Here is a 91,397-nt window from a genome sequence, read left to right as displayed (position 1 = left end):
GATGACCCACATGGACATGGAAGCGGCGGGCGACAAACTCGCCGCGCAGCTCGGTGCCGGCCCGGCCGAAGCGGCCGAGCTGTCCAAGGTCTCGGGACATTGGTTCATGCCACTGACGCGCCGCAGGCCCGGGCGGCGTCTTCGCGAAACTCCGCGACACGTCCGCTGACGTGCATATTCCTTGCGGCGTTGCATGATTGACGGATCGTCCGGGACCCGATACCCCTGTTCGTTGTCCGTCCCCCGCAAGCCCTTCGCGCACCCCTCGTCACTGGAGGCCGCATTGCCAGGATCAGACCTTGCACCGCGAGCGAGCGCCCCTCGCCGGCTGACAGCCGCGAGCGCGGTGGCGTGCGCCGCGCTGTTGCTGCCGCTGGTCTCGGCCGGGCCGTCCGCCACTGCGCCGCGGCCCCCGGCCGGGGCGCTGCAGGACGCCTTCGCCGACGCGGCCGTCGAGTACGACGTGCCTCCGGGCCTTCTGCTCGCCGTGTCCTATCTGCAGTCCCGCTGGGACACGCACGGCGGTGCGGCGAGTGTGACCGGCGGCTACGGGCCGATGCATCTGACGGATGCAAGGACCGCTCTGGCCGACGCACCCCACCATTCGCACGGCGCGGAGAACGCCCTCGGCGACGACGCGCGTGCGCCGCGCGCGGTGTCCAGGGCCGCCCTGGCCAAGGTGGCCGAAGGCGTCGAACTGCCGCCCCGGCTGCGGACGCTGGACCGGGCGGCCGGGGTGTCCGGGATCTCCGCGGCCGAGCTGAGGGACAGCCCTGCCGCCAATGTGCACGGCGGCGCTGCACTGCTCGCCGCGGGACAGAAGGAGCTGGGGAGGCCGCTGAGCGACGACCCGGCCGACTGGTACGGCGCGGTCGCCCGCTACTCCGGGGCCGACGACACGGCGACCGCCGCGACGTACGCCGACGATGTCTTCGATGTGCTGCGCACGGGCGAGTCGCGGACGACGGACAGCGGTCAGCGGATCGTGCTCACCGCCGACCCGGACGTGGCTCCCGACCGCTCCCAGCTGGCGCGCCTCGGACTGCGGACCGCCGATGCGTCGGGGACCCAGTGCCCTGTCACGGTGGCCTGCGAGTGGATCCCCGCGCCGTACGAGGAGTTCGGCGAGGGTGACTACGGAAATCACGACAAGGCGAACCGCCCCGACTCGCAGTCGGTGGACTACATCGTCATTCATGACACCGAGGCCTCCTGGGAGACCACGCTCAAACTGGTTCAGGACCCGACCTATGTGTCCTGGCAGTACTCCCTGCGCTCCTCGGACGGGCATGTCGCCCAGCATGTGCCGCTGAAGGATGTGGCCTGGCACGCCGGGAACTGGTTCGTGAACGCCAAGTCGGTGGGCCTTGAGCACGAGGGTTTCCTGGTGTCGCCGGACGCCTGGTACACGGAGGCGATGTACCGCTCGTCGGCCCGGCTGGTGCGGTATCTCGCCAACCGTTACGGCATCCCGATGGACCGTCAGCACATTCTCGGCCACGACAACGTGCCGGGCACGACGGCGGCGACGATCCGCGGGATGCACACCGACCCGGGGCCGTACTGGGACTGGGCGCACTACTTCCGGCTGCTCGGCAGGCCGTTCACGCCCGCCGTGGGTACGGACGCCCCGGCGGTGACCATCCGCCCCGACTATGCGCGCCACCAGCCGCTGTACACGGGCTGTGTGACAGTGGGTCAGGCATGTGCGCCGCACGGTTCGGGCGCGGTGCGGCTGCACACAGCGCCGAGCGTGAGCGCCCCACTCGTCAAGGACATCGGTCTGCGCCCGGGCGGCGAGGACTCGACGACCGGTGTCAACGACACGGGGGCGCGCGCCTCGACGGGCCAGCAGTTCGCGGTCGCCGGACGGCAGGGCGAGTGGACGGCGATCTGGTATCTGGGCCAGAAGGCCTGGTTCCACAATCCGCGCACGCAACCGACCGCGGTGGGCGCACGGACGCAGGTGCTCACACCGAAGGAGGGCCTCGCTGAGGTGGCGGTGTACGGGCGGGCCTACCCGGAGGCCTCGGCCTATCCGGCGGGCGTGCCGGTGCAGGCACTCTCGCCACTGCCGTACAAGCTGCTCGCGGGCCAGCGGTACGTGGTCGGCGACCTTGTACCGGGCGAGTACCTGTACGCGACGACTTTCGACACGGCGGGGCACCAGGTGATCCGCGGCAAGGAGATGTACTACGAGATCCAGTTCGGGCACCGCGTGGCTTTCGTGAAGGCGTCGGACGTGCGCGTGCTGCGCTAGAGGCGACGGGAGCCGCCGGCCATGAAGGCCGGCGGCTCCCTCATTCATTTGTCCGCTTGTGCGACTGATCGGCCGGATGCGTGCACGCTCTGGGCGACGGGTAGGCCTCGCCCGTCCTGACCCGGTCCGCGCCCAGGTGCGCGGATGCACACCGAAAGGCCCAAGCGCCCATGGCACAGCCCTTCGCACTGCCGGATTTCTATGTTCCGCATCCGGCGCGGCTCAATCCGCATGTCGAGGAGGCGCGCCGGCACACCAGAGGCTGGGCACGCGGGATGGGAATGCTGGAGGGGTCCGGCATCTGGGAGGAGAGTGACCTCGAGGCGCACGACTACGCCCTGCTGTGCGCGTACACCCACCCCGACTGTGATGCGGAGGCCCTCAGCCTGGTCACCGACTGGTATGTGTGGGTCTTCTTCTTCGACGACCACTTCCTGGAGATCTTCAAACGCACGCAGGACCGTGCGGGCGCCAAGGCCTATCTGGACCGGCTGTCCGCGTTCATGCCGCTGGATCGCTCCCAGGGAACGCCCGAGCCGACCAATCCGGTCGAGGCGGGGCTCGCCGATCTGTGGGAGCGCACCGTGCCGAGCATGTCGTGCGCCTGGCGAGCGAGGTTCGCGGAAGCCACCGAGAACCTCCTGAACGAGTCGATGTGGGAGCTGTCCAACATCAACGAGGGCCGGATCGCCAACCCGGTCGAGTACATCGAGATGCGCCGCAAGGTCGGCGGCGCCCCCTGGTCCGCCGGACTGGTGGAGTACGCGGCGGGGGTCGAGGTGCCGGAGGCGGTTGCCGGCTCCCGGCCACTGCGGGTCCTGCGCGACACGTTCTCCGACGGCGTGCATCTGCGCAACGACCTCTTCTCCTACCAGCGGGAGGTCGAGGACGAGGGCGAGCTCAGCAACGGTGTGCTGGTGCTGGAGACGTTCCTCGGCTGTACGACCCAGGAGGCCGCGGAAGCCGTCAACGACCTGCTGACCTCGCGGGTCCAGCAGTTCGAGAACACGGCGCTCACCGAAGTGCCCGCCCTGTGCGCGGAGAAGGGGCTGAGCCCGGCCGAGTGCGCGGCGATCGCCGCCTACGCGAAGGGACTTCAGGACTGGCAGTCGGGCGGCCATGAGTGGCACATGCGCTCCAGCCGCTACATGAACGAGGGCGTGACCCTCAACGGCTCGCCGCCCGCCGGTGTGCTGGGCACCTCGGCGCTCGACATCAGGACGCTCTTCGGCCGGCCGGCCGCCGCCCGGCTGCGCAGCCTCACGCATGTGCCGCGCCAGGTGGGCCCGTCGTGGCTGCCGGACTTCGACCTGCCGTTCGCCCTGTCGCTCAGCCCGCATCTGGAGGACGTCCGCAGACGGTCCATCGCGTGGGCCGGCCGCATGGGTCTGCTCAACGACATCTGGGACGAAGCCAAGCTGGCCGGGTTCGACTTCGCGCTCTGCTCGGCCGGGCTCGACCCGGACGCCACACCCGAGGAGCTGGAGCTCAGTGCCGAGTGGCTGACCTGGGGAACGTACGCGGACGACTACTACCCGGCGGCCTTCGGCAGGCCACGTGATCTGGCCGGCGCCAAGGTCTGCAACGAACGGCTGCGGGCCTGTATGCCCGTCGACTCGCCCGAGACGGGTGCGGCCGTCGCGGTCGCTCCTGTGGAGCGGGGACTCGCCGATCTGTGGGCACGAACGGCCGGGCCGATGTCCCCCGGCGCCCGCGGGGCCCTGCGCACCGCCGTCGACGTCATGCTGGAGAGCTGGCTGTGGGAGCTTCACAACCAGGCCCAGCACCGCGTTCCCGACCCGGTCGACTACATCGAGATGCGGCGGCACACCTTCGGCTCTGAGCTCACCATGAGCCTTGCCCGGCTGCGGCGGGAAGGGCAGCTCTCACCCGACATCTACGCCAGCGGCCCCGTGCGCAGCCTGGAGAACGCCGCGATGGACTACGCCTGCCTGGTGAACGACTTCTTCTCGTACCAGAAGGAGATCGAGTTCGAGGGCGAGGTGCACAACGCGGTGCTGGTGGTCGGGACCTTCTTCGACTGCGACCACTCGACGGCCGCCGCGATCGCCGACGATCTGATGCGGTCCCGGCTGCGCCAGTTCCTTCACGTGAAGGAGCACGAACTCCCTCTGGTGCACGAGGACTTCGGGATGGACGAGGAGAGCAGGACGGCCCTGGACGCGTATGTGCGTGAGCTGGAGGACTGGCTCGCAGGCATCCTGAACTGGCACCGTAAGGTCCGCCGATACCGCGAGGAGGATCTGCGCTCCGGAGCGGCTGCGCGGCTGCTCGGCGCCCCCACGGGCCTCGGCACATCGGCTGCCCGCCTGGCATCGCTGCTGCCCGCTCAGCGTACGGCGGTGGTCGTGTAGCCGTCCGCAGTCCGCCGGGCCGCACAACAGAACTGCCCGGGCAGTGGTGGCGGGAGGCGTTGGAGCCCCCGGGGAATTCAGCCCTGCTGGAACAGCTCCGCGGGCAGCGGCTTGAGCAGCGCGTATAGATCGTCGGTGATCGGGCGGTCCCAGCTGGCGATCGTGACGAGCACATTGTCGCTGCGGTCGAACTGGACGCAGGAGATACGGCTTTCGGAGAGCTTGACGCGGCGCACGATCAACAGGTTGTCGCCCTGCATCACCGGTGTGTCCTCGGTGCCGACCACCTGCACGGACTCGTCGTTCTCGAGCGCGATCAGCAGCTGGGCGACCTCGAAGGGAACCTCTCCGTCCGCCACCTCACGGGCGGGCGAGCCCTCGGGCAGATTACCGATGATCATCGCCGGGCCACGGCCGCCGAACAGGTCGTAGCGCAGGAAAACACCCTGGCAGCTGCCGTCGGGAGCGGGCAGCAGACCGGCGCCGAGATTACCGGGCCAGTCGCCCGGGTCCATGGCCAGGACATCGAAGTCCGGACCCGCGGGTGTGGCGGCGCTGCGGCGGCGGAGGAACGACATACGGCCATGGTACGTGCCCGGGCGGAGTCGGCCGAGCCGGGTGAGCGGCTCCGGGACGTTTGAACGCGACGGCGGCGGTCTCCGTATCTGTGGAGGTACCGGCACGAGCGAGAACCGGGCGGGAGGACATGAGCGAGGAGCAGCGTCCGCCGCGAGTATTTCCGTACCGACACGTGAGGAACAGCCCATGAATGACCCCATCAGTCCTGCCCTGCAAGCGCTCCCGGACGGTGAGGCGGAGCTCCGTCTGGTGGTCCGTCTGCAGTGGGAGGACGTCGCCGCGCTGGGGCAGGAGGCCGGGCGGCTGGCCGCGCAGATGCAGCGCCCGGTGGGCCTCGACGAGGCCGCCCAGCACCGGTTGCGCAGCCGGTCGGCCGGCCATGCGAAGCCTGCGCCTGAGCGCGGTCAGCAGCTGCCGCCTGCGTCGGCGTCGATGTCCGCGCCCACGACGTCGACGGTGTCGTCGCTCACCGCCCGTAGCCCCGGTGAGCATGCCCGCCAGGCGATAGAGAAGATCAACGGGTCAGTGGGCCTGGGACACCCGCCGAGCCAGACGTCCGCCTGACCCCCGTCGTCCGCCTGACGCCGCCTGTCCGTCCCGGACCCCCACCTTCGCCGATGGGAGAGGGCACCGGGACGGACCGCCGGGCGGACGGCCCGGGGGGTGGGCAGGAGAACGAGCGGAACCATCGGCTGTGGCCTACTGGGTACGCCCCAGCGCGACGGGCGAGGGCCGGGCGCGCACCGGTCCGGTACGCGCCCCGCACGGGTGCTCGCCGGGCACCGCCCCTGCCGACGGCGATGCCGACAGGCCGGTGATCTTGCGCGGGCGAACGGCACCGTCGATGGGCGCTCATCCCGGGCGTGGCGCCCGACCGGCTGACGGCGCCGGGCGCGTGAGTGCGTGCCTGCATGACCATTCCGCGCCTGCCGCTGCACCTGCGCCGCAGATCGTGGACCTCGCCGCCTCCGGGCCGGCACCTGCACGGGATCACGGAATCCACGGCCTGCGCCGCGGGCGGTGCAAAGTCCCCGGACGAGCGGCCGGCGGTGCCGCTCACCGCGCCGGACCAGGCGCAAACGCCGTTCGCATCTCCGCCCGGCCGGACCCGGCCGTCCCGGTTCGGCCGCGCTGCCGTGGCTGCGATCTGAGGAGCTCGCGGCCGGTGACCACGCTCATGCCTTCGGCACGGCCATCGACGTCACGCTCGCGGAGCTGCGCTCAAGGCATTCCTCCGGGCGGTCGGGCATTCCTCCCGGCGGACGAGTCCGCATCCTGCCCGGCCGACCACGCGGGCTCGCGGCGCTGACCTGCCGCCGTACACGGTCGCGGCCCGTCAGCGCCGCGGTCCCTGCGGCTGTCCCGTCCCGCGGGAGACGGCCGGCGCGTCAGGTGAGGTCGAACTCCCCGTCGCGTGCGTTCAGGACGAAGGCTCGCCACTCGGCCGGCGTGAAGATCAGCGACGGGTTCTCCGGCCGCCTGCCGTTGCGCATGGCGATGAAACCTTCGACGAAGGCGATCTGAACGTCTCCCATTCCCTGGCTGCTCGACTGCCAATCGGCACGGCTGAGGTCCAGCTCCGGCTTGTCCCAGCCCGACAACAACTGCGTGGTAGTGGTGGTGCTCTCGGCCACGTCCCTGCTCCTCCCGCATCGTCTCCGGGCCAGACTAGCGATCGTCCCGGGTCACGGACAGGTCGCGGGCCGGCCCGGCATGGCGCACCGTCAGATCGCGGGCGGCTCGGCGCCGACCAGCCACATGGCGAAGAACTGCGACCCTCCGCCGTACGCGTGGCCGAGCGCTCTGCGGGCCCCTTCGACCTGGTGCTCGCCGGCCTGTCCACGGACCTGGAGGGCTGCCTCGGCGAAGCGGATCATGCCGGACGCCCCGATCGGGTTGGTCGACAGCACACCGCCCGAGGGGTTGACGGGCAGGTCGCCGTCGAGTTCGGTCACGCCTGATTCGGTGAGCTTCCAGCCCTCGCCCTCCGCGGCGAAGCCCAGGTTCTCCAGCCACATCGGCTCGTACCACGAGAACGGCACGTACATCTCCACCGCGTCGATCTCGCGGCGCGGATCGGTGATGCCCGCCTGGCGGTAGACGTCCGCCGCGCAGTCCTTGCCGGCCTGCGGGGAGACGAAGTCCTTGCCGGCGAACAGGGTGGGCTCGCTGCGCATGGCCCCACCGTGCACCCAGGCCGGCGGGTGCGGTGAACGCGCCGCGCCCGCACGGTCGGTGAGGATCATCGCACAGGCGCCGTCGGAGGAGGGGCAGGTCTCGGAGTAGCGGATCGGGTCCCACAGCATGGGCGAGGCCTGGACCTTCTCCAGCGTGATGCCGTGCTCGTGCAGATGGGCGTACGGGTTCTTCAGCGCGTTGCGCCGGTCCTTGTAGGCGACGAGCGAACCGACGGTGTCGGGCGCCCCGGTGCGCCGCATGTAGGCGCGTATGTGGGGGGCGAAGAATCCGCCGGCGCCCGCCAGTAGCGGCTGCTGGAAGGGAATGGGCAGGGACAGGCCCCACATCGCGTTCGACTCCGACTGCTTCTCGAAGGCGAGGGTGAGGACCGTGCCGTGCACGCGGGAGGCCACCAGGTTGGTGGCCACGAGTGCGGTGGACCCGCCGACCGAGCCCGCGGTGTGGACGCGCAGCATGGGTTTGCCGACCGCGCCGAGTGCATCGGCGAGATACAGCTCGGGCATCATCAGCCCCTCGAAGAAGTCGGGGGCCTTGCCGATGACGACCGCGTCGATGTCCGCCCAGGAGAGCTCGGCATCGTCCAGGGCACGACGGGCGGCCTCGCGGACCAGGCCCGCGATGGACACGTCCCGCCGGGCGGCGACGTGCTTGGTCTGGCCGATGCCGATGACGGCCACAGGCTCTTTATGCATGCGCCTCTCCTTCGAGAACGGCGACGAGGTTCTGCTGCAGACACGGGCCGGATGTGGCGTGGGCGAGCGCGCGGTCGGACTCGCCGCGGCAGATACGGGCGGCGGCCTCGCCGATGCGGATGAGGCCGGTGGCCATGACCGGGTTGGCGGCAAGGGCTCCGCCGGACGGGTTGACCCTCACTGTCTCGTCGAGGTTGAGGGCCCTGCGCAGCACGACTTCCTGGGAGCTGAAGGGGGCGTGGATTTCGGCGGTGTCGACGGGCCGCTCGAAGGCCCCGGCACGCTCGGCGGCGAGGCGGGTGGACGGTGAGTCGGTCAGGTCGCGCACGCCGAGGCTGTGCGGCTCGATCCGGTGATCCATGCCGCGGATCCAGGCGGGACGTTCGCACAGGTCACGTGCCCTGTCGCCGGCGGCGAGGATGACGGCGGCGGCCCCGTCGCCGATCGGTGGGCAGTCGGCGGCGCGCAGCGGGTGGACAACGTGGTCGCCGCGCGGAACCTCCCCCGTGAGTTGAGCGTGCGGGTTGGCCGTGGCGTCCGCGCGGCTTCGGGCGGCGACTGCGGCCAGCGCGGGCTCGTCGGTGGCGCCCGCGTCGATCAGGGCCTGGGCCTGGAGGGCGGCGAGGGAGACGGAGTCGGGCCAGAGCGGGGCGACGTAGTAGGGGTCGAGCTGGCGGGTCAGCACATCGCGCACCTCGCCGGACGACGACTTGCCGTAGGCGTAGACCAGCGCGGTGTCGGCCTCACCGGTCAGCAGTTTCACCCAGGCCTCGTACAGCGCCCATGCACCGTCCATCTCCACATGGGACTCGGAGATCGGCGGCCAGGCGCCGACGCCGTCGAGCGCCATGGTGAAGGAGAACGCCCGCCCGGCGAGATAGTCGCTGGACCCGGAGCAGGTGAAGCCGATGTCCGCGGTCTGCAGTCCGGTCCGGGTGAGGACCTGATGCAGGACCGGCATCAGCATCTCGACCTCGGAGAGCTCGTCGCTACGGCGCCTGTGGTCGGTCTGCGCGAAGGCGACGATCGCCACGTCTCGCATCACAGCAGCTCCTTGTAGGTGTCGTAGCCGGCGTCGGGCTCGCCGGTGGGCCGGTAGTGGTCGGGGTGGCGCGCGCCCTCGGTCCACACCGGTTCGACACGCAGGCCCATACGCACCTGGTCGTACGGGATGCCGCCGATGCGTGCGTGCAGGGCGAGATCGGCGCCGTCAAGGGCGATGTGGGCGTAGACGTACGGAACCTCGATGTCCAGATTCTTCGCCTTGATGTTGACGATGCAGAACGTGGTCACCGTGCCACGAGGGCCGGCCTCGACCTGGTCGGTGGTGGCGACGCCACAGGTGGGACAGGCGCCGCGCGGCGGGACGTACACCTTGTGGCAGGACGGGCAGCGTTCGCCCATGATCCGGCGCTCGGCGAGTGCCTCGAGGTAGGCGGTCGTGGCGCGGCCGGGTGAGTAGGTGTAGTCGAGCCGGGCCGGGGCGACGATGCCGGTCACCGGGTCGGCGAACGTCCCGCTGTGGGGGCCCGCGGGGGCGGCGGCGGGTTCCCCGGCGTACGCCTCGAAGCAGGCGATGTCGGTGATGGCGCCGCTGCGTTCCGCGGCCCAGCGGACGCGGACGCGCATGCCGGTGCGCACCGCCTCGGGGCCGGATGCGTCCAGGGCATGGAGGAGGGCCGTGTCGGCTCCGTCGAGCCGCACCAGGACCCAGGCGAACGGGGTGGTGAGCGGCTGGCCGCGGCGCGGTTGCGGGTTCCAGGCCCAGGTGGTGACGGTGCCGGTCGCGGCGACCTCGACCAGCTCCCGCAGTTCCTCGGCAGTGGCGGGGTCGTACTCGACGGGAGGGACGAGCACCTTGCCGTCGCCGGTGCGCACCCCGAGTACGGTTCGCTCGCGCAGGCCGGTGAGGAAGGCACTCTGCACCGGCCCGAGCGAGCGCGTGAAGGGGAATTCGACGACGAGCGGTGCACGGAGGACTTCGGGCATCGGGCGGACTCTCCTTGTCAGGCGCGCCGGTAGACGGGGGGCCTTTTCTCGGCGAAGGCGAGGGCGCCTTCCTTGGCGTCGGCCGTGTCGAAGACCGGCCAGCCGCGCACGAGTTCGGCGGCGAGTCCCTCGGTCTCGGTCATCTCCGCGGCCTCGTACACCGACGCCTTGACGGCCTCGACGGCGAGCGGGCCGCAGGCGTTGATCTGTTCGGCGATCGTGAGCGCCTTGTCCAGGGCGGTGCCGTCGGGGACGACATGGCCGACGAGTCCGATGCGCTGTGCCTCGTCGGCGCTGTAGGGGCGGCCGGTGAGCAGCATCTCGAGGGCGTGGGTGCGCGGGATCTGGCGGGGCAGCCGTACGGTCGAGCCGCCGATCGGGAAGAGTCCGCGCCGCACCTCGAACAGGCCGAAGGTGGCGCTCTGCCCGGCGACACGGATGTCGGTGCCCTGCAGGATCTCGGTTCCGCCGGCGACGCAGTGGCCCTCGACGGCGGCGATCACCGGTTTGCGGGGCCGGTGATGGCGCAGCATCGCCTTCCAGTGCAGATCGGGGTCCGCCTTCATCCGGTCGCGGTACTGCTGCCCTTCCATGTCCTTGCCCGCGAGGGCTTTCAGGTCCATCCCGGCGCAGAAGGAGCTGCCGGCTCCGGTCAGCACGATGGAGCGGACGCTGTCGTCCTCGTCGGCCGCGAGCCAGCCGTCGTGGAGCCCGACGAGCATGGCGATGGAGAGTGCGTTCCTGGCCTCGGGCCTGTTGAGGGTGAGCACCAGCGTCGCGCCTTCGCGCTCCACGGTGAGGTGTTCGGTACCACCATCTCGTCCCATGTGCGGATCTCCCCTGCGTGGACGTGCCCCTCCGGTGACCTAGAACAGGTTGCAGTAGGCGGGGGTCCAGTTCAATAGTTTTCTGACACTCAGTCAGATTTCTTGGCGCGAGACCTTCCCTGTTGTTCTCAGCGGCGCTCTAATGACCGCCGAGCCGAAGTTCGCCGGGGGTCAGGAGGAGCGGTGGAGTACAACCTTGCGGACCTGTTCGAATCGGTCGTCGATGTGGTCCCGGAGCGCGAGGCGCTCCTGTACATCGACCATCCCGGCACCGGCGCCGAGCGGCGGCTCACCTACGCGGAACTGGACGCCGCGGCCAACCGCATCGCGCATCACCTCCTCGACGCGGGTCTGCGGCCCGGCGAGCACGTCGGCCTGCATCTGTACAACGGCATCGAGTATCTGCAGACCGTGCTCGGCGCACTCAAGGCCCGCCTCGTGCCGGTGAACGTCAACTACCGTTACGTGGAAGAAGAGCTGGTCCATCTCTACCGCGACGCCGATCTCGCCGCCCTCGTCTTCGACGCCGAGTTCACCGGGCGGGTCGCGGCCGCGCTGCGTCGCACGGACAGGCTGCGCCACCTCGTGCGGGTCGGCACCCCGGCCGAGTCGGCGCCGGACCTGGACACGGTCTCCTTCACCGCCGCCGAGTCCGCTGCCTCGCCGGACCGGGGATTCGCGCCGCGATCCGCCGACGACCAGTTCATCATCTACACCGGCGGCACCACGGGCATGCCCAAGGGCGTGATGTGGCGTCAGGAGGATCTGTTCTTCTCGGGACTGGGCGGCGGCGCGCCGACCGGCGAACCCGTCTCCTCCCCCGAGGAACTGGCCCGGCGCGTGGCCGCGGGCGGCGACGGCATCACCTTCTTCCCCACTCCCCCGCTGATGCACGGCACCTCGACACTGACGGCGTTCATCGGATTCAACTTCGGGCAACGGATCGTCGTCCACCGCAAGTTCGTGCCGCACGAGGTGCTGCGGACGATCGAGAAGGAGAAGGTCACCAGCGTGTCGCTGGTCGGCGACGCGATGCTGCGCCCGCTGATCGACGCACTGAACGGTCCGCTCAAGGGCTGCGACCTCTCGTCGGTGTTCAGCGTCTCGAGCTCGGGAGCGATCATGTCGGAGACGGTGCGCGCACAGTTCAGCGCCCTGGCGCCGCATGCGATGCTGCTGAACAACTTCGGCTCGTCCGAGTCCGGCTTCAACGGCACCGCGACCGAGGACTCGGGACCGGACAGCGGGTTCCGGCTGCGGGTCAACTCCCGTACGACAGTGGTGGACCCGGTGACGTACGAGACGGTGAAGCCGGGTGAGCCCGGTCGCATCGCGCAGCGCGGCCATGTTCCGCTCGGCTACTACAACGACCCGGTGAAGACGGCCGAGACCTTCTTCCAGCGCCAGGGTGAGCGGTGGGTGCTGCTCGGCGACATGGCCACCGTGGACGAGGACGGCATCGTCACCGTCCTCGGACGCGGCTCGCAGTGCATCAACACCGGTGGCGAGAAGGTGTACCCGGAGGAGGTCGAGCAGGCGCTCAAGGCCCATCCGGATGTGTACGACGCGCTGGTGGCGGGGGTGCCCGATGCGACATGGGGCAACCATGTGGCGGCCGTCGTGCAGATACGGGAGGGAGCGCCCGCGCCGACCCTGGACGACATCCGGTCGCACTGCCGCAGCCGTCTCGCCGGCTACAAGATCCCGCGGCAGCTGGTGATCGCGGCGGAGATTCAGCGCTCACCGAGCGGCAAGGCGGACTACCGGTGGGCGCGGTCGGTCGCGGTGGAGGCCGCGGAGATCGCCTGAGGCGCGTACATGCCGGGCCGGCAGCGCCGCCGCCGGGGTCGCGAGCCGGCCGTTCCGCCGGCCGCCGAAGCCCCCGTCCGACGAGCGGCCCAGGAAACGGCACGGCTGTGCGCATCCCCTCCCTCCTCTTCCTACCGCGGAACGGCGCGGCAGGAAGAGGAGGGACCCCAGGTGCCGAGGCTCAGTCGTCGTCCGCCGGCAGGATCTGCTCGCCGTTGAACATCCCGAGCCGCTCCCGGTAGAGCTCCAGCGGTACGCCGTTCGGGTCACGGAAGTAGAGGCTGTCCTCCACTCCCCGTTCCGGGCCGATGTACGCGATGCCCGCCTTGTCGAACGACGTGCGTGCCGCGTCGAACTCCCTGGCCTCCACCGACAGCGCGACGTGCTGTACCCCGCCGACCGTCTCCGTGGCGGGCGGATGCTCATGACCGGGGAAGTCGAAGAATCCGAGCAGATTGCCGTTGCCGATGTCGAAGAAGAAGTGGGTGGAGCCCCGGTAGTCCCGGTTCTCCACGATCTCGACCAGCGGGAAGCCCAGGAACTCCTGGTAGAAGCGGATGGTCTCCTCGACATCGCGGCAGATGAAGGCCACGTGGTGGATGCCGCGCGTCGTGGTCCGGGGCCGGTCGTCGTGTTCCTGCAGATAGCGCCGCTTCAGCTCCTCCCTGCGGGCGCGGACGGCCTCGAGCTCGGCTCCCTCGGGCTGGGGCATCGCGGTCTCCTTCACGGCGGTTGTTTGCGTGATTCAACTACTATCTCGCATCTTCCCCCGATCACGCCCGCTCACAAGTACAGGAACCGGGCAACCGTCCGTACGTACCAGTGAGGATCGTCCAGCCAGGGGAAGTGACCCCCGCCGGGCTGCACGACGCACTCGCCGGCCGGGAACAGCGCGGCGAGCCCACCGGCCCGGTCGGGACGCGGAGCGCCGGCCAGCTCACCGGCCAGCACCGGCGCCTCCAGGGCCCTCAGCGCGGCCCGGGTGGCCGGCGGGTCATAGGCACCGGGGCCGCCGAAGCGGGCGGCTGCCTCGCGGTTGACCTGCTCCAGGTCCGTCGCGGCATGCGCCTCGGCCGCCGCGTCCCAGCGCCCGTAGAAGAACGGCTCGAACGAGTCCTTCGGCTCCTGACCGCGCAGCGCCGCCTCGAAGGCGGTGTACGCGGCCTCGAACCAGGGCTCGCCGCTGCGCATCCGGGCCGCGGCCAGGCGTTCCCCCGCGGTGGCCTGCATCTCCAGGGCCCAGGCGTTGGGCGTGATCAGGGCGAGCCGCCGTATGCGCTCCGGGTGCCGGGCGGCGTACACCCGAAGTCCGGGGAGGCTGACTGCTGTACCGGCAACCCCTTGCTCGACGGAAAGACCGGAGCGCCCGCTCTGCGCGGGGCCTTCCCCCCACCGCTCCTGCCGCTACCGTCCCGGCCATGAACCTGTTGTTCACCGACGTCGACCACGAGCGCATCGCCGCGGCCGCCGCAAAGAACGGCCAGGACGTCGACGAATGGGTCCGCGCTGTGGTGCGGGAGCGGCTGGACGCCGAGGGGCCCGAGGACGCGCTCACCGGCGCGCATTTCACCGTCGCTACCCGCGCGGCCGCAGGCCTTTGAACGAAAGGGCCCGGATGCCGACGGGGGAGGTGCCATCCGGACCGGGTCATCACGGTAGCCGTGGAAGACTGAGCCCACTCCCAGCTACCTGGTGAAGGGCGCGAAATGACCCACGGCCCCCGGCTCTCCCAACTGCTCGGCGACCATGAGGACGCGCGATGAGCGAGCGGATCGACTTCGACATCGAAGATGCCCCGTGGGTGCAGACACTGGTCAAACGCGTCTACGCTGCCCGTCAGAGCGGGGACCAGGACGAAGCCGACCGGCTGCTGGCATACGGCCGCGCTGAGGGTGGAGAGACGCTCTCACGGATCGTTGACCAGCTCGCCGCGCGGGATGAAGCACTGGACAGCGGCAGGCCGATGAAGCCGCAGGAGGTGAGCGCCGCGGCGCCCAACCAGCTCGTGTGCGACTTCTGCGCCGGCTTCGACCCCCTCGCGTACTACGAGGTCACCGAGTTCGGCATCAGCGCCCCCGGCGGTTCTTTCCTCTCGGGAGACCGCTTCTACGCCTGCCCGCGCTGCAGGGAACTCATCGACGCCGCCGACTGGAAGGGCCTGCGCGACTGGATCGGCCCCCAGCAGTTCGGCATGGGCCACCGCATGCTCCTGGTGGGCTTCAAGAAGCACCGCAAGGGCGACGCTGTGGAGTTCGAGCCGGGGACCAACCCCGAGTTGAACCGCTGACCGTCCAACGAGCGGATCAACGGTCCCGGCCGTACCGTCGCCAGTGGCACGCCCGCTCCTGACAGGACAGCGGGCCGGCGGCCCCGCGCTCCATTCGCACGTTGCGCGGGGCCGTCCCTCCCGCCGTAGCCGATGCGCAGCGTGGCGGGATCAGCCTCGCGTCGGGAAAGTTCCCGAACAGATCCGCCCGGGGCGCCGGAAATGGTCGTGGCCCGGGCGGTGGCGCCGCTGACCGCGTGGTCAGATGAACGGGTAGTGCCGAAACCCAATCACGCGTTCGCCAACTACCGCCACGAGCCCCTGCGACTGGTCCACGGGACGCCGACCTGAACGGCGGTACCGGAGGCTTCGGCTGGCCCATGGTCAACCGCCTCGCCCGCGCCACCGCGGTGAGCCGCCACACGGCCGGCGGCAAGGCACGACCCCGTCCTGCTCGCCGACCCAAACGGCTCGTGAGAGGACCCGACGGACCGTCACGAAGGGTCGAGGGCTGGTGTTGTGCTGGCGTCTGGGGGGACATCCGTGTCAGCACGGAGAGATTCTCGGTATTTCCTCGCTGTCGCCGTCGCAACGTCTTACAGCACTCTGGAGACGCAATCAGACGAGACCCAGGCGGGGAGTAATGCAAATGGAACCGTGGCAGATGTCGCAGCAGTCGCAGCAGGCGTCCATGAACGCGCAGCAGATGGCTCAGCAGGCACAGCAGTCAGCCATGAACGGGATGCGAATGGGCAACGAGGCCGGTCGCATGCACCAGAATGCGATGGCCTCAGCACGGCGGGCCCAGCAGATCCACCAGGGGGGATCCTCGGGCGGCGGCGTGCTGTCCGGGCTCCTCGGGATGGTGGCATTCGTCGTGATGCTCGTCATCGCGTACACCGTCGTCACGGGAGACACGAGCTTCATCCCGCGTTAGCAGGCGCGGAGCCGTGATCTGTCGTCCAGAAGCGGGGCACGCAAAGCGTATTGCCGTCTGTGCCCCTCGGAACCGGGACCGCTGAAGGGACAGTGCGGCCCGGTTCGACGACTGCCATGAGACGACCACGTCGTATGCCTGAGAATGCGCCAGTCGTGCGCAGCCCATCAAGCCCTTGGAGATCGTTATGACAGACCATCGCTTGTCGGAGTGGCAGGACGGGGGCGGGATGTCCGGTCAGACGCACGACGGCGCTCCCTACTCGGCCGTCGGCAGCGACCCGAACATGAGCCAGCCGCCGGAGCCGAGTGGTCAGGGCGCAATATCGGGTCACTCTCACGATGGCACTCCGTACAGTGCCGTGGGGCACGGCCCCGACTCGACGACTGTCCGAGAAGCCGAAGCGTTCCGCCAGTCGCATATCGCAGCACACGAGGCGCTGCAGTCCGACGCGGTGGGCAACGCGCTCGCCGCCGCTCCTTTCGCTGTCGGAGCGGCTCTCGGCGCAGGCGCCTCACTCGGGGGAGCGCTGGCGAAGGCCGCCTTCGGCGTTGCCAAGACCGCAGCCGAGGAGGGGGTGACCTACACGTTCAAGCACATGGACGACCCCTTGCTGCACAGCGCGGAGGTTCCGGACGGAGGTGCTCCCGATGCAGGTTCCGGGCCTCCTCGTTCGGAGATCGGTACGCCCGGCGACCAGCACCCGGACTCCGGCGCCGCTCCCCAGATGAGCATCGATCCGCTGATGAGCACGGACTTCCACCCGGGGGACACCCCCGGGGCGGTGACTGACGCGTCGGCTCACACCGACTACTACCACCACTGAGGTACAGCGTGAGTAGCCGTTCTCGCGGTTCTGAGTCCGCGTCGGGAAGGGATCCGTCCACCACAAACGCGCATGTCATCGACGTCCAACGCACGCAGGCCGATCTCGCCGCAGCGGCTGCCGCCGGCTACGTCCACGCGCTGGCCGCCCATCCCCTTCCGCCTGACCCGGGCATGTCGCATGACCCGCATCACGAGTCCTCGTACGACCCGGAGATGTCGCACGAAGCCGGTCACGGCTCGCACGATCCGGGTATGTCGAGCGATCTGTCGCTCGGCGGCGGTCATGACTCGGGCCACGACCCGGGCACGGTCCACGCCCCCGGGGCATCGGCGATCGACGCCGGGGCGCATGAGGCGGCCGTTTACGACGCCGGAGCGGCACTGCATCACGCGTAGACAGCGGTTCTGTGGAGGGAGACGGCATGGCGACGTATCAAGGAAGGGTGTCGGGCTTCATGCCCCGAACCGAGTCCGGAGTGTTCCGGAAGCGGCAAACGCTCGTGTGGGACTTCCGCTTGGAGCGTCACGGCGACGGCGGGCGTCCGCTGCCTCGGGTCGCCGTCCAGATGCGAGCAAAGTTTTACCGCGGCGGGGCCATCAACAACGGCGACGTTGTGCAGGTGTCAGGACGCCAACGGCGCAATGGCCTGATCGTGGTTGATTCGGTCAGGAATCTCACCAGCGGGACGGTGATACGGGCTCACAACTGGAATGTGAGTGTGTTCCTCGTCTACGCGCTTATGCTCCTCGTGACGGCAACCGTCATCGGCGTCGCCCGGTCGTTCATTCTGTCCGGCAGTCCTCTGGCACCGTAGCGAAATGGCCTCACGTTCGCAGTGTTGACGACTGCCCCCGCTGTAGCCGTCGCTGGCCTGCCCCGGAACGTCCCTCGGTCCCGCCACTGGAGACACCCTCCGTGTCAATACGGATACGAAGAGGTCCTGTGCGCCCCTACCGTTGGTCCATGCCTTGGGCCCGTCGCATCTCCTTCTTTCTCGCACTGCTCACCGCGGTGACGATCGTGGCCGTCTGTGCCCTCATGCCTCTCGCGGTGGTCTCGACCGAAGAGATGTTTGCTCTCATGACGCCTTTGGTTGCTGGAGCGTTCTCCGTCGGGCTCGGCGTGTTCGTCTCCAGCAGGCGTCCCGCCAACCCGGTCGGCCCATTGCTCGGCCTCGTCGGGCTCGCGCCGCCGCTGCTAGCGCTCTTCGACACCTACTCGTACGCGAGCCTGTCGCGGCCGCTGCCCGGTGCCGAGGCAATCCACCAGCTCACCTTGGGCGCATGGATGCTCTGGTACGTCCCCGTGCTGCTGCTGATGCTGTTCTTCCCCACTGGGCAACTGCCGCCGGGCCGATTCCCGCGCCTCGTGCTGTACGGGGTGCTGGGGTGCATGGTCGCGTTCATGGCGACGGCCGCCGTGGACCCGAGCCCGTACGAGCCGCCGTTCGAGGAGTACGGGCATCCGCTGCCCACGCTGCCCGCGGCGGTGATCTGGAGCTTCATCATCCCGCTCCTGGGGGCGTTCATGGCGCTGCTCATCTGTTCGGTGCTAGTGATGCACCGCCGGTACCGCGCGGGAGACGAGGTCGAGCGGGCGCAACTGAAGTGGTTCGCGCTGGGCGCCCTCGCACTGCCCGGCACGCTGCTGCTGTGCTGGGCGGACTACCTGCTGTTCGGCAGGGTGGGCATCCTGATCGTGCCGGGCCTTCTCTCGCTCTGTCTCGGCGTGCCCGCGCTGACCGCTCTGGCGATCCTTCGCCACGACCTGTACGACGTGGACCGCGCCACCAGCGCTGTCGTGACGTGGGCTCTGGTGACCGCCGGGCTGCTCGCGGTTTACAGTGCCGCGTCCTTCACGGGTGGTTTGGTGCTGGGGCAGGGCAGTGCGGTGACGGCGGCCGCTGCGACGGCGCTGGTGGCCGCCGTGCTGATGCCGGTGAAGAACCGGGTACGGCGATGGGTCGACCGGCGCTTCTACCCCGCGCGGGAGCGGGCCCTAGCTGCCGTGGCCACGCTGGAGCGCGAGGTCCACGAAGGGCAGGGCCAGCCGGAGCAGCTGGAGGAAGTGCTCCGGGAGGCGCTGCGTGAGCCGCGCGTGCGGGTGGGCTATCTGCTGCCGGGTGGCACGGAATTCCACGACACCACAGGCGTCGCTGTCCGACGCGGAACCGAGGTGCGGCTGGCCGGGCGGCCCATCGGGGTGATCGACGGCCCCTGCCCGCGGGAGGTCGCAGCTGCCTGCGTGCTGCTGGTGGAGACCGTGCGGCTGCGGCTCGAACTGCGCCAAGCGCTCACCGAAGTGGAGGCCAGTCGCAGCCGGCTGCTGAAGACGGGTTACCGGGAGCGGCGTCGCCTGGAACGGGACCTGCACGACGGAGCCCAGTCTCGGCTGGTCAGTCTCGGCATGGCGCTGCGGCTCGCGCAGCGGCACCTCGGCGAGGGGACCGTCGACGTCGACGGCGTCCTGGACCAGGCGGTGGCCGAACTGGGGACGGCCGTTGCTGAACTGCGGGAACTGGCCCACGGGCTGCGGCCCAGCTCGCTCGACGACGGGCTGGGACCAGCCCTCGAGGCCCTCACCCTACGGGGCCCGGTACGGCTCGACTGGCGGCTCAACGGGCACTCGTTTCCTGACGACGTAGCCACCACGGCGTATTTCGTGGCCAGCGAGGCCGTCACCAACGCGGTCAAGCATGCCGGGGCCACGAGCATCGGCATCGTCGTCGACGAGGAGGACGAGAAGCTGATCGTCACTGTCCGGGACGACGGGCGTGGTGGCGTGGACCCGGTGAAGGGATCGGGGCTGTCGGGTCTGTTAGACCGCGTTGCCGCGCTCGGCGGCCGGCTGCAGGTCACCAGCACGCCCGGAGGAGGTACGACTGTGGAGGCGGTGCTGCCGTGCGTGTCGTGATCGGTGAGGACTCGGTGCTTTTCCGGGAGGGGCTGGCACGGCTGCTCGCGGACGCCGGACATGACATCGTCGCGCGAGCCGGCGACGCGCAGGCGCTCGAGCAGGCCGTCGCCGGAACCCGCCCGGACCTGGCGATCATCGACATCCGGATGCCGCCGGACCTCACCGACGACGGCGCGCGTGCCGCGCGGCGGATCCGGCAGGCGAACCCGGAACTGGGCATCATGCTGCTCTCCCAACACACTGAGACGCGCAACGCCGTGGAACTCGTCTCCCAGGGCGGCTTCGGTTACCTCCTCAAAGACCGCGTCCTGAACGTGGACGACTTCCTGGAAGCGATCGTCCGCGTCGCAGCAGGCGGCTCCGCACTGGACCCATACGTGGTCTCACGGATGATCAGCACCCACCGCGACCCCCTCGGCTCGCTCACCACCCGAGAGCTGGAAGTGCTGACACAGATGGCTGAAGGACACACGAACCTCGGGATCGGTCGGCGGCTGTGGCTCGCCGAGCGCACCGTGGAGACCCACGTCGCCTCGGTCATGTCGAAACTCGAACTCACGACGAGTAAGGAACACAACCGCCGTGTCCTGGCGGTCCTTGCGTACCTCACGGCCCGGGGCAGCCAGCGCAACAACCAGGCCGATTGAGCACCCTGGCCCAAGCTCACCCGACGGTTCATCATGCAGTATGAGAAGCCGGGGCAGTTGCAGGCCCATCAAGTCTCGCCGCCTCCGAGAGTCGGGGGCCGGGCATCAGAACGTCTAGCCCAGATAGTGTTCCGTCCTCCCTTCTTTGGAGCTAGGTGATCAGGGGAGTGGACATGAGTGATCCGCACGGCTACACCCTGCCTCCGCCCAACACTCTGGACCAGGTTGCGGCCCTGATCGCGTTCATCAGGGCCCGCACCGAGCCACTGCGCAACGAGGCTTACCCCGACACGCCGGAGTGGAGGACCGCACAGACGCTCATCGATCTGACGGCCGTCTTCCACGGGTCCGCCAGGGCGGCCACAGAGGACGGCCGCAGCGTGGACATGATCTTCTTCTACCTGGCCGTGGCAGCCCGCCGGTGGGAGGACCACCCTGACTACCTGCCCGAGTGGACCCCAGACCTATGAGCAGCGATCAACACGTCTTGGAGGCGGAGCTGGTCGACGACGCGTCACCGGCGAGGGGCCAGCCGATACAGCTGATGGTGGCAGTTGCGGTTCCGGCCCGGCGCGGGCTGGTGATCAAACAGCGCCGCCCACTGAAATCTTCCGTGCGGTCCGACAGCTTCAGACCAGTTGGAGCCCTGCAACAGCACCTGTTGTCATGTCTGCACCGCATACAGCTTGCCGTCGTTGCCGCCGAAGTAGACGACGCCGTCGGCCACCGTCGGTGACGAGGTCACGTCGCCATAGCTGGTGGGGAAGGACCAGCACTGCTTCCCGATGTCCGCAACCACCGCATACAGCTTGTTGTCGTCGCTGCCGACGTAGACCACGCCGTCGGCCACCGTCGGCGACGAAGACACGAAGTAGCCGGTACGGAATGGGCGCGATCTCCGGAGTCCTCACCGGCAACATCCCCGGCGCTCTGCTCGCCGGCCGGGCGCACGGGCAGCCTCAGCCTGCCCCTACCGCACAACCTGATCGGCTCTGAGACTGCACGGAAGCCATACCGGAAGGACGAGCCCTGGGGAACCTGAAGCCCAGCGCTTCTCATTGTCCGGAGCCCGTTCGCCGGACGGCGCTGACCTGCGATGGAGCAGTCCAGATATCCATGGATATCCAAGGACGCCGGATTGCTCTCCTCGGGTCCGGATTTGCCGCTATTCATATGGGCAGCAAGTTCGCGCCGCCGCTGCCGGTGGGCGCGGTCGGGACGACCGCAGCTGGGGTTTCGCCCATGCGCGGGATCGGGAGGGCAGTGATGGTGGGGCGTCGGGAAGAGCCGTTGGAGCCGGGCGGGGGGCCTGTCATGGAGTTCGCCGCAGCGCTGCGCCAGTTACGGCAGGACGCGGGCAATCCCTCGTACGAGGCGATGGCAAAGCGGGTCAGGTACGGCAGGGCGACCCTGAACGCTGCGGCCCGCGGCCACAATCTGCCGTCGAGGGACGTGACGCTGGCGTTCGTGGAGGCCTGCAGAGGCAATGAGCGGGTCATGCGGGAGTGGGCGCGGCGCTGGGAGGCCACGAAGGCGCAGCTCGAGCAGGATTTGGAAGACGAGGACGCGCAGGAGGCGGCGCAGTCGGAGGCCGAGGAGCGCCCTGCGGCCGGAAGGCGCACCAGTGCCGGCGAACGCGCGGACGTCGGCAGGGAAGGAACTCGGCAGGAGACGCTGCCTCCGCTGGGCCCGAACGACCCCCGCCAGGCAGGCGGTTTCAGGCTGTTGAGTTTCCTTGGGGCCGGGGCGATGGGACGCGTCTACCTGGGGGAGAGCATGGGGGGCCGGCAGGTTGCGATCAAGGTGATCGACGGTGCGCGGGCCGGTAACGCGGAGTTCCGGGCCCGCTTCCGGCAGGAGATCGCCGCGGCTCGCCGGGTGCACGGGATGTTCACCGCTGCGGTGGTGGCGGCCGATCCGGACGCCGAGGACCCGTGGCTGGCCACCGAGTATGTTCCGGGGCCTTCGCTCCAGGAAGTGGTCAGCGAGCGTGGCCCCATGCAGGCGGACACGGTGACCCGGCTGGCCGCTGGGATCGCCGAGGCCCTGGCGGCCATTCACGGCGCCGACGTGGTGCACCGAGACCTGAAGCCGGGCAATGTGCTGCTGGCGACGGACGGGCCGAAGGTCATCGACTTCGGGATCGCCCGCACCCGGGACGCCACCACGCTGACCCGTACGCAGATGCTGGTGGGCACTCCGGGCTATGTGGCACCCGAGCGACTCACCAAGGGCAAGGCCGGGCCGGCGTGTGACGTGTTCTCCCTCGGCGCGCTGCTGGCCTTCGCTTCGACGGGCCGACTGCCGTTCGGTAACGAGCCGGCGGAGATCAGCTTCCGGATCGTGCACGGCGAACCGGACCTGGAGGCGGTGCCGGAAGAGCTGCGGGAGCTGGTGGCGTGGTGTCTGGCCAAGGATCCGGACGAACGGCCCACTCCCCGTCAGGTGATCGACTGGTGCTGCGAGCGTGCCGGACAGCCGGGGCCCGGCTGGCTGCCCGCCCCGCTGACCGACATGATCCGGCGGCGCGCCCGGGAGGCCGCCGAGATCCGTGTGCCCGACCGGGAGACGGAGGCGGACCGGTCCCGGCCCCGGCGGCGGATCGCTCCGGTGGCGCTCGCCACGGCGGCGGTGACAGCAGTGATCGTCCTCGCGGGAGCGCTGCTGAATCTGAAACCCGGGGAACAGAACGCGATCCCCTCCATCACAAGCTCCCCGACCGGCGGTTCGACTGCTGCGACTGCCGGCCCCACCGGGGGATCCACACCCGGTCCGACCGGCGGGATCACCGGCGAACCGGGCAACAGCGCCTCGCGCGGCACCACCCAGGGGCCGGCCAGCGGGGTCACCTCCGGGAACACGGGCGCCCCGACCGGCGGTACGTCGAGCGGGCCCACGCAGGGCGCAACAAGCGGGGCCACGACTGGCAAGACTGCTGGCGCCACACAGGGGCCCGGGGACGTGAGGCAGCCGCCCCCCAGTGCCTCGGAGGGTTCTTCCAAGGGACCCACGGCGGGCGTCTCGACCGGCACGGGCGAAGACAAGAGTCGGCAAGAACCGATCCTGATGGGCAGGTCCGTCTACGTCCAGCCCCGCTCGGACACCACGGACTGCACCAAGCCCATTACGTTCACCTTCTCGGCGAGCGCCCGGCGCGCCGGGACCATCAACTACACCTGGTATCCCGACCAGTTCCTGACCGACCGCGGCTTTCGTCCGCGCACAGGCAGCATGACCTTCACCGCCCCCAACACCCAGTACGAGACCTTCGAGGTCCAGCTTCAGGGCACCAAGTCCGGCGATGTGGTGCAGGGCCACATGAGCCTGGAGATCACCTCCCCCCAAGCCGACAGCGGGATCAACGGCGACCAATTCCACCTGACCTGCTCCTGACGCCTCATCGAGGGCAGGCCCGCGTGCGGCCCATCCCCGGGCCTGCCCCCTGACGGCTCCCACACCTCTTCACCTCCCGCGGCGCACCACGCCGCGGCACGGCCCCGTCATGCCCAAAACCGGCCACCGGCCACGGCAATCGGCCGCAGAGCACCGCAGCCGAACGCCCCATCCCCGCCCCCGCCGGTCCAGACCCTCACCCTTCACTTCCACGAGGAGAAGTCCCGATGCGCACCCGAACCCGCGCCGCCACAGCCACCGCCGCAACGGCGAAACTCGCTGCAGTTTTGGTCCTCAGCCTGCTGGCCGCCCTCCTCGGCACGTCCGTGGTGCACCATCTGTCCGCCCCTCATCCGGCCATCACGAGCGCGGCCCACCAGTCGCAGCCACACGCCCCTCGCCCGGCCCCTGGGTCGGTCGTGCTGCAGCGCGGCGACACTCTCTGGTCACTGGCCCGGCGCCACGGAACCAGCGTCCCCGCCCTGCAGAAGGCCAACCGCCTCGGCCGCTCCACCCTCATTTACGCCGGACACCGACTCCGCCTCCCGGCCAAGAACACAGCACGTCGCCCCGGGCATGCGGACATCACCCCCGGGAACACCCGCGGGGCTTCCACCCGCGCCGCGGGCCCGGGCCGAGCTGTCGTGGCATTCGCCCGGAATCGGCTCGGCATCCCCTACCTGTGGGGCGGCACCGGACGAGGCGGCTACGACTGCTCCGGCCTCGTCCAGGCCGCCTGGCGCTCCGCCGGTGTGACGCTGCCCCGTACCACCTACGCCCAGGTCCACGCCGGCACCCGCGTCCGTCGCGCCGACCTGCGCCCGGGGGACCTGGTCTTCACCAACCGGCTCGGCCACGTCCAGCTCTACGCCGGCGGCGGCCGGATTCTCGAGGCCACCCGCCCCGTGGTGCGCTACGCGCCCCTGCCGGCCACCGGAAACGTCACCGCTTATGTCCGCCCCGTTCGCCGCTGAGGAACGCGCCGCACAGCCAGTCGGCAACGCCTCAGCCTCTGTGTGAACCGGTGCGATGCGCCTGCGCGGACGCAGCACGAATTTTCCGGTCACCTGTCCACCGAGCTGGGCTGACCTGCACGCCAGATTCCGGCCACACAACAAGCCTCGATTCCCGCACATCCCCGCCGCGCCGGCAGTCGCAAAAACACCGCACCGACCGGTGCCGGCGGACCACATCACCCACAAGGAGAACAGCATGAACAAGCTCTGGCAGCGCCTCCGCGCCGCCACCCTTCCCGCTCCAACCGGATCCGGCCGGCAACACTCTCGTCGAAACACACCGGCCGTGATGAGCCGCCGCACGACCCGCGGCCTGGCCGTCGCCCTGTTCCTGGCGATCCTGGCCACCCTCCTGCAGAGCGCGCCGGCCCAGGCCGGACCCATCCGGGTCCCCACCACCCCGCAGATGCGCTGCAACAACGGATTCATGCCGGACGAGTCCGCCACCCTGCACCTGTCCGGCGGGCGGGGCACCACCTTCCCCACGAACGCCCGGGGCCTGCGCCCCGGCGACGTCGTCCGCATCGTCCCACGCATGCATGAGGAGGTATCCACCACCGGCTTCTGGTGGCAGCACGCCGACGGCTCCAACTGGGTCACACCCGCCGGCGCCGATCCCCGGCAGCCCGCCAACGCCGGCTATCCCGCGCCCGGCCTGAACAAGTACAGCCTGGTGGCCGGCTTGACCGGCGCCCGGCCCTTCGAGGTCCTCAGCCGTACCGGCTGCCGCGAGATCGGCATCTCCGGGACTCTGGACCTACGAATCAACGACGACTGGGACTGGGACAACTTCGGCCACTGGAACGTCGACATCCAGCTCTACCGCAATCCCTTGCAGGACGGCGGATTCGAGGGACAGCGGACCTCCGCCGTCTCCCAGCCCTGGAACGTGGAAGGCCCCGACGCCAAGGTCATCTCCACCGACCGCAGCGGGGCCCACTCCGGCAGCAAGTCCGCGATCCTCAGCTCGCCCGGCACCCGCGTGTGGAACGGACTGTCCCAGCCCATCCCAGTACGCCCCCACACCGACTACATGATCACCGGGTTCTTCAGCACCTCGAGCAACGTCAACACGGCGTTCTTCGGAGTCCGCCTGCCCGGCGTCCGGTCGCCCATCGAGCGCCATTTCGGCCCCGCACCCGCCTCGTGCCCGCCGACCACCCCCCTCTGTTACGGGCAAATCAGCGTCCGCTTCAATTCCGGCGACCACACCGCTGTCACCGCCTTCGCCGGTTTCTGGGGAGTGGGAGGACCAGCACACATGGCCATCGACGACATCCAGGTTCTCTCCAGCTGACACCGCTCACGGCAGACCGCATCGAGCGGCAAAGCCAGCCCCGAGAGCGGGCCCGCCGTCGACATACACCAAGCGTCCGACTGTCAGGGTCTCCTGACAGTCGGACGTCAGGCCTGCGTCGCCGCCTCCAGGCCAGTCGCCGGAGTCGGCGTGCGGAGCTGCGGCCCGATCCGGTTGGGGGTGTTGGGGCTAACAGGTCTACAGGGGGTGAAGTGCGCCGCACGGTCCAGGACGCGCAGCAGCTCCGGCTCCCACCCGGCGCGCGGGATCTCGAGGGCGGGCAGGCCGGAAGAGCCCTCGCCGTCTGCTGCTCATGCGAGCGTCTGTTACCGCGTCTGACCTGCGGAAGTTCCATAGTTCTGCCCTCAAATGAGGGCCGGAAACTAAAAGAGGGTGGGCCCGGTGCCCAGTTGGCGGCGGTCCGGCGGCCACGTCTCCGCCTGGTGCTCGGGTGCACGGGCGGGCGGCTTGTCGGCTGCCCGCTCCGCAGCGGTACGGCCGCGCTCGCGGCTGTCGCCAATTGGCGACAGCTCCGCCTCGGCGATGGGACGGGGACCAGTGCCCAAGGGGCGGCGGGTGGTGCTCACGCCTCATCTTCCCAGTCCCCGTTCGCAGTTCCGGACCAGGCTCATCGGGCGGCCGGTACCCGGGCCACGAATCGGCGGTCAGCCGGACGGGTCGGCTCGACGGCGCCGCGCTGAGCGGAGCGCCCCCACGGTCCGCCAGCACCGCGCGGCAGCAGCTGCTCCCCCTCGGCCACGGCCGGCGGTGCGGTCTCCTCACGCACCCGTCATGGGCGACGGCGGGAGTACGGCGCCGGCCCCACTGCGGCGGAGTCGGCGGCACACCGCACCCGGGCCATCCCTCCCCTCCTGCCGCTGCGCTTTTCAGGTCCCCGGACGGGCCGCAGTCGGCGGTGGCGGTGGCCACGCGTGCCATGTGACGGTGGCCGTTCTTTCGCCTGTGCCGTGTCACTGCCGGGCGCTACCGTCCAGGTGCAGGCAGTGACCACGCGGGGGGCGGGAATGACGAGGGCTGGGCGCCGGGGCGGGTGCGAGCGCGGCCCGGATGGGTGATGAGGCTGCGCGGACTGCGGAACGGGCGGCACAGCATCGGCTGGCCCGGGTGGTGCTGCCGCTCTTGGCGGCGGCAGCCGTGGTGGTCGGCTTGGCGGTGGGCGTGCTGATGAACGGGCAACTGGGCCTGGTGGCGGGGTTGGTCGTGGCGGGGCTGGGGGCGGGTCGGTTATACCGGCGGGCTCACAACAGCTGGGTGTTGGGCGCTGCCGGGGAAGCACGGACGGCCCGGCTCCTGGCTCCCCTGGTACGGAAGAGCCACGCCGTGGTGCTCCACGACCGTGCCCTGGAGGGCAGCGAAGTTGGCATGCGCCGTTTCAACCGCTTCCGGGTACCGGACGCGGCGTCGCCGTGATCTGCGGCGGCAACCTCGACCGGTTATGCGGCGAGTGTCGCCAGTGTCTGCTCGGGTGCGGTGAGGATCGAGAAGTGGCCTTGGCCGGGATGGATGTGAAGGCGTGCACCGGGTATCGCCGCGGCGAAGCGGCGGGCGTGCCGGAGCGGGACGGTGGTGTCGGCGTCCCCCTGGTGGATCGACGTGGGCACCGTGATCGACTCGAGGTCGAAACCCCAGGGCCGGGTCAGCACGCGCAGATCCTGCCCGACTCCCCAGCTGCCGCGCTGGAACGCTCGCAGGTAGTTGGTGAGGAAGGCCGCGCGCGCGTCCGGCTGGGCGAGGGCACGCCGGTCGCCGGCGGGCATCTCGCTGGTCGCCAGGCGTATGAACAGCCCTGGTGCCCGGCGCGCCAGCGTGGCCAGGCGGCCCAGGAACCAGCCACCGAAGGCCGGAGCGCGCCGGGCGATCTGCAAGGACGCGCGCTGCCCGGCTGCCATCCCGCGGGTGGGCCAGGCAGGCGGACCAAGGGGCGCGATGAGCACCAGGCTGCGGACGCGGTCAGGCAGCTCGGACGCGCATGCGGCCGCGAACGCTCCGCCGCCCGAGACGCCGAGCAACGCCACCGAGCCGACGCCCAACGCGTCCAGGACCACGGTGGCTTCCGCGGCCCAGTCCACGACCCGCGGCAGGCGACGGGCCTCGGTGCCGCCGATGCCGGGGCGATCCGGGGCGATGAGGCGCAGTCCGAGCGCGTGAGCCGCGCCCGCGAAGCCGTACGCGGCCAGCCGGGAGTCGGCCAACCCGTGGCAGAACAGCACCGCAGGCGCGTCCGGCTCCCCCACCACCTCGACCGCGATCACCCCGCCGTCGGCTCGACGCAGCTTCACTCTCATACCGTACGTCTCCCGGGACCTTGATCTGAGAGCCGCCTGAGCGGCTTCACCCCACCAGGCGGATCGCTTCGGATAGCCGCGCGTTATCCGAAGCGAAGAGGGCGTCCACCAACCGATCGGTTGTTGCACACGCCTTCGAGCCGTTTCGCTGACCTCGCCTGACACCCACCACAAGTTCCGCTGTCTCACGGACTGTGACCAGGCGGGCCAGCGAGGGGTCCCCGGGGGGTCTCGTCCGGGGCGAGCTCGGGGGGCGGGGGGAACAGGAGGTCTTCCAAGGCGTCTAGCGCGAACGTCATGAGTAGGAGCATTACCGGCGCGAGCAGCGCTATCACGACCATGCTGCCTCCCGACGACGAGTGATCACGGGACGGGCGAGGCGGGAGCAGGTTCATGCTCAGTGTGGGCTGAATGGGGGAACGTCGCGCGTTCAGTTCGGCAGCGCGTGGGCCGTTCGGGTGATGTCCCCTCTGGAGATGCGTGAGCAGCCACACAGCCTCACAGACGTGCGCCTCTGAACCGGCGACCGAATCACCCGAGCCGCGTACGTAACCGGTCGGCTCGCTCGTTCGTTGCTCGTCGTGGAGCGGGGCGGCGCGGCAAGGCGGTGGCTCCGCCATCCCCCCGGCGACTGGCTCTCATCCTCCTGCCGGTCGCCGCAGTCTTGGCCTCTTACGTGCGCGGCCGAGAATCCGCCACACTCTTGATCACCATGCGGACCGGCGCTCTGGTCGCATGGCGTCGCCGCGGGAGGCGGCTGTGGTGGCGCTGTCTTTCCTCGATGAGATGAGACAGCGCCACCGGTACTTCTTCTCCCTGGTCTCCCCTCGGGACCAGGGCTTCGTGCTGGTGGGGACCGGTCAGGGCTGTCGTCGTCAGCCCAGCGCCGCCGCGGCCGTGGCGGTGTCCAAGAGGATGCCGAACTCCTCCAGCGCAATACGGCACACGGCGTCCGTGTCGGCAGGGTGGTCGTCGGTGCCGGTGCGGGCCTAAGACCGTGGAAACAAGCGACGGACCGCTTGTTCACCGCGCTTCGGGTGTCTGCTGCAGGTCTTCATGGAGCCTGTGGCGCAAAGCGAAAAGGGCTCTGGAATCTGCCATGTATGCAAAGCGTTCGAGTAACTCCGGCAGAGCGGCATCGTCTCCGTCACGCACGGCCGATGCGATCTGATCGATGACCTGCCGCGCTGAAGGTGGCACCGATTCCATGGAAGCAGCCACCAGCTGCGCGTACCCACCGCGCCCCCGGACAAGGGTCCCACGTATGAGTGAAGCCCTGGTCGGCGGCCTAGGAGGAGACCGCCCCGAGCTACCGGCACGCTTCGCGTGCAGCCTGGCGGGTCATTGCCGGTTGCCGCGGGCCGCATGGAGGAGAGCCTTTTGGTAGCGGACGCCCCTGCGGGTGAGGAGGAACAGGCGGAGTGAGACTGCGAGCAGCCCGATGATCTGGGGCAGAGGGATGATGACGATGCGGGCGGTGCGCGTGAGGGGCTCGCCGTTGGGCGCCGGGAAGGTGAACTTGGCCCGGCAGACGCAGAAGAACGGGGGGTCGGCCCATCGGGCGGCGATGGTGCGCCTCGAGTTGCCCAGCACGGTGAAGTTGGGGAAGGCGATTTTCTTGCCCGCCACGGTGCCGGTGATGCGCCGGGGGCCGGTGTAGTTGCGGTGGATGTTGCCGGCGTTACGGATCGACAGGCAGGGCGAGGGCCAGGGCGACGGCCTGGTCGTCGTCGAACAGCAGTGGAGGCAGATGAGAGCCCGCATCCAGCCGGTAGCCGCCTGCGGGTCCTTTGAAGGTCAGGATCGGGTAGCCGAGCTCCCGCAGCCGGTCGATGTCGCGGCGCACTGTGCGCGGGGTGATGTCGAGGCGCTCGGCAAGGTCGTCGCCGGACCAGTCACGGCGCGTCTGGAGCAGCGAGAGCAGCGCGAGCAGCCGCGAAGACGTTTTCTGCACACCGGCCATGGTGCCGGAAATACAGGACACACCCTGTCCGCTACCTCTGTGATGGTGGGATCAAAGCCACCGAGGGAGCATCGCTCCAGGTCAGGTGGCTGCGCCGTGCCCGGATCTCCCCGTGGCGGCGCGCACTCGAACGGACTGAAGGCAAGGAGCAGCCCATGGCTGTCACGACCACCACCCACCTGAACTTCCGGGGCGCCGCGTGTGAGGCGCTGGACTTCTACCAGTCGGTGTTCGGCGGGCGCACCGTCGCCGTCACCTACAAGGACGCCGGCAACGTACAGAACGAGAGCGAGGCGGACTGGGTGATGTGGGGCGAGGTCGTCGCGGACAACGGCTTCCACATCATGGCCTACGACGTGCCCTCCCAACTGGCCTGGAACCAGGGCGACAACCCGTTCTTCGTGTCCGTGCGCGGCGACGACGCCGCCGAGATCAGCGCCCTGTGGCAGAAGCTGTCGCACGGCTCGACGGTGGTGCGGTCCCTGGAAGCCGCACAGTGGGCGCCGCTGTACGGCATGCTCACCGACCGCTTCGGTGTGACCTGGGTCCTGGACGTCAGCGCTCCCTACAACGGCTGACCGCCGGGCTCGCCACACAACTCGGAGGGTCCGCCGCGTTCTCGCGGCGGACCGGGGGGACAGAAGCGCAAGAAAACGGGTCACCGTCCGCAGGCAACACCGTGAGAAGAGCATGACCGTACTCGACACGCGCGCCCTCAACCGGGCCACCCTCGCCCGCCAGTACCTGCTCGACCGCAGGGACACACCTGTCCGCGACGCCGTTACACACCTGTGCGGGATGCAGGCGCAACAACCTCAGGAACCCTTCACGGGCCTGTGGTCCCGGCTGCCCGCCTTCACGCCGCAGGAACTGGACGAGGCGCTGACCGGACGCGAGGTCGTGCGCACACACTTGATGCGCCGCACCGTTCACCTCGTCACCGCCGACGACGCGCTGGCCTGGCGGGCGCGCCACGACTCTATGCTGCGCCAGCGGGTGACGGCCACCTACCGACGCGAACTGGCAGGTGTCGACCTGGACGAGGCCGCTGCTGCGGGCAGGGCGGTGATGGCCGACCGGCGGCCTCGCACCATGGCCGAACTCGTCCAGGCGCTCGAAGAGCGCTGGCCTGCGCCCCCGCGCCGCGTCCTGGGCGAACTGCTCGTTGCGGCCCTCATTTCCCATGGCCCAACTCCCGCCCCGCGGCCTGTGGCGCACCACGTCCGGCGTCCGCAACCTGCCCCTGGCCACCTGGCTCGGGCAGGACATCGCCTCGCTCCCTTGCGACGAGAGCGACCCGGTCGGGCAGCAACTCGTGCGGCGCTACCTCGCCGCCTACGGGCCCGCCACCAGCGCGGACATCCGCTCCTGGTGCGGTCTCGCCGGACTGCCCGCCGCAGTCAAAGCCATCCGCGAAGAACTCGTCACCTTCCGCGATGAACGCGGCCGCGAACTGCTCGACCTGCCCGACGCGCCACGCCCACACCCGGACACCCCCGCACCCGTCCGGTTCCTACCGGCATTCGACAACGCGATCCTCGGCTACCAGGACCGCAGCCGCATCATCGACGACGCCCACCTCGGCCTGTCCGTCGCCGGCCAGCGCGCCATCCTCGTCGACGGACGCGTCGCCGCAACCTGGACCAAGAGCGGCGAACAGCTCGGCATCAACCCGCTGCGTCCCCTCTCCGCATCGGAGCGAGAAGCAGTCCACGCCGAAGCCCAAGCCCTTGCCGTCTTCCACGACGCGAACAGCGACCGCGTGCACATCCGGTCGTGAGTATCGGCCGTACAGCGGTTAACGCTGAGATTGATCACGGGGTCTAGCTGCGGATCTCCGCGTTCGGGTGGGGCTGGGCCTGGAGGCGTTCGCCGAGGTCGGTCTCCTCGGGGGTGAGCGGGTCTTCTGGTCGGCGGATGCGGACGGGCTTGGGCCGCAGCGGCAGGTCGTCGTCCGCCGCAGCCACCTCGGCTTCAGCGAGCGCCCGGTAGAGCGAGGCGACCGAGGGCGACTTGCCCGCGTTCTTCCCGACCTTGATGGTGAGCTTCTTCGCGATCTCGGGGACGGGGACGCCCTTGTCCTTCAGGGCGACGGCGAAGGTCAGCATGTCGTCGTCGATGACCTTCGGCCGTCCGCCGTGGTTCCCCTTGGACGCGGCGATGACCTGGCCTTCGAGGGTCTTCTCCCGGATGTAGTTGCGCTCGATCTGCCCGGCGACCGCGAGCACGGCGAAGAACATGGCGCCCATGCCGTTGGGGTCGTAGATCCCGGTGAGCGGCCCGGTGAGGAATTCGAGCTGGATGCCACGGGACTGAAGCTCGGCGGACAGCGTCATCAGCTCGGCCGCGTTGCGCGCGAGGCGCTTGAGTTCGTGCACCGTGAGGATGACGGACGTCTCGGGCGCGGCCTCTTTGAACTGGTGGGCCAGCGCGAGCGCCTTCTCCAGCTCGGGGCGCACCTTCACCCGGGTGCTGATCTGCTCCTTGAAGACCTTGTGGCACTCCGCCCGGTGGAGGGCTTCGAGCTGGCTCGCCAGTTCCTGACGGGCGGTCGACGTCCGTGCGTACCCGATCCGGACCGGGCGCTCGGTGCGGGGCGCGGGCACCACCGTGAGCGCCGGGCCCTGCTTCCACGCACGGCCCGGGTGCCGGTCGGCGGGAACGAGGATCTCCAGTTCCTCGCGCAGCGCGGGGACGAGGACAAAGCGAGGCCTGGGCTCGGCAGGCCGGGCCGCAGTACAGCCGTCGCCGTGTCGCATCCTTCGGGAGCACGGTGCCGCAGATGTAGCAGTGTCGGCGGCGGGCCATGCCTCCAGGATCGCTCTGGTGTGGGCAGGTCGCGCGCTGACGTCGAGCGCGGGGCGCACAGCAAGTTGGTGCGGGAGCGTAGCTTCCGCGGGTCGGCCGTGGCCGAGCAAGATATCGGCGGAAACGCTCTTGGCCGGCCTCGGCCCGGGGCTGCCGGGGTCCTCCTCGGCCGAGGGCGGCCGAGGAGGCGGAACAGTGTCAACGCTCCCTCTTCAGAAACCCGCGACAGCCGTCCGCGAACGTGCGCGACCCCAGCCGAACCGGCAGGCGCAAGCGCGGGCGGCCGACTACTCGTGAGTTCTTCACGACCGCTTGATGACAGCTGTGACTGTCGCCCCCTCGTGCCCGGTGGCAGCCTCTGGGGCGTCAAGCTGGCCACAGGGGGGACGAGATGAACAAGGGCTACGCCGTCTTCTGCGACGCCGACCGGAAGTTCTACGACGCCCCCCACCGACTCGCAGAGGACGGCGACGGACCGGGCAAGCCGTACGAGGCGGGACGGCGCGAGGCGCCGGCGGGCTGGCAGCGGAACCGCAAGGGGGACTGGCTCGCGTACCGTCCGCTCGAGGGCCGCCTCCCGGCGCAGGGCTGGAAGATCCACATATCGGCCTGCCTCGACAACGCGGAGAAGGTGCTCGACCAGGTCTGGGACTACTGCGTCCCCCGGGGCATTGCTTTCAAGTTCGTACCGAGCCGGTATCTGCTGCACACCCGCAACGCGAAGTACGCGGACCGGGCAGGAAGCGGCAAGTTCATCACCGTCTACCCCGCCGACGACGCGCAGTGCAAGGCCGTTGCCGAGGACCTCGATATGCTCCTGGCCGGAGAACCCGGACCGTACATCCTGAGTGATCTGCGCTGGGGAGCCGGGCCCGTCCACGTGCGATACGGCAGTTTCACCGAGCGGCACTGTCGCGACGAACAGGGGGAGTTGCGGCCCGCCGTCGAAGACGCCTCGGGCCGGCTCGTCCCGGACGTGCGGGGGCCCGCCTTCCACGTCCCGGCCTGGGTCACACTGCCCGATTTCCTCCGCCCGCATGCGGAGGCACGAGCGGGCACCACCACGGACGGCATCCCCTACACCATCGAGCGTGCCCTCCACTTCTCCAATGGCGGCGGCGTCTACGTGGGCCGGGACGACCGGACGGGCGGGCGTGTCGTGCTCAAGGAGGGCCGGCCGCACGCCGGCCTCGCCGCCGACGGGGCGGACGCCGTGACTCGGCTGGAGCGGGAGAGGGACGCGCTGGAACAGCTGGCCGGGCTCTCCAGCACCCCGGAGGTGCTGGACTGGTTTGCGCTGGGGGACCACCGTTTCCTCGTCCTGGAGTACATCGAGGGCCGGCCACTCAACAGCTTCTTCGCCAGGCGCCATCCGCTGATCGAGGAGGACCCCGGCGACCAGGCGCTTGCCGCCTACACGCAGTGGGCGTTGCGCATCCACCGGCTCGTGGAGGACGCGGTGGCGCAGGTCCACGCGCGAGGAGTGGTTTTCAACGATTTACATCTGTTCAACATCATGGTCACCGAGGACGAGTCGTCCGTGGTGCTGCTGGATTTCGAAGCAGCGGCGCCGATCGGGGAGGGCCGGCGCCAGGTCATCGCCAACCCCGGCTTCGTGGCCCCCGCCGACCGCAGGGGCGCCGACGTCGACCGGTATGCTCTCGCCTGCCTGCGTCTGGCCCTGTTCCTTCCGCTGACCAGCCTGTTTGCTGTGGACCGCGCGAAAGCGGCCCATCTGGCGGACATCGTGGCGGAGAACTTCCCGGTGGACCGCGCCTTCCTCGACGAGGCGGTCGCGGAAATCACCCGCGGCCACCCGTCCGCGGAGCCGGCCCGGGTGCACCGGGCGGACTACCTGCCCCTCGAACCGGGCGACTGGCCGCACAGCCGCGACTCGATGGCGGACGCCATCCGGGCCTCGGCCCGTTTCGGCCGGGACGACCGCTGTCTGCCCGGCGACATCGCCCAGTTCGCCACCCCCGTGGGCGGCGCCTGCTTCGCGCACGGGGCGGCCGGAGTCCTGTACGCGCTGGCCGAGACCGGCTGCGGCAGCTGGCCCGAGGCCGAGGAGTGGCTGCTGCGAAGTGTGCGCCGGCCGGCTTCCGGCAGCCCTCTGGGCTTCTACGACGGGCTCGCCGGCATCGCCTGGACGCTCGAACACCTCGGGCATCGGGCGGCGGCCATGGACCTGCTGGAGGTCGTCCTCGCCGAGGACTGGACCGACATGGGGTCGGACCTGCACGGCGGCCTGGCGGGTATCGGCCTCGCCCTCGACGCGCTGGCCGAGTCCACCGGCGAGAGCTCGCTGCGGGAGGCCGCCCTGGACTGCAGCCGCCTCGTCGCCCGCGCAGCGGCGGCGGACCGCGGCCGCCCCGCCGGCAGGGCCGGGCTGCTGTACGGCGCCTCCGGCGCAGCCCTGCTGCACCTGCGCCTGTTCGAGAGGACCGGCGACCCGGCCCTCCTCGGCCTGGCGGCCGATGCGCTCCACCGCGATCTGGACCGCTGCGTACGCGGCGCCGGCGGAGCGCTCCAGGTCGACGAGGGCTGGCGCACCATGCCCTATCTCGGTGCGGGCAGCGCCGGTATCGGCATGGTGCTCGACGACTGGCTCGTCCACGGCGACGACGAGCGCTTCGCCCGGGCGCGGCAGGAGGTCGTACGGGCCGCGCAGGCGAAGTTCTATGCGCAGCCCGGTCTCTTCCGGGGTGCCGCCGGCATGGTGATGTTCCTGAGCCGGACGGCGGCGACCGGCCCCGGCACCTTGCCGGCCCACCTGGCACGGCAGATCGGTGTGCTGTCCTGGCACGCCCTGCCCTACGAGGGCCATCTCGCCTTCCCCGGCGAGCAGATGATGCGGCTCTCCATGGATCTCGCCACCGGCACGGCGGGCTGCCTGCTTGCCCTCGGCGCCGCACTGGACGACGCCCCGGTGCAGCTGCCGTTCCTGCCGCGCGTATCTCCCGGCCGCTCTTGCGGCCCCCAGAGCTGACCTTCGGTCACCGGAGGTCATGGCAAGGCACATTCGTCCCCGAGAAAGGAAAACAACATGTCGCTTCTCGACCTGCAGAGCATGGAGACCCCGAAGGACGCGCTCACGGACGAGATCGCCACCGGCGGCAGCCGCGCGAGCTTGCTGCTCTGCGGCGACAGCAGCCTGAGCGTCACCACCTGTAACTGACCCGGTCGTCGTGCGGCACTCCGCGCGACGACGGTGAACCCTGCCAGCGGTCCCGGGCGGATTCTGCGCCTGGGACCGTTCGGCTCGAACGACGAGGGAGCGCCCGTGAGTCCCCAACGGCCGGCAGTCGCGCCCGGCAAGCGCGCCCGTGGCTCGGTCGGGCCGTCCGCAACCGGCGCCGTGGCCCGGTCGCTGCTGACCGGTGGGGCAGTGGCGTTTCCCGGCCGGACCGCAGCCCTCGTCGCGACGAGCCTGCTCTCGGCGGCCGCCGCCATCGCCCTGCCCGCCCTGCTTGGGCGCTCACTGGACCTCGTTCTCGCAGGCGCCGCGGACGCCGGACCGTGGCTGGCGCTGTGCGCGGCACTCGTCGTCGCGGACGTTGCGTGCGACGCGGCCTCCGCCCGCCTCGCTGGCACACTCACCGCACACTCCGCCGCGCGGACACGACGCCGCGCCTTTGGCCACCTGCTCGCCGCCGGGCCGAGGGTGGCGGGACGGTTCACCTCCGGCGATCTCGTGACCCGGCTGACGGCGAACGTGACAGAGGCCGCCGCGGCACCCGCAATCGCCGCGGCAGCCGTACCGGCCGTCGTCCTGCCGGTCGGCGCACTGGTCGCGCTCGCCCTGACCGACCTGTGGACGGTCGCAGTCTTCGCGGCCGGCGCGCCGCTGATGGTGCTGCTCGTGCGCGCATTCGCCCGCGACACCTCCGCCGGGGTGGCCGAGTACCAGCAGGTCCAGGGGAACATCGCCGCCCGCCTGGTCGAGGCACTCGAAGGAGCCCGCTCCGTCGCCGCCGCCGGGACGACGGAGCGGGAACGCGCACGGATCCTGGCGCCCCTGCCCGAACTGGCCGCCCAGGGACGGCGCATGTGGCACGTGTACGGCCGCGCCGTCGCCCGGGGCGCGGTGCTGCTGCCTCTGCTGGAGACCGGCGTGCTCGCGGTCGGCGGGCTGCGGGTGGCGGCAGGGTACATGAGCGTGGGTGAGCTGCTGGCGGCGCTCCGTTACGCGGCCCTGGCCGCAGGCCTGGGCGCCGTCGTCGGACAGTTGTCGGGTCTGCTGCGCAGCCGGGCCGCAGCGGGGCGTGCCGCCGAGGCGCTGGCCGCACCCGTCGTGGCGTACGGCCGGCGCGGGCTGCCCGGTGATGGGTGCGGCCGGCTGGAGTTCCGCGACGTGTCGGTGGTGCGCGACGGCCGACCCGTGCTCCGGGGCGTCGGCCTGGTCGTGCCCGGCGGTGCCACCCTGGCCCTGGTGGGGCGGTCCGGCTCGGGCAAGACGGCCCTGGCCCAGTTGCCCGGACGGCTGGCCGACCCCGACACCGGCACCGTCTTTCTGGACGGCGTCCCCGTTGCGGAGATCGAACGCGAGGTCCTGCGCCGGGAGGTGGGATACGCCTTCGAGCGGCCCGCGCTGTTCGGCACGACTGTGCGGGACTCCATCGCGTTCGGACCGTACGCACCACCCTTGGCCGAGGTGTGCGCCGCTGCTCGGGCGGCGGGGGCGGACGCCTTCGTGCGGCGGCTGCCGGGCGGCTATGGCACGCCGCTGAAGCGTGCGCCGCTGTCCGGCGGGGAGGCACAACGACTTGGCCTCGCACGGGCCTTCGCCCATGCCGGACGGCTGCTCGTCCTCGACGACGCCACGTCGAGCCTGGACAGCGTCACCGAACGCCAGGTCGCGCGGGCCCTCCTGCACCAGGTCCGGCCCGGCACCCGCCTCGTCGTCGCTCACCGGGCCTCCTCGGCGGCCCGGGCCGACCTCGTCGCCTGGCTCGACGACGGCCGGATCCGGGCGGTCGGTCCGCATGCCGCGCTCTGGGCGCTGCCCGAGTACCGTGCCGTGTTCGCCGCGGACGACGATCCGGCCCACGTGCCGGACTGTGTGCGGCCGCACGCCGCTGCTGACGACGGGCGGGCGGGCAGACAGGGGACGCCGGGTGAACTGGCGCAGGGCCATGGGCCGGTGGGCGGGACTCCGTGACGGCCGCAGGACGGGCGCAAACGGCCGCGGGCGGTGCGCTGCGGCCCGGGGCGGGAGGCACTCCGCCGCATGACCGCCCCCCGCTGCCGGCCGACGGGCCCGTTCGGGGGGCGCTGCGCAGGATGCTGCCGCAGGCGGTCCCGTTCCTCGCCCGGCGACGCGGCGTGCTCCTGCGCCTTGGCGGCTGGTCGCTGCTGGAGTCCGCGCAGACCTTCCTCGGCGGATACGGTGTGGCCGCGGCGCTCGACCGTGGGTTCCTCGCCGGGCAGCCCGCCGTGGGGCTCGGCTGGCTGGCCGTGGCCGCTGCGGCGGTCGTCGCCGGGGGGGCTGCCACGCACAGGGTGTTCCACCGTCTCGCCGACCTCGTGGAGCCGTTGCGCGACGGCCTCGTCCGCAGGGTCGTCGGCTCGGCGCTGTCCTCCGCGGTGGCAGGGCGGGGAGGGTGCACCGGCCATGCGGCCGTCTCACGGCTGACGCATCAGACGGAGGCGGCACGGGACGGGTTCGCGGGGCTGGTGATGGTGACCAGGTCCTTCGTCTTCACGACCGCGGGGGTCGTGGTGGGCCTCGCGGCGCTGGCTCCGGCCCTGCTGCTGGTCGTCCTGCCGCCGCTTGTCGCCGGGCTCGTGCTCTTCATCGCAGCCCTGCGTCCGATGGCAGCGCGGCAGCAGGACTTCCTGCGTACCGACGAGGAACTCGCCGCCCGGATCGGCTCCGACGTCGCCGGGCTCCGGGACATCGTCGCCTGCGGTGCCGAGGCGCGCGCTGCGGACGCGGCAGGCGAACTGATCGACGCGCAGACCCGGGCTGCCCGGGCACTGGCCCGGTGGGCCGCCGTGCGGACGGTCGCCCTCGGGCTCGCCGGGCAGGCGCCCGTCGTCCTGCTGCTGGCCGCCGCGCCGTGGCTGCTTGACCGCGGCGTCACGGCCGGGGAACTGCTGGGCGCGCTTACGTACCTGACGCAGGCGCTGCTGCCGGCCCTGAACACCCTGATGACCGGTCTGGGCACGGCCGGCACCCGGCTGCTGGTGATTCTCGACCGGCTCACCGGCCCCGAAGAGCCCCCGGCGCCGGGCTTTCCCACGGCCCCGGCGGCGCGGACTGTGGAAAAGCCCGGGGCTGCCTCGGACCCGGGTCCGAGGTCACGCGGCGCGGTCACGGCCCTTGCCGGCGCTCGCCCTCGGACTCCGGGGCCCCGGAAGCCGGCACCGCAGCAGGGAACGCCGCCCGCGGAGCCCGACGCAGCCGCGCCGAGCCTGGAACTGCGGTCCCTGTCCTTCTCCTACGGTCCGGACGCCACGCCCGTGATCGACGGTCTCGACCTCCTGGTGGAGCCGGGTGAGCACCTGGCCCTGGTCGGACCGAGCGGTATCGGCAAGTCCACCCTGTTCGGGCTGGTCGCAGGGCTGCTCGAGCCGGACCGTGGGCAGTTGCTGATCGGCGGCGCGCCCGTGCACCGACCCGACCGGGACCCGTCCGCGGCCCGGCGGGCCCTGATCCCGCAGGAAGCCTACGTGTTCGGGGGCAGCCTTCGGGACAACCTGCTGTACCTGTGCCCGGGCGGGGCACCGACGCCTGACGTGGAGGCCGCGGTACGTGCCGTCGGCCTCGATGGCGTGGTGCGCGGGCTCGGAGGGCTGGACGCCCGGATCGACCCCGCGGCCCTGTCCCAGGGGGAACGCCAACTAGTCGCCCTGGCACGGGCGTACGTCGCCCCCGCCCGTCTCATCCTGCTGGACGAGGCGACCTGCCATCTGGATCCGGCGGCCGAGGCCCGTGCCGAGCGTGCCTTCGCCGACCGGCCGGGAACACTCCTGGTGATCGCCCACCGGCTCTCGTCGGCACGGCGGGCGGACCGGGTCCTGGTACTGGATGGGGTGAGCGCGACGGCCGGACGCCACGAGGAGCTGCTCGAACGTTCCCAGACGTATCGCGACCTCGTGGGCCACTGGCACCCGCAGGCCGGGTGACCCGCGGGCGCCGCCCCGCGGACCCGGCCGCATCCGCCGCTCAGACCCACCCGGCGTGCTGCGATATCCGTATGGCATCGACCCGGTTACGGGCTCCGGTCTTACGGGTGATCGTGGACATGTAGTTACGCACGGTCCCCAGCGACAGGTGCAGGTTGCGCGCGATCTCGGCGCTCGTCGCCCCTTCCGCGGCCAGCCGCAGAACGCTGAGTTCACGAGGCGTCAGAGGCATGTGCGCGGCCTGAAGGAAACCGAAGGCGAGCGATTCGTCGACGAATCGCTCGCCCTCGGCCACCTGCCTGATGCCGTCGAGTAATCGCTGCGGGCCCGCGTCCTTGCTGACGTACCCGAGCGCGCCCGCATCGAAGGCGCGGCGCAGCAGACCGGGTCTGGTGCCCGTGGCGAGCACGAGCAGTGCCGCGGCCGGATCGGGCACGCGCCGGAGCAGGCCGGTCAGTGTGCCCGGCACGGCCGCGCCCGGACACTCGACATCCGCGACGCACACGTGCGGCCGCAGGGAATCGGCCTGTCCGACGGCCGCCCGCCACGACGATCCGCTCACCTCCAGGTCGTCCTCCCTCCCCAGGAACATCGTCAACGCGGATCTCATCAGACAGCCGTCGTGCACCAGGAGCACCCGAATCACGCTCTCTTGTCCCCTTCAACTGCCGCACCGCTCAACGTGATCGGCCGGACACCAACGGTCAGTACGTACAGCCGTTGCCCGCATATCGGGACGGTAGTCGCGCTCACAGAGGCACAGGAGCGCTCGCCCCATGCGGAGTGCGCCCCCTGCGCGCCGGAGCGCGTTGAGCGCACACCCCGGCGCACAAGGAGCAGCAGCGCCGCGCCTGAAGGGCGGCAGGAAGCTTTGCCAGCCGTACACCCGCGGCCGCCTGGGAAGCACATCTCACCCCAGTCGAGGACGCTGAGCCGGGCGCGCTGCACACGTTCACCCTCGAGGACGACGGCCGGGTGCGCACCCTTGCCAACAAGGGGGTGCGCTGGCGGAACCGGCACTACGTGGATGCGTGGATGACCGGGCAGGCCGGGCGAAAGGTGCGGCTACCCGCGATCTGCGCCGACAACCCCGGCGCCTTCCTGGGCACCGGGGAAGCGCAAGCCGAGGGCGAGTTGGACGCTGCGGATCTGGACAAGGTCAAGGGGACGTTGACCAACCTCGGGTACGCGATCGTTCCCGAGGAGCTACTGGAGTGCGACTACGCCGGGCCGAGCCAGCTGCCCTGGCATGTTCAGCGACCCACCTGGTGGCACCGCTACTTCGGCAGCTTCTGACGATTGCGCAGTCAGGGCCAATCCGGTGCCTGCGAGACAGCCGTCGATGGCGTCCGGCCGGTACTGGAGCTGCTTGAGCCGGCGCTTGACCGCGCGAGTTACCTCGCCGAGGTTGGCTGCGGCGAGGTTGCCGATGTCGCGCTTGACCAGCGACCAGATGCCCTCCTGCGGGTTCAGGTCCGGCGCGTAGATGGGCAGCTGGAACACGGTGAGCCAGGAGGCGTTCGCGTCGATGAACTCCCGCAGCGGCTTGGTGAGGTGGAGGCGGACGTTGTCCCAGATCAGCACGATCGGGCCGCCGAGCTGGATGCGGACCCGGATGAGCTGGTGCCTTCTGCTCCTTGTCGGTGATGGGGATGCCGACGATGTTCCGGAGCCGCGTGATGGCCTTGTCCGTAGACACGCTGCTGAGGGTGGCGTCCACCAAGGACTCCGGCCTCCTGCCGCGGACTGTAGCGGGCGGTTTCCCGCCCACCCGTCGCGGCGAACACGTAGATTTCGCCCTCCGAAGCCAGCAGCGTGCCGGCGACAAAGGAGAATCCCCCCGCGACCGGACTATCCACAAAGCAGCAGTCGTCCACAACGCGTCAGGCCTGTTCGCGAAGCGGTGCAACGATCAAGGTTCCGATCATGTCGAGAAGGGACCGCTCCGATGGTCAAATCCACGGATGTGCAGGAACTGCAGTCTGCGCTCGATGCCGTCGACGACTCGACTGTCCTCGCGGCGGCCTGGGACGCGTTCGATCTGACCATTGGCGTCGCCGACGGCGTCACGTGGCAGGAGGGAGATGAGTTGCAGGCGGTGGCTGCGGCCGCAGCTGGCTCAGCCGGGCGTGCGCTGCTGCCGCTGCCAGCGGCAGCAGTTGTCGGCGCCCGCTGAGCCCACCCAGATCCCCGTAGTAGGCGGAGGCGCGCATCGGACCGCCCGGCAGACAGATCAGCGGGTCCCCCTCCCCCACGAGGTGGTACGCGAGCTTGGTCCCGTCATGCGCTCTGAACGTCCCCATGCGGTGATCCTCACCAGCGGCGCGCCGTCGTGGCAATGGGCTTACGCCCACAGTGCAGCCGGCCCACAGCGCAGCCGGACGACCGGTCGGCCACGAGCGTTGCGCCGAGGCGCGGTCAGTGGCCCCGTCCCGGCCTGCCGCACCCACAGCTGAGCCGAAACAGGGACTGCACCAGGTCGTCGGTCACGACCCGTCCCGCCCCTGCACGGCGTAGTAGTGGGCACGGACACGCCGCAGCCACGCTTCGGCGGGCGCCTCGTCGGCCTGCTCGGGCAGGGCGCTGCGCGTCTCGTCGAAGGCCTGTTCGTAGTGCTGCAGCAGCGGCAGCGCGGCCATCGCGTCCGCCGCAACCCGTTCACCGAACCGGTAGTACTCGTCGGGGTCGTCGACGCGGATGCTCAGGTGTCCCGTGGCGTAAAGCTCGTAGCCCTGCCCGCAGAGGCGCTTGAGGTGGCGGGCGTGCTTTGCGGTGCGCTTGCGGGTGTCGGCGCAGAGCGCGCCGTCGCCACGGTCGTAGAGCCGTTTGAACTGCTGGGTGGCGTATCCGAGATAGGCGTCGCGGACCCGCTTGGCGGACAGCAGCGACGACCGGAGACCGATCAGCTCGTCGCCGAGCGGCGTGCGCACCTCGTACAGCTCATCGGGGAGCCAGACGAGTTCGTTGACGGTGGGGTTGCCGCGCAGGGCAAGCCGGCACCATTTGGCGACCTCGTGGAGGGTGCTGTCCGGCGCGGTCGTGACGTGCGACTCCTTCGGGGGGTGGAGGCCGTGGAGGTCCTCGGTCGGGGCGGCGAACACGCCGAGGCGGTCCACGTCCGATCCTTCGCGGGCCAGGCCGTACGCGGTGGAGCCGACTATGCCGGACAGCAGGATGTTCTTGGAGGTCACAGCTGCCTCTCTCTCGTGTGGTGGATGGCGGGCGGGAGTACCGGTTGCTCTTCCGCCGGCGCGGCGCCGACGCGGCACGGTCCCGCGTCGGCGCCCGTTCAGCTCTGCCGGCCGGCGCCGGACCCGGTGCCCGGCCCCTGCCGCTCCCACGGCCAGGAGGCGTCGCGACCTGCATCCAGGAGCGGGATCATGCGGAACGCCGCGTCGGACAGGCCGCCCAGCGCGTGCCGGTTGCCGCCGCCGGACGCCGTCGCGGCCTCCCGGTAGCCGGCCATGTTCCACATGTACACCGGCACGGTCCTCGGAATGAGGTCGTCGATCTGCGTCTCGCGCATCCCGCCGTATCCGGAGCAGTTCGACGGCAGCCAGCCGGGCCGGGTCTGCTCGTCGGTGACGATGACGACGCGGTCGTGCCCGTCGAAGTGCTTCTTCACCGCCGAGGGGATGTCCGTGCCACCGATCTGCCCGAACGCCTCGACCAGGCGCAGGACGCTCCCGCCCTTCGGGACGCTCATGGCGTTCGAGGTCTGGCCGAACTCGACCAGGGTCGGGCGCTCGGCGCGCATCGCGAGGGCCGACCCGAACACGGCGGCCTGCTCCGCAAGTGAGATGTCCGACCGGTTCGGGGTCGAGTAGCCGTATCCCGGGAACATCGACGGGGACCGGTCGACCAGGATCAGCGTCCGGCCGTGCAGCGCGGGCACGTTGGCGAGCGAGTGCCCGATCGCCTGCTCGAGTGCGTGCGCCCAGCGCAGCGACGGCGCTGCCTTGTACGCGGCCCACCAGCGGAACGGGAACATGCGCGAGCGGCGCACCTGGCCGGCGTCGGCGAACCGCGACGCGACGGTGGCGGCGACGGCGTCGCAGACACCGGCCTGGTCGAAGTTGCGCAGGTTCCGGGCGAGAGCCATCAGCCCCATCGACGGGATGACCGCCTCCCAGGCCGCAGCGTCCAAGGGGCCCTGCACCCAGCCCGCCAGCGCCTCCCAGGTCATGCCGGCGTCGTCGAGCAGCGTCCGGTCCCACGGGTCCCGGAGCAGCGCGCGCCGGTCGGGCACGGGCATCGACATGAGCTTCGCGCGCCGGCGCAGCATCGCAAGCTGCTCCGGGACGCTCTCGTCGCGTCCATGGCGGCGGTCCAGCGCGTGCTTGAACAGCAAACCCTGCCAGGCCCGGTCAGGGCTCGGTGCGGCGTGGACGAGCTCGAGAACGTCGCCGAAGCGGAAGCCCTTGGAGTCGGTGTCGTACTTCAGCAGCGACCGCTCGTCGTAGAGGCGCTGGACGGCGTCGGCGATACCGCGCTTGACGGGCTTCGGCAGGCGGCGGCCGTAGCGGGACGTCCAGTAGCCGAGCATCTCGCCCGGCTCGTCGGCACGCTGGAGCACGGACGCGACGACGGCGCGGTTCGAGTACGGCAGGGCTCCTTCGGCGGCAGCCTGCCCTGGGGCGGCGGCACGGTCCGCCTCGAGCCGGGCATGGACGAACTCGGCGGCGCCGACGAGCGCCGCGGTGCGCATGTTGCCCTCCCCGCGGAGCCAGCCGAGCAGGCCGGCGGTCCAGGCGGGGTCGTCGGTGGCGAGCTGCCGTACGAGGGCGGTGAACCGGTCGTCGCGCCGGCCGCCGGTCTCGTAGAAGGTGTCCTGCGAGACGAAGTTGGAGACCGCAAGCAGGAAGAGTTCACTCTTGGCGTCGCGGAGGTGGGCGGTCGCTCCCTCGTGGGTGACGGTCCGCTCCCCGGTCGTGGTCACGGGCGAGCTTGCGGCCGGGCGGGCGCCGCGGGTGTTGAAGCGGGACATGAGAAACCCCTCGCTCTGGAGGAGAAGCTCAGCAACGGGTGCCCGAGATCAAGGTCGGTGGAGGAGACAAGGTGCTCTGACCGCTGAGCTACGGGGGGCCGAGACCCCCGGCGGGATTCGAACCCGCGACCACCCCATGAGTAGTGGAAGTATCCCCCGCCTGCGCACCGGGCACCCGATGCTGTGCCTCCCGAGATCAATGACGGCTGCGGTGCTTTCATCTCAAAGAAGTAACCGCGGCCTGCGCACCGGGAGGTGCAGATGAACCTGTGCGTCGACCGTAGCCCAGCCCGCGCACGTCGCCCACCGAGTTTTCGCCCGCCTGCGTGGACACCGACCGAACGGAAGGCCCAGCACGCCGGTTTCGGGGACGGGTCGGGTGTCAGGGTCGGTAGCGCAGCGGGTGGTGTTCCGGTACTTCGACCAAGGCGATCCGTACTCCGTCCGGGTCGGCGATCCACATCTCGACGAGCCCCCACGGCTCCTCCTGCGGGGGACGCAGCACGTCCACATTTTTGCCGCGCAACTCCTCATAAGCCGCGTGTACATCAGCCACTTGCAGCCACATCCGCAGGGCCGGTGACGGCGGTACGTCCGAGCGGCCGGAGACCTCGAGGAAGCCGCCGCCGAGGAAGTACACCGTGCCGCGCTCGGGTCCGGTGCCGAATTCGCGGGCGATCGCCAGCCCGAGGGCACGGCCGTAGAAGTCTCGCGACCGCTGAGGGTCGGTGGGACGCAGCAGGATCCTGCTGCCCAGTACATGCACCATGCCCGGAGCGTACGGTGACGAGCCCGCGGCCGATGCCTTGACTCCGGGCGGGTGGGCTGGATAACTGGTCCGGAGCAGCACGACCGAATGATCGGTCGTCCGGTTCGGGATGGGAGTTTCCGCAATGACGGACCTGCTGGACGCGGCGGAGCGGCTCAGTCGCGAGGAGCTCGGAGCCCTGCAGCTCGAGCGGCTTCAGCAGACCCTGCACCATGTGTACGAGAACGTCGCCTTCTACCGGGACGCATTCGACAAGGCAGGACTGCGGCCCGAGGACTGCCGCACCCTCGCCGATCTCGCGCACTTCCCCTTCACCACCAAGGCCGACCTGCGGGACAACTACCCCTTCGGCATGTTCGCCGTCGAGCAGTCCCAGGTGCGGCGCATCCATGCCTCCAGCGGCACGACGGGCCGGCCCACCGTGGTCGGCTACACCGCGCGCGACCTGGACACCTGGGCGGATGTGGTGGCCCGCTCGATCCGCGCGGCCGGCGGCCGGCCGGGACACAAGGTCCATGTGGCGTACGGATACGGACTGTTCACGGGCGGCCTCGGCGCGCACTACGGCGCGGAGCGCCTCGGCTGCACGGTCATCCCCGCATCCGGCGGTATGACGGCGCGCCAGGTGCAGCTGATCCAGGACTTCCGGCCCGAGATCATCATGGTCACCCCGTCGTACATGCTCACACTGCTCGACGAGTTCGAGCGGCAGGGCATCGACCCGCGGGCGACCTCGCTCAAGGTCGGGATATTCGGCGCCGAGCCGTGGACGGAGGAGATGCGCCGCGAGATCGAAGAGCGGTTCGCCATCGACGCCGTGGACATCTACGGGCTGTCGGAGGTGATGGGCCCGGGCGTCGCCCAGGAGTGCGTGGAGACCAAGGACGGACTGCACATCTGGGAGGACCACTTCTATCCGGAAGTCGTCGATCCGCTCACCGGCGAGGTGCTGCCGGACGGCGAGAGCGGTGAGCTCGTCTTCACCTCGCTCACCAAGGAGGCCATGCCGGTGATCCGTTACCGGACACGGGACCTCACCAGGCTGCTGCCGGGCACGGCGCGGCAGTTCCGCCGGATGGAGAAGGTGACCGGGCGCAGCGACGACATGGTGATCCTGCGTGGCGTGAATCTCTTCCCCACCCAGATCGAGGAGATCGTGCTGCGCACGGCCCATGTGGCCCCGCACTTCCAGCTGCGCCTGACCCGTGAGGGACGGCTCGACGCGCTCACGGTGCGCGCGGAGGCACGCGCGGAGGCGAGTGCCGAGCAGCGCGCGGCGGCCGAGCGGGCGATCGCCGCGGCCGTCAAGGACGGGATCGGGGTGTCCGTCACGGTGGAAGTGGTCGACCCAGAGACGCTCGAGCGCTCGGTGGGCAAGATCAAACGGATCGTGGACCTGCGCGAGCTCCGCGACCACTGAGGCCACCACGGATACCGGACGGGATGTTGACACCGGCCTGCCCGGGTGACTGCATGGTCCAACCTGCTTACCACGCAGTCACTTTGGGGAGGCACGCTGCTCTACGGCTCGCTGCTTCTGATCTCCCGCGCTCGCGAGATGCCCGTTCCTGACCCACCGCCACAGGCGTCGCCTCGGACTGCCCCTGATGTGACATGAGCGTGGGCACGGAGGCTCCGTTCCTCGAGGGCCGAGGCGCAGACGCCTTGCGGACGGCAAGGACGGAGGTTGCGGGGGCCGGTCAGTTGAAGAGTGTTTCGTCCCAAGCAGGGGTGTTTGGTCACTCGGACGATGAAGTTGTTTGGACCAGGTGATCGCGCGTGTGAGGATCGAGCCGAGTCTCCACGCGAGGGCGGCAGTTGTGCGCGTGAGTGCTGTAAAGGCAAGGGGGATGTCGGAAATGTTCGCTGGGGGAACAGCGCGGCTGCTGGTCAGCAACGACGGTGAGGAGCCGCTGGAACTGAGCGTGGAGCCTTGGGCGGACATTCACCGGATCCCGCCGAAACGGACCTGTGTTGTGGTCACCCACTCGTCGGCAGGAGATGGTTCTTGGTCCGGGACATTGCGTGGGGACGAGCCGTTCCAGGTCGACCATCGGCCCGATTCGGTCACGGTGTGGGCCAACGGCGAGTGCTTCCACCTCAGCGACACGGAAGGTAACGCGATCGACGCAGCCGACTGGCACTGCCCTGCCCAGAATCCGGCCACTTGACGAAGTGCTTGCTCTGGTAGCTCAGCGAGTCACAGACCTTCGGGAGTGACCGGCGAACTCGCGGTGACCCAACCTTGCGCACTCAGGGTTCGCGCCGCCGACCTGGGCCCCCTTCGAGGGCTCGGGTGTGGGAGCCGTCGATGGCTGCGGCGTCCATGTCCAGCAGACGGCCTTGCGAAGCTCAGTCAGCAGTGCGGCGTGCAGTTGTGGCCAGACGCCGGCCTCGGTCCAGTCGCGGAGCCGACGCCAAGCGGTCACTCCGGAGCAGCCCACGACTGACGCAGGGACGTCTCTCCAGGCAACGCCCTTACGGAGCACGTAGACGATTCCGGCCAGCGGCCACCCGATCCGGCACCCGGAGCCGACCGGCACACCGGTACCTGCGCTCGGGCGGCTGCTGCAGCAGCGGGGCTATGCACTCCCAAAGGTCATCGGGGACAAGCTCATCAGACACCCCGCGGACGCTGCTTGACGAGGCCACCGACAGCCACCCGACACGCCGGTCTCATGCTGAAGCCTTGGCTTCGCCAACGCTGTACCACCCAGGCCGCACCTCGGCCAGCAGGGGCTTCAACGACTCCACCGCGGACCGCAGATCATGCTCCGTGAGGTCAAAAGGCTCAGGCAAACTCTGCCCATAAAGGCGCAGCCGCCAGCGGTCGAAGATCTCCGCCCCGTCGGCCGCAAAGTCCACATCGATCTCAGAGCCGTCCTGGTTGATGAAGAGACAGCCTGCTCCGTGGACGCTGTAGGAGTAGGTGCCGATTTCGCCGCTCCGGCTGATCCTGTGCGAACGGACCAGGCCGAGCACGTCCGCAAGCCGCTCGAGCGGGGGGAACGCCGCCTGCATGGCCTCACCAGCCGAGCTGAGAGCATCGACGTAACCAATCACCAGGTCACGCGCTGTTGTCACCTGCGCCTCTCGCATACTGCGCCACCCCCGACGTCCGTGTACGAGGCGATTGTTCCACTTGGGCTTCCGGCGTCTCCGTCGGCGGCATTCTGAAACGATCAGTTAGGCAGCACCCGCTCAACAAGGTGCTGCAGCCGGGCATCGAGGATCTTCTCGGCGTCAGGCGAGAGGGTGGCGAGGGCGACCATGCTTGTGACGATCACGTCGGCCAGCTCCTTGTGGACGTCCTCCCACGTGTGGCTGGCGCCCTTTCGCGGGCTCGCACCCATCGCCCCGTGCAGCGCCTCGGCCACCTCGCCGAACTCCTCGCCGATCTTCAGTACGCGCAGCAGCCGCGTGTCCGCGGCCGTCGCCGAGTCGGAGTTGTCGTCCAGCCATGTGCGCAGGCGTTCCACTCGGGTCCAGGTGTCGTCTTGCATCGAGGGTTCTCCTTGAGGTTGTACGGAAGAGTCGGTGCGCTGCGGCCGGGCCGGTCAGAAGAGTGGCATCCTGTCCGCGGCGCGGGTGGGGTTGGTCACCGGCAGCGGTGCCAGCGGCCGCAGGGACAGGTTCAGCGACAGAGCTGAGTGATCCGTCAGCCGGTCCGGGCCGGTGCGCGGCTCGTGTACGTAGGCGCAGCCGTGTACCGCGGGCACCAGGTCGGCGGAGACGTGGGCGTGGTCGTAGCGGTAGCCGTCGCCGGTGCGCCCCACCCACGAGTATTCGGCCGCATCGGGGTGCAGCTCGCGGAACGCGTCCTGGTAGCCGGCCTGCCCGAGCCATCCGTAGAAGTCGTACTCGAACGGCTGGAAGAACCGGTACCGGGGGGTGTGGGTCGGCTCCAGGATGTTGAAGTCCCCGATCACCACGCGGTGTCCGCCGGTGCCCTTCGGTACGCCGGTGCGGCAGTGGTCGAGGAATTTCCGCTTGCGGGTCGTCTTGGTCTCGGTGGCGTCCCGGGAGGGAACGTGGAGGCCGGTGACGTCGAGGGGCCCTTGTCGGTCTGGACGGTCACTGACACAGCGCGGTGCGGGAGGTAGGTGACGCACGCCGGCCCGCGCACGGCAGCGAGGCGGCTGACGATCATGACGCCGCGCTCACCGCGTACGGGCCGGGGGAACACGACGCCGTACCCTGCCGTGCGGAACTGGGTCTCGAGCAGGTCGCATCCGGCGCTGTCGGCGGTCTCCGTGAGGACCAGGAGTGGCTCGGGCCGGTCGGCGAGGTAGGCGAGCTGCCGCTCTGCCCGCTCCTTCGAAGGGTTGTTGAGGTTGAACGTCAGCACGTCTGTGCTGCCCTGAAAGGTCACGAGCGGTTCCCCATCGACAGTTCCGTGATCGCCTCGACGATGGCGCGGGCGATGTGCTCCGGCTCGGCGGCGGACGCGTCCAGTTGCAGGACCCGCACGCCGGCGGCCATGAGGAACCTAGCGGCCTCACGGAAGTACGCGCATTCCCGCTCGGGCCGGCGGGCTCCCGTTCGTACCGGCTGTGCGCGCCGCGCTCCTCGAGCCGCTTGGCGATGACGTCGGAGCGGGCGTTGATGATGACGCAGAGATCCGGCATGTCGGCGTGCCGGTTGAGCTCCCAGACGACGTCGCGGGCCACGCCGTCCATGACCTGCAGGACCAGCGACGAGGCGATGTACCGGTCGCAGACCACGACCTGGCCGCGGACCACGGCGGGCCGGATCTCCTGCTCTACGTGGCGGTAGCGGTCGGCGGCGATCAGGCAGGCCATCGTCATGCCCTGGTACTCGTCGGTGCCGTGCCGGGCGAGCTTCCCCAGTGTGGTGTCGCTCGGCTCGCGCGTCTGGCGGACCGGTAGGCCTGCCTCGCGCAGCTGCGTGACGACGGCGGCCGTGATGGTGGACTTCCCCACGCCGCCCGGGCCTTCGATGGTCACGAACTGTCCGGTCATGAGACACCGACCACGGGGAGCATCCGGGACTGCTCGGGGACGACGGGGCACTGCTCGCTGTCGACAGCGCCGATGCGGTGTCCGGCGGCGACGACGGCGGCCGGGCATCCCTTGCCGCAGGCGGAGGACATCGAGCAGCTGCCGCACGTGCGGGCGATCGCCGCGGCCGTCAAGGACGGGATCGGGGTGTCCGTCACGGTGGAAGTGGTCGACCCAGAGACGCTCGAGCGCTCGGTGGGCAAGATCAAACGGATCGTGGGCCTGCGCGAGCTCCGCGACCACTGAGGCCACCACGGATACCGGACGGGATGTTGACACCGGCCTGCCCGGGTGACTGCATGGTCCAACCTGCTTACCACGCAGTCACTTTGGGGAGGCACGTTGCTCTTGCGCACCCGCCTTGGCCGACTCGCACTCATCGGCATCACTCTGCTGACCGCGACAGCGACCGTGCCGCCCGGCGCGGCCGCCGATCCGCGTGAGCGGCATCCGTCCGGCGGCGGACTGTCCGCCGTCATCCGCTACACGGAGTACGGAATCCCCCACATCGTGGGGAAGGACTACGCGAACCTGGGCTTCGGCACCGGATGGGCCCAGGCGGCCGACCAGGTGTGCGTACTCGCGGACGGCTTCGTCACGGTACGCGGCGAGCGCTCGCGGTTCTTCGGGCCCGACGCCGCGCCGGACGGCTCGCTGTCGTCGGCGGCCAGGAACCTGTCCAGCGATCTGTACTTCCGCGGCGTACGTGACGCCGGAACCGTCGAGAAACTGCTGGCCACGCCCGCACCCGCCGGCCCCGGCCGGGATGTGAAGGAGCTGATGCGCGGCTGGGCGGCGGGCTACAACGCATGGCTGCGGCAGAACCGGATCACCGATCCGGCGTGCCGGGACGCCGACTGGGTGCGGCCGGTGACCACCCTGGACGTCGCCCGCCGCGGCTTCGCCGTCTCGGTGCTCGGCGGTCAGGGACGAGGCATCGACGGCATCACCGCGGCCCAGCCGCCCGGCACTGCTGCCGTACCGACTCCGGTCGCGAGGCCCGATGCGGCCGCGACCGCGACAGCGGCACGGGAACTGTTCGCGTCCCGCAGCGCCGACATGGGGTCCAACGCCGTTGCGTTCAGCGGGGCGACGACGGCGAACGGAAGGGGCCTGCTCCTCGGCAACCCGCACTACCCCTGGCACGGCGGCCGCCGCTTCTGGCAGTCGCAGCAGACGATACCCGGCGAGCTGAACGTCTCCGGTTCCTCGCTGCTGGGCACCGCCGTGGTCAACATCGGCTTCAACGACAAGGTGGCGTGGAGCCACACGGTCGCGACCGGAGTCACCCTCAACCTGCACCAGTTGACGCTGGATCCGGCCGACCCGACCGTCTATCTCGTCGACGGCAGGCGGGAGCCGATGACCCGCCGCACCGTCACCGTGCCGGTCAAGGACGGCACATCCCTCACCCGCACGCAGTACTGGACCCGATACGGGCCGGTTGTCACCTCGCTCGGCGCGTCGCTGCCGCTGCCCTGGTCGGCGACCACCGCGTACGCCCTGAACGATCCCAACGCGCTGAACCTGCGCGGCTCCGACACCGCACTCGCCCTCGGCAGGGCACGCTCGACGGCGGGCATCGAGGAGGCGCTGCGGCGCACCCAGGGCCTGCCCTGGGTGAACACGATCGCCGCCGACTCCCGGGGGCACTCGCTGTTCACCCAGTCCCAGGTACTGCCCCGGATCACGGACGAGCTCGCCCAGCGCTGTTCCACGCCGCTGGGCAAGGTGACGTATCCGGCGTCCGGAATGGCCGTGCTGGACGGTTCGCGCGGTGACTGCGCGCCCGGCTCCGACCACGACGCGGTGCAGCCGGGGATCTTCGGACCGTCGCGGATGCCGGTCCTCAAGGACGCGCGGTACGCGGAGAACTCCAACGACAGCGCCTGGCTCGCCAACGCCGACCGGCCGCTGACCGGGTACGAGCGGGTGTTCGGCACCATCGGCACTGCGCGTTCGCTGCGCACCCGCGGCGCGGTCGAGGATGTCGCGGCCATGGCCGGGCGCGGCAGGCTCACGGTGGGCGATCTCCAGCGCCAGCAGTTCGCCAACCGGGTCCCTGCGGCGGACCTGGCGGTCGCGGACGTGGTCAAGGGCTGCGCGGCCCTCGCACCGGAGGTGGTCCGGGCGTGCGGTGTGCTGGAACGGTGGGACCGGACCATGGACACCGGCAGCCGGGGTGCGCTCCTCTTCGACCGCTTCTGGCGGGTGCTGACCGCGTCGGTGCCCGCGGCCCAGCTGTGGAAGGTGCCGTTCTCGCCCGCCGATCCGGTGGGCACACCCCACACGCTCAACACGGATTCGCCGGCCTTCGCCAAGGCGCTTGTGGACACGGTGGCCGCACTGGACAGTGCCGGTGTCCCGCTGGACGCGCCGCTCGGCGAGCACCAGTTCGTCGTCCGGGGCGGCAAGCGCATCCCCGTGCACGGCGGCACGGAGTCGCTGGGTGTGTGGAACAAGATCGAGCCGGTGTGGAACCCCGCGGGCGGCGGCTACACGGAGGTCGCGCACGGTTCCAGCCATGTCCAGGCGGTGGGATGGGACGGCAGCCGCTGCCCGGTGGCGCGCACCCTGCTGACGTACTCGCAGTCCTCGAACACCGCGTCGGAGCACCACCGCGACCAGACCGCGCTCTTCTCGGGCGAGCGCTGGGTGACCTCGCGCTTCTGCGAACGCGACATCCTGCGGTCGCCCGGGCTGGAGGTGGTGCTCGTACGCGAGCGGCGGTGACGGATCGGCCGTGACGGCTCAGGGCTCACCTGCTCCCCGTTCCGGAGCCAGTGGGCCATTGGGCTCGTCGGCTCACTGGCTCAAGGGCCTCAAGGGCTCATCGCGAGGAAGACGAAGGCGGCGAAGATCGAGAGATGTACCCCGCCCTGGAGCAGTGTGGCCCGGCCGGGCACCACGGTGAGCGCGCCGACGACGACGGTGAGCGCGAGCAGCACCATGTGCGTCGCGCCCAGTCCGAGGACCAGCGGTCCCTCCAGCCAGATGGTGGCCAGCGCGATGGCGGGGATCGTCAGCCCGATGCTCGCCATCGCCGAACCGAGCGCCAGGTTGAGGCTCGTCTGGACGCGCTCGCGCCGGGCCGCGCGCACCGCGGCAAGGGTCTCGGGCAGCAGCACCAGCAGTGCGATGACCACCCCGACGACGGCCTGCGGCAGACCTGCCGAGTCCACGCCGGACTCGATGGTGGGCGACACCGCCTTGGCGTCGCCCACCACCGCCACCAGGGCCACGATCAGCAGAGTGAGGCTGAGCAGGGCCGCGGAACGGGGTGGCGGCGGCGCATGGTCGGTGTCGTCACGGATGGTCGCGCCTTCGCGGGTGACGGGCAGGAAGTACTCACGGTGCCGGACCGTCTGCACGGCGACGAACAGGCCGTACAAGGCCAGCGAGGCGATGGCCGCGAACGTCAGCTGCGCCGTGGAGAACTCGGGCCCCGGTTTGCTCGTGGTGAACGTCGGCAGCACAAGGCTGAGGGTGGCCAGCGTCGCCACGGTGGCGAGTGCGCCGCCGGAGCCCTCGGCGTGGAAGACGGCCACCCGGGTGTGAAGGGCGGCCACGAGAAGGCACAGCCCGATGATCCCGTTGCATGTGATCATGACGGCCGCGAAGACGGTGTCCCGCGCCAGCGCAGCGGTCTTGGGACCGCCGTCGGCCATCAGGGTGACGATCAGAGCGACCTCGATGACCGTCACCGCGACCGCCAGCACCAGTGACCCGAACGGCTCCCCCACCCGGTATGCCACCACTTCGGCGTGATGGACTGCGGCGAGGACCGCCCCGGCGAGGCAGAGCGCGACAAGGACGACCGCCGGTGCCGGCAGACTGCGCCCCCAGCTCAGCACCAGGGCGACGATCGCGACGAGGGGGACCCAGACCGTCCACCGGGCCAACACGGACAAGCTCTTCACCGCGCTCATGCGTGCCAGGCTGCCAGCGACCGGCCCCGGCCGCGCGACGGACCGCCCGCTCGGCGGGCGGTCCGTCGGCGTGGCGGGTCGTCATATGGCTCGTTCGTGCCCCTCCCAGTACGGCGCGCGCAGGCGCCGCTTGTAGAGCTTCCCGTTCGGGTCGCGTGGCATCGACTCGATGAAGTCCACCGTCCGTGGGCGCTTGTAGCCGGCCAGCTGCCGCTCGCAGTGCGCGAGGATCACCGCGGCGAGCTCGTCGCCCGCCGTATGGCCGTCCGCCGGCTCGACGACGGCTTTGACCTCCTCGCCCCAGTCGGCGTGGGGGATGCCGAAGGCGGCGGCGTCGGCGACGGCAGGGTGGGCCAGCAGGGCGGCCTCGATCTCGGCCGGATAGATGTTCACCCCGCCAGAGATGATCATGTCGATCTTGCGGTCGCGCAGGTAGAGATAGCCGCCCTCGTCGAGATGGCCCAGGTCACCGACGGTGAAGAAGTCACCGATGCGGTTGTTCCTGGTCTTGGTGTCGTCCTTGTGGTAGCTGAAGCCGCCGGTCGACATCTTCATGTAGACGGTCCCGACTTCGCCGGCCGGGAGCCGGTTGCCGTCGTCGTCGAAGATCGCGAGTTCGCTGATGGGCCAGGCCCTGCCCACCGTGCCGGGCTTCCTGAGCCAGTCGTCGGCCGTTGCGAAGGCGCCGCCGCCCTCGCTGGCCGCGTAGTACTCCTCCACGCACCTGCCCCACCACTCGATCATCGCCCGCTTGACGTGGTCGGGGCAGGGGGCTGCGCCATGGATGGCATGCCGCATGGACGAGACGTCGTAGCGCTTCTTCACCTCGTCGGGGAGTGCGAGCAGCCGGTGGAACTGGGTCGGCACCATATGGGTGTGGGTGCACCGGTGGGTGTCGATCAGACGCAGCATCTCCTCGGGCGTCCATCTGTCCATCAGGACCAGCGGATGACCGATGTGGAGCGCCGCGGCCGCGAACTGGAGCACCGCGGTGTGGTAGAGCGGCGAGCAGACGAGATGGACGTTGCCGTCGAAGGGCTTGATGCCGAAGATGCCGAGGAAACCGCCGAGGTGGGTCTCCTCGGGGAGCTTGCCGGGCAGCGGGCGGCGGATACCGCGCGGGCGGCCCGTGGTGCCCGAGGTGTAGTTCATGACCCAGCCCAGCGTGCGCCCGTCGGGTACGGACCGTGGCCGGCCGTCCAGCAGTTCGGCGTACCGGCGGAAGCCCGCGACCGTGCCGACGGCGTACCGGTGGCTCTCGGGCATCTTCGCCTCGTCGGCCGCGGCCTGCGCCGCGGCCGCGAACCGCTCGTGCGCGATGAGCACTTTGGCACCGGAGTCGGCAACGATCCAGGCGATCTCGGGACCGACGAGATGGTGGTTGACGGGCACCAGATAGAAGCCGGCCTGGGTGGCGGCGAGGTGGGCGGTGAGCAGTTCGACCCCGTTGGGCAGCACGACGGCGAAGGCGTCTCCGCGTTCCAGGCCCGCGGCACGCAGGCCGTGCACGAGCTGGTTGGCGGCGCCGTGGAGACGTCCCGCGGGCCAGTGCTCGCCGTCCGGGGTGATCAGGACGGTGCGCTGCGGGTCGGCGGTCGCCTGGGACCAGAAGCCTCCCTGGGACGTCGTCCGGGGGGACCCCGACGGCCGTTCGGTCATGGCGCGCTCCTTCCGGCGATGCGGTTGACACGGTCCACGGCCCGCTCGAAGCCGCGGGTGAGGTCGTCGACGATCTGCTGGACGCTGCGCTCGGAGTTCATCCGGCCGACGATCTGGCCGACCGGGGTGCCGAGCAGCGGTTCGACCTCGAACCTCTGGATGCGTGAGACGGCTTCGGCGACCAGCAGTCCCTGCAACGGCATGGGCAGCGTCCCGGGGCCCGCCGGGTCGTCCCAGGCATCCGTCCACTCGGTGCGCAGCTGCCGGGCCGGTTTGCCGGTGAGGGCACGCGAGCGGACGGTGTCGCCGGACGAGGCGGCGAGCAGTTTGGCGGTGAGGGCGCGCGAGCCGAGCGTGGCTTCGGTGGTGGTGAGCCAGAGCGAGCCGAGCCAGACTCCCTGCGCGCCGAGTGCGAGCCCCGCGGCGATCTGTTCGCCGCTGCCGATGCCTCCGGCGGCGAGTACGGGCAAGGGTCCGACGGCGTCCACGACGTCGGGGGTCAGCACCATGGAGGCGATCTCGCCGGTGTGGCCGCCGGCCTCGTACCCCTGGGCGACGACGATGTCGATGCCCGCTTCGGCGTGGCGCTGTGCGTGCCGGGCGCTGCCGGCCAGCGCGGCGACCAGCACCCCGTGGTGGTGGGCTCGTGCGACGACATCCGCGGGCGGGGAGCCGAGGGCGTTGGCGAGCAGGGCGATCGGGTGCTCGAAGGCGACGTCGAGCTGGTTGCGGGCGACCTGTTCCATCCAGCCGGTGATGCGCCAGCCCGATGTCTCACCTTCGGCGAGTTCGGGGACGCCGTGTTCGGCCAGGGTGTCGCGGACGAACTGCCGGTGCCCTTCGGGGATCATCGCCTCGACGTCGGCCTCGGTCACGCCCTCGACCTTCCTGGCGGGCATCACGACATCAAGGCCGTAGGGCTTGTCGCCTATATGTGCCTCGATCCAGTCCAGGTCGCGTGCGAGGTCGTCGGGGGCGGTGTAGCGGACCGCGCCGAGTACGCCGAGGCCGCCGGCGCGGCTGATGGCCGCGGCCACCGCCGGGAACGGCGTGAAGCCGAAGATGGCGTGCTCGATGCCCAGTCGTCTGCTCAGCTCCGTCTCCATGGGCGGCAGGATGCCGCAGGGCGACGGACGAGGGAAGAGATTTTCTGATGCAGTGTCAGATTCTTTGGGTCCACCGGCGGTGCAGGACGGTTGACAGCACATCGGCACGGTAAGAAAGTTTCACGTGGGCCAGGAGATCCCGAAAGATACTTTCAGGGAAGGGTTGGGGATGACCGAGGACGCAGCGGGCCGAGGGATCAGCCGGCGCCGGATGGGGGGCGGGATGCTGGCAATGGGCGGAGCGTTCGCGCTGGCGCCGATCCCCTTCACAGCGGCGTCGGCAGCGGAAGGACCGTCGGACAGGAGTGCTGGGCCGGGGTCGGGGTCGGGGTCCGGCCACCGCTCGACACTGCGGCGCGGCTCACCCGAGCGGGCCGGGTTGTTGCGCCTCCCGCTGGAGCAACTGGTCACCGACGCCGAGCAGTTCCTCGGCCCGTCCCCCAAGTACCCCTGGTACGCCGGCGCGGTGCTGCTGGCCGGGCGCGGTGACACCGTGGCGCTGCACCGGCCCATCGGCAAAGCCCTGCGCTACTCGTCGTACGACGTCACGACGGACACCGGCGTGGAGCTCCCCGCCGAGGAGCAGATCCCGATGGCCGAGGACACGATCTTCGATCTGGCGTCCATCTCCAAACTGTTCACCTCGATCCTCGCCGTCCAGCAGATCGAGCGAGGCGCGCTTCAGCTCGAGGCCACGGTCGCGTCCTACGTCCCCGAGTTCGCGGGCGCCGGCAAACAGGACATCACGGTGCGCCAGTTGCTCACCCACACCTCGGGCTTCCGGGCCTGGATTCCGCTGTACAAGGAGCCGACCCAGCAGGGCAGGCTCCGGCTGCTGTGGAACGAGCCCCCGGCGAGCACGCCCGGCACCAGGTACCTCTATTCCGACCTCAACCTGATCTCGCTCCAGCTGGTCCTGGAGAAGATCACCGGGCGCACGCTGGATGTCCTGCTCCACGACGAGATCACTGCTCCACTCGGGATGCACCGCACACGGTTCAACCCGCCGACCTCCTGGAAGCCGAAGACCGCCGCCACCGAGTACGCCCGGCTCCCCTGGTCCGGTCTGGACCGCGGCCTCGTCTGGGGCGAGGTGCATGACGAGAACGCGTACGCCTTCGGCGGCGTGGCCGGTCACGCCGGAGTCTTCTCCTGCGCCTGGGACCTCGCGATCCTCGCCCGCACCCTGCTGAACGGGGGAGCCTACGGGCACGCCCGGATTCTGCGCCGCTCGTCGGTGGAGCTGATGTTCACCGACTTCAACACGGCCTTCCCCGGCGACGAGCACGGGCTCGGCTTCGAGCTCTACCAGCACTGGTACATGGGCGCGATGGCCACCCCGCACACCGCAGGACACACGGGATTCACCGGCACCAGCCTGGTCCTCGACCCGACCACGGACTCGTTCCTGATCGTCCTCGGCAACTCCGTCCATCCCGTCCGCAGTTGGCGCTCGGGCAGCGCACCGCGCGTCGCCGCGGCCAACAACATGGCCCGGGCGGTCGCCGTCCGCCCCGCGCACGGACGCAGCGCCTGGTTCTCCGGTATGGCCGGATCCACGACGGCCACCCTCGCCCTGCCGCCGCTGGTCCTGTCGTCCGGCCGGGCGCGGCTGACCTGCTCACTGTGGTGGGACACCGAGCCCGGCGCGGACGGACTGTACCTGGAGGCGTCCGCGGACGATGGGTTGAGCTGGCAGCCGGTGGCGTTCACCACCACCGCCAAGGGTGCCGGGGACGTGTCCCACCCGGCGGGCTCGGTCACCGGCTGGTCCGGGCGCGTCTGGCACCGGCTGGGCGCCGACCTTTCGGCGTGGTGCGGCCAGGAGGTGCGGCTGCGCTGGCGGTACGCGACCGACCGGCTCTATGCCGGCCGTGGCGCCTACGTGGATGCGCTGCGGGTCGAGGACGCCGGGCGCACGGTCTTCGACGAGGTGACGCCCGCGGACGCCGCCCTGATCGAGGCGAACGGCTGGACCGCGTCACGGGACTGATCACGCGTCAGGTACGGAGCGGTCAGGCCGGCTTGCGGGCCGGCACGAACGGCCCTTACTGGCAGCGTGCCGCGTCAGGGCGCCGGATACCTGCCGCCCGCGGCGAACCCCCGCGGGCGGCAGGCGTGTTCACCGGCCCAGCGCCGCCATCGCCGCGTTGTGGCCCGGCACACCGCTGACCCCGCCGCCGCGGACGGCACCCGCACCGCACAGCAGCACATTGGCGTGTGCCGTCTCCACACCCCAGCGTCCCGTCGTCTCACCGGCGTACGGGAAAGACAGGTCCCGGTGGAAGATGTGACCGCCGGGCAGCCGCAGTTCCCTCTCCAGGTCGAGTGGGGTCTTGGCCTCGATGCAGGCGTCGCCGTTCTCGTCCAGCGCGAGGCATTCGGCAATCGGCTCGTCCAGGTGGGCGTCGAGTTCGGCCAGTGTCGCGGCCAGCAGGTCGGCGCGCACCTTGTCGTTGTCGGCGGCGAACAGGCGGGCCGGGGTGTGCAGGCCGAACAGCGTCAGGGTCTGGTAGCCCTGCGCCACGAGCTCGGGTGCGAGGATCGACGGGTCCGTCAGCGAGTGGCAGTAGATCTCGGACGGCGGAGCACTGGGCAGCCGGCCGGACGCCGCCTCCTGGTACGCCGTCGCCAACTGCCCGTATCCCTCGGAGACATGGAAGGTTCCGGAGAAGGCTTCGCGCGGGTCGACGGAGCGGTCGCGCAGCCTCGGCAGCCGGCGGAGCAGCATGTTCACCTTGAGCTGGGCGCCTTCGGCCGGCTGGGGCGCCTGCTCGCCGAGGAGGGCGGCGAGTGCCTGCGGTGAAGCGTTGACCAGAACATGGCGTGCGGCAACGGTGCCCTCGCCGTCGGGCGTGCGGAAGGTGACCTCGGCGCGCTCGCCGTCGGTCTCGATGCGGGTCGCCTCGTGCAGCAGCCCGATCTCTGCCCCCGCTCCGAGCGCGGCGGCGGCCAGTGCGTCGGTGAACGCGCCCATGCCGCCCACCGGCACGTCCCAGTCGCCCGTGCCACCGCCGATGACGTGGTAGAGGAAACAGCGGTTCTGCAGCAGGCTGGGGTCATGGGCGTCGGCGAACGTCCCGATGAGCGCGTCGGTGAGCACCACTCCCCGTACGAGATCGTCGGCGAACCGCTTCTCGATCGCGACGCCGATCGGCTCCTCGAACAGCATCCGCCAGGCCGCCTCGTCGTCGACGACTCCGCGGAGCTGCTCCCGGGTCGGCAGAGGTTCGGTCAGCGTCGGGAAGACCCGTTGGGCGACCGTGTGGGTGATCCCGTAGAACTCCTCCCAGGCCGCGTACTCCCGCTCGCCGCCGGTCAGCCCGGCGAACGACTCGCGGGTGCGGCCGGCGCCCACGAGCAGGCCGCCGTCCCCCTTGGGCGTGTAGGAGGAGACGGTGCGCTTGCGTACCGCGAAGTCGAGTTCCAGGTCGCGCACGATCTTGTCGGGCAGCAGGGAGACCAGATAGGAGAACTGCGACAGGCGTGCATCGACCCCCGGGAAGGGGCGGGTGGACACGGCCGCTCCGCCGGTGATCGGGCGCCGCTCCAGAACCAGGACGGAGCGCCCTGCGCGGGCGAGATAGGCGGCGGCGACCAGACCGTTGTGGCCGCCGCCCACGATCACTGCGTCGTACGAGGTGTGTGCGGGCATGGCCGGACCCTAACCGCTGCGCGGCCGCACGTAACCCCCTGCTCAGCTGCCCTGTGTGTGGTTTGCATGCTGGAGCGCCGCGACGCGCCGGTAGAGCTCCACGGCCTCGGTGTGCCGGCCGAGCTGTTCCAGGCAGTGCGCCTCGTCGTTGCGGCTGGACAGCGTGTCGGGGTGGTCACCGCCCAGGACCCGCTCGCGCGCGGCGGCGACACGCACATAGACGTTCAGGGCGTCCGCCCAGCGGCCGAGCCGGCCCAGGCCCACGGCCACCTCCCGGTGGCTGACGAGCGTGTCGGGGTGATCGGGGCCGAGCACCCGATCGCGCAGCGCGCACACGTCGCGCGACTCGGCCAGTGCTTCCTCCCAGCGGGCCAGCCGGCCGAGGTTCACGCCGAGCCCGTGCCGGGCCCGGAGCGTTTCGGGATCGGCCGGTCCCTGCACCCGGGTGCGGTCGGCGGCAAGGGTGCGGTAGAGGTCGACGGCTTCCGCGATGCGTCCGAGCCGGCCGAGGCACACGCCGGCCTCGTAGCGGGCGGCGAAGGTGTCGGGGTGGTCCGGACCGAGGGCCTGGGTGCGCGCGGCCGACACCTCCTGGTAGGTCTGAAGCGCCTCGGCCCAGCGTCCCAGCTGTCCGAGCGCGTAGGCGACCTCGTATCGGGTGACCAGGGTGTCGGGATGGTGAGCGCCGAGCACCCGGCTACGGACGTCGGCCACGTCCTGGGCGAGCCGGTGGGACTCCTCCAGGCGTCCCAGCCGGCTGAGGTTGTACGCGAGGTTGTGGCGACAGCGCAGCGTGTCGGGGTGGTCGGCGCCCATCGTGCCTTCACGCGAGGCGAGCACGGCCACGTAGACGTGGTGGGCCTCGCCGTGCCGTCCCAGCTGGTCCAGTACGTACGCCGTCTCCTGGCGGGCGGCGAGGGTGTCGGGGTGGTCGGCGCCCAGGGCACGCTCACGGCCCTCGGCGACATGCCCGAACTCCCGCAGCGCGTCGCCCGCGCGGCCGGTACGGCCGAGCGTGAAGGCGACCTCGTAGCGGCTGGCCAGGGTGTCGGGGTGATCGGGTCCGAGGGCGCTCTCCCGGTCCAGGGCGACGGCGCGGTGCACCTCGCCCGCTTCCTCCCAGCGGCCCAGCCGGCCAAGACTCAGACCGGCGCTGTGCCGGCTGGCGAGAACGGCGAGCAGTTCGGGAGGCGGCGTGGGGCGCTCAGGTGCAGGGCGCTCAGGTGTGGGGCGTGCGGAGATCCGGGTGGTCCAAGCCGGTGTCGGCGCAGCATGGTGAGAGGTCCAGGCGCCGGTCAGCGCGGCCGTGTGGTCCGGGAGCGGCGGCGGCAGCGCCATGGTGCTGCCCGCCTTGAGGCCACCGGTCATACCGCGCGTCCAGGCCGGCAGGCCGGGCCCGGCCTGGTCCGGTGGCACGGGCGGCTGCGGCGGGCGCGCGCCATGCTGGGCGGTGTGCGCGGAGGCGGCGGCCGCCCGGATCCGGCGGCGCAGATCGCCTGCGTCGGCCGGGCGCTGCTCGGGGGTCTTGGCGAGCAGGTCGAGCACGACCCGGTCGAAGAAGTCCGGCACCTCACCCCGGCGGTCGCGCAACGGCTGCGGCGCGGTGTCGCGGTGGCCGACCAGGATCGCCCAGGTGTCGTCGTCGTCGAAGGGCGGCGCGCCGGTGGCGAGCTCGTACAGCACGCAGCCGAGCGAGTACAGGTCGCTGCGGTGGTCGATCTGCCCGCCGCTGATCTGTTCCGGTGACATGTAGTGCGGGGTGCCCATGGCGATGCCGGTGCCGGTGAGCTTGGCCGTGAACCCGATGTCCTCGCCGAGGCGGGCGATGCCGAAGTCGCAGATCTTCACGGCCCCGTCGGTGAGCCGCATGATGTTGGCCGGCTTGAGGTCCCGGTGGACGATGCCCTGCTCATGGGTGTACGCGAGCGCGTCGGCGACCTGGTCGGCGATGTCGACGACATCGGCGACCGGCAGCGGCCGCTGCTTGTTGTCCATCAGCAGCTGGCTGAGGTTGCGGCCCTCCAGCAGCTCCATCACCAGATAGAGCACGCCCTCGTGCTCGCCGAAGTCGTGGACGACGGTCACGCCCCGGTGCTGGAGCGCGGCGGCCACCCGCGCCTCGCGGCGGAACCGCTCCCTGAGGACCTTGGTGAAGTGACGGTCGTGCTGGGAGCCCAGCGGCTTGAGGCACTTGACGGCGACCAGCCGCCCGAGCGATTCGTCGCGGGCCTGCCACACCTCGCCCATCCCACCGCGCCCGATGAGTTCGAGCAGCCGGTACCGGCCTTGGATCAGCCTGGTTTCCGCCATCGCGTGCTGTCGCCCCCGTTGCTCTCCCGCGCCCTCCCCGGCCGGTCCAGTATGGCGGCCTGCCTGCGGAGTTTGTACTGGGAGGGGCGGGCTTCGGGGCCGAGCCGCGCCATCGCCTTCAGAATGTGACCTGGCGGGAGCTGCCAGCGTGCCCGGGCGGGGATGCTGCGCAGCAGCCTGCCGGCAGCCGTCAGCCGGCGGGTGACGCGCTCGGGGGCGGGGGCGCTCCTGCCGTAGAGCTCGTGGGCGTAGGGAGGCAGTGCGCTGTACGCGAGGGCCGCCACGCGTCCCCACAGCAGTTCCCGCGCGGGGACCAGCAGGGCGCCGACCGGGGGGCGGCGCAGGAAGTCGTCGACGTCGTGCGCCTCGGGACCGGCGGCCAGTTCGTGCCGTACCTCCTTGAAGTAGGCGGCGAGCTGACGGCTGTCCGCGGGCACCGCTCCCGGGTCGAGCCCGACCAGGCGGGCGCTCTCGCGCTGCTCGTCGAGATAGCGGTCCGCCTGTGCGTCGGTCAGCGGAAAGCCGGAGCGGCGTGCGACGTCGAGGTAGGAGCCGACCTCGGCGCAGTGCACCCACAGCAGCAGCTCCGGCTCGTCGACGCCGTACGTCTCGCCGGTGCCGGGGTCGGTGGCCGCCAGGCGGGTGTGGATGCGCCGTACGCGGGCGCCGGCGCGCTCCGCGGCCTCGGTGGTGCCGTAGCTGATGGTGCCGACGAAGTTCGCGGTGCGCAGCAGCCGGCCCCAGGCGTCGTTCCTGAAGTCGCTGTTCTGCGTCACGCCGCGTACCGCGCGAGGGTGCAGGGCCTGCAGATACAGCGCCCGCACCCCGGCGATCCACATCATCGGATCGCCGTGCATCTGCCAGGTGACGGAGTCGGGTCCGAACAGCCCCGGGTCGGCCGCGTGCGGGTCGGTCCGGCTCATGGTGACCACGCTTTCTACCGGGCACCGGGTGGTGACTTCGACGTGCGGTCATGTCAAGTCTCCCTCACCACCTGCGACCGTGAACAGGGGCCCCCGATCAGGTCTCTTAGCCCCAGCCGCCGCGCGAACACAGCCGCCGGGTCCTGGAGTTCATCTACCAGCAGACGGTGACGGACGTGGTTCCGCCGGGCTTCGTGTACAAGGTTCCCGCGTCCACACCGAGTGATTACGTCACGTTCGACGGTCACAGGAGCGGAACCCTCATCGGGCCAAGTACCTGCACAACTCCGACCACTTCATCAATGACGCCACGGACACACCCGTGAAGCCCTTGATGCCGCTACCACGTGTCCGGCCTAGACGCCCTGACGCTGCTTTTGCGTCACCCCCTTCCTCACGTCACGTGTGACCAACAGACTTGGACCTCGCGCACAGCGGAGGCGGCCTGGGAGGTGTCCGTCACGGAATTCACGCCTCCTGCTTGGCGTCGATCTCGGCGATCAGGGCTTCGATGCGGTTCTTGATCTCGTCGCGGATGGGGCGTACGGACTCGACACCCTTGCCGGCCGGGTCCTCCAGGGTCCAGTCCAGGTACTTCTTGCCGGGGAAGACCGGGCAGACGTCGCCGCAGCCCATGGTGATGACGTAGTCCGACGCCTGGACGGCCTCGGTGGTGAGCACCTTCGGCTGCTGCGCGGAGATGTCGACGCCGACCTCCTTCATCGCCTCGACCGCGGCCGGGTTGACCTGGTCGGCGGGCAGCGAGCCGGCGGAGCGGACCTCGACGCGGTCGCCCGCGAGGTGGGAGAGGAATCCGGCGGCCATCTGCGAGCGCCCCGCATTGTGGACGCAGACGAACAGCACGGACGCGACGGGGGTGGAGGACATGGGATCTTCCTTCAGGTGATCGGCAGGTGGAGCGGGAGGGATGTTCAGGCGGGCGGAAGGACGGCCGGCAGCTCGGTGATGCGGGCGTCGATCTCGTCGCGGATCTGCCGGACGACGGCGATCGGGGCGCCCTCGGGGTCCGCGACGGGCCACGGGCTCCGAAGGACGGTCCAGGCTGGTATCAGCGCCGGGTGATGTGACAGTATCAGTCCATGCTGACGTCAGTCGACACTGAACTCATCCGGGTGCTGGCCGACCCCCTCCGGCTCCAGATCGTGACTCTGCTCGCCAAGGAGACGCTCTGCACCACGCACCTCGCCGAGGAGACGGGCGCCAGGCAGACCAACCTCTCCAACCACTTGAAGGTGCTGCGCGAGGCCGGGGTCGTGGAGACCGAGCCGTGCGGCCGGTACACGTACTACCGGCTTCGCCCTGACGTCATTGAGCAGCTGGCCGGCCAGTTCGCCGACCTCGCGGAGACGGCACGCGCCTCGGCCGAGGCAGACGTCAAGCGGTCCTGCCCCTGACCCCCTGTCGCCCGTGCGACTGCACCGAGGAGTCCTGTTGACCGCCACCCACGCGAGCGCCGCGGAGTCCACGCCCGGCGAACCGTCCAGTGCGCCCCGGCCCGCGCCGGGCGCCACCCCGCCTCGTACACCACTGGTCGCCCGTACCGCCGCCGAACTGGTCGGCACTGCCGCCCTGGTCGCCGTCGTGGTCGGCTCGGGCATCCAGGCCACGGAGCTCACCCAGGATGTCGGCCTGCAGCTGCTGGCCAACTCGATCGCCACCGTCTTCGGCCTCGGCGTGCTGATCGTGCTGCTCGGCCCGGTTTCCGGTGCGCACTTCAACCCCGCTGTCACGTTGGCCGAGTGGTGGACCGCCCGCCGCGGCGGCCCCGGGGTCACGGCCCGTGAGACGGCCGCGTACGTCCCGGCCCAGACAATCGGCGCGATCTCCGGTGCGGTGCTGGCGGACGCGATGTTCGGCGAGCCGCTGGTGAAGTGGTCCACGCACGACCGCTCCGCAGGCAACCTCCTGCTCGGTGAGGTCGTCGCCACCGCCGGTCTGATCCTGCTGATCTTCGGACTGGCCCGCACCGACCGACTCCGCTTCGCACCGGTCGCAGTCGCCTCGTACATCGGCGCGGCCTACTGGTTCACCTCGTCCACCTCGTTCGCCAACCCGGCAGTGACGATCGGCCGCGCGTTCACCGACACCTTCGCCGGAATCGCCCCGGCATCGGTCCCCGGCTTCATCGGTGCCCAGCTCGCCGGAGCCGTTGTCGGCCTGGCGCTGGTGGCGGTCATCTTCCTGCGAGCCCGTCCGGTTGCCGAGCAGCCTGCCGCATGACGACAGCATTCCCGGGAGTCCCCGCGCCCGTTCTCCCCGGCCGGGCACTCGTCCCTGCCGGGCCGCCTCATGCCTGCGCGCCACGTCCTGAATCGACCGGGAGTGTGCGTCAGGCCGCGGCGGTGAGGAGTTTGCCCATGGCCGCGAGCACGGCCGGCTCGACGCGGTAGTACACCCATGTCCCGCGCCGCTCCGAGGTCAGGAGGCCTGCCTCTTTGAGCTTCTTCAGGTGGTGGGAGACCGTGGGCTGCGAGACGCCGACGTCGGAGATGTCGCACACGCATGCCTCGCCACCCTCATGAGAGGCGATCGCGGAGAACAGCCGCAGACGGACCGGGTCGCCGAGCGCCTTGAACATCTTCGCAGCCGTCTCGGCTTCTTCCGCCGACATGGGGCGCTCGGTCAGCGGCGGACAGCACGGCGCCACGGCCTGGGTGACGTCGGGTTCCAGTAGCGGCAGCACCTTCGCATTCGACATACGTCTATGTTGACATACGTCGAACCAGTGGGGCCAGGTGCGCTTCCTGCTCCACCGGCGGGCCAGGTGGATGGCCAGGCCCCCGCCGCCCGGCCGACACCCCGTCCCGCCCCGCGCACCGAGGTCGACGACAGGCTGCACCCACTCCAGCCCGACGAACGGCAGCAGGGAGCTGCACCAGCGGGCGAGAGCAGCGTGAGGCCGTGGTTGCTGCACGGCCGTGCCCCGGCCACCCGGCCCGACGCCTCGAGTACCACCGGCTTCAGTCCGCGCTGGTTCAGCGCGTGCGCCGGGGCCGGCCCGGTCCGACCGCCCCCCAGCGCCGCGAGGTCGACATGCCCCGCGAAAGAACTTCCAGATTCGATGAGTGTCTATGTTGACGTCCATCGAAGCAAGTGCCATGCTGATCGCACAAGCATCGACAAACATCGAAACACGGAGGAGTGATCGTGAGCGCGCCTGCCACCACTGAGCTGCCCGTCGTCGTGATCGGAGCCGGTCCCGCCGGTCTCGCGGCCGCCGCCCACCTGCTCGACCGCGGCCTCGAGCCCCTGGTCCTGGAGGCAGGGACGGTCGCCGGTGCCGCGGTGCGCCAGTGGTCGCACGTGCGGCTGTTCTCCCCCTGGGGCGAGGTCACCGACCCTGCGGCCGAGAAGCTGCTGGCCCCGACCGGCTGGGTGAAGCCGGCCGCCGCCACCTACCCGTCCGGCGGCGACTGGGCCGATCACTACCTGAAGCCCCTGGCCGAAGTCCTCGGCGACAAGGTGCGCTTCGGCGCCACCGTCACCGGGGTCTCTCGCACCGGACGTGACCGCATCGTCGACGCCGACCGCGAGACGCAGCCCTTCGTCGTACACCTCACCACGGCGGACGGAGGCGAGGAGCGCATCTTCGCCCGCGCCGTCATCGACGCCTCCGGCACCTGGGCCACTCCCGGCCCGGCAGGGGGCAGCGGGCTGCCCGCCCTCGGCGAGCGCGCCGCCGCCGACCACATCACCTACCGCGTCCCCGACCTCAAGGACCCCGCCGTCCGGGCCCGGTACGCCGGCAAGCGCACCGCGGTCATCGGCTCCGGAGCCTCCGCCTTCACCGCCCTCGCCTACCTGGCGGATCTCGCCCAGGCCGGCGACGGCAGGGGGACACACGCAGTGTGGATCCTGCGCCGGGGCATCTCCGGCTCCACCTTCGGCGGCGGCGAGGCCGACCAGCTCCCCGCCCGCGGTGCCCTCGGCCTCGCGGCCAAGGCCGCCGTCGACAACGGGTACACCGAAGCGGTCACCGGCTTCCGGACCGATGCGATCGAGCGGGACGGTGAGGACCGGCTGATCCTGATCGGCGAGGACGGGCGACGCCTCGACCCGGTCGATGAGGTCATCGTGCTCACCGGCTTCCGCCCCGACCTGTCCTTCCTCTCCGAGATCCGCCTCGGCCTCGACGAACGCCTCCAGGCACCACTCGAACTGGCCCCGCTGATCGACCCGAACCAGCACTCGTGCGGCACGGTCCATCCGCACGGCGTGAACGAGCTCTCCCACCCCGAGAGGGACGTCTACCTGGTCGGCATGAAGTCCTACGGCCGCGCGCCCACGTTCCTCGCGATGACCGGCTACGAGCAGGTCCGCTCCATCGCCGCGTCTCTGTCCGGCGACCGGGAGGCCGCCGAGCGCGTGGAGCTGACGCTCCCCGAGACCGGTGTGTGCGGCGGGGCGGGGCTGTTCGACGAGCCCGAGGCCGTGCAGGCCGGTGACGGCGGCTGCTGCGCGGCCCCGGCCACCCTCCAGATCGGCGTCGGCGCCCCGTCAACCTCCGGCGGCTGCTGACGCTTACCCGCCCATCCCCAACAGGAGGTCCGTCATGTCCCGCATACAGCTCGCCCTCCGCGTTCCCGACCTCGCGGCGTCCGTCGCCTTCTACACGAAGCTCTTCGGCACCGAGCCGGCCAAGCTCCGTGACGGCTATGCCAACTTCGCCGTCCCGGAACCCCCGCTCAAGCTCGTCCTCATCGAAGGCACGGCGGGTGAGGACACCCGCATGGACCACCTCGGCGTGGAAGTCGAAAGCACCGAGGCCGTCCACGCCGCCACCACCCGCCTGAGCCAGGCGGGCCTGGCGACGGCAGAGGAGAACGACACCAGCTGTTGCTACGCCGTCCAGGACAAGGTCTGGGTCCACGGCCCCGGCCAGGAACCGTGGGAGGTGTACGTCGTCAAGGCCGACGCCGACACCCTGACCAAGCAACAGGGCAGCACCTGTTGCTCCAGTCCGACCACCGCCGAAACCGATCCGCGAGGGGCGTGCACTTGCGCTGCCGCCCCGTCGCACTGATGGGGAGGCCGCGGTGTCCGCCACGGCGCGCTCCAGGCCGCCACGTCGTGGGTGCCCATCCGCGCGGCAAAGGGTGAACGGAATTCACGCACCGGGCATGAAGAGAAGCCTCCGCCGCCTTTCAACGCAGGCGGGATCCATGGCGCCGGCGGCCGGCTCGCCGCCGAATGTGGACGGTCTTCGATCACCCCGTTCCGAATGGCTCGCCGGTAACCAGGGTGATGTGCGGAACCCCGGTACGGGGATGCGGCACGACTTCGGCGTCGACGCGGTAGACCTCGGACAGGAGCTCGGGCGTGAGGACCTCCTTGGGTGACCCGGTGACCACGACACGGCCGCCGTCCATCACGCAGATGCGGTCGCAGAACGCCGCAGCCAGGTTGAGGTCGTGGAGGGCGACGACCGCGGTCACGCCGAGCTTCCGGACGAGGCGCAGTGTGTCGAGCTGATGCCGCAGGTCCAGGTGGTTGGTCGGCTCGTCCAGCACCATCGTCCCGGCGCGCTGGGCCAGAGCACGGGCGATGAGCACCCGCTGTTTCTCGCCGCCCGACAACCGGCTGAAGGGGGCGTGCGCCAGGCCGGTGGCGTCGACTTCGCCCAGCGCACCCATGATGATGCCGCGGTCGTCGGCGTCGTCGCCCTCGAAGGCCCGCTTGTGCGGAGTGCGGCCCATGGCCACCACCTCGTACACCGAGAGCTCGAAGTCCCCGGCGGATTCCTGCAGGACGGCGGCCAGCCGTCGTGCGAGGCTCTTGCCGGACATCCGCCGGACGTCCTCGCCGTCCAGCAGGACCTGCCCCGAGGTGGGGCGCAGCGCCCGGTAGACGGTACGCAACAGGGTCGACTTGCCGGCGCCGTTGGGGCCGACGAGCCCCACCACCTCGCGGGGTGCAACCTGCAGTGACACGCGGTCCACCAGCGCCCGCCCGCCCACGACGACCGAGACGTCCTCCGCAGCCAGTGTGCCGGGCGCCGTCGTGACCGTGACCGTCTGCGTCACGCGGACCTCCGTCGCATCAGCCACAGGAAGAAGGGACCGCCGACCAGGGCGGTGAGAATGCCCACGGGAATCTCCTCCGGGCTCATGACGGTGCGCGCCGCCAGATCGGCGGCGATGAGGAATGCCGCGCCGAGCAGGGCTGCGGCGGGCAGCGCGCGTCGATGGTCGGCACCGACCACCAGCCGCACCACGTGCGGCATGATCAGGCCGACGAAGCCGATCTGACCGCTGACCGCGACGATCGTGCCGATCATGACGGCGACGAGGGTGAACAGTGCGGCACGGAAGCGGTGCACGTCCAGGCCGAGCGCCACGGCGGCCTCCTCCCCCGCCAACAGGAGGTTGAGCGGGCGGCTGACGCCGAGGAGGACGGCCGTGCCGAGGAGAACGGCACCGACGGGGATCCACACCACCGTCCACGTCGTGCCTGCCAGTCCGCCGAGCATCCAGCGCAGCGCCGACTGCGTCTTGTGCGGGTCGTTGGAGGTGACGACGAGGAAGCTGGCGAGCGCGGACAGCACCTCGGCCGTCGCCACTCCCGCCAGCACCAGCCGCACCGTCGTCATCCGCCCACCGGACCGGGCCAGGAAGTAGACGGCGACGAGCGCGGCGAGAGCGCCGAGGAACGCGGCCACCGGCAGGGAGAACACACCGAACAGGGTGACGTTGAAGACGAGGACCAGCACCGCGCCGACCGAGGCGCCCGACGACACCCCGAGCAGCATCGGGTCCGCGAGCGGGTTGCGCACGAGTGCCTGCAGCGCCATTCCGGACACCGCAAGGCCCGCGCCCACGACGCCGGACAGCAGCACTCTCGGCAGCCGGACGTCGATGACGATCGTCTCGCGGACCGGTGTCCAGGTCGGCTCGGCGAGCGAGGGATGCACGCGGTGCAGCAGAATGCCCCACACCTGGTCGGCCGGGACGCTGATGGACCCGGCCGCGATCCCAAGGGTGGCCGCGACGGCCAGCAGCGCGGCCAGCAGCAGGAGCACGACCGGGTAGGGGATCCCTGAGCGGCGGACGGCGGGGGCACCGGCCACCGCCGTCCGCTCACTCGTCGCGCCGGTCGCCCCGGGCGTCGCTTTCGCCTCCGTCGCCTCCGACACGCCCGTGGCGTCGGTCACTTGAATCGGTCCGGGTGGAGCTGGCGGGCCAGGGACTCCACGCCGGACGGCACCCGGACTCCCAGCACCGTGGACGACAACGGCAGCACCGCGAACCGCTTGTGCTTGATGGCGGGTACGTCCTTCAGCGCCGGGTTCGCGAGGAGGAACTTCTTCTTGTCCTCGACGGACTGGTCGCCGTAGTCGTAGATGACGATCACCTCGGGCGCGCGCTCGGCCACCTGCTCGAACGACACGTCACCGAACGCCTTGTCCAGCTCGGCGAAGAGGTTCACCCCGCCGGCCTGGTTGATCATCTCGTTGCCGATGCCCGCGCCGCCCGCGGTGAAGGCGGTCTTGTCGCCGCTGTCGTACACGAAGATCTTCACCGGGGTGACGCCGGCGAGCTTGCCCTCGACCCTGTCCAGCGTGCCGTGGAGCTTCTTCAACTGCCGCTCCGCCCGGTCCGGCACGCCGAAGATCTTCGCCACGTTCCGGATCTCCTGGTCCATCGTGGCCATCGTCACCGGACCGGACGGGCACTCCTCGATGTTCAGATAGGAGTTGACCCCCGCCTTGGAGAGTGCGTCGCGGCTGCGCCCTTCCTTCTCGTCGAAGGTGCTGGCGAAACCGCCGTAGGTGAAGTCCGGTTCGGCGGTCAGCAGCGTCTCGAACGAGGGGTACTCCTTCGCCAGGACCTTGATCCCGTCGTAGGCCTCCTGATACTCCGGCAGGATCTTGTCATCGAGATAGGCGGTTCCCACCATCGACTTCTTCAGACCCAGTGCCAGCATGACCTCGGTCGCGTGCTGGTTCATCGACACCGAACGCTGCGGGGGACGCTGATAGGTCGTCTTCACACCGCAGTTGGACACGGTGACCGGAAACCCCTTGGCAGTGGAGTCCGCCGACGAGGCGTCGTCCCGGGCTGCGGTGCCGCCGCATCCGGATATCAGTAGGGCCGCGGCCATGGCCGACAGCAGGGATATCGGGCGCTTGCCCATCATGTGGTGGATCCTCTCACCGCAGGGGTGGTCCTGAACGGTCCGGACAGCGGTCCGGAGGCTGGTCAAAATCGAGAGACTCGTCGTCGGAAGACGTTCGGTCAGACGTGGGAAAGGTGGTGGGGCGTCCGCGGCTCAGCCGGCGTCGGGGAGCGGCACGGACCGGGCGCGCCGAGGCGGGGTGAAGGCGTAGAGCTCGAGGATGTCCGGTGGCGCGGCGACGCCCGGTCCGCCCGCCCGTACCCAGGCGGCGATGTCCTCGGTCGCGGCGGGGTCGTTGACGAGGCCGAACCAGGCCGCCCGGCCGCCCGCGGCGCGCCCCTCGGACGAGGGCTGCACGACGATCACGTTCGCCTGGTCGCACACGTCGAGACAGCCGGAGACACGGACGGGCGCGTCCTCGGCGAGACGCGCGGTCTGCTTCCCGTGGTCGACCCCGGTCACCTTGGGACTGCCACAGCAACAGTCCCGGCACACCACGACCCGGCACGGAACCGCACCGGCCGACGATGGTCTCCTGGGCATCCCGACGAGCCCTCCTCTCCGGGGAAATCCGCCCCAGTCACTTCGAGGAGGCGACCGCGTGAGTCTCCTGGCTCTCGGGTCAACGCTCGTCCCGGCCTTCCCACCCGCATCCGGGCAGTGGTCTGTTCGGGATCCGCTCGCCGATCACAGTGGCGGGACCGCGCCGGATTCACACCGGCTTCCTCGTTCCGCCGTCGCCTATTTCGCGGGACATCATGGCAGAAGGACGCTCCACGTCATAAGCCCGGGCGCCGGACAGGCCGGGGCGAACGGCGGCACACGCCCCCCCGGGCGCGGGCGACACACGCCCCCGCAGGCTCTCGCGCGCTCTGTACAAGCTGGCCGGTCCGGAGTCACTCCGAACGGTTCGTCACGGGACCGTCCGCACATGCCGGCGGCCCCTGGTGGGGCGGGCGGAGGTCGGTGAGGCGGAACACCAACTCGAGGTGGGGTCCGTCGTGGTCGGGCAGTCCGGGCATCGGCACGGGCACAGTGCCCGCCGGGCCGGGCGCTGGTTCCGGTTCGGGACGACGGCAAGGGCTGCGGCCGAAGGCGGTCCGCACTCACTGCACGGCCGGCCTGCTACCGACAGTTTCGCGGATCTCAAGAAGTACGCGAAAGGCACCTTCCAGCCCAACCCCACGACGACAGAGCAGAAAGTGGTGTTCCACAACGATCTGCAGATTCCCATACAGGTCGTCCTGATCAATCGTGATGGTTCGCTCTCCGGGAAGAGTTACAAGGTGACTCCCGGAGGCAAGACGGAGGAGCACTCAGGCAAGGTCAACGACGCCTGGCTGGTCAGGGCCGCCAACTCGGGAGCCTTGATCGACGTCCTGACCGTCACCGCCTCGCAGCCGGGCGACGTGAACCCCCGCAGGGACCCCAGAATCAACTATGTGCCCAATATGAGCGTCCTGAGCGATGGCCCGCCCAGCGCCTCCGCGACCAATAAGTATCCGACCGAAGCGGATGCACACAATTTCCTGGTGGGGCAGGGGGAGAACCCCCACGACTCAAAGGGGGCCGTGACCCGGGAGGTCTGGTGGAACCTCTCCGGCCAGTCGTACTCGCTCGCCCCGGACGAGAGCCTGAGCTGGACGATTGCGACGATTAGCGGTGTCGAGCGTTCCTCCACCGTGGAAACCCAGTTCATCACGAAGCTGGGCTTGGAAGCGAAGGGCGGATGGGAGGCGATCACCACCACGATCAACGCCTCGTTCGAAAAGTCTTACAGGCAGAGTGAGTCAATCACCCTCAAGGAATCCGTGAGTTCTACGGAGACTCGAAGCATCGTGAACACCAGCTCATTCAACAAGATCTACCGGGTGTGGCAGATTATGGAGACGTACACCATCTGGAAGGGAGATGAGATCGTCGCAGAGCTTTCCAATGACACCGGAAACATTGCCACCCCCTTCGCCTGCTACGATTCCGGAGGAAATTGGGTGGAATGCGGTTCGACTCACTGAAGGATCCGTGTTCATGAAGTCCGGGACTCCGAGGTCATTGCCCGGCCGCTGACCCGAAGCCGGCCGGAGGGACGCGAAGTCGCCGTCGTGGCGGCGCCTGCCACGACGGCGACTTCGCGTCTCCGCACGGGCGCCGTTCCCCGGCCGAACCCCGTCGAGCAGCGGCTTCGCGGCCGCCCGTACTCGCGGACCTGTGGGTGGGCGGGCGATTCCCGGCAAGCAAGGGTCGCGGCGGCGGCCGGCAGGAGGGGTCGGCGCGCAAGTTGTGGTACCAGGCGGGTTCTTGGGGCCGCCGTCGGCGGGGGCGATGACCACGCCCTTACCGTCGATCTCCCGGTGGCCGACGCAACTGGTGGGCGCGCGGCCGCCCTCGGGCACCGGCAGGGCCGGGTTGCCGTCGGCCAACGGCCCGCCGGCTTGCCGCCGTTCGCCGGAACTCCTCGACGCCCGGCCGTTTCCGGTCGATCGCCGAAGCCGCCCGGTGTGAGCGGCGCCCACCAGAGGTTGCCGGACACGTCGGTCCAGTGCGCGCTGACGGTCAGCCCCTGGACCGTCACCACGACCGCGGTTGCCGTAGAGGGCCGACCCGGCAGCTCCCGGAGGAACCATCTTCCGGTCCCGGGCGGATCCTGGGACAGATACCGGACGTGCCCCCACCCGTCCTCGTCCTCTGTGAGGACGAACGCCTCAGGAATGCCGTCCTTGAACGGGTTGCAGAAGGCGGCGACGGGGGCGGGACCGCTCCGGTCGAGGCGCTCCCGGCCTCGTTCTCCGTGCGCTTCTGCTCCGTAGCAAGCCATTGCAGCCTCCTCGGCCGTGTCCGGGAACGAAAGCCCCTTGGTGCGCCGTACGACGGGGCCGGTGAACTCCGGCCCCGATGGCTCCATCCCTCCAGTGGGTCGCGGGTCGGCCGCGGTTGCCTGAAGTCGTTTCTCGGCGCATCGCCGGGCGGGCGGACAGACGCTGCCGGAATCAGGCATACGCCAAAAGCGTCGTTCGAGGGATCATCGCAATTTCAGGCAGAAGCCAAAAAGTTCCCCGAGCGCATTGCGTGGCCGATCTCCAATGCTGGGTTGCGTGACGGAGTCCTCATTGATCGGAGGATGTTCATGTGCAGCCAGCAGGCTGTGTTTTCACAGCAGTCGAAGACCGATTCCTTCTCCGCCGACGGCCGGCCCTGTCGGGCCCCGCTCCCCTGTGCCGCGAGGCCCGATTACCGGGCCGCAAATTCTGCCTGCAGGAAAGAGGGGCGCCGTTCTGTGAGCCCCTACGACAGGGGATGGATCACGACAGAACTGAAGCAGTTCGCACCACGCGCCGAAGCGGGAGAGGAGATTCAGAAACTTCGGGAAGAGCTCCTGGAACACCTCTGGCCGTGGGCGAGGCGGACAGCCGACCGCCTGGCGGCAGGCATTCCGGCTGAAGCTGACCGCGACGCGGTGCGAAGCGAGGTCATGTGGGAGCTCTACCAAGCGTTCCTCAGGATCGACTGGACCCGGTACGAGGTCTGGCCGGCACTGCTGAAAGCCCGCATCCGGGGCGCGTTCACGGCCGTCGCGCGGGCCGAGGACCCGCTCTCGAGAGGCCAGCGCCGCGCGCGCAGGAAGTTCCTCGCACTGGAGGAGTCGACCGTGCAGGGTCTGGGGCGGATGCTCACTCCGGGCGAGAGAGCCGGCCTGGCGTCCCGGGTAGGCCCGAAGAACGGCGAGTTCTACGTTCTTCACGGCTTCCAGCGTCCCGCGAGCATCGAGGACGTCGAACCGTCCCTGGCCGACCCAGCGCAGGACCCCGAAGGCGAGACCATCCGCAGAAGCTCCGTAGCGGCCTTCCGGAGCTGGCTCGAGAACGATCTCCCTCCTGAGCTGGCCGCGTACCTCGCCGAGTTGCTGCTTCGGGACGCCGGTTCCCTGCCCGCCGGAATGCGCAGAAGGCTGAATCCGTACCTTCCGGCACTTCGGCTTCGCCTGGCTGATCCCGTCGAACGTGCGCCGCTCCCGCAGAGGAACCGGAATGCCGCGTAGCGCTCCCTGGCCCGATGACGAAGGAGAGAACACATGGTGACCATTGCAGAGAAGGCGGAACGGCTGTGGCGCCGGCCACTGGCGCTGGCGACAACGCTGCTCCTCACCGCAACGGCCTGGAGTGCCACGGCACTTGCGTCGGCGCACGCACCCGCGGGCCATCCGGTGACACCACATCGGACCGAAAGGTCTGTGGCTCAGCAGCCCCTCGGCGGCCTCGACCAAGGCAGTGGCGAGAGCGCGGGCGGCGGGGCGAGCAGCGAGGGGTGGCCGATGTTCCGCTTCGATTCGGCACACACAGCCTTCAACCAGCACCTCACCACCCTGCACAAGTCACAGGTGCCGCAACTGCAGTTGCGGCCCGGCTGGCCCTTCGACGCCGGGGACACCGTCGCCTCCTCTCCGGCGGTGGTCGATCGGGTCGCCTACGTCGGTTCCCACGACATGCACCTGAACGCAGTCGATGTGCACGGCAAACTCCTCTGGCGCTTCCCCACCAACGGCGATGTCATGGCCTCGCCCGCGGTGGTGGCGACCAGGTCTTCTTCACATCCGCTGACGGCAGCCTCTACGCCGTCAGCACGTCGGGAAAGCAACTGTGGTCCAAGCCATACGGGTTCGGGCGTTCGTCCCCAGCCGTCTCCGAGGACGGCACGACCGTATTCGCCGCGGCCGAAGGCGGGGACAAGCGTCTCTACGCCTTCGATACAGCAACCGGAAACCTCCGGTGGACCTACCCCAAGGCAGGAGCCGGAAACGGCTATCAGGCTTCGCCGGCCGTGAAGGACAACAGGGTCTACATCGGTGACGAGCAAGGCGTCGTGGCTGCCGTCGACGCGAGCACCGGCGCCGAGGTCCGGACACATGAGAGTCCCGGCGCGGAAAGCATCCTCTCCTCGCCGGCTGTGACCGACGAAGCCCTCTACATCGGCATCGGCAACTCGCTGACGGCACTCGATCCCGCCACGGGACTCCCCAAGTGGCAGGTGCCGACCGGCGGGCGTGTCACGGGCTCTCCGGCCGTAGACACGGCCCACGCACACATCGACCGCGTCTACGTGACCGCCAACGACGGGTTCCTCTACTACGTCGGGAACCAGGGCACCGCGGTCCAGCACACACGCGTGGGCCCACCGGGTACGTCCGGGATGGCGTCTTCGCCTGCCGTGGCTCACGACGTCGTCTATGTCGGCGCCGGAAACTGTGCCGCCGGATACGACGCAACCGACCTGAGTCTCCTGTGGACGGGCGAGCCCACGAACGGCCGTGTGACCTCGTCGCCGACCCTGGCGGAGGGGCAGGTCTTCGTCGGTTCGGAGGACGGAGGGCTGTACGCCTACTACGTGCCTGACGCTTCCGCTCCGACCGCCCCCGCGGTTCCTCAGGTGCCGCCGCCCGCCCCCATGCCCCCGGGGCAGCCGCCGACGGCCGGCTCCGCGCCGCCCCCGCCGGCGGCCACTCCCCCGGTACCGCCCAGGGGCGGTACCCCCTCCTAGTCTTCTGAGTCAGGAATTCTGTTCAGATATGAGGCGAGGCGTTCGAGGATCTCGTCGGCGGTCTTGGTCCAGACGTAGGGCTTCGGGTCGGTGTTCCAGGCTGCGATCCAGTTGCGGATGTCCTTCTCCAGGGCTTGGACGGACCTGTGGACGCCTCGTCGTATCTGCTTGTTGGTGAGTTCGGCTATCCATCGCTCGACGAGGTTGAGCCAGGATGAGCCCGTCGGTGTGAAGTGCAGGTGGAACCGGGGATGTGCCAGCAGCCACTTCTTGATGGCAGGTGTCTTGTGGGTGGCGTAGTTGTCGCAGATCAGGTGGACATCCAGGCCGGTGGGCACTTCCTTGTCGAGCTTGACCAGGAACTTCTTGAACTCCTCGGCGCGGTGTCGGCGGTGCAGGGAGCCGATGACTTTGCCGGTGGCGACCTCCAGTGCCGCGAACAGTGTGGTGGTACCGGCGCGGACGTAGTCGTGGGTCGCCCGCTCGGGAACCCCGGGCATCATCGGCAGCACGGGCTGGGACCTGTCCAGGGCCTGGATCTGCGATTTCTCATCCACGCAGAACACCAACGCCCGCTCGGGCGGGTCCAGGTAGAGCCCCACGACGTCGTGGACCTTGTCGACGAAGTACGGATCGGTTGACAGTTTGAAGGTCTCCGACCGATGCGGCTGCAGGCCGAACGCCCGCCAGATCCGTGACACTGACGACTGCGACAGGCCCGTCTCCTTCGCCATCGACCGTGTCGACCAGTGTGTTGCGTTCTTCGGTGTGGACTCCAGTGTCTTCGTGACCACCGCGGCGACTTGCTCGTCCGTCACCGTCCTGGGGCCGCCCGGACGCGGCATGTCACCCAGGCCGGCGATCCGGTACTGCACAAAGCGGGACCGCCAACGGCCCACCGCATGAGGTGTGGAACCGAGCCGGGCCGCCACATCCTTGTTCGAGGCACCCTCGGCGCAGGCAAGGATGATCCGGCACCGCAAGGCCCATGCCTGCGGCGTGGAACGACGCCGCACCCACCCCTCGAGTGCAGCCCGTTCCTCATCCGACAGTCTTAACTCGGCCTTCGGCCGCCCCGTCCGCGCCATGAGGCAAGCCTACATATCTGAACAGAACTCCTGACTCAGAAGACTAGGCCGTGTATCGAAAGTTCTGCCAGATCGCGCGAGTCGATATCGACCACACATGGCTGTCAGTGCCCTCAAGTAGGTTCTGTCCGTTCGGCCCGACAGATGGGCCGCTAAGCTGAAGGACTCGTCGTAGTGAGCATCTACCTGCACTTTCGCGCCGTGGCTGAGTCCGAGATCCGGGACGACCACACCTGGCTCGCTGCGTTCATGTCTGAGGCTTGGGAAAACGACACTGCCGAGTACGCAGCGGGCATCGCCCACTCGATCAACAAGGGCTGGGACGCTGTCAACGACCTCTATGCCGCGGCCAATGCCCTCTACTCAGATGCCGACGAGCCCTGGACACTGCCGATCTACGGCGGCCGCCCCGTGCCCCACAGCGCTGGCGCCGACCCCTCCGATCCCCCGCTGATGCTTCTGGAGCCGCCTGGCGTGTCACAGGCCGCGCGTTTCCTTACGGCTGTCTCTTTCGACGAGCTGTGGAACGTTGTCGGTGCCAGGTTCAGTGCCCTCGGCTGCGCCAGGCAGGAGTACCTCGAACATCACCGGGACCTCCGAGAGTTCTATGGGCAGGCGGCTTCGGCAGGCCACGCTGTGGTCAAAGTGGTGTGGCCTTGAGAAGTCGCCATGTGCTGGTCACAGCCATTCGTTGATGGCTGCGACCAGCACGGTCGTCTCGTAGCGGACCGCGAGTTTGTCGTACCGGGTGGCGACAGCGCGGTGCCTCTTGAGGCGGTTGATCCCGCACTCGACCGCGTGGCGCTCGCGGTAATCGATCGGGTCGAAATGCGGAGGCCGGCCGCCGCGGGAGCCGAGCTTCTGGCGGTTGCGTGCCTGGTCGGCCTTGTCCGGGATCGTGCAGCGGATCCCCCGGCGACGCAGGTAGGCACGGTTCTTCCTGGAGGCGTACGCCTTGTCAGCCCGCACGCGGTCAGGGCGGACGCGTGGCCGGCCCGGCCCGATGCGGGGCACGCGGACCTTTGCCAGCACGGGTTCGAACTGCGGCGAGTCCCCGCGCTGCCCTGCCGTCACCACGATCGACATGGGCTTCTGGCCCTGCTCGACGGCGAGGTGCAGCTTGGTGGTGAACCCTCCGCGCGAGCGACCCAGCCCGTGATCACCAGGCTCGGTGAACACGCCGCCCGGTGGTTCCTTCTGCAGGCCACCCTGCTTGCGGGCCCCGGCCGCATGCTGATGGGCACGGCACACCGTGGAATCGACGCTCAGGTCCCACACACGATCGCACCCTTCACGTCGGCCAGGGACTGAAGCCGGGTGAGGATGCGGTGCCAGGTGCCGTTCCGCTGCCATCGGCGGAACAGGTCGTAGACCCGGCCCCACGGCCCGTACTCGACGGGCACGTCCCGCCACGGAACACCGCTACGGACCCGGAACCGTATGCCGTCGATCAGCTGCCGCCGAGACCAGACGGGCGGCCGCCCCGCCTTGGCACCCTTCGGCAACAGCGGCTCCAGCACCGCCCACTGCTCGTCCGTGAGATCTCCCCGCCCCATGCACCGTGATCATTCATCGCTCATGATCCACTTTCGACACACGCTCTAGTCTTCTGAGTCAGGAATTCTGTTCAGATATGAGGCGAGGCGTTCGAGGATCTCGTCGGCGGTCTTGGTCCAGACGTAGGGCTTCGGGTCGGTGTTCCAGGCTGCGATCCAGTTGCGGATGTCCTTCTCCAGGGCTTGGACGGACCTGTGGACGCCTCGTCGTATCTGCTTGTTGGTGAGTTCGGCGAACCATCGCTCGACGAGGTTGAGCCAGGATGAGCCCGTCGGTGTGAAGTGCAGGTGGAACCGGGGATGTGCCAGCAGCCACTTCTTGATGGCAGGTGTCTTGTGGGTGGCGTAGTTGTCGCAGATCAGGTGGACATCCAGGCCGGTGGGCACTTCCTTGTCGAGCTTGACCAGGAACTTCTTGAACTCCTCGGCGCGGTGTCGGCGGTGCAGGGAGCCGATGACTTTGCCGGTGGCGACCTCCAGTGCCGCGAACAGTGTGGTGGTACCGGCGCGGACGTAGTCGTGGGTCGCCCGCTCGGGAACCCCGGGCATCATCGGCAGCACGGGCTGGGACCTGTCCAGGGCCTGGATCTGCGATTTCTCATCCACGCAGAACACCAACGCCCGCTCGGGCGGGTCCAGGTAGAGCCCCACGACGTCGTGGACCTTGTCGACGAAGTACGGATCGGTTGACAGTTTGAAGGTCTCCGACCGATGCGGCTGCAGGCCGAACGCCCGCCAGATCCGTGACACTGACGACTGCGACAGGCCCGTCTCCTTCGCCATCGACCGTGTCGACCAGTGTGTTGCGTTCTTCGGTGTGGACTCCAGTGTCTTCGTGACCACCGCGGCGACTTGCTCGTCCGTCACCGTCCTGGGGCCGCCCGGACGCGGCATGTCACCCAGGCCGGCGATCCGGTACTGCACAAAGCGGGACCGCCAACGGCCCACCGCATGAGGTGTGGAACCGAGCCGGGCCGCCACATCCTTGTTCGAGGCACCCTCGGCGCAGGCAAGGATGATCCGGCACCGCAAGGCCCATGCCTGCGGCGTGGAACGACGCCGCACCCACCCCTCGAGTGCAGCCCGTTCCTCATCCGACAGTCTTAACTCGGCCTTCGGCCGCCCCGTCCGCGCCATGAGGCAAGCCTACATATCTGAACAGAACTCCTGACTCAGAAGACTAGAGCGACACCCCGCTCAGGGCCTCGTGCCGACTCCCATGCGGGAAAGCAGCCGGTTCCCGCAGAATCCGGCCGGTCACGACAGCAGCGCCGGGCCATGGTCCGGCGCTGCTGCTGGATTCTCCAACTGCCCACTTGTCAAAGCACGGGAGCCGAAGCAATGAGCTCCCCGCTTCGCCGCCCGTGGTCCCGGAACAACACGAAGGAGGTCTGCCGCGATGAAGAACCCGAAGCAAACTCTGCATGGCCTGATGCACACTCTGGTCGGTCTCGTGTTGGTGATCCCCGTCGTCGTAGAGGTCAGTGGCCTGCACACCACACTTCCTTGGGTCGCGGGAGCGCTTGCTGTGTCAGCAGCCGTGTCTCGCGTCCTGGCCGTCCCGACTGTTCGAGATGCCCTGCCCGAATGGTTGCGTCCGGTCCATGAGAAGCCGTCCGGCGACGGAACGACCGACGTTGACAGCTGACGAGCCGGCTCCGTACGGGAGGACGGGGCGCGGCACGCCGAGCAGTTCAGGACGAGTGGAGCGACCCCGGTGGCTCAGGCAGGCGCGAGTACCGTACGGAAGGTCGCCGAAACACGACGGCCGCGCGGGATACGTCCCACCGGCCCCGGGTCCGACTTGCGCGCCGCTATCGCGTGGCGCCAGTCGTAGCGCGCCGGGCCCGTCATCACGCACAGGCTCCCCGGGGCCAGCCGGACGGGGACCCTCGCGCCGCTCGCCTTGTGGCTGAAGTCCATGACGCAGCCCGAGCCGAGTGTGATCGCAGCGACCACCGGGCCGAAACACGGGACGCAGTCCAGGTGGGCGCTGATCCCCTGGCCCGGTTCGTACTCGTTGACGATGACCTGGTCCGGCATTTCCATGATTCCTTCCTGGACCAGGAGCCGGGCCAGTTCCTGCGCCCAGTGCGGCAGGGGTGCGGCGGCGGACGCAGTGTGATCAGCCGATACGCTGCGGCTGCCGTAGTCGTAGCGGTGGCCGTAGTGCTGCACCCGGCGCCGCAACTCCGTCGACCACGGCTCGGAATCGATCCCGGACAGCAGCTCGCGGCAGGACTCCGCGGTGAGCCAGTCGGCTGTGTAAAGCAGCCCAGGGACACCCGTGTCGCCCGTCTCGTCCCCCGCGCCGAAGGTCAACTGCCCAGGATTCTCGGTCATGCGCGCAGCCTAGACCGCGCCACTGACAGCCCCTACGGACCTCCGCCCCTCGGTCCCGACTCCCCTACCACCGAGTCCGCATGGCTGTTCGCCTTCGCGTCAGACGCCCTGCGCACTGTCCGGCTCCCGTGGAGCCGCGAGACAAGTTCCAACCATGCGGCTTGTGCCTCCAGGTCGTCCTGAGCCTCACCGAGGTCTCCGCGACCGGTCGCCGCTTCCGGCGCGTTGACCGCGAAGCCCGCGTCCTTGCGTGCCATGGCGTGCCGCAGACACACCGCTTCCACCGCTGCGGCCAGCTGTCGTCCTGTCAGCCCGGCTGACACCAGGTGTCGGCTCGCCTCGTCTCTGGCGGCCTCGCTGCGATAGAGGTGCAGCGCGAGCATGCCGTCACTGATCTCGATGATCCGCCGGTGCAGGAGCACCTTCGGATCGCGCTCCAGCTCCGCAGGCAGCGGCAGCACCACCTCGGGAACACCCTTCCCAGTACCTGCCACAGCGGACGGATACCACGCAGCTGCGAGTGACGGAGCGGTCAGCGTCGCGCCTGGTCAGGGCTGGCCGGCGCGGCGGGCCGACGGGCGGGTTGGAACAGCTCGATGAGGTTGCCCGCCGGGTCGGACAGCAGGATCTGGCGTCCTCCAGGACCGGCGACGACCTCACTACGGAAGGAGACACCGGCGCTGCGCAGCCGAGCGATCTCGGCATCAAGGTCGTCGTAGGTGAGGTGGATGCGATTGCCGCCCGCGACGGCAGCCTCCTTCGGGGTGGCCCGGGCGCCCGAGCTTGCCGGGCCGGACAGCAACAGTCGCAGCCTGCCACGGACCACGTCGGCGAAGGCAGGGACGGCGCTGGAGTGCAGCGTGAAACCGAGGTGGGTGGTGTAGAAGTCGATGGTGGCCTGCACGTCGTCGACCAGGTAGCGGACGCTGACGTATTCGTCGTGAGTGGTCATGGCTCGGACCTCGCAACGGTCTCGGGGGTGTTCAGGACCGGCATCAGATGCTTGATACGGGCGTCTATGTCTGCCGCCGCGTGCTGAAAGGCCGCGTAGCCGGCCTGGTCGGTGTCTCCGGCCGCGCCCGGGTCGTCCATGCTCCAGTGGACCCGCCTCGAGCCGAACTCCGGGCAGAACTCGCGAGCCTTGTCGCACAAGGTGATCACGTGGTCGAAGCGGCGGCCGACCAGGTCGCCCACGTGCTGGGTACGCCGACCGGTGAGGTCGATGCCGAACGACTCGCGCAGCACCCGGACAGCGTGCGGGTGCACCTGCGGCTTGGGACTGGTGCCTGCACTTGCCGCGGTTACGCGGCCGGCGGTGTGGTGGCGCAGCAGGGCTTCAGCGATCGGCGAGCGGGCGCTGTTGCCTGTGCACACGAAAAGCACCGCAACACGGCGGGCTCGCGCCCGGACGACCGGACGACGCGGCGGTGAGGGGGCCTGGCACAACGCCGGGTGCAGGGCGGCGGCGCTGGCCGCCAGCGCCTCAGCGCAACGCTCCAGGTCCAGGCGGTAGTAGCTGTCCCGGCCATCAAAGTTGCTGCGCCTGGCCGTGACCAGACCACCGTCGCGCAGGAGCCGTAGGTGATACGAGACCAGGTTCTGCGGCTCCCCGACGCGTTCCACCAGTTCACGGACCCGATGGTCGCCGTCGGCGAGTTCCGTCAGCAGCCGCCAGCGCACCGGATGCGCAGCCAGGCGGACGAACTCGGGCGGCGTGACGGTCCCGCCCCAGAGGCGATATCCCACATCTCGAAGATACATCAATTCAGATTGATACATCAACCCCAATTGATCGGATGCCGGCGCGCGCGGCGGCATCGCCCCCGGGCCATGACGTCAATCTGCGGTTCGCAGGCCATCGCGGTCGACGGGGACTTCAGCTTTCCCTCTGTGCGAGGCCGACGAACGCGACATCTCTTCCCGCGAGTTCGCTACCTGACTGGGGTGCGACGCAACCCCACCGCCAAGGCCGAACTCCACGAGGGCGACCGGGTACAGAACCTCGGCTCGGCGAGGGCAGCGACATCGCCTGCGCACTGTCCTCCACCAAGTACCAGGAAGGTCCGGCGGCCGGAGCCACGAACAGCACACTCACGCCAACCCGCCGACGGCATACACCTCGCCATTTGTTTGGCAGGTCGCCGGCAGGGGAGGCGAGCCGGAGGTTGGCAGCGCCCACACCTCAGCACCTGTATCCGGAGCCGCTGTGATGCGCTCGACACAGCCCGACCCAGTCGGTGCCGCTGTACAACATCGAGAGGCCATGAGCCAGCGGGGAGCCGCTGATGCGCCCCGAGGCGCCCATGTCGGCACATCGCCGCACAGACTTTCCTCGCCCGCTCGCCCATCAACGAGGTTCCGGGTCCAACCCTGGACGACACATGCGGCTATCTTTGCGCCAACCGTCCCTCTTTTGTGCCAACCAAAGGGCTTGGGGTGAGGAAGCAGAGCGTCCAGCAGGCGCCGGATCTCCGCCACGGTGAGCGGAGCGAGGGCTGATCCGATTCTGCTGCCCCCATTTTGACGCTCACCGCCCACGTCACCGCCTCGCTGGGCTGGCCGGGGGCAGTCGCCGCCTTCCTGGCTCTGGCCGTCGCAGGGCTGTCCAGCAGCGCGCCCCAGACGGTGCGGGGCGCCTATGTAGCGATGGGGCTGGTGGGTTGGTTCGTGATCGTCCCATTCTGCCTTGCCTCGCTGCTGACCGGCATTCTCCAGTCACTGGGTACCGTCTGGGGGGCTGTTGCGTCACTACTGGGTCATCGCGAAGCTGCTGATCACCGTGCTGGCGACGCTGCTTCTGCTGGTGCACATGCAGCCGGTCGGACACCTGGCCGACGCAGCCGCGCCGACAGCGCTCGCGGGCGGCGAGCTGGCGGGCATGCGCATCCAGATGATCGCTGACGCGACCGCCGCTCTGCTGGGCATGCTCGCAGCGGCCGTCCTGTCGGTGTTCAAGCCTCGCGGGGTGACACTCCAAGGGCGCCGCCGCCAGCGCGAACAGAACTCGCTGCCGCGCTGAACAGAGCCCCCGAGTTCGGTCTGTCTCAGCTCCACACCGTCGAGGCCCTGCCGAACGGCCCCTACTGGAGGACCTCCGAGAGGATGGGTGCGGCCAGCTGACCGGGCCCAGCCACCGCCTCCGTCCTTCGAGCCCAAGGTCGGGATGAGGCCCTGCGCTCGTAATAGCTACGGCGAGGGGACAAGTAGCTCTCGGTAGTTGCTGTGGCGTGGGGTCAGTTGGGCGCCAGGTCGGCGTACCCGGATGCCTGGGATGCCGACCAGGCGAGTGGGGGCGGGAGGCTGAGGCGGTGGTCACTGTGGTTCGCCTCCTCCATTGCGCTTGCCCGAGGCGGCGGTGTAGCGGCTTGGGTCGGCCTCGAACGCGGCGGCGCATTGGACGGAGCAGAAGTAGTAGGTGCCGGTGTCGGTCTGCCGGTGTTCGGGCGCGGTCGCCTTCTCGACGGGCATGTCGCACACCGGGTCCAGGGACCGCTCGTCGCCGTGGGGCTGGTGCGCGGCGGCGGACATCGTGTGGTGGTGCGGCTGGGCCCCGGCGGCTGCCGCGGTCCGGTCGGCGGCGGACTCGACCCTGGGCCGAACGTGGGCGGGCCTGACGGGTGGCAGCGGCGTAGCGCGCCAACCGCGCAGGCGGGAGGCGTTGGTGACGACGGAGAGGGAGGAGGCGGCCATGGCGGCTGCGGCGATGATGGGGCTGAGGCGGATGCCCGACAACGGGTAGAGGGCGCCGGCGGCGAGCGGTACGCCGACAGCGTTGTAGATCAGGGCGAAGAACAGGTTTTGGCGGATGTTGCGCATGGTGGCGCGGGAGAGCCGGATGGCGGTGACGACGCCGGTCAGGGAGCCGGAGATGAGGGTGATGTCGGCCGCTTCGATGGCCACGTCGGTGCCGGTGCCGATGGCCAGGCCGACGTCGGCGGCGGCCAGGGCGGGGGCGTCGTTGACGCCGTCGCCGACCATGCCGACGGTGCGGCCTTCGCCCTGCAGGCGGCGGATCTCGTCTGCCTTGTGCTCGGGCATGACCTCGGCCAGTACCCGGGGGACGCCGACTTGGGCGGCGACCGCTGCGGCCGTGCGGGTGTTGTCGCCGGTGATGATGACGACCTCGAGGCCCAGGCGCTTGAGGGCGGCGATGGCTGCGGCCGAGTCGTCCTTGACGGTGTCAGCGACGGCGAGGACGCCTACGGGCTTTCCATCGATGGCGGCGAGAACGGCGGTTTTGCCTTCAGCTGAGAAGTCGGCCGCCACGGGGGCCAGGACGGAGGTGTCGACGCCGACGTCGTCGAGGAGCCGGGCGGTGCCGACCAGGACGGCGTGTCCGTCGACGGTGGCCTGGACACCCTTGCCGGTGACCGAGTCGAACCCCGTGGCGGCGGGCCACACCAGCCCGCGGTCGCGGGTGCCTGCGACGATGGCCTGCGCCAGCGGGTGTTCGCTGTAGGACTCGGCCGCTGCCACCAGCCGCAGCAGGCCGGATTCGTCGAGGGCGTCGATGGTGCGGACGTCGGTCAGGACGGGTTTGCCTTCGGTCACGGTGCCGGTCTTGTCCAAGACCACGGTGTCCAGCTTGTGGGCGGTCTCCAGGGCCTCGGCGGAGCGGATCAGGATGCCAGCCTGGGCGCCCTTGCCGGTGCCGACCATCACCGACAGCGGGGTGGCCAGTCCGAGCGCGCACGGGCAGGCGATGATCAGTACCGCGACCGCGGAGACGAGGGCGAGGGTCAGCGCCGGGGACGGCCCTACGGTGAACCACACCGCGAACGTGGCGATCGCGACGGCGATGACGGCGGGCACGAAGTAGGCGGAGACCGCGTCCGCGAGCCGCTGGATGGGGGCCTTCGAGGCCTGCGCCTGCTGAACGAGGCGGATGATCTGGGCCAGCATGGTGTCGGCGCCGACCTTGGCCGCCCGCACCCGCAGGGAGCCGGTGCTGTTGACGGTGGCGCCGACGACGGTGTCTCCGGCGTGCTTGGTGACGGGCATCGGCTCACCGGTGACCATCGACTCGTCCACCGAGGAGGATCCGGAGAGCACCTCGGCATCTACGGGGATCTTCTCGCCTGGCCGGATGACCACCTCGTCGCCGACGGCGACATCCTCGACGGGAATCTCCCTCTCGGTGCCCTCGCGTATGACGCGCGCGGTGCGGGCCTGCAGGCCCAGCAGTGCGCGGATGGCTTCGCCAGTGCCGGCCTTCGCGCGGGCCTCCAGGAGCCGGCCGAGCAGAATCAGGGTGAGGATGACGCCGACCGCTTCGTAGTAGACCTCGCGCACGTCCTCCGGAAGCAAACCGGGGGCGAGGGTGACGAGCAGGCTGTAGGCGTAGGCGGCGGTGGTGCCGAGGGTGATGAGGCTGTTCATGTCGGCGGCGCGGTGGCGTAGGGTCAGCCAGCCCGTGACATGGATCGGCCAGCCGGTGAAGAGCATCACCGGGGTGATCAGCGCCAGCTGAAGCCAGTGGTTCAGCATCCAGGTGGGCACCCAGTCGGCGCCGAAAAGTTCGTGCGCCATGACGGCGAACAGCACCGGTGCGGTGAGCACCGCCCCGACCTGCACCCTGCGGGTGAGGTCCTTGATCTCCGCCTGCCGCTCGGCGGCGTCCGCGTCTTCCGCCTCCGTTTCTTCCCCGGCCGGAGGGCCGCCGCCTGCGGCGGGGGCCGCGGTGGCGGTGCCGTGGCCGGCGGGGGAGGACGGTGGTGCTTCGGAGCCGTCGGCTGGTTCGACCAGCAGTGTGCCGTGGATCATGTTCATGCCGCAGGCGAAGCCGAAGGAGCCCGCCCGCTCGGGGTTCAGCCGAACGGTGGTGCGGGTGTGAGCGGGCAGCCCGGCGCCGACCTTGAGATCCGGGAAGACCACCCGAGAGGTGCACTCTCCGGATTCCTGCCGGTCGAAGACCAGCTCCACCGGAATGCCCTGCCGGACCTTGATCAGGTTGGGGCTGTAGCCGCCCCGCACTGTCACCTGAACGCGCTGTATCCCGCCTTCGACCCGAGCGGCGCCGACGCGGCGCGGTCCGAAGAAGAACCAGCCCAGTGCGGCGATCAGTCCTGCGGCGACCAGTACGACCACGACATCGAGGGCACCCATGGCAGCTCGCCTCCTTGACGGCTCCCTTCCAACCTCCCGCAGACAACCCCTGCCGAGTAGGGACTGATCGGCCCACCGGCCCTGGACCTTCTGGGCCGAGCGTTCCGGGCGCCGCGGAGGGACGACGCATGTGAAGGCAAGGACTCGTACGGTCGCCGGGCTTCCAAGTCGCCCGGCCGTTGAAGCAGCCGAAACAGGTTCGGCCACGGCGTCAGCGGATGGGGCAGGGAGATCGACGAGGAGGGGTCCGGCGCCGCCTGAACACGCTGTCCGCGTCCAGCTCCCTGCCAAACCCTGACCTTCTGGCCCCTGCGTGAGGAGGCGCCGTGAACAACGACAAGACGCGCAACTACGGTCTGAATGCCATCGCAGCCGTTGTCCTGGTCGGCGCCCTCGGCACGCCGCTCGGCTCTCTGCTCCGGCTCGGCCTCGTGGCTGCTTGCCCGCTGATGATGTTCTTCATGATGCGCAACATGCACAGCCCACGGTGGGCCGGTATTCACCGTCGTCATGAGTGCCGGCTCCGGCGCCCGTCCCTGACAGACCTTCGCCAGGGGCCTGCTTCTACAATGGCACCGTGAGCCGGAAGGCACCGATGCCCTGGGGGCGGCCGCAGCCCCCAGGGCGGACGCGGGCGCTGCTCGTTCTCACCGTCCTGGTCGGGCTGCTGGGCCTGCACGGGCTGGCTCCCGCGGCGGCACTGCCCGCCCCGGACCACGGCACACACCACGTGCACCACATGCAACCGCTCGAGGTCGGCCAGGTATATCCGTGCGACAGCACCGGCGGCCACAACCACCGTACCGACCAGGTGTGTACCTCCGCGGCGATCCCCGGCACCGCAGCGCTTCCAGGCCTGGCGCCCTCGCTCTCCAGCGACATGACCACCACGGCTGCCCAGCCGCTCACCTCTTCGTATCAGCCAGCAGGCGGACGTGCTCCGCCATCGCTCGCTGAACTCCAGCTCCTGCGGATCTAGGAAAGCCCGCGATGGCCGCCCCGGTGGGCTCCGTCGCGTGCGTGTACGTCCTCAGATCCGTCGAAACAGGAGCTTCCGAAACCATGAACACCAGCATTTCCCTGTCCCGCCGTGCCGCGCTGGCTGCGAGCGTAACGGCCGCCGCGCTCGTTCTGGCTGGCTGCGGCGGCAGCGACAGCACTAGCGGCACCGACACCTCGCCCGGCACCACTACCTCTGCCTCGGCCGAGGCGGGCAAGCACAACAACGCCGACGTCGCCTTCGCGCAGGGCATGATCCCGCACCACCGCCAGGCCATCGTCATGTCCCGCATGGCCACGGCGCGCGGCGCCTCCGCCCAGGTCAAGGAACTCGCCGCGAAGATCAAGAAGGCACAGGCGCCGGAGATCCAGACCATGTCCGGCTGGCTCAAGGCGTGGGGTGAGAAGGTTCCATCCGGTATGGACCACGGCAGGGGGCAAGGCGACGACACCCCGTCCATGCCCGGCATGATGAACGACCAGGACCTCGACGAACTGAACGGCGTCTCGGGCAACCCCTTCGACACCATGTTCCTGACCATGATGATCGAACACCACGAAGGCGCCATCGAAATGGCGAAGACCGAGAAGCAAAAGGGCGCCTACGAGCCCGCCAAGAAGCTCGCAGACGACATCATCACCGCCCAGACCGCCGAGATCACCCAGATGAAGAAGATGCTCAGCGGAGGCTGAGCCGCTGTTTTCGCAATACAGCGGGGACGGTGCACCGCGCCAAACCCGCGCCCGGGCGGATGTCGCCCGGGCGCCTGGCACGTTCGTGGACCCATTCGTGACTCCCCGAGCGCGTCCGAGCCCGGTCAGCCAGGCGCACAGCTTGATCTCGGCGGCTCCTGGGAGACCGTGCGCTGGGTCGCCGGCTTCGACTTCCCGGAAGCCGAGACCGACGCCGACTTCCTGGCTCTGGCCCAGGGGGAGGACGCGTCACGCGCGGTGACGGCGGGCCGGCTCATGACGACCCCCGCCGTTACCGTGCAACCGGACACTACGATCGCGGGCGCCGCGCGGTTGATGGCCCGCAG

At 70.0% G+C, this 91,397-nt stretch carries 80 protein-coding genes, 12 pseudogenes and 1 riboswitch; of the genes and pseudogenes, 46 read left to right on the top strand and 46 right to left on the bottom strand.

Annotated elements, in window-relative coordinates:
* The first annotated feature begins 328 nt into the window (after nucleotides 1-328).
* Together ABZ208_RS27965 and ABZ208_RS27960 are read left to right on the top strand one after the other, a co-directional pair.
* Nucleotides 329-2,260 carry an N-acetylmuramoyl-L-alanine amidase gene (locus ABZ208_RS27965; protein ID WP_356912218.1) on the top strand — a complete coding sequence of 644 codons (1,932 nt, stop codon included), beginning with the start codon at nucleotides 329-331 and terminating at the stop codon, nucleotides 2,258-2,260.
* 170 nt (nucleotides 2,261-2,430) lie between these two features.
* Complete coding sequence (locus ABZ208_RS27960) at nucleotides 2,431-4,635, top strand: terpene synthase family protein (protein WP_356912212.1); 2,205 nt, start codon at nucleotides 2,431-2,433, stop codon at nucleotides 4,633-4,635.
* Between the two features lie 77 nt (nucleotides 4,636-4,712).
* Here ABZ208_RS27960 and ABZ208_RS27955 read toward each other — a convergent pair whose 3' ends face one another.
* Nucleotides 4,713-5,213 carry a hypothetical protein gene (locus ABZ208_RS27955; protein WP_328404395.1) on the bottom strand — a complete coding sequence of 167 codons (501 nt, stop codon included), beginning with the start codon at nucleotides 5,211-5,213 and terminating at the stop codon, nucleotides 4,713-4,715.
* Between the two features lie 187 nt (nucleotides 5,214-5,400).
* Here ABZ208_RS27955 and ABZ208_RS27950 point away from each other — a divergent pair, with 187 nt between their 5' ends.
* Nucleotides 5,401-5,778 (top strand): hypothetical protein, encoded by a 378-nt coding sequence (locus ABZ208_RS27950; RefSeq protein ID WP_328404393.1) that lies wholly within the window; start codon nucleotides 5,401-5,403, stop codon nucleotides 5,776-5,778.
* A gap of 824 nt (nucleotides 5,779-6,602) precedes the next feature.
* Here ABZ208_RS27950 and ABZ208_RS27945 read toward each other — a convergent pair.
* From ABZ208_RS27945 to ABZ208_RS27925, 5 genes are all read right to left on the bottom strand, one after another.
* On the bottom strand, nucleotides 6,603-6,848 hold the full coding sequence (locus ABZ208_RS27945) for a DUF397 domain-containing protein (RefSeq protein WP_356912211.1): 246 nt from the start codon (nucleotides 6,846-6,848) through the stop codon (nucleotides 6,603-6,605).
* Nucleotides 6,849-6,938: 90 nt separating this feature from the next.
* Nucleotides 6,939-8,105 (bottom strand): thiolase domain-containing protein, encoded by a 1,167-nt coding sequence (locus tag ABZ208_RS27940; protein ID WP_356912210.1) that lies wholly within the window; start codon nucleotides 8,103-8,105, stop codon nucleotides 6,939-6,941.
* A complete protein-coding gene (locus ABZ208_RS27935; RefSeq protein WP_356912209.1) occupies nucleotides 8,098-9,147 on the bottom strand; it encodes a thiolase domain-containing protein in 1,050 nt (349 codons plus the stop codon). The genes ABZ208_RS27940 and ABZ208_RS27935 overlap by 8 nt, the downstream gene beginning before the upstream one ends.
* A complete protein-coding gene (locus ABZ208_RS27930; RefSeq protein ID WP_356912208.1) occupies nucleotides 9,147-10,094 on the bottom strand; it encodes an OB-fold domain-containing protein in 948 nt (315 codons plus the stop codon). Before ABZ208_RS27930 ends, ABZ208_RS27935 begins: the two co-directional genes overlap by 1 nt.
* Before the next feature lie 17 nt (nucleotides 10,095-10,111).
* Entirely contained in the window at nucleotides 10,112-10,921 is an 810-nt protein-coding gene (locus ABZ208_RS27925; protein ID WP_356912207.1) for a crotonase/enoyl-CoA hydratase family protein, read from the bottom strand.
* 183 nt (nucleotides 10,922-11,104) lie between these two features.
* Here ABZ208_RS27925 and ABZ208_RS27920 point away from each other — a divergent pair, with 183 nt between their 5' ends.
* Nucleotides 11,105-12,730, top strand: coding sequence for an acyl-CoA synthetase (locus ABZ208_RS27920; protein WP_356912206.1), 1,626 nt, complete (start codon nucleotides 11,105-11,107; stop codon nucleotides 12,728-12,730).
* Nucleotides 12,731-12,911: 181 nt separating this feature from the next.
* Here ABZ208_RS27920 and ABZ208_RS27915 read toward each other — a convergent pair whose 3' ends face one another.
* Both ABZ208_RS27915 and ABZ208_RS27910 read right to left on the bottom strand, forming a co-directional pair.
* Nucleotides 12,912-13,442: a VOC family protein gene (locus tag ABZ208_RS27915; RefSeq protein WP_356912205.1), complete on the bottom strand. Its 531-nt coding sequence runs from the start codon at nucleotides 13,440-13,442 to the stop codon at nucleotides 12,912-12,914.
* Between the two features lie 71 nt (nucleotides 13,443-13,513).
* A complete protein-coding gene (locus ABZ208_RS27910; protein ID WP_356912204.1) occupies nucleotides 13,514-14,032 on the bottom strand; it encodes an alpha/beta hydrolase in 519 nt (172 codons plus the stop codon).
* Nucleotides 14,033-14,148: 116 nt separating this feature from the next.
* Between ABZ208_RS27910 and ABZ208_RS27905 the strand changes: the two genes are divergently transcribed.
* The 10 genes and pseudogenes from ABZ208_RS27905 (at nucleotide 14,149) to ABZ208_RS27860 (ending at nucleotide 20,795) form a co-directional block, all read left to right on the top strand.
* Nucleotides 14,149-14,331 carry a hypothetical protein gene (locus tag ABZ208_RS27905; RefSeq protein ID WP_356912203.1) on the top strand — a complete coding sequence of 61 codons (183 nt, stop codon included), beginning with the start codon at nucleotides 14,149-14,151 and terminating at the stop codon, nucleotides 14,329-14,331.
* A gap of 158 nt (nucleotides 14,332-14,489) precedes the next feature.
* Nucleotides 14,490-15,017, top strand: a complete 528-nt coding sequence (locus ABZ208_RS27900; RefSeq protein ID WP_356912202.1) for a hypothetical protein — start codon at nucleotides 14,490-14,492, stop codon at nucleotides 15,015-15,017.
* A gap of 323 nt (nucleotides 15,018-15,340) precedes the next feature.
* Nucleotides 15,341-15,433 (top strand): annotated as a pseudogene (locus ABZ208_RS27895) (ATP-binding protein); the annotation flags it as partial.
* Between the two features lie 212 nt (nucleotides 15,434-15,645).
* On the top strand, nucleotides 15,646-15,933 hold the full coding sequence (locus tag ABZ208_RS27890; RefSeq protein WP_356912201.1) for a hypothetical protein: 288 nt from the start codon (nucleotides 15,646-15,648) through the stop codon (nucleotides 15,931-15,933).
* 361 nt (nucleotides 15,934-16,294) lie between these two features.
* Nucleotides 16,295-16,759 (top strand): hypothetical protein, encoded by a 465-nt coding sequence (locus ABZ208_RS27885; protein WP_356912200.1) that lies wholly within the window; start codon nucleotides 16,295-16,297, stop codon nucleotides 16,757-16,759.
* Between the two features lie 8 nt (nucleotides 16,760-16,767).
* Nucleotides 16,768-17,157: a hypothetical protein gene (locus ABZ208_RS27880; RefSeq protein ID WP_356912199.1), complete on the top strand. Its 390-nt coding sequence runs from the start codon at nucleotides 16,768-16,770 to the stop codon at nucleotides 17,155-17,157.
* A gap of 26 nt (nucleotides 17,158-17,183) precedes the next feature.
* Nucleotides 17,184-17,576 carry a hypothetical protein gene (locus ABZ208_RS27875; protein WP_356912198.1) on the top strand — a complete coding sequence of 131 codons (393 nt, stop codon included), beginning with the start codon at nucleotides 17,184-17,186 and terminating at the stop codon, nucleotides 17,574-17,576.
* A gap of 149 nt (nucleotides 17,577-17,725) precedes the next feature.
* Entirely contained in the window at nucleotides 17,726-19,675 is a 1,950-nt protein-coding gene (locus ABZ208_RS27870; RefSeq protein WP_356912197.1) for an ATP-binding protein, read from the top strand.
* The gene (locus tag ABZ208_RS27865; RefSeq protein WP_356912196.1) at nucleotides 19,663-20,325 is read left to right on the top strand and encodes a response regulator transcription factor; all 663 of its coding nucleotides are present in this window, start codon (nucleotides 19,663-19,665) and stop codon (nucleotides 20,323-20,325) included. Before ABZ208_RS27870 ends, ABZ208_RS27865 begins: the two co-directional genes overlap by 13 nt.
* Nucleotides 20,326-20,498: 173 nt before the next feature.
* Entirely contained in the window at nucleotides 20,499-20,795 is a 297-nt protein-coding gene (locus ABZ208_RS27860) for a hypothetical protein (RefSeq protein WP_356912195.1), read from the top strand.
* 194 nt (nucleotides 20,796-20,989) lie between these two features.
* Here the strand turns inward: ABZ208_RS27860 and ABZ208_RS27855 are convergent.
* Nucleotides 20,990-21,196 (bottom strand): annotated as a pseudogene (locus ABZ208_RS27855) (PQQ-binding-like beta-propeller repeat protein); the annotation flags it as partial.
* Between the two features lie 443 nt (nucleotides 21,197-21,639).
* Between ABZ208_RS27855 and ABZ208_RS27850 the strand changes: the two are divergent.
* From ABZ208_RS27850 to ABZ208_RS27835, 4 genes and pseudogenes are all read left to right on the top strand, one after another.
* Nucleotides 21,640-23,718 (top strand): protein kinase, encoded by a 2,079-nt coding sequence (locus ABZ208_RS27850; RefSeq protein WP_356912194.1) that lies wholly within the window; start codon nucleotides 21,640-21,642, stop codon nucleotides 23,716-23,718.
* A gap of 227 nt (nucleotides 23,719-23,945) precedes the next feature.
* A pseudogene (locus tag ABZ208_RS27845) lies at nucleotides 23,946-24,254 on the top strand (LysM domain-containing protein); the annotation flags it as partial.
* Between the two features lie 108 nt (nucleotides 24,255-24,362).
* Nucleotides 24,363-24,692: pseudogene (locus ABZ208_RS27840) on the top strand (C40 family peptidase); the annotation flags it as partial.
* A 331-nt stretch (nucleotides 24,693-25,023) separates the two neighbouring features.
* Nucleotides 25,024-26,031 carry a hypothetical protein gene (locus ABZ208_RS27835; RefSeq protein WP_356912193.1) on the top strand — a complete coding sequence of 336 codons (1,008 nt, stop codon included), beginning with the start codon at nucleotides 25,024-25,026 and terminating at the stop codon, nucleotides 26,029-26,031.
* Between the two features lie 383 nt (nucleotides 26,032-26,414).
* Here ABZ208_RS27835 and ABZ208_RS27830 read toward each other — a convergent pair whose 3' ends face one another.
* Complete coding sequence (locus ABZ208_RS27830; protein ID WP_356912192.1) at nucleotides 26,415-26,618, bottom strand: hypothetical protein; 204 nt, start codon at nucleotides 26,616-26,618, stop codon at nucleotides 26,415-26,417.
* A gap of 481 nt (nucleotides 26,619-27,099) precedes the next feature.
* Here ABZ208_RS27830 and ABZ208_RS27825 point away from each other — a divergent pair, with 481 nt between their 5' ends.
* Nucleotides 27,100-27,462, top strand: a complete 363-nt coding sequence (locus tag ABZ208_RS27825; protein ID WP_356912191.1) for a hypothetical protein — start codon at nucleotides 27,100-27,102, stop codon at nucleotides 27,460-27,462.
* A gap of 23 nt (nucleotides 27,463-27,485) precedes the next feature.
* Here ABZ208_RS27825 and ABZ208_RS27820 read toward each other — a convergent pair whose 3' ends face one another.
* From ABZ208_RS27820 to ABZ208_RS27810, 3 genes and pseudogenes are all read right to left on the bottom strand, one after another.
* Complete coding sequence (locus tag ABZ208_RS27820) at nucleotides 27,486-28,331, bottom strand: alpha/beta fold hydrolase (protein WP_356912190.1); 846 nt, start codon at nucleotides 28,329-28,331, stop codon at nucleotides 27,486-27,488.
* 1,347 nt (nucleotides 28,332-29,678) lie between these two features.
* Complete coding sequence (locus ABZ208_RS27815; RefSeq protein ID WP_356912189.1) at nucleotides 29,679-29,966, bottom strand: hypothetical protein; 288 nt, start codon at nucleotides 29,964-29,966, stop codon at nucleotides 29,679-29,681.
* Nucleotides 29,967-30,033: 67 nt separating this feature from the next.
* Nucleotides 30,034-30,291 (bottom strand): annotated as a pseudogene (locus ABZ208_RS27810) (HTH domain-containing protein); the annotation flags it as partial.
* Nucleotides 30,292-30,455: 164 nt separating this feature from the next.
* On the opposite strand from ABZ208_RS27810, the gene ABZ208_RS27805 reads away from it, so the two are divergent.
* On the top strand, nucleotides 30,456-30,878 hold the full coding sequence (locus ABZ208_RS27805; protein WP_356912188.1) for a VOC family protein: 423 nt from the start codon (nucleotides 30,456-30,458) through the stop codon (nucleotides 30,876-30,878).
* 256 nt (nucleotides 30,879-31,134) lie between these two features.
* Nucleotides 31,135-32,080 (top strand): annotated as a pseudogene (locus ABZ208_RS27800) (winged helix DNA-binding domain-containing protein).
* 43 nt (nucleotides 32,081-32,123) lie between these two features.
* Here the strand turns inward: ABZ208_RS27800 and ABZ208_RS27795 are convergent.
* A complete protein-coding gene (locus ABZ208_RS27795; RefSeq protein ID WP_356912187.1) occupies nucleotides 32,124-33,059 on the bottom strand; it encodes a recombinase family protein in 936 nt (311 codons plus the stop codon).
* A 440-nt stretch (nucleotides 33,060-33,499) separates the two neighbouring features.
* Here ABZ208_RS27795 and lanKC point away from each other — a divergent pair, with 440 nt between their 5' ends.
* The 4 genes from lanKC to ABZ208_RS27775 all read left to right on the top strand — a co-directional run bounded on the left by lanKC (nucleotide 33,500) and on the right by ABZ208_RS27775 (nucleotide 40,239).
* Nucleotides 33,500-36,097 carry a class III lanthionine synthetase LanKC gene (lanKC, locus tag ABZ208_RS27790; protein WP_356912186.1) on the top strand — a complete coding sequence of 866 codons (2,598 nt, stop codon included), beginning with the start codon at nucleotides 33,500-33,502 and terminating at the stop codon, nucleotides 36,095-36,097.
* Between the two features lie 57 nt (nucleotides 36,098-36,154).
* Nucleotides 36,155-36,286, top strand: a complete 132-nt coding sequence (locus ABZ208_RS27785; RefSeq protein ID WP_356912185.1) for a SapB/AmfS family lanthipeptide — start codon at nucleotides 36,155-36,157, stop codon at nucleotides 36,284-36,286.
* A gap of 105 nt (nucleotides 36,287-36,391) precedes the next feature.
* Nucleotides 36,392-38,269: an ABC transporter ATP-binding protein gene (locus tag ABZ208_RS27780; protein ID WP_356912184.1), complete on the top strand. Its 1,878-nt coding sequence runs from the start codon at nucleotides 36,392-36,394 to the stop codon at nucleotides 38,267-38,269.
* A gap of 122 nt (nucleotides 38,270-38,391) precedes the next feature.
* Complete coding sequence (locus tag ABZ208_RS27775; RefSeq protein ID WP_356912183.1) at nucleotides 38,392-40,239, top strand: ABC transporter ATP-binding protein; 1,848 nt, start codon at nucleotides 38,392-38,394, stop codon at nucleotides 40,237-40,239.
* Between the two features lie 40 nt (nucleotides 40,240-40,279).
* Here ABZ208_RS27775 and ABZ208_RS27770 read toward each other — a convergent pair whose 3' ends face one another.
* Nucleotides 40,280-40,849 (bottom strand): response regulator transcription factor, encoded by a 570-nt coding sequence (locus tag ABZ208_RS27770; RefSeq protein ID WP_356912217.1) that lies wholly within the window; start codon nucleotides 40,847-40,849, stop codon nucleotides 40,280-40,282.
* 347 nt (nucleotides 40,850-41,196) lie between these two features.
* Here ABZ208_RS27770 and ABZ208_RS27765 point away from each other — a divergent pair.
* Nucleotides 41,197-41,304, top strand: a pseudogene (locus ABZ208_RS27765) (Mu transposase C-terminal domain-containing protein); the annotation flags it as partial.
* Nucleotides 41,305-41,445: 141 nt separating this feature from the next.
* Here ABZ208_RS27765 and ABZ208_RS27760 read toward each other — a convergent pair.
* Entirely contained in the window at nucleotides 41,446-41,826 is a 381-nt protein-coding gene (locus ABZ208_RS27760) for a transposase (protein ID WP_356912216.1), read from the bottom strand.
* A gap of 361 nt (nucleotides 41,827-42,187) precedes the next feature.
* Here ABZ208_RS27760 and ABZ208_RS27755 point away from each other — a divergent pair, with 361 nt between their 5' ends.
* Complete coding sequence (locus ABZ208_RS27755; RefSeq protein WP_356912222.1) at nucleotides 42,188-42,415, top strand: hypothetical protein; 228 nt, start codon at nucleotides 42,188-42,190, stop codon at nucleotides 42,413-42,415.
* Here the strand turns inward: ABZ208_RS27755 and ABZ208_RS27750 are convergent.
* From ABZ208_RS27750 to ABZ208_RS27735, 4 genes and pseudogenes are all read right to left on the bottom strand, one after another.
* A pseudogene (locus tag ABZ208_RS27750) lies at nucleotides 42,393-42,542 on the bottom strand (alpha/beta hydrolase); the annotation flags it as partial. The gene ABZ208_RS27755 and the pseudogene ABZ208_RS27750 sit on opposite strands and share 23 nt — an antisense overlap.
* A 183-nt stretch (nucleotides 42,543-42,725) precedes the next feature.
* Nucleotides 42,726-43,430, bottom strand: coding sequence for a nucleotidyltransferase domain-containing protein (locus tag ABZ208_RS27745; RefSeq protein WP_356912182.1), 705 nt, complete (start codon nucleotides 43,428-43,430; stop codon nucleotides 42,726-42,728).
* Nucleotides 43,431-43,528: 98 nt separating this feature from the next.
* Complete coding sequence (locus tag ABZ208_RS27740; RefSeq protein WP_356912181.1) at nucleotides 43,529-45,226, bottom strand: TROVE domain-containing protein; 1,698 nt, start codon at nucleotides 45,224-45,226, stop codon at nucleotides 43,529-43,531.
* A gap of 382 nt (nucleotides 45,227-45,608) precedes the next feature.
* Nucleotides 45,609-45,995 carry a VOC family protein gene (locus ABZ208_RS27735; RefSeq protein ID WP_356912180.1) on the bottom strand — a complete coding sequence of 129 codons (387 nt, stop codon included), beginning with the start codon at nucleotides 45,993-45,995 and terminating at the stop codon, nucleotides 45,609-45,611.
* A gap of 124 nt (nucleotides 45,996-46,119) precedes the next feature.
* Here ABZ208_RS27735 and paaK point away from each other — a divergent pair, with 124 nt between their 5' ends.
* Together paaK and ABZ208_RS27725 are read left to right on the top strand one after the other, a co-directional pair.
* Nucleotides 46,120-47,415, top strand: a complete 1,296-nt coding sequence (gene paaK / locus ABZ208_RS27730; RefSeq protein ID WP_356912179.1) for a phenylacetate--CoA ligase PaaK — start codon at nucleotides 46,120-46,122, stop codon at nucleotides 47,413-47,415.
* A gap of 430 nt (nucleotides 47,416-47,845) precedes the next feature.
* The gene (locus ABZ208_RS27725) at nucleotides 47,846-48,166 is read left to right on the top strand and encodes a hypothetical protein (RefSeq protein ID WP_356912178.1); all 321 of its coding nucleotides are present in this window, start codon (nucleotides 47,846-47,848) and stop codon (nucleotides 48,164-48,166) included.
* Nucleotides 48,167-48,272: 106 nt separating this feature from the next.
* On the opposite strand, the pseudogene ABZ208_RS27720 reads toward ABZ208_RS27725, so the two are convergent.
* From ABZ208_RS27720 to tmk, 6 genes and pseudogenes are all read right to left on the bottom strand, one after another.
* Nucleotides 48,273-48,620, bottom strand: a pseudogene (locus ABZ208_RS27720) (transposase); the annotation flags it as partial.
* Between the two features lie 51 nt (nucleotides 48,621-48,671).
* A complete protein-coding gene (locus ABZ208_RS27715; protein ID WP_356912177.1) occupies nucleotides 48,672-49,094 on the bottom strand; it encodes a hypothetical protein in 423 nt (140 codons plus the stop codon).
* Between the two features lie 83 nt (nucleotides 49,095-49,177).
* Nucleotides 49,178-49,498 (bottom strand): MazG-like family protein, encoded by a 321-nt coding sequence (locus ABZ208_RS27710; RefSeq protein WP_356912176.1) that lies wholly within the window; start codon nucleotides 49,496-49,498, stop codon nucleotides 49,178-49,180.
* Between the two features lie 54 nt (nucleotides 49,499-49,552).
* The gene (locus ABZ208_RS27705) at nucleotides 49,553-49,927 is read right to left on the bottom strand and encodes a hypothetical protein (RefSeq protein WP_356912221.1); all 375 of its coding nucleotides are present in this window, start codon (nucleotides 49,925-49,927) and stop codon (nucleotides 49,553-49,555) included.
* The gene (locus tag ABZ208_RS27700) at nucleotides 49,921-50,367 is read right to left on the bottom strand and encodes a hypothetical protein (RefSeq protein WP_356912219.1); all 447 of its coding nucleotides are present in this window, start codon (nucleotides 50,365-50,367) and stop codon (nucleotides 49,921-49,923) included. Before ABZ208_RS27700 ends, ABZ208_RS27705 begins: the two co-directional genes overlap by 7 nt.
* Nucleotides 50,368-50,593: 226 nt before the next feature.
* Nucleotides 50,594-50,977 (bottom strand): annotated as a pseudogene (gene tmk / locus ABZ208_RS27695) (dTMP kinase); the annotation flags it as partial.
* Nucleotides 50,978-51,127: 150 nt separating this feature from the next.
* Between tmk and ABZ208_RS27690 the strand changes: the two are divergent.
* A pseudogene (locus tag ABZ208_RS27690) lies at nucleotides 51,128-51,262 on the top strand (hypothetical protein); the annotation flags it as partial.
* Between the two features lie 96 nt (nucleotides 51,263-51,358).
* Nucleotides 51,359-53,749: a penicillin acylase family protein gene (locus ABZ208_RS27685; RefSeq protein WP_356912175.1), complete on the top strand. Its 2,391-nt coding sequence runs from the start codon at nucleotides 51,359-51,361 to the stop codon at nucleotides 53,747-53,749.
* An 89-nt stretch (nucleotides 53,750-53,838) separates the two neighbouring features.
* Here the strand turns inward: ABZ208_RS27685 and ABZ208_RS27680 are convergent, their stop codons facing one another.
* The 3 genes from ABZ208_RS27680 to ABZ208_RS27670 form a co-directional block, all read right to left on the bottom strand.
* Nucleotides 53,839-54,945, bottom strand: coding sequence for an ionic transporter y4hA (locus ABZ208_RS27680; protein ID WP_356912174.1), 1,107 nt, complete (start codon nucleotides 54,943-54,945; stop codon nucleotides 53,839-53,841).
* An 81-nt stretch (nucleotides 54,946-55,026) separates the two neighbouring features.
* Nucleotides 55,027-56,604: an acyl-CoA synthetase gene (locus ABZ208_RS27675; protein ID WP_356912173.1), complete on the bottom strand. Its 1,578-nt coding sequence runs from the start codon at nucleotides 56,602-56,604 to the stop codon at nucleotides 55,027-55,029.
* Nucleotides 56,601-57,710: a nitronate monooxygenase family protein gene (locus ABZ208_RS27670; protein WP_356912172.1), complete on the bottom strand. Its 1,110-nt coding sequence runs from the start codon at nucleotides 57,708-57,710 to the stop codon at nucleotides 56,601-56,603. The genes ABZ208_RS27675 and ABZ208_RS27670 overlap by 4 nt, the downstream gene beginning before the upstream one ends.
* A 169-nt stretch (nucleotides 57,711-57,879) precedes the next feature.
* On the opposite strand from ABZ208_RS27670, the gene ABZ208_RS27665 reads away from it, so the two are divergent.
* The gene (locus tag ABZ208_RS27665; protein ID WP_356912171.1) at nucleotides 57,880-59,703 is read left to right on the top strand and encodes a serine hydrolase; all 1,824 of its coding nucleotides are present in this window, start codon (nucleotides 57,880-57,882) and stop codon (nucleotides 59,701-59,703) included.
* A 129-nt stretch (nucleotides 59,704-59,832) separates the two neighbouring features.
* Here ABZ208_RS27665 and ABZ208_RS27660 read toward each other — a convergent pair whose 3' ends face one another.
* The 4 genes from ABZ208_RS27660 to ABZ208_RS27645 all read right to left on the bottom strand — a co-directional run bounded on the left by ABZ208_RS27660 (nucleotide 59,833) and on the right by ABZ208_RS27645 (nucleotide 65,486).
* Nucleotides 59,833-61,365, bottom strand: a complete 1,533-nt coding sequence (locus ABZ208_RS27660; RefSeq protein WP_356912170.1) for an NAD(P)/FAD-dependent oxidoreductase — start codon at nucleotides 61,363-61,365, stop codon at nucleotides 59,833-59,835.
* Between the two features lie 42 nt (nucleotides 61,366-61,407).
* Nucleotides 61,408-63,675 carry a serine/threonine-protein kinase gene (locus tag ABZ208_RS27655; RefSeq protein WP_356912169.1) on the bottom strand — a complete coding sequence of 756 codons (2,268 nt, stop codon included), beginning with the start codon at nucleotides 63,673-63,675 and terminating at the stop codon, nucleotides 61,408-61,410.
* Nucleotides 63,657-64,598, bottom strand: coding sequence for an oxygenase MpaB family protein (locus ABZ208_RS27650; protein WP_356912168.1), 942 nt, complete (start codon nucleotides 64,596-64,598; stop codon nucleotides 63,657-63,659). Before ABZ208_RS27650 ends, ABZ208_RS27655 begins: the two co-directional genes overlap by 19 nt.
* A gap of 468 nt (nucleotides 64,599-65,066) precedes the next feature.
* On the bottom strand, nucleotides 65,067-65,486 hold the full coding sequence (locus ABZ208_RS27645) for an arsenate reductase ArsC (protein WP_356912167.1): 420 nt from the start codon (nucleotides 65,484-65,486) through the stop codon (nucleotides 65,067-65,069).
* A 212-nt stretch (nucleotides 65,487-65,698) separates the two neighbouring features.
* Between ABZ208_RS27645 and ABZ208_RS27640 the strand changes: the two genes are divergently transcribed.
* Entirely contained in the window at nucleotides 65,699-66,013 is a 315-nt protein-coding gene (locus ABZ208_RS27640) for a metalloregulator ArsR/SmtB family transcription factor (RefSeq protein ID WP_356912166.1), read from the top strand.
* A gap of 37 nt (nucleotides 66,014-66,050) precedes the next feature.
* Nucleotides 66,051-66,839, top strand: a complete 789-nt coding sequence (locus tag ABZ208_RS27635; RefSeq protein ID WP_356912165.1) for an MIP/aquaporin family protein — start codon at nucleotides 66,051-66,053, stop codon at nucleotides 66,837-66,839.
* A gap of 109 nt (nucleotides 66,840-66,948) precedes the next feature.
* On the opposite strand, the gene ABZ208_RS27630 is transcribed toward ABZ208_RS27635, so the two are convergent.
* Nucleotides 66,949-67,317, bottom strand: coding sequence for a metalloregulator ArsR/SmtB family transcription factor (locus ABZ208_RS27630; protein WP_356912164.1), 369 nt, complete (start codon nucleotides 67,315-67,317; stop codon nucleotides 66,949-66,951).
* Nucleotides 67,318-67,766: 449 nt separating this feature from the next.
* On the opposite strand from ABZ208_RS27630, the gene ABZ208_RS27625 reads away from it, so the two are divergent.
* Nucleotides 67,767-69,137: an NAD(P)-binding domain-containing protein gene (locus tag ABZ208_RS27625; RefSeq protein WP_356912163.1), complete on the top strand. Its 1,371-nt coding sequence runs from the start codon at nucleotides 67,767-67,769 to the stop codon at nucleotides 69,135-69,137.
* Between the two features lie 34 nt (nucleotides 69,138-69,171).
* Complete coding sequence (locus ABZ208_RS27620) at nucleotides 69,172-69,642, top strand: ArsI/CadI family heavy metal resistance metalloenzyme (RefSeq protein ID WP_356912162.1); 471 nt, start codon at nucleotides 69,172-69,174, stop codon at nucleotides 69,640-69,642.
* A gap of 184 nt (nucleotides 69,643-69,826) precedes the next feature.
* Here the strand turns inward: ABZ208_RS27620 and ABZ208_RS27615 are convergent, their stop codons facing one another.
* The 4 genes from ABZ208_RS27615 to ABZ208_RS27600 all read right to left on the bottom strand — a co-directional run bounded on the left by ABZ208_RS27615 (nucleotide 69,827) and on the right by ABZ208_RS27600 (nucleotide 73,277).
* The gene (locus tag ABZ208_RS27615) at nucleotides 69,827-70,642 is read right to left on the bottom strand and encodes an ABC transporter ATP-binding protein (protein WP_356912161.1); all 816 of its coding nucleotides are present in this window, start codon (nucleotides 70,640-70,642) and stop codon (nucleotides 69,827-69,829) included.
* Entirely contained in the window at nucleotides 70,639-71,685 is a 1,047-nt protein-coding gene (locus ABZ208_RS27610; protein WP_356912215.1) for an iron ABC transporter permease, read from the bottom strand. The genes ABZ208_RS27615 and ABZ208_RS27610 overlap by 4 nt, the downstream gene beginning before the upstream one ends.
* Nucleotides 71,686-71,765: 80 nt before the next feature.
* Nucleotides 71,766-72,755 (bottom strand): ABC transporter substrate-binding protein, encoded by a 990-nt coding sequence (locus ABZ208_RS27605; protein WP_356912160.1) that lies wholly within the window; start codon nucleotides 72,753-72,755, stop codon nucleotides 71,766-71,768.
* Nucleotides 72,756-72,887: 132 nt separating this feature from the next.
* The gene (locus ABZ208_RS27600) at nucleotides 72,888-73,277 is read right to left on the bottom strand and encodes a (2Fe-2S) ferredoxin domain-containing protein (protein ID WP_356912159.1); all 390 of its coding nucleotides are present in this window, start codon (nucleotides 73,275-73,277) and stop codon (nucleotides 72,888-72,890) included.
* Between the two features lie 39 nt (nucleotides 73,278-73,316).
* Nucleotides 73,317-73,508, bottom strand: a riboswitch (cobalamin riboswitch).
* A 227-nt stretch (nucleotides 73,509-73,735) separates the two neighbouring features.
* On the opposite strand from ABZ208_RS27600, the gene ABZ208_RS27595 reads away from it, so the two are divergent.
* The 4 genes and pseudogenes from ABZ208_RS27595 to ABZ208_RS27580 all read left to right on the top strand — a co-directional run bounded on the left by ABZ208_RS27595 (nucleotide 73,736) and on the right by ABZ208_RS27580 (nucleotide 78,266).
* Complete coding sequence (locus ABZ208_RS27595; RefSeq protein WP_356912158.1) at nucleotides 73,736-74,749, top strand: hypothetical protein; 1,014 nt, start codon at nucleotides 73,736-73,738, stop codon at nucleotides 74,747-74,749.
* A gap of 1,259 nt (nucleotides 74,750-76,008) precedes the next feature.
* Nucleotides 76,009-76,770, top strand: a complete 762-nt coding sequence (locus tag ABZ208_RS27590) for a hypothetical protein (protein WP_356912157.1) — start codon at nucleotides 76,009-76,011, stop codon at nucleotides 76,768-76,770.
* Between the two features lie 33 nt (nucleotides 76,771-76,803).
* Nucleotides 76,804-77,226, top strand: a pseudogene (locus ABZ208_RS27585) (hypothetical protein); the annotation flags it as partial.
* Nucleotides 77,136-78,266: a PQQ-binding-like beta-propeller repeat protein gene (locus ABZ208_RS27580; protein WP_356912214.1), complete on the top strand. Its 1,131-nt coding sequence runs from the start codon at nucleotides 77,136-77,138 to the stop codon at nucleotides 78,264-78,266. The pseudogene ABZ208_RS27585 and the gene ABZ208_RS27580, both read left to right, overlap by 91 nt.
* Here ABZ208_RS27580 and ABZ208_RS27575 read toward each other — a convergent pair.
* The gene (locus tag ABZ208_RS27575) at nucleotides 78,263-79,354 is read right to left on the bottom strand and encodes an IS630 family transposase (RefSeq protein WP_356912156.1); all 1,092 of its coding nucleotides are present in this window, start codon (nucleotides 79,352-79,354) and stop codon (nucleotides 78,263-78,265) included. The two genes, ABZ208_RS27580 and ABZ208_RS27575, sit on opposite strands and share 4 nt — an antisense overlap.
* A 174-nt stretch (nucleotides 79,355-79,528) precedes the next feature.
* On the opposite strand from ABZ208_RS27575, the gene ABZ208_RS27570 reads away from it, so the two are divergent.
* Nucleotides 79,529-80,014, top strand: coding sequence for a DUF1877 family protein (locus ABZ208_RS27570; RefSeq protein ID WP_356912155.1), 486 nt, complete (start codon nucleotides 79,529-79,531; stop codon nucleotides 80,012-80,014).
* An 18-nt stretch (nucleotides 80,015-80,032) separates the two neighbouring features.
* On the opposite strand, the gene ABZ208_RS27565 is transcribed toward ABZ208_RS27570, so the two are convergent.
* A protein-coding gene (locus ABZ208_RS27565; protein ID WP_356912154.1) for an IS5 family transposase occupies nucleotides 80,033-80,910 on the bottom strand; the annotation gives its coding sequence in 2 pieces (ribosomal slippage) (nucleotides 80,033-80,632 and nucleotides 80,635-80,910; 876 coding nt in all).
* 45 nt (nucleotides 80,911-80,955) lie between these two features.
* Nucleotides 80,956-82,047 carry an IS630 family transposase gene (locus ABZ208_RS27560; RefSeq protein ID WP_356912153.1) on the bottom strand — a complete coding sequence of 364 codons (1,092 nt, stop codon included), beginning with the start codon at nucleotides 82,045-82,047 and terminating at the stop codon, nucleotides 80,956-80,958.
* Nucleotides 82,048-82,309: 262 nt separating this feature from the next.
* Between ABZ208_RS27560 and ABZ208_RS27555 the strand changes: the two genes are divergently transcribed.
* Nucleotides 82,310-82,558 (top strand): hypothetical protein, encoded by a 249-nt coding sequence (locus ABZ208_RS27555; protein WP_356912152.1) that lies wholly within the window; start codon nucleotides 82,310-82,312, stop codon nucleotides 82,556-82,558.
* Nucleotides 82,559-82,632: 74 nt separating this feature from the next.
* Here the strand turns inward: ABZ208_RS27555 and ABZ208_RS27550 are convergent, their stop codons facing one another.
* The 4 genes from ABZ208_RS27550 to ABZ208_RS27535 are packed head-to-tail and all read right to left on the bottom strand — an operon-like array spanning nucleotide 82,633 to nucleotide 84,999.
* Nucleotides 82,633-83,253 (bottom strand): alpha-ketoglutarate-dependent dioxygenase AlkB, encoded by a 621-nt coding sequence (locus ABZ208_RS27550; RefSeq protein ID WP_356912151.1) that lies wholly within the window; start codon nucleotides 83,251-83,253, stop codon nucleotides 82,633-82,635.
* A 32-nt stretch (nucleotides 83,254-83,285) separates the two neighbouring features.
* Entirely contained in the window at nucleotides 83,286-83,747 is a 462-nt protein-coding gene (locus ABZ208_RS27545) for a DUF6545 domain-containing protein (RefSeq protein WP_356912150.1), read from the bottom strand.
* Nucleotides 83,748-83,785: 38 nt separating this feature from the next.
* Nucleotides 83,786-84,205, bottom strand: a complete 420-nt coding sequence (locus tag ABZ208_RS27540; RefSeq protein WP_356912149.1) for a VOC family protein — start codon at nucleotides 84,203-84,205, stop codon at nucleotides 83,786-83,788.
* Nucleotides 84,202-84,999 (bottom strand): metalloregulator ArsR/SmtB family transcription factor, encoded by a 798-nt coding sequence (locus ABZ208_RS27535; RefSeq protein ID WP_356912148.1) that lies wholly within the window; start codon nucleotides 84,997-84,999, stop codon nucleotides 84,202-84,204. The genes ABZ208_RS27540 and ABZ208_RS27535 overlap by 4 nt, the downstream gene beginning before the upstream one ends.
* Before the next feature lie 994 nt (nucleotides 85,000-85,993).
* Here ABZ208_RS27535 and ABZ208_RS27530 point away from each other — a divergent pair.
* Complete coding sequence (locus ABZ208_RS27530) at nucleotides 85,994-86,272, top strand: hypothetical protein (RefSeq protein WP_356912147.1); 279 nt, start codon at nucleotides 85,994-85,996, stop codon at nucleotides 86,270-86,272.
* Nucleotides 86,273-86,565: 293 nt separating this feature from the next.
* On the opposite strand, the gene ABZ208_RS27525 is transcribed toward ABZ208_RS27530, so the two are convergent.
* Nucleotides 86,566-89,358, bottom strand: coding sequence for a heavy metal translocating P-type ATPase (locus ABZ208_RS27525; protein ID WP_356912146.1), 2,793 nt, complete (start codon nucleotides 89,356-89,358; stop codon nucleotides 86,566-86,568).
* A gap of 326 nt (nucleotides 89,359-89,684) precedes the next feature.
* On the opposite strand from ABZ208_RS27525, the gene ABZ208_RS27520 reads away from it, so the two are divergent.
* From ABZ208_RS27520 to ABZ208_RS27510, 3 genes are all read left to right on the top strand, one after another.
* A complete protein-coding gene (locus ABZ208_RS27520; RefSeq protein WP_356912145.1) occupies nucleotides 89,685-89,939 on the top strand; it encodes a DUF2933 domain-containing protein in 255 nt (84 codons plus the stop codon).
* Entirely contained in the window at nucleotides 89,936-90,337 is a 402-nt protein-coding gene (locus ABZ208_RS27515) for a DUF6153 family protein (protein ID WP_356912144.1), read from the top strand. Before ABZ208_RS27520 ends, ABZ208_RS27515 begins: the two co-directional genes overlap by 4 nt.
* A gap of 83 nt (nucleotides 90,338-90,420) precedes the next feature.
* The gene (locus ABZ208_RS27510) at nucleotides 90,421-91,050 is read left to right on the top strand and encodes a DUF305 domain-containing protein (RefSeq protein ID WP_356912213.1); all 630 of its coding nucleotides are present in this window, start codon (nucleotides 90,421-90,423) and stop codon (nucleotides 91,048-91,050) included.
* Nucleotides 91,051-91,397 lie beyond the last annotated feature (347 nt).

The organism is Streptomyces sp. NPDC006208 (genome assembly GCF_040613775.1).
GTDB lineage: Bacteria > Actinomycetota > Actinomycetes > Streptomycetales > Streptomycetaceae > Streptomyces.
This window is presented reverse-complemented; position numbering and strand designations above follow the sequence as displayed.

Bases quoted from the DNA above. Each gene is read 5' to 3' on its own strand.
- ABZ208_RS27960 (WP_356912212.1), top strand. From the start codon at position 2,431: ATGGCACAGCCCTTCGCACTGCCGGATTTCTATGTTCCGCATCCGGCG.
- ABZ208_RS27955 (WP_328404395.1), bottom strand. From the start codon at position 5,213: ATGTCGTTCCTCCGCCGCCGCAGCGCCGCCACACCCGCGGGTCCGGAC.
- ABZ208_RS27950 (WP_328404393.1), top strand. From the start codon at position 5,401: ATGAATGACCCCATCAGTCCTGCCCTGCAAGCGCTCCCGGACGGTGAG.
- ABZ208_RS27940 (WP_356912210.1), bottom strand. From the start codon at position 8,105: ATGCATAAAGAGCCTGTGGCCGTCATCGGCATCGGCCAGACCAAGCAC.
- ABZ208_RS27935 (WP_356912209.1), bottom strand. From the start codon at position 9,147: ATGCGAGACGTGGCGATCGTCGCCTTCGCGCAGACCGACCACAGGCGC.
- ABZ208_RS27930 (WP_356912208.1), bottom strand. From the start codon at position 10,094: ATGCCCGAAGTCCTCCGTGCACCGCTCGTCGTCGAATTCCCCTTCACG.
- ABZ208_RS27925 (WP_356912207.1), bottom strand. From the start codon at position 10,921: ATGGGACGAGATGGTGGTACCGAACACCTCACCGTGGAGCGCGAAGGC.
- ABZ208_RS27915 (WP_356912205.1), bottom strand. From the start codon at position 13,442: ATGCCCCAGCCCGAGGGAGCCGAGCTCGAGGCCGTCCGCGCCCGCAGG.
- ABZ208_RS27905 (WP_356912203.1), top strand. From the start codon at position 14,149: ATGAACCTGTTGTTCACCGACGTCGACCACGAGCGCATCGCCGCGGCC.
- ABZ208_RS27900 (WP_356912202.1), top strand. From the start codon at position 14,490: ATGAGCGAGCGGATCGACTTCGACATCGAAGATGCCCCGTGGGTGCAG.
- ABZ208_RS27890 (WP_356912201.1), top strand. From the start codon at position 15,646: ATGGAACCGTGGCAGATGTCGCAGCAGTCGCAGCAGGCGTCCATGAAC.
- ABZ208_RS27875 (WP_356912198.1), top strand. From the start codon at position 17,184: ATGGCGACGTATCAAGGAAGGGTGTCGGGCTTCATGCCCCGAACCGAG.
- ABZ208_RS27870 (WP_356912197.1), top strand. From the start codon at position 17,726: ATGCCTTGGGCCCGTCGCATCTCCTTCTTTCTCGCACTGCTCACCGCG.
- ABZ208_RS27860 (WP_356912195.1), top strand. From the start codon at position 20,499: ATGAGTGATCCGCACGGCTACACCCTGCCTCCGCCCAACACTCTGGAC.
- ABZ208_RS27850 (WP_356912194.1), top strand. From the start codon at position 21,640: ATGGAGTTCGCCGCAGCGCTGCGCCAGTTACGGCAGGACGCGGGCAAT.
- ABZ208_RS27835 (WP_356912193.1), top strand. From the start codon at position 25,024: ATGAGCCGCCGCACGACCCGCGGCCTGGCCGTCGCCCTGTTCCTGGCG.
- ABZ208_RS27825 (WP_356912191.1), top strand. From the start codon at position 27,100: ATGGGTGATGAGGCTGCGCGGACTGCGGAACGGGCGGCACAGCATCGG.
- ABZ208_RS27805 (WP_356912188.1), top strand. From the start codon at position 30,456: ATGGCTGTCACGACCACCACCCACCTGAACTTCCGGGGCGCCGCGTGT.
- ABZ208_RS27795 (WP_356912187.1), bottom strand. From the start codon at position 33,059: ATGCGACACGGCGACGGCTGTACTGCGGCCCGGCCTGCCGAGCCCAGG.
- lanKC (WP_356912186.1), top strand. From the start codon at position 33,500: ATGAACAAGGGCTACGCCGTCTTCTGCGACGCCGACCGGAAGTTCTAC.
- ABZ208_RS27785 (WP_356912185.1), top strand. From the start codon at position 36,155: ATGTCGCTTCTCGACCTGCAGAGCATGGAGACCCCGAAGGACGCGCTC.
- ABZ208_RS27775 (WP_356912183.1), top strand. From the start codon at position 38,392: ATGCTGCCGCAGGCGGTCCCGTTCCTCGCCCGGCGACGCGGCGTGCTC.
- ABZ208_RS27770 (WP_356912217.1), bottom strand. From the start codon at position 40,849: ATGAGATCCGCGTTGACGATGTTCCTGGGGAGGGAGGACGACCTGGAG.
- ABZ208_RS27755 (WP_356912222.1), top strand. From the start codon at position 42,188: ATGGTCAAATCCACGGATGTGCAGGAACTGCAGTCTGCGCTCGATGCC.
- ABZ208_RS27740 (WP_356912181.1), bottom strand. From the start codon at position 45,226: ATGTCCCGCTTCAACACCCGCGGCGCCCGCCCGGCCGCAAGCTCGCCC.
- ABZ208_RS27735 (WP_356912180.1), bottom strand. From the start codon at position 45,995: ATGGTGCATGTACTGGGCAGCAGGATCCTGCTGCGTCCCACCGACCCT.
- paaK (WP_356912179.1), top strand. From the start codon at position 46,120: ATGACGGACCTGCTGGACGCGGCGGAGCGGCTCAGTCGCGAGGAGCTC.
- ABZ208_RS27725 (WP_356912178.1), top strand. From the start codon at position 47,846: ATGTCGGAAATGTTCGCTGGGGGAACAGCGCGGCTGCTGGTCAGCAAC.
- ABZ208_RS27715 (WP_356912177.1), bottom strand. From the start codon at position 49,094: ATGCGAGAGGCGCAGGTGACAACAGCGCGTGACCTGGTGATTGGTTAC.
- ABZ208_RS27710 (WP_356912176.1), bottom strand. From the start codon at position 49,498: ATGCAAGACGACACCTGGACCCGAGTGGAACGCCTGCGCACATGGCTG.
- ABZ208_RS27680 (WP_356912174.1), bottom strand. From the start codon at position 54,945: ATGAGCGCGGTGAAGAGCTTGTCCGTGTTGGCCCGGTGGACGGTCTGG.
- ABZ208_RS27675 (WP_356912173.1), bottom strand. From the start codon at position 56,604: ATGACCGAACGGCCGTCGGGGTCCCCCCGGACGACGTCCCAGGGAGGC.
- ABZ208_RS27670 (WP_356912172.1), bottom strand. From the start codon at position 57,710: ATGGAGACGGAGCTGAGCAGACGACTGGGCATCGAGCACGCCATCTTC.
- ABZ208_RS27665 (WP_356912171.1), top strand. From the start codon at position 57,880: ATGACCGAGGACGCAGCGGGCCGAGGGATCAGCCGGCGCCGGATGGGG.
- ABZ208_RS27660 (WP_356912170.1), bottom strand. From the start codon at position 61,365: ATGCCCGCACACACCTCGTACGACGCAGTGATCGTGGGCGGCGGCCAC.
- ABZ208_RS27655 (WP_356912169.1), bottom strand. From the start codon at position 63,675: ATGGCGGAAACCAGGCTGATCCAAGGCCGGTACCGGCTGCTCGAACTC.
- ABZ208_RS27650 (WP_356912168.1), bottom strand. From the start codon at position 64,598: ATGAGCCGGACCGACCCGCACGCGGCCGACCCGGGGCTGTTCGGACCC.
- ABZ208_RS27645 (WP_356912167.1), bottom strand. From the start codon at position 65,486: ATGTCCTCCACCCCCGTCGCGTCCGTGCTGTTCGTCTGCGTCCACAAT.
- ABZ208_RS27640 (WP_356912166.1), top strand. From the start codon at position 65,699: ATGCTGACGTCAGTCGACACTGAACTCATCCGGGTGCTGGCCGACCCC.
- ABZ208_RS27630 (WP_356912164.1), bottom strand. From the start codon at position 67,317: ATGTCGAATGCGAAGGTGCTGCCGCTACTGGAACCCGACGTCACCCAG.
- ABZ208_RS27620 (WP_356912162.1), top strand. From the start codon at position 69,172: ATGTCCCGCATACAGCTCGCCCTCCGCGTTCCCGACCTCGCGGCGTCC.
- ABZ208_RS27605 (WP_356912160.1), bottom strand. From the start codon at position 72,755: ATGATGGGCAAGCGCCCGATATCCCTGCTGTCGGCCATGGCCGCGGCC.
- ABZ208_RS27600 (WP_356912159.1), bottom strand. From the start codon at position 73,277: ATGCCCAGGAGACCATCGTCGGCCGGTGCGGTTCCGTGCCGGGTCGTG.
- ABZ208_RS27575 (WP_356912156.1), bottom strand. From the start codon at position 79,354: ATGGCGCGGACGGGGCGGCCGAAGGCCGAGTTAAGACTGTCGGATGAG.
- ABZ208_RS27560 (WP_356912153.1), bottom strand. From the start codon at position 82,047: ATGGCGCGGACGGGGCGGCCGAAGGCCGAGTTAAGACTGTCGGATGAG.
- ABZ208_RS27555 (WP_356912152.1), top strand. From the start codon at position 82,310: ATGAAGAACCCGAAGCAAACTCTGCATGGCCTGATGCACACTCTGGTC.
- ABZ208_RS27550 (WP_356912151.1), bottom strand. From the start codon at position 83,253: ATGACCGAGAATCCTGGGCAGTTGACCTTCGGCGCGGGGGACGAGACG.
- ABZ208_RS27540 (WP_356912149.1), bottom strand. From the start codon at position 84,205: ATGACCACTCACGACGAATACGTCAGCGTCCGCTACCTGGTCGACGAC.
- ABZ208_RS27525 (WP_356912146.1), bottom strand. From the start codon at position 89,358: ATGGGTGCCCTCGATGTCGTGGTCGTACTGGTCGCCGCAGGACTGATC.
- ABZ208_RS27510 (WP_356912213.1), top strand. From the start codon at position 90,421: ATGAACACCAGCATTTCCCTGTCCCGCCGTGCCGCGCTGGCTGCGAGC.